We start from the raw sequence: 113,862 nt of genomic DNA on the forward strand, positions 1-113,862 counted from the left end.
CCGCATCGGCGCCGAGGTCACCGACGGTGACATCCTCGTCGGCAAGGTCACCCCGAAGGGTGAGACCGAGCTGACCCCGGAAGAGCGCCTGCTGCGCGCGATCTTCGGTGAGAAGTCCCGTGAGGTCCGCGACACCTCGCTGCGCGTTCCCCACGGCGAGATCGGCACCGTCATCGGTGTGCGCGTCTTCGACCGCGAGGACGACGACGAGCTCTCGCCCGGCGTCAACCAGATGGTCCGCGTCTACGTGGCTCAGCGCCGCAAGATCACCATCGGTGACAAGATGGCCGGCCGTCACGGAAACAAGGGCGTCATCTCGACGATCCTGCCGGTCGAGGACATGCCGTTCCTCGCCGACGGCACCCCTGTCGACGTCATCCTCAACCCGCACGGTGTTCCCCGTCGTATGAACATCGGACAGGTCTTCGAGGTTCACCTCGGATGGATCTCGAAGCAGGGCTGGAAGATCGAGGGCAACCCCGAATGGGCTGCCGAGCTGCCCGACGCCGCTCGCGAAGCCGAGGCCGGCACCAACCTGGCCACCCCGGTCTTCGACGGTGCGCACGAGCAGGAGCTGCGCGGACTGCTGGATTCGACGACCCCGAACCGCGATGGGGACCGCCTCATCGACTCCTCGGGCAAGGCCCAGCTGTTCGACGGACGCTCCGGTGAGCCGTTCCCGTACCCGATCTCGGTCGGCTACATGTACATGCTCAAGCTCCACCACCTCGTCGACGACAAGATCCACGCGCGTTCGACCGGACCGTACTCGATGATCACCCAGCAGCCGCTCGGTGGTAAGGCGCAGTTCGGTGGTCAGCGCTTCGGTGAGATGGAAGTCTGGGCCCTCGAGGCCTACGGCGCCGCCTACACCCTGCAGGAGCTTCTGACGATCAAGTCCGATGACATCCCAGGCCGTGTGAAGGTCTACGAAGCCATCGTCAAGGGTGAGAACCTGCCCGACCCGGGAATCCCGGAGTCGTTCAAGGTCCTCATCAAGGAGATGCAGTCCCTGTGCCTCAACGTCGAAGTCCTGTCTTCCGACGGAGGCCATGTCGAGATGGGCGAGTCGGAGGACGAGGTCTACCGCGCCGCCGAAGAGCTCGGCATCGACCTCTCCCGCCGCGAAGCACAGACCGTAGAAGAAGTCTGAGTACTTCCACTTCAACCGACACAACTTTTTGATGAACGATTCGTTCATCGCCAGGAAAGAGGATTTACGTGCCTGACGTCAATTTCTTTGATGAACTGCGCATCGGTCTTGCCACCACGGAGAACATCCGCGGCTGGTCACACGGTGAGGTGAAAAAGCCTGAGACCATCAACTACCGCACCCTGAAGCCGGAGAAGGACGGACTCTTCTGCGAGAAGATCTTCGGTCCCACCCGTGACTGGGAGTGCGCCTGCGGAAAGTACAAGCGAGTCCGTTTCAAGGGCATCATCTGCGAACGCTGCGGCGTCGAGGTGACCCGTGCCAAGGTGCGTCGTGAGCGGATGGGCCACCTCGAGCTCGCCGCTCCCGTCACCCACATCTGGTACTTCAAGGGCGTGCCCTCGCGTCTGGGCTACCTGCTGGACCTGGCTCCGAAGGACCTCGAGAAGGTCATCTACTTCGCGGCCTACATGATCACCTCGGTCGACGAGGATTCCCGTCACCGTGATCTGCCCAGCCTGCAGAACAAGATCGACGTCGAGAAGCAGCAGATCGGCACCCGCCGTGACGCCGACATCGACCGTCGTGCCAAGAAGCTCGAAGAGGATCTCGCAGCACTCGAGGCCGAAGGCGGAACCGCCCAGGCCAAGAAGAAGCTGCGGGACACCGCCGAGAAGGAAATGGACAAGCTGCGCAAGAACGCCGACCGCGAGGTCGACCGTATCGAGCAGGTGTGGGACCGGTTCAAGAACCTCAAGGTCAACGACCTCGAAGGTGACGAGAGCCTGTACCGCGAGATGTTCCACCGCTTCGGTCTGTACTTCACCGGCGCCATGGGTGCCGAAGCCATCCAGAAGCGCCTCATCGACTTCGACCTCGAAGGCGAAGCCGAGAAGCTGCGTGAGCTCATCGCCACCGGCAAGGGACAGCGCAAGACCCGTGCGCTCAAGCGCCTCAAGGTCGTCAACGCGTTCCTGACCACCGATAACAACCCCGAGGGCATGGTCCTCGACGTCGTTCCGGTGATCCCGCCGGAGCTGCGCCCGATGGTGCAGCTCGATGGTGGACGCTTCGCGACCTCGGACCTCAATGACCTCTACCGTCGCGTCATCAACCGCAACAACCGCCTCAAGCGTCTGCTCGACCTCGGTGCTCCCGAGATCATCGTCAACAACGAGAAGCGGATGCTGCAGGAGGCCGTGGACTCGCTGTTCGACAACGGACGTCGCGGACGTCCGGTGACCGGACCGGGCAACCGCCCGCTCAAGTCGCTGTCGGACATGCTCAAGGGCAAGCAGGGACGCTTCCGTCAGAACCTGCTCGGTAAGCGTGTGGACTACTCGGGCCGTTCGGTCATCGTCGTCGGTCCGCAGCTGCACCTGCACCAGTGCGGTCTGCCGAAGACCATGGCTCTCGAGCTGTTCAAGCCCTTCGTGATGAAGCGCCTGGTCGATCTCAACCACGCTCAGAACATCAAGTCGGCCAAGCGCATGGTCGAGCGCCAGCATCCGCAGGTGTGGGACGTCCTCGAAGAGGTCATCACCGAACACCCCGTGCTGCTCAACCGTGCACCGACCCTGCACCGTCTGGGCATCCAGGCGTTCGAGCCGCAGCTCATCGAGGGTAAGGCCATCCAGCTGCACCCGCTCGTCTGCTCGGCGTTCAACGCTGACTTCGACGGTGACCAGATGGCTGTGCACCTGCCGCTGAGCCCCGAGGCGCAGGCCGAGGCCCGCATCCTCATGCTCTCGGCCAACAACATCCTCAAGCCCTCGGACGGCAAGCCCGTGACCATGCCTTCGCAGGATATGATCATCGGTCTGTTCCACCTCACCTCCGAGCGCAAGGGACTGGCCGGCGAGGGCCGTGCGTTCTCCGGCATGGGCGAAGCCATCATGGCCTTCGACCGCGGAGAGCTCGACCTCGGTTCGCCGATCACCATCCGCCTGGAAGACGTCGTTCCCAACGCGGACATGGAGCTTCCCGAGGGCTGGGAGGCCGGCGAACCGCTGGACGTGGCGACCACCCTGGGCCGCGCGACGTTCAACGAATACCTGCCTGCCGACTACGCGTTCGTGAACTCCACGATCGACAAGAAGGCCCTGAGCCGGATCGTCAACCACCTCGCCGAGGAGTACCCGAAGGTCGAGGTCGCACACACGCTGGACAACTTCAAGGCCGGCGGCTTCCACTGGGCCACCCGCTCGGGCATCACCATCGCGATGTCGGACGTCGTCTCACCCGAGGCGAAGACCGAGATCATCAACGATGCCGAGGTCATCGACACGAAGGTCCAGCAGCAGTACGAACTCGGTGCACTCACCGACGACGAGCGCCGCAACGAGCTCGTCAAGCTGTGGACGGAGACGACCGAGAAGGTCGACCAGATCATGCGTACGAACTTCCCTGAGGAGAACTCGGTGCTGCGTCTGGTCGAGTCCGGTGCTTCCGGTAACTGGATGCAGGTGCGTCAGCTGGCCGGTATGCGCGGACTGGTGACGAACCCGCAGGGTGAGATCATCCCGCGACCGATCGTCTCGAACTACCGTGAGGGACTCGCAGTGCTCGAGTACTTCATCGCCTCGCACGGTGCTCGTAAGGGTCTGGCCGATACCGCTCTGCGTACCGCTGACTCCGGTTACCTGACCCGTCGTCTCGTCGACGTCTCGCAGGATGTCATCATCCGCGCGGCAGAGGCCGAGTCGAACAAGGGCATCACCCTGCCGATCGCCGAACGCGATCACGAGGGCAACCTGGTTCCGCACGAGTACGCCGAGACCAGCGTCTACGGTCGTCTCACCGTCTCCGATGTCACCGACGCCGAGGGCAATGTGCTCCTTCCGGCCAAGTCCGATGTCACCGGTGCAGTGGTGGACATGCTCGTGGCCAACGGCATCGAGGAGCTCAAGGTCCACTCCGTGCTGACTGCCGATTCCGATGCGCAGATCTCCGCCGAGCACTACGGTCGCTCGATGGCGACCGGCCAGCTCGTCGACATCGGAGAGGCCATCGGCACCGTCGCAGCACAGTCGATCGGTGAGCCCGGTACCCAGCTGACGATGCGTACGTTCCACACCGGTGGTGCCGCCGCTTCGACAGGTGATATCACGCAGGGTCTGCCGCGTGTGACCGAGCTCTTCGAAGCTCGCACACCGAAGGGCTTCGCCCCCATCGCCGAGGCGACCGGACGGGCGAAGATCGACGACAGCCGCAAGACCCGCTTCGTCATCATCACCCCTGATGACGGCAGCGAAGAGATCGAGCACGCAGTGTCCAAGCGTGCCCGTCTCATGGTCGAGGACGGTCAGCACGTCAAGGCCGGAGAGCAGCTCATCGTCGGTGCCGTCGATCCGAAGCAGGTGCTGCGCATCCGCGGTCGCCGTGAGGCCGAGCGCTTCCTCGTCGAGGAAGTTCAGAAGGTCTACCGTTCGCAGGGCGTGGGCATCCACGACAAGCACATCGAGGTCATCGTGCGGCAGATGCTGCGTCGCGTGACCGTGATCGAGTCGGGCGATACGAACCTGCTGCCCGGTGAGCTCGTCGACCGCGGCCGCTACCAGGCGGAGAACCGTCGTGTGGTCGCCGAAGGCGGCCAGCCGGCATCGGCTCGTGACGAGCTGATGGGCATCACGAAGGCTTCGCTGGCCACCGAGTCGTGGCTGTCGGCCGCGTCCTTCCAGGAGACCACCCGCGTCCTAACCGAGGCGGCCATGGAAGGCAAGTCCGATACGCTCATGGGGCTGAAGGAGAACGTCATCCTCGGTAAGCTCATCCCTGCCGGCACCGGCCTGCAGACCCACCGCAACCTCGTGGTGGAGCCGACCGAAGAGGCCAAGGCCGAGATGTTCACCAACAGCTACGGCGACTTCTACGCAGGCATCGGAGCCGATTCCGGTTCCGCCATCCCGCTGGAAGACTACGACTACGGAGCATTCAGCTGATCAGCTGATCTCCCGGCCGTAAGGCAGACAGGAGGGGCATCCACCATTCGGTGGGTGCCCCTCCCGCCATTCATGTCTGCGGCATCGAGAAACGGGTGGAGTGTCGAAACACGGGCGTGTGCCCGTATCTCGACACTCCACCCGTTTCTCGATGAAGATGTCGCGAGCGTTCAGCCGAAGAGCACCTGCGCCTCTTCCCAGCGATGCAGCGGCACCGATTTGAGACTGTGCACGGCCGAGGACATCTCCACGGAGACGATGTCCGTGCCTTTGAGGCTGGCCATCTTCCCCCAGTGGCCATGCTGGGCGAGGTCGACCGCCGCCATGCCCAGCCGCGTGGACAGTACGCGGTCGTACGCAGTGGGGGAGCCGCCTCGCTGCAGGTGTCCCAAGATTGTGGCTCGGGATTCGATGCCGGTGATCTCTTCGATCTTCGGAGCGAGGTAGTTCGCGATCCCGCCGAGGCGGACGCGGCCCTTGTTGTCCACGCCGTGGTCGGCGACCTGGGAATCGAACCCCTCGGGAACGAACCCTTCCGCGACGACGACGATCGGTGCGCGTCCGCGATCTTTGGCCGAGGTCACCCATTCGGCGATCTGGTCGAAGTCGACGGGGAACTCGGGCATGAGGATCGCATGGGCACCCGCAGCCATGCCCGCGTGCAGGGCGATCCAACCGACGTTGCGTCCCATGACCTCGATGACCATGCAGCGGTGGTGCGATTCGGCGGTGGTGCGCAGCCGGTCGATCGCCTCCGTGGCGATGGACTGAGCGGTGTCGAAGCCGAAGGTGTAGTCGGTGTTGCCGAGATCGTTGTCGATGGTCTTAGGCACGCCCACGATGTGCAGACCCTCCTCGTTGACCAGACGCGAGGCCCCTGCGAGTGTGCCTTCGCCGCCGATGGCGATGAGCGAATCGATGCCGTGGGCGGCCATGACCTCGCGCATGCGCTCGGGACCGCCGTCCTCATACGGGTGGGTGCGTGAGGTGCCGAGGATGGTGCCGCCGCGCCCGGAGAGGCCTCGGACATCGAGCATGGTCATATCGAACATGTCGTCGTGGAGCAGGCCACGCCAGCCGTCGCGGATGCCGACGAATGAGGCGTTGTGGGTGCGGATTCCCTTGCGGACGATGCCGCGGATGACAGCGTTGAGGCCCGGGCAGTCTCCGCCCGATGTGAGTACGCCGATCTTCATTCCAGTTGACCCTGATCCTTTGCTCGGTAGCCTTTGGCCAGATGGACATCGTGTCCGGCCATGAGTGAGAAGCCCTTGAGGACGACGGTGCCGTTCGATCCGTCGCCCCGCGCGGACTGACGGACCTCATTGCCCGCCATGATGTTGATCGTCTCGTCGCGGATGCGCACACCCGGCGGGACGTAGATGTCGTTGCCGCCCCACATAGAGTAGGAGACCAGCTCGACAGTCACACCCGGTCCCATGACGGCGCACAGATCGATATTGTCCCCGCCCATGAGCGCATATGTGGTGACCTGTCCGGTGCCGGGTGCCACGTCGATCTCACGACCGGACATGATGGCCACCGAGTTCGTGGGTGGGGCGGAACCAGGATCGACGGCCGGGCTGAGCTCGGCCGGTCCCCGTCGCTGCAGAGCCGACCCCGGGCCCGATTCCTGATCATGACCGGTCTGGCGGGCGAGCCTCTGGTGGAGTCGGTGGCCCTCCGGCAGATCGTCGATCAGCGGCATGAGGTCGTCGAGGAACTTCGCGGAGATGGCATCATCCTGCCGCTGCGCGGTCTCCTCGGGGTCGAGGCGTCCGTTCGTCACCGCCTCCGTGATCACGGAGAGGACCTCGTCCCGGTCCTTGTCGGAGGCACGGATCCGGCGCTTCGGGGCAGGGGAGTCATCTTCGGCCATGGCCACCAGTGTAGCGGGAATCACCCGCACAGACCGGGCCTTCCGCCGAGGCGGTCGGACAGGGCGCTGTGTCGTGTCGTCCCGTCTACAGCCGGGCCACAGCTGCGACCGATGGTGGGCCTAAGCAAGGACGCGAATGTGGTCTCCATGAGATACGAGAGCAGCGCCGGGAACCAGCCCGCAGCGCACCCAGCAGCCCCGTCCCTGCGAACGCCCACGACCGTCGACCTCGTCGTCCCGGTCTACAACGAGGAGGCTTCGCTGGCCGTCTCGATCGAGACTCTCCTCGCCGCCGATACCGGTCGCGGAATCGAGGTCACGATCATCATCGCCGACAATGCGAGCACCGATTCGACCCCGAGAATCGCCGCAGCGCTAGCGGCCGAACACCCGCACGTCGAATACGTGCGGCTCGAGCAGAAAGGCCGCGGGCGCGCACTGTCCCGGGTGTGGCAGTCCTCGACGGCGGATATCGTCGCCTATACGGATGTCGATCTCGCCACCGACATCCGAGTCCTCGAGCCGATGGTCGAGGTGATCCGCTCGGGACTGGCCGATGTGGCCATCGCGTCCCGTCTGCAGCCCGGTCTTGCGGTCGAGCGGGGCATCAAACGCGAGATCATCTCCCGCTGCTACAACCGACTGCTCAAGCTCAGCCTCGGTGTCAGGTTCAGCGACGCTCAATGCGGTTTCAAAGCGCTGTCGCAGCGTGCGGCGAGAGACCTGCTCCCGCAGGTTGAGGACAGCGAGTGGTTCTTCGACACGGAGCTGCTCGCTCTCGCCGAGTGGGCCGGGTACCGCATCCACGAGTTCGGCACGGACTGGACGGATGACCCCGACTCCTCCGTCGACGTGGTCAGCACGGCGTGGAAGGACATCAAGGGCATCGTCCGGCTGCGCACGGGCGGACGCATCCGGACCAGTCACGAAGTCCCGGCACCGAACACCGGGGCGCAGATCCTCCACTTCATCGACGTGGGGATCATCAGCACCATGCTCTACGCCGTGCTGTTCCTCGTCGGCATCCAATTCGTCTCGGAACCCACGGCGAACATCATTGCGCTGCTCCTTTCGACGATCGCGAACACCGCCCTCAACCGGGACCACACCTTCGGGGTGAGATCCCCGCACCGCCGACTGACCTCCCAATTGAAGGGTCTGGCGGCCTTCGGCCTGTGCCTGGCCTTCACCTCGGCAGGTCTGGCCGTCGCAGATGGATTCACCGGACCCTGGGCAACTGTCGGCACGCTCGCCGTGCTGACGGCGGCGAACCTCGCCGCCACCGTGGTCCGGTTCGTGCTCATGCGCACATGGGTCTTCGCCCGCGGTTCCCACCAGGGCGTCCACCCCGCCACCACGACTGCTGCAGCCGGAACGGCGCTCCCGAACGACAAGGACATCGACCATGTCTGAGACTCCCACCCGATATGCCCGCACCCGCGGACTGCGACGGCACTGGTACCCGATCACACTCACCGTGCTCACACTCGGCACGATCGCGGCGTTCCTCGCCAACCTCACGGCCAACGGGTGGGCGAACTCCTTCTATGCGGCGGCTGTGCAGGCCGGATCGGAGAACTGGGAGGCGTTCCTCTTCGGCTCCCTCGACTCGGCGAACGCGATCACCGTCGACAAACCCCCGGCCTCCCTGTGGCTGATGGCCCTGAGCGCCCGGGTCTTCGGCTTCTCTTCGTTCTCGATGCTCCTGCCCCAGGTCCTCCTGGCCGGGGTGAGTGTGCTCCTCATCGTCCATTCGGTGCGGCTGAGCCTGCGGTCCCATGTCGGACCAGGGCTTGAGAAGGCCGCCGCTCTGGGGGCCGGCGTGATCTTCGCCGTCTCCCCGGTCGTGGCGCTGATGTTCCGGTTCAACAACCCGGACGCGCTGCTCGTGACCCTGATGATCGGTGCGGTCGTCGCGACCCAGCACGCCCTGCGCACGCTCACCGAGGCCAACCGGCGACGCCTGTCCCGCCGCATCGCCGGCTGGCTCATCCTCGCCGGAGTCTGCCTCGGCCTGGGGTTCCTGACCAAACAGTTCCAGGTCCTCCTCATCGTCCCCGGCCTCGCTGTGTCCTGGGTGCTCTTCGCCCGCACCTCCTGGCCACGCCGTCTGATGTGGCTGCTCGTCCCGCTCGGGTCGATGATCGTCAGCGCCGGCTGGTGGATCGCCCTCGTCGAGCTCACCCCTGCAGGCTCCCGACCCTACGTCGGCGGCTCGCAGTCGAACTCCTTCCTCGAGCTCACCTTCGGCTACAACGGCTTCGGACGGCTGACCGGCAACGAGACCGGGTCGGTCGGCGGAGGAGGCGGCGGCCAGGGCGGCGGATGGGGCGAGACGGGCGTCACCCGCCTGTTCACCGGCAGCTTCGGCCAGCAGGTGTCGTGGTTCCTGCCCACCGCACTGTTCCTCCTGATCGTGACGATCGTTCTCCTCATCCTCGCCGAGGCGGCCCGCCGTCGCCGTGTCCCCACCGTCACGGACGGAACCGTTCCGACCGGAACACGTTCGACGGGCACCATCCCGGACACCGTCACGGACGGTGAGAAGGACGCCGGCCTCGCGGTGCGCGCGTCCGGTGCAATCTGCGGGGGCAGCCTCGGCGCGGGACTGCTCATGTGGGGTGCATGGCTGATCGTCACGTGGCTCGTGCTGTCGAATATGAACGGGATCGTCCACGAGTACTACACGGTTGCGCTCATTCCCGCGATCGCCGCCGTCATCGGCCTCGGCGTCGCGGTGCTGCTCGCCCGTGACGGATTCCTCCCACGTCTGCTGCTGGCGGTGGCTTGGGCCCTGACCGGAGCGTGGCAGTTCATCATCAGCTCGCAGATGACCGGGGTCCCGGGCGTCCTGCGCTGGTGCGTGCTCATCGTCTCGATCCTCGGCGCTCTGGTCCTCATCGTCACCGCGCACCGGCGGATCGGCACGGCGCTCGCCTCGGTGCTCGTCGCGCTGGCCATCCTCGGCAGCGCTGCGATTCCGGCTCAGCTGGCCGTGCGCACGATCGCCGGGACGACGCAGGGATCGATCGTCACGATCGCCGGCACGAGCTCGGGCATGGGCGGTGGACCCGGCGGTGGCGGAATGCCCGGCGGCGGCGTCAGACCCGGCGGAGGCGCCGGCGGCACGGATGGCACGACCGGTGGCACGCCCGGTGGGACACGCAATTCCGAAGCCGGCAGGGGCAGTACCGGGGGGATGCCCGGCGGAGGCGGCGGGATGGGCGGTCTGCTGGGCGCCTCCGAACCCTCCGACGAACTCACGCAGCTGCTCGAAGAGGATGCCGCGGACTACACGTGGGTGGCTGCGACGACGGGGGCGAATCAGGCGGCGGGATACCAACTCGCGCTCGAAGAGCCCGTGATGGCGATCGGCGGGTTCAACGGCACCGATCCATCGCCCACTCTCGCCGAGTTCAAACAGCTCGTGGCCGACGGCAAGATCCACTACTACATCGGATCGGGCTCCGGCGGCGGTCAGGGTCCAGGCGGCGGGAACGAGGACTCCGCCTCGTCCCAGATCGCGGCCTGGGTGGAGGCGAACTATGAGGTGACGACCGTCGACTCCGTTTCGCTCTACGATCTCAGTGCGGGTTGAGGGGATAATCGAGCTATGAACCCGACAGCGAATCCGCCGGCGCGCATCCTCATCGTCGACGACGAGGCGAACCTCTCCGAGCTCCTCGTCATGGCCTGCCACGTCAGAGGTTGGGAAGCCGAGGGAGTCGGCACCGGCCGCGAGGCCGTGGCGCTGGCCAGGAGCGAACGCTTCGACGCGATCGTCCTCGACGTCATGCTGCCCGACCTTGACGGGTTCGCCGTGATCGAGAAGATCCGAGCCGAGGGCATCGACACTCCGGTGGTCTTCCTCTCTGCCAGAGACGAGGTCGATGACCGGCTGACGGGTCTGCGGCTGGGCGGGGACGACTACGTGACGAAGCCGTTCAACCTCGATGAGGTCATCGCCCGGATCGAGGTGCGCCTGCGCCGGGGGGCCTCGAACGGTCCGGTCGATGAGGATGATGTGCTGCGCGTGGGTGACCTCGAACTCGACGAACGCTCCCACGAGGTCACCCGCGCCGGTCATCCGATCGAGCTGACGGCTCGCGAATACGAGGTGCTGCTGCTGTTCATGCGCAATCCGCGGGTGGTGCTGTCGAAGGCCCAGATCCTCGACCGCGTGTGGGACTACGACTTCGGCGGCAACGGCAACATCGTCGAACTCTACGTCTCCTATCTGCGGAAGAAGATCGACGCGCCGTTCCCGGACCTGCCGAACCTGTTCCACACGAAGCGCGGGGCCGGCTACATCATGCGGGCGGAACAGTGACTCTGCGTCGCTGGCGGCTGCAGACGAGGCTCATCGTCCTCGCCGGTCTCGTCCTCCTCCTCGTCGGCGCCGGAATCGGCACCGCCTCCTGGCTGAGCGTGCGCGGATCTCTGATGACCGACCTCGACGCCCAGCTGACGTCGATGACCTCGCATGCACGCTCGGGTGACGGCCCCGGTGCGGGCCCCGGGACGAGCGGCAATCCGGGCACCTCCGGTGGGGGCGACGACTCGGTGGCGGCGGTCGATTCGGCTCTGCGCTATCTCTTCCAGCCGGGGGTCGGCGACGGAGCTCTCGTCGTCGTCGATTCCGGCGACGGGGGAGAGGGGCTCATCGCCGAGGCGGGGCTGACCCGTCCGCGCTCTTTGTCCGCCGAAGCGATCGATGCCCTGCTCGACGTCGATGCTCACGGCGGCGAATCCGCCCATGAGTCCGTGCGGGTGCCCGGGTTCGGCGCCTACCGGGTCGTGGCCTTCGATGACGGCGCAACCACCACCGTCTACGGTGTCCCGCAGGGCAGTGTCGATTCCGCGCTCGAGCGCACCGCCTGGACGACCGCGTTCGTCGTCCTCATCGGCGTCATCGCCACGGCTGCGCTCATGGCGGTGATCATCCACCGCCAGCTGCGGGACCTGCGCGACGTCGCCCGCACTGCCAGGGAGGTCGCCGACCTGGAGCTGAGCGCCGGCAAACCCGAGCTCGCGCTGCGGGTTCCCGCCGAGCTGGCGGTGCCGGGCACGGAGGTCGGCGATGTGGGAGCCTCGGTCAACCGGATGCTCGACCACGTCGGCTCCGCCCTCGAAGAGCGCTACCGCGGCACGGAGCAGATGCGCCGCTTCGTCGCCGACGCCTCCCATGAGCTGCGCACTCCGATCGCGACGATCCGCGGCTGGGCCGACCTCACCCGCCCGTACCGTGATGATCTGCCCGCCGAGGTGGCCACCTCCTTGGGCAAGATCGATTCAGGAGCGATGCGGATGTCCTCCCTCGTCGATGATCTCCTCCTCCTCGCCCGACTCGAAGCCGGCCGCCAGCCGACGAGGGAGGACACCGTCGACGTCTCCTCCCTGCTCGTCGAACTCGTCGAGGACGCCCATGTGGTCAATCCCGACCATTCGATCTCCCTCGATGTTCCCCCGGAGGCCCTCGAGGTGCGCGGAGCAGCCGATCAGGTCCGTCGGGTCGTGTCGATCGTGCTCACCAACGCCTGTGTGCACACGCCCCCGGGCACCAGCGTGCACGTCGAGGCGCTGGCGGCCCGGAAGCCGGTCTCCGGGCAGCTGCCCAGCGATGTCGTGGCGATCCGCATCAGCGACGACGGTGGGGGCATTCCGCCCGAGATCCGGGACCGGGTCTTCGACCGCTTCGTGCGTGGAGACCCCTCGCGGGCACGGCAGGACGGAGCCAAGGGAGGTTCCTCGGGGCTGGGACTGTCGATCGCCGCCGGACTCGTCGAACTCATGCGCGGCGGCATCTCGATGTCGACCACGGACGCTGGTACGAGCTTCGAGCTGCGCCTGCCTGCCGCCTGAGGCGAGTCGCACAGGTTGGCCACAGGCACGACTGGGAGGGGCTACAGCGAGTCGGCGGAGAGTGGAATCACCGACAACCAGAGGAGATTCCATGACCGAGAACCAGAACCCCGACCAGAACCCCGATCCGGACCGCAACCACGCGGAGAACACAGCGTCGGGCCCGAACGCCGCAGACAGCACCCGCAGGATCTAAGCGCAGGGCACGGCAGGACCTCATGCCGGACCCAACTGGGCGATGCAATCGGATCCGGGAGTCCAGGGCAGGGCGAACGAATGGGGCGAGCAGACGACCCGCTCGGCACCCGATCCGCGGGCCGGAAGCCCGGAGGGACAGCGGCCGTGGGTGAACCCCTATGAGCGGTCCGCTCCGATCGCCCAGTCCGGCGGTTCCGAGGGACCACGTAAGCAGAAGCGACGCGTCCCGCTCATCCCCGCAGTGCTCGCCGGATCGGCTCTCTTCGTCGTCGGCGGTCTCGCCGGAGGAGCGATCGGTGCATCGGCGACCATGGCGTCGAACCATTCGGGGACGAGTCAGGGGCCGGGAGGCCAGAACGGACCCGGCGGAATGGGCGGCCAACAGGGCGGTGCTCAGGATGGCGGCGGACAGTCGAATGGCGGCGGAATGCCCGGAGGACAATCGAACGGCGGAGGCATGCCCGGCGGACAGTCCAACGGAATGCAGGGAAATCAGAGCGGCAGCGCCGACTCCGGGAGCTCCTCTGACGGATCCAGCTCGGACGGATCCAGCTCGGACGGCAGCGCCTCTGACTCCGACGGATCGGACGCAAGCGCTGGCACCACGTCGGCGGACACCGACGAGACGACGATCGAGAACGCAGCCGTCACGCACTTCGACCGGATCTTCACCGGATTCGCCGTCCTCAACCGGGAGGAGTGAACGCTGTCTGATATCGGCGCAGCAAAGACGATGCCCCCACCGATCGGTGGGGGCATCGTCGTGCTGACGCGTCGGTCACCTCGGTGACCGACGCCGGATCAGCGCTTGAGGTCGAAGCGGTCGGCTTCGACGAGCTTCGTCCAGGCCTTGACGAAGTCGGCGACGAACTTCTCGTTCGCGTCATCCGAGCCGTAGACCTCGGCGATCGCACGCAGTTCGGAGTTCGCTCCGAACAGGAGGTCGATCCGGCTGCCGGTCCACAGCTTCTCGCCCTCGGGGGAGAAGCACTCGTAGACATTGGCCGTCTCTGACGGTCCGACGGGCTTCCAGACGTTGCCGAGGTCGAGCAGATTGACGAAGAAGTCGTTCGTCAGCTCGCCGGGGCGATCGGTGAAGACACCGAGCTCGGAATCTTCGTAGTTCGCACCGAGGACGCGGAGCCCGCCGATGAGGACCGTGAGCTCCGGCGGGGTGAGACCCAGCAGGCTGGCCTTGTCGAGCAGGAGGTACTCGGCCTTGAGCGGAAGTCCCTCGGTGAGGTAGTTGCGGAAACCGTCGTGGGTCGGCTCGAGGTAGCCGAACGAGTCGACATCGGTCTGCTCCTGGGTGGCGTCGCCGCGTCCGGTGGAGACCGGAACCGTGATCGAGTGACCGGCCGCCGCGGCAGCGGTCTCGACGCCGACAGCACCGGCGATCGCCAGCACATCGGCAAACGATGCGCCGGTGGACTCGGCGATGCCCTCGAGCACGGGAAGCACCTCGGCGAGCTTGGCAGGCTCATTGGCCTCCCAGCTGCGCTGCGGTTCGAGACGGAGACGACCTCCGTTGACGCCGCCGCGCATGTCCGAGACGCGGTGCGACGAGGCCGCGGCCCATGTCGTCGACACGAGCTGCGAGACGGTCAACCCGGACTCGCGGACGGCGGACTTGACGGCTTCGAGGCCGGCGTCATCGAGCGGGGTGCCGGCCGGAACCGGGTCCTGCCAGATGAGCTCTTCGCTCGGAGCTTCGGGGCCGAGGTAACGGGTCGCCGGGCCCATATCGCGGTGGGTGAGCTTGAACCAGGCGCGAGCGAAAGCATCTTCGAACGCTTTCTGGTCGTCCTTGAAGCGGCGCGAGATCTTCTCGTACGCCGGGTCGAAGCGCAGCGACAGGTCGGTCGTGAGCATACGGGGCTCGCGACGTCCGTCGCCCTGGGCCATGGGGACCATATCGTCCCCGCCGCCGTCTTTGGGACGCCACTGCAGGTGTCCGCCTTCGTTCTCGAAGACCTCCCACTCGTAGGCGAAGAGAATGTGGAAGAACTCGTTGTCCCAGCGAGTCGGGTGGTAGGTCCACGTGACCTCGATGCCCGAGCCGATGGAGTCGTTGCCCTGCCCCGTGCCGAAATCGGACTTCCAGCCCAGGCCCTGCTCTTCGAGCGGAGCGGCTTCCGGGTCGGCTCCCTTGTGCGATTCGGGACCGGCACCGTGCGTCTTGCCGAAGGTGTGTCCGCCTGCGATGAGGGCGACGGTCTCCTCGTCGTTCATGGCCATGCGTCCGAAGGTCTCGCGGATGTCGATCGCGGCCTTGACCGGATCGGGTTCGCCCTCGGGGCCCTCGGGGTTGACGTAGATGAGGCCCATGGTCGTCGCCGCCAGGGGCTTCTGCAGCTCACGGTTGCCCACGTAGCGCTTGTCGGTGCCCAGCCATTCGGTCTCGGAGCCCCAGTACACATCATTGTCGGGTTCCCAGACGTCCTTGCGTCCGCCGGCGAAGCCGAAGGTCTTGAAGCCCATCGACTCGAGCGCGACGTTGCCGGCGAGGATGAAGAGGTCGGCCCAGGAGATCTTCTTGCCGTACTTCTTCTTCACCGGCCACAGCAGACGGCGAGCCTTGTCGAGCGAGACATTGTCGGGCCAGGAGTTCAGAGGTGCGAAGCGCTGCTGACCCTCGCCGCCGCCTCCGCGGCCGTCCTGCACGCGGTAGGTGCCGGCCGAGTGCCAGGCCATGCGGATCATGAACGGACCGTAGTGTCCGAAATCAGCGGACCACCAGTCCTGGTTGTCCTTCTGCAGGGCTTCGATGTCGGCCTTGAGCTGGAAGTAGTCGAGGCTGTTGAACTCCGCGTCGTAGTCGAAGTCAGGGTCCATGGGGTCGCGTGCCGGCTGACCCTTGGCGAGGATCTTGAGGTTGAGGCGGTTCGGCCACCACTGAGCGTTGGCATCACCCTGGACGGGGTTGACCAGCTGGTCGGAATCCGGCGCCGCGGCCGGCTCCGTGGAAGTGTGGGCGACCGGGCAGCCGCCGGTGGTCGTCTGGGTCATCGTGTTCCTTTCACAGTCGAGTCGCGTTCGACGACTCGGATGACGGGATGGGCAACCCTCGCAGAAAGGGCATAGTCGTGTCCTCGAAAGAGGACGGGTGGTGGTGAACGGAAGCCGGGGTCACACGGCCGAGAACTGATCGTCGCCGGTCAGCTGAGCACCGGAGGCCGTGCAGTCGGGGCACAGGCCCCAGAATGTCACTTCGGCCTGATCGATGACGAAGCCGGCATCGTGGGACGGCGTCAGGCACGGAGCCTGACCGATCGTGCAGTCGACATCGACGATGAGACTGCATGACCGGCACACCAGATGATGGTGATTGTCCCCGATCCGGCGCTCGTACCGAGCCACCGAGCCCGAAGGCTTGATGCAGCGGAGGAGCCCTACCTCGGTGAGAGTGTGGAGCGAGTCATAGACAGCCTGGTGGGAGACCGCCGGCAGCGATTCCCGCACCGAGCGGATCACGGTCTCGGTATCCGCATGCGGGTGATCCCGCACGGCATCGAGGACTGCGACCCGCTGTTTCGTCACACGCAGCGACGTCTGCCGCAGAGCTGCGGCGGCGTCTTCGTCGTGTTCATGCTTCGTCCCGTTCACAGCACCAGAATGCCTGCTTCTCTTGAACGAGTCAAGGAAAGTGATGACAGGTTCTCGCCGAGGCGGCCGTCGGGTCGCGCTGCGGGTGCCGGTGTCCGGGTGGTGCGGTTCGACGGCAGTTGAGGAACATCACGTGGTTCTGAGTCGTCCGAGGTGAGAGGCGTGATCCTCGGGGTGAACCATCTGGAGCGTGATTTCCGCGGCAGGGCGGGGTAGGATGCATGATCGCCATTTTGACCAGACGTGCTCGAGAGAGATATTCTGGTAGGCGACTGATTGTGTTATCTGCGTCGTCGATCGATCCTGCCGGGTGTTCTGTGAGGCCCGGAATCCTTGAGAGAAGTCGTCGCTGCAGGCCGCCGAGAAGTCGTCGCTGCGCTTCCGTGTCCTTGCGACACACCCGGGCGCAGGGGTCGATGACTCGCGTGGTTACTGGCATCGGGAGCCAAGCTTCACCCGGTGTCCGGTCGGATATGTCCCACGGTTCACAGAGACGACTGCGGTCGTGGCCGGAATTGGGAATTAGGTCTATCGAGAAGCAAATGGAGAACGCTTAGTGCCGACTATCCAACAGCTCGTCCGCAAGGGACGGCATGTCAATACAGCAGGATCGGACGCTCCTGCCCTCAAGGGCAGCCCGCAGCGTCGTGGAGTGTGCACCCGTGTGTACACCACTACCCCCAAGAAGCCGAACTCGGCTCTTCGCAAGGTCGCTCGTGTCAAGCTTTCGAGCCAGATCGAAGTGACCGCATACATCCCGGGCGAGGGACACAACCTGCAGGAGCACTCGATCGTGCTCGTGCGCGGTGGCCGCGTCAAGGATCTGCCCGGTGTTCGCTACCGGATCGTCCGCGGTTCGCTCGACACCCAGGGTGTCAAGGGTCGCCAGCAGGCCCGCAGCAAGTACGGTGCGAAGAGGGAGAAGAAGTAATGCCACGTAAAGGTCCTGCACCCAAGCGACCGATCGTCGTTGACCCGGTCTTCAGCTCACCGCTCGTCACGCAGCTGATCAACAAGATCCTGCTCGACGGCAAGCGCTCGACCGCAGAGCGGATCGTCTACGGTGCCCTCGAAGGCACCCGCGAGAAGAACGGCAACGACCCCGTTGTCAACCTGAAGAAGGCTCTCGACAACATCCGTCCGTCCCTCGAGGTCCGCTCCCGCCGTGTCGGCGGCGCGACCTACCAGGTGCCGATTGATGTTCGTCCGGCTCGTTCGACCACCCTGGCTCTGCGGTGGCTCGTGGGATACTCCCGCCAGCGCCGTGAGAAGACCATGACCGAACGACTCATGAATGAGATCCTGGACGCCGGCAACGGCCTCGGCGCAGCAGTCAAGCGCCGCGAGGACACTCACAAGATGGCCGAGTCCAACAAGGCCTTCGCCCACTACCGCTGGTAATCGCCTGCCCTGTGCGCCGGTCGGCGGACCTCGTCCGCGAGTTCTGTCGTCCGGCAGCGCAGGGGAGTCGAGCAAATCATCGATTGAGAGAGAGACACCGTGGCACTTGACGTGCTCAGCGACCTGAACAAGGTCCGTAATATCGGCATCATGGCCCACATCGATGCCGGTAAGACAACTACGACCGAACGCATCCTCTTCTACACCGGCGTGAACTACAAGATGGGCGAGACCCACGACGGCGCCGGCACCATGGACTGGATGGACCAGGAGAAGGAACGCGGAATCACGATCACGTCGGCCGCGACGACCTGCTACTGGCACGATAATCAGATCAACATCATCGACACCCCCGGTCACGTTGACTTCACGGTCGAGGTCGAGCGTTCGCTGCGCGTCCTCGACGGCGCTGTCGCTGTGTTCGACGGCAAGGAGGGCGTTGAGCCCCAGTCCGAGACCGTGTGGCGTCAGGCCGACAAGTACGACGTTCCGCGCGTCTGCTTCGTCAACAAGATGGACAAGCTCGGTGCTGACTTCTACTTCACCGTCGACACCATCAAGGAACGTCTCGGCGCGAAGCCGCTGGTCATTCAGCTGCCGATCGGTGCCGAAAGCGACTTCGCCGGTATCGTCGACCTGCTTGAGATGAAGGCCTATATCTGGCCCGATGAGACCAAGATGGGTCAGGACATCACCGAGATCGAGATCCCCGAGGATCTCAAGGACAAGGCTGTTCAGTACCGTGCGCAGCTCGTCGAGGACGTCGCCGAGAGCTCGGAGGAGCTCATGGAGAAGTACCTCGAGGGCGAAGAGCTCACGACGGCTGACGTCAAGGCCGGTATCCGCGAACTCGTCATCAAGTCCGAGGCCTTCCCGGTCATGTGCGGTTCCGCGTACAAGAACAAGGGCGTGCAGCCCATGCTCGACGCGGTCATCGACTACCTCCCGTCGCCGCTCGACGTGCCTCCGATGATCGGGCACAACCCGAACAACGATGAAGAGGAACTGACCCGCAAGCCTTCGACGGACGAGCCGTTCTCGGCTCTGGCCTTCAAGGTCGCCTCGCACCCGTTCTTCGGATCGCTGACCTACGTGCGCGTGTACTCCGGTCACGTCAAGTCCGGTGATCAGGTGCTCAACACCTCGTCGGGCAAGAAGGAGCGCATCGGGAAGCTCTTCCAGATGCACTCCAACAAGGAGAACCCTGTCGAAGAGGCATTCGCAGGTCACATCTACGCCTTTATCGGTCTCAAGGAGACCACGACGGGCGATACCCTGAGCGACCCGGCGAACCCGATCGCTCTCGAATCGATGACCTTCCCGGAGCCTGTGATCTCCGTGGCCATCGAGCCGAAGACCAAGGGCGACCAGGAGAAGCTGTCCTCGGCCATCCAGAAGTTCGTCAAGGAAGACCCGACATACCAGGTCGAGCTTGACGACGAGACCGGCCAGACCGTCATCCGCGGAATGGGCGAGCTGCACCTCGACATCCTCGTCGACCGCATGCGTCGCGAGTTCAAGGTCGAGGCGAACGTCGGCAAGCCGCAGGTCGCCTACCGTGAGACCATCCGTCGCACTGTCGAGAAGTACGATTACACCCACAAGAAGCAGACGGGTGGATCGGGACAGTTCGCGAAGGTTCAGGTCACCTTCGAGCCCCTCGAGGTCGAAGGCGATACGATTTACGAGTTCGAGAATGCCATCACGGGCGGACGCGTTCCGCGCGAGTACATTCCGAGCGTCGACGCCGGCATCCAGGACGCCATGCAGTTCGGTGCCCTCGCCGGTTACCCCATGGTGGGAGTCAAGGCCACTCTGGTCGACGGCGCCTACCACGATGTCGACTCTTCGGAGATGGCATTCAAGATCGCCGGCTCGATGGTCTTCAAGGAGGCTGTCCAGCGGGCGAACCCGGTTCTTCTCGAACCGGTCATGGACGTCGAGGTGCGTACCCCTGAGGAATACATGGGTGACGTCATCGGCGACCTGAATTCCCGGCGTGGACAGATTCAGTCGATGGACGATGCTTCCGGTGTGAAGGTCGTCAAGGCTGTGGTCCCGCTCTCGGAGATGTTCGGTTACATCGGTGATCTGCGGTCGAAGACCCAGGGCCGTGCGGTGTACTCGATGACGTTCTCCAGCTATGCGGAGGTCCCGAAGGCTGTTGCCGAGGAGATCATCCAGAAGGTGCGCGGCGGAGAGTAATCTCCGAATTCCGGTCGCCCCGGTGATCAAGAACATGGTCGCCGGAATGAAAGATAACCAACAAAAGGTCTAAGATATGAACCGCATATCTTTTGACAACCACGAGGAGGAACCCAGTGGCAAAGGCTAGTTTCGAACGGACTAAGCCGCACGTCAACATCGGCACCATCGGCCACGTTGACCACGGAAAGACCACCCTGACCGCTGCGATCACCAAGGTCCTGGCGGATCAGTACCCGGATCTCAACGAGGCTCGCGCCTTCGACCAGGTCGACAACGCACCTGAGGAGAAGGAGCGCGGCATCACCATCAACGTCTCGCACGTTGAGTACCAGACGGAGAAGCGTCACTACGCTCACGTCGATGCCCCGGGTCACGCCGACTACGTGAAGAACATGATCACCGGTGCCGCTCAGATGGACGGTGCGATCCTCGTCGTTGCCGCCACCGACGGCCCGATGCCCCAGACCCGTGAGCACGTGCTGCTCGCTCGTCAGGTCGGCGTTCCCTACATCGTCGTGGCTCTGAACAAGTCCGACATGGTCGATGACGAAGAGCTCCTCGAGCTCGTCGAATTCGAGGTTCGCGATCTGCTCTCCAGTCAGGAATTCGACGGAGACAACGCTCCTGTCGTCCCGGTGTCCGCTCTCAAGGCGCTGGAAGGCGACGAGAAGTGGGTCAAGAGCGTTCAGGAACTCATGGAAGCCGTCGACGAGAACGTTCCCGAGCCGGAGCGCGATGTCGACAAGCCGTTCCTCATGCCTGTTGAGGACGTCTTCACGATCACCGGTCGTGGAACCGTCGTCACCGGTCGTGTCGAGCGCGGCGTCCTCCTGCCGAACGACGAAATCGAAATCGTCGGCATCAAGGAGAAGTCGTCCAAGACGACCGTCACCGCCATCGAGATGTTCCGCAAGACCCTGCCGGATGCCCGTGCAGGTGAGAACGTCGGTCTGCTTCTGCGCGGCACCAAGCGCGAAGACGTGGAGCGCGGTCAGGTCATCGTGAAGCCGGGTTCGATCACCCCGCACACCAAGTTCGAAGCTCAGGTCTACATCCTGAGCAAGGACGAGGGCGGACGTCACAACCCGTTCTACTCGAACTACCGTCCGCAGTTCTACTTCCGTACCACGGACGTCACCGGCGTCATCACGCTGCCTGAGGGCACCGAGATGGTCATGCCCGGCGACAACACCGACATGTCGGTCGAGCTCATCCAGCCGATCGCTATGGAGGACGGCCTCCGCTTCGCTATCCGCGAGGGTGGACGCACCGTCGGCGCCGGTCGAGTCACCAAGATCAACGCCTGATCTGACTCACTGAGTACCACCGGCTAGGGCCGCAGTTCTTCGGAACTGCGGCCCTTCCGCATGTTCGGACCGTAACAGCCGAGCACCGGTAGGATGATGCAGTTTGGGGAAGTTCCTCAGCGCCGTCAGAATGGGGACCGGCATGATTCGGGTTCGCGCCGTCCTTGAGAGTTCCCTCACAGCCACCGTCCCCGGAATTGCGCGGGTGAAGTGCTCTATGACAAGATAGTGAAGTTGCGTTTTGGGCGTTGACCCCTGCACTGCGGTAGTGATACCGCGAACAGCCTGAAACACTATCGGATCGATGAATCTGCATGATGCGGGTTCGGACCGAGCAGCCAATGAGTAGAAGCGCCGTCGGCGCTTGGGGGAGAAGTGAGAATTTCTCCGCCAGGATCAGCCGACACGCCCGACCTCGGGGGTCGGTCATGGTCAGCCGGCACAGACGGCAGAGAGTCTCCGACACTCTGCGAGTTGATGGCCGGAAGCAACTAAAGAAAGAGACGACGCCATGGCGGGACAGAAGATCCGCATTCGGCTCAAGTCGTACGACCACGCTGTGATTGACAGTGCTGCACGCAAGATCGTGGACACCGTCACTCGCGCAGGTGCGACTGTTGTGGGCCCCGTGCCGTTGCCAACGGAGAAGAACGTTTACTGCGTCATCCGTTCGCCGCACAAATACAAGGACAGCCGTGAGCATTTCGAGATGCGCACGCACAAGCGTCTGATCGACATCGTCGACCCGACGCCGAAGGCAGTCGATTCGCTGATGCGTCTCGACCTCGCTGACGACGTCAACATCGAGATCAAGCTCTAAGGGAGGCAGCAATGGCGAACACTCGTTCATCCGCTCTCCCGACCACCCGCAAGGTCAAGGGCCTTCTGGGAACCAAGCTGGGCATGACCCAGGTCTGGGATGAGCAGAACAACCTCGTGCCGGTGACCGTGGTGGCCACCGGTAACAACGTCGTAACCCAGGTCCGCAACGAGGAAACCGATGGTTACCCCGCTGTGCAGATCGCGTTCGGCGAGATCGATCCTCGCAAGGTCAACAAGCCGACTGCAGGCCACTTCGAGAAGGCCGGTGTGACCCCACGCCGTCACCTCGTCGAGCTGCGCACTGCAGATGCTGCTGACTACGCGCTCGGCCAGGAACTCGGCGTCGACACGTTCGAAGCCGGACTCAAGGTTGATGTGACCGCGAAGACCAAGGGCAAGGGAACCGCCGGTGTCATGAAGCGTCACGGCTTCTCCGGTGTCGGTGCCTCCCACGGTCAGCACCGCAACCATCGCAAGCCAGGTTCGATCGGCGGAGCCGCGACACCTGGTCGCGTGTTCAAGGGTATGCGCATGGCCGGCCGTATGGGCGCTGTCAAGCACACCACCCAGAACCTCACGATCCACGCCGTGGACAACGAGAACAACTTCCTGCTCATCAAGGGCGCCGTTCCCGGCCCCAAGGGTGGAGTCGTCCTCGTTCGCTCGGCCGCGAAGGAGGCCTGAACGTCATGACTGATGTCAAGACAGTCGACGTCATCGATGCCGCTGGTGCCAAGGCCGGCTCCGTTGATCTGCCCGCCGAGGTCTTCGGTGTGCCGACCAATGTGCCCCTGATCCACCAGGTCGTCGTTGCACAGCTGGCTGCGGCCCGTCAGGGTACGCACAAGACGAAGACCCGCTCCGAAGTTCGCGGTGGCGGTCGCAAGCCCTACCGTCAGAAGGGAACCGGCAACGCCCGTCAGGGTTCGATCCGCGCTCCCCAGTACAACGGCGGTGGAATCGTGCACGGGCCGGTCCCGCGCGACTACTCGCAGCGGACCCCCAAGAAGATGAAGGCCGCCGCTCTGCGCGGAGCCCTGTCGGATCGTGCACGCCTCGATCAGGTCTTCGTGATGAAGAACCTGGTCACCGGCGACGCCCCGTCGACCAAGCAGGCGAAGGCCGCACTGGCCGGTCTGTCCGAACGCAAGAACACCCTCGTGGTGCTCGATCGTGACGACGAGCTCACCTACCTGAGCGTGCGCAATCTGCCCCACGTCCACGTGCTCACCGCCGATCAGCTCAACACCTATGATGTGCTGCTCGCCGACGACATCGTGTTCACCGAGGCAGCTCTTGCCGCGTTCCTGAGCGGAAACCGCAAATCGGAGGACGCATCATGAGTCTGAACTTCAAGGACCCGCGCGACATCATCGTCGCACCGGTCGTCTCGGAGAAGACCTACAGCCTGATGGACGAAGGCAAGTACACCTTCCTCGTCGACCAGGACTCGAACAAAACCGAGATCAAGCAAGCCATTGAAACGATCTTCGATGTGCAGGTCGCCAAGGTCAACACCCTGAACCGTCAGGGCAAGCGCCGCCGCACCCGCACCGGTTGGGGAAAGCGCAAGGACACCAAGCGTGCCATTGTCGCCCTCAAGGACGGATCGATCGACATCTTCGGTGGATCGCTCTAAGCGATCCTTCGTCAAAGAAGGACAAGACTCATGGGAATCCGTAAGCACAAGCCGACGACCCCGGGCCGCCGTGGCTCGTCGGTCGCCGACTTCGTCGAAGTGACCCGGTCTACACCGGAGAAGTCGCTTCTGCGCCCGCTGCCCAAGCGCGGCGGCCGCAACAGCCAGGGACGCGTGACCACCCGCCATCAGGGCGGCGGTCACAAGCGTCAGTACCGTGTCATCGACTTCCGCCGCCATGACAAAGATGGCGTTCCGGCGAAGGTCGCACACATCGAATATGACCCGAACCGTACGGCTCGCATCGCTCTGCTGCACTATGCAGACGGAGAGAAGCGCTACATCATCGCCCCGCAGAACCTCAAGCAGGGCGCACAGGTGGAAGCCGGTCCGGGTGCAGACATCAAGCCGGGCAACAACCTTGCCCTGCGCAATATCCCAGTCGGCACCGTGGTGCACGCAGTTGAAATGCGTCCCGGTGGCGGTGCCAAGATCGCTCGCTCTGCCGGTTCGTCCGTGCAGCTCGTGGCGAAGTACGGCCGTTTCGCACAGCTGCGGATGCCTTCGGGCGAGATCCGCAACGTCGATGCGCGCTGCCGTGCGACGATCGGCGAGGTCGGCAATGCCGAGCAGTCGAACATCAGCTGGGGCAAAGCAGGCCGCATGCGTTGGAAGGGCAAGCGCCCGACCGTCCGCGGTGTCGTGATGAACCCGATCGACCACCCGCATGGTGGTGGCGAGGGCCGTACTTCGGGTGGTCGTCACCCAGTCAGCCCGTGGGGTCAGTTGGAGGGCCGCACACGCCGGCCGAACAAAGAGAGCGACAAGTACATCGTGCGCCGTCGCCGGACCGGCAAGAAGCGCTGATTGGAGTACTGACTTATGCCTCGTAGCCTCAAAAAGGGTCCTTTCGTCGACGAACACCTCTTCCAGAAGGTGGCTCGTCAGAACGAGAAGAACACCAAAAATGTCATCAAAACATGGTCTCGTCGCTCGATGATCATCCCGGACTTCCTGGGACACACCATCGCAGTACATGACGGACGCAAGCATGTCCCCGTCTTCATCACTGAGTCGATGGTCGGACACAAGCTCGGCGAGTTCGCACCGACACGGACGTTCCGTGGCCACGAAAAGGACGATCGCAAGGGTCGCCGCCGCTGAGGCGGGGCACTCTTTCGATCCTAGAGAAGAGAGAAGGAAGCGATGGAAGCCAAGGCTAAGGCGCGGTACCTGCGCGTTACGCCTCGCAAGGCTCGGCGCGTCATCGACCTCATTCGTGGTCAGCAGGCGACCGAAGCACTTGCAGTGTTGAAGTTTGCAGAACAGTCGGCATCAGATCCGATTTACAAGCTCGTGGCCTCCGGCATCGCCAATGCGCGTGTCCGGGCCGACGAGGAAGGCGTTGCGTTCGACGAGAACGAACTGGTCATCTCCGAAGCCTTCGTGGACGAGGGGCCGACCATGAAGCGGTTCCGTCCGCGTGCCCAGGGTCGCGCTTTTCGCATTGAGAAGCGCACCAGCCACGTGACAGTGGTCCTGGCCAGCGGTGACGACCTGCCTCAGCGCAAGAGCCGGAAGGGGAACCGTTAATGGGCCAGAAGATCAATCCGAATGGATTCCGACTCGGAATCACCACGGATCACAAGTCGAAGTGGTTCGCTGACTCGACCAAGCCGGGGCAGCGCTACCGCGACTACGTGCTCGAAGATGTCAAGATCCGCCAGATGATGAACACCGGCCTCGAACGGGCCGGCATCTCGAAGGTCAACATCGAGCGCACGCGTGACCGTGTCCGTGTCGACATCCACACCGCACGCCCGGGCATCGTCATTGGCCGTCGCGGAGCCGAAGCAGACCGCATCCGCGGTCAGCTCGAAAAGCTCACCGGCAAGCAGATTCAGCTCAATATCCTTGAGGTGAAGAACCCCGAGGTCGACGCTCAGCTCGTCGCCCAGGGTGTTGCCGAGCAGCTCGCCAGCCGCGTGGCCTTCCGCCGCGCGATGCGCAAGGCGATCCAGAGCGCCCAGCGCGCAGGTGCCAAGGGCATCCGCGTTCAGTGCTCGGGCCGCCTCGGCGGTGCTGAGATGAGCCGGTCCGAGTTCTACCGCGAAGGTCGTGTGCCGCTGCACACCCTGCGCGCGAACATCGACTTCGGCGTTCACGAAGCCCACACCACTTTCGGACGCATCGGCGTCAAGGTGTGGATCTACAAGGGCGACATGACCGACAAGGAGCTTGCCGCCGAGCAGGCCAAGGCTCCTGCTGCTCGTGGCCCGCGTGGCCGTGGGCGCGGTCGTGGAGGCCGCGGACGTGGTCAGGAAGGCGCACCGCGCCGTGGCGACCAGGCCCGTAATACTGAGAACAGCGCCGAAGCCCCCGCGGCTGAGGCCGGATCGGAGGGCTGAGAAATGCTGATCCCTCGTCGAGTGAAATTCCGCAAGCAGCACCACCCCAACCGGGGCGGCGCCGCCAAGGGAGGCACGACGGTGTCCTTCGGTGACTACGGCATCCAGGCTCTCGAGCCGGCTTACGTCACCAACCGTCAGATCGAGGCCGCACGTATTGCCATGACCCGCTACATCAAGCGCGGCGGCAAGGTGTGGATCAACATCTACCCTGATCACCCGCTGACGAAGAAGCCTGCCGAAACCCGCATGGGTTCCGGTAAGGGTTCGCCGGAGTGGTGGATCGCCAATGTCAAACCCGGTCGAGTCATGTTCGAACTCGGCGGTGTGTCCGAGGAAGTTGCTCGCGAGGCTCTGCGCCTGGCGATCCATAAGCTTCCGCTGAAGGCCCGTATCGTGGCCCGCGAAGGTGGTGAGTGAGAATGGCTATCGGTTCGAAGAACCTTTCCATCGACGCGCTTGACGGTTACGACAACGAGCGTCTGCAGGAAGAGCTCAAGAAGGCCAAGGCCGAGCTGTTCAACCTGCGTTTCCAGTCGGCCACCGGCCAGCTGGAGAGCCACGGTCGCCTCAAGGCCGTGCGTCGCGACATCGCTCGTATCTACACCGTGCTCAACGAACGGGAGCTGGACATCCGTCCGAACCCCGCTGATGCCAAGGAAGAGAGCAAGTGATGGCGGAGACCACGAACACCGAGTCCACTGCTGCGGAACGCAACTCCCGCAAGACCGCACGTGGCTACGTCGTATCCGACAAGATGGACAAGACCATCGTCGTCGAGGTTGAGGAGCGCATGAAGCACCGCCTCTACGGCAAGGTCATGCGCAAGTCGGTCAAGTACAAGGTTCACGACGAAGAGAACACCGCCGGCATCGGCGACCTCGTCCTCGTGGCCGAGACGCGGCCCCTTTCGGCCGCGAAGCGTTGGCGGCTCGTCGAAATCGTCGAACGCGCCAAGTAGTCAACGCCACCCCACCCACCCGGTCCCGCCCGCGGCCTCCTGCAGGCCGTGGGCGGCTACCGGGAACGGGGTGAAATGTCAATGAATCCGTTCCGCAAGGCTCGCGCTCAGGCGTGAGAACCAGCGCGACGACAGGAGAAAATAGTGATTCAGCAAGAGTCGCGACTCAAAGTCGCCGACAACACTGGCGCCAAGCAGATCCTGGCAATCAGGATCCTGGGTGGCTCCGGTCGGCGCTACGCCTCGATCGGTGACACCATCGTGGCTACCGTCAAGGATGCAATCCCTGGCGGCAATGTGAAGAAGGGTGACGTCGTCAAGGCCGTCATCGTTCGCACTGCCAAGGAACGTCGTCGTCCCGACGGCTCCTACATCAAGTTCGATGAGAATGCAGCTGTCATCCTCAAGAACGATGAGGAACCACGCGGAACCCGTATCTTCGGGCCCGTGGGACGCGAACTCCGCGACAAGAAGTTCATGAAGATCGTCTCCCTGGCACCGGAGGTGTTGTGAGCATGGCGAACAAGCTCAAGATCAAGAAGGGCGACCTCGTCCAGGTCATCGCCGGCGCTCGGCAGTCCCGTGGTGGCGATCGTGGCAAGCAGGGCAAGGTTCTTGCCGTCTACCCCGAACGCAACCGCGTCCTCGTTGAGGGCGTCAACCGCGTGATCAAGCACAAGAAGGCTACGCAGACTCAGGCCGGCGGCACCGCTGGTGGCCGTGAGACCCACGAAGCCCCCATCCACGTGTCCAACGTGGCGCTCGTTGATCCCAAGGACAACAAGCCCACCCGCGTCGGATACCGCGAAGAGAGCGTCGAGCGCGACGGTCGCACCAAGACCGTTCGGGTTCGCATCTCGCGTCGCACCGGGGAGGAGATCTGATGACGGAAACAACCACCAGCCGTCCCGCACCGCGTCTCAAGCAGATTTACCGCGAAGAGATCGTTGCGAAGCTGCAGGAAGAGTTCAACTACGCCAACCCCATGCAGGTTCCCGGACTGACCAAGGTCGTCGTGAACATGGGTGTGGGTGACGCAGCACGCGATTCCAAGATGATCGAAGGCGCGATCAACGACCTGACTCTGATCACCGGTCAGAAGCCTGTCGTGACCCGTGCCCGCAAGTCCATCGCACAGTTCAAGCTGCGCGAAGGTCAGCCCATCGGCGCCCACGTCACCATGCGTGGAGCCCGGATGTGGGAGTTCATCGACCGCGTCATCACTCTGGCACTGCCGCGTATCCGCGACTTCCGCGGACTCTCGGATCGTCAGTTCGACGGAAACGGTAACTACACCTTCGGCCTCACCGAACAGTCCATGTTCCACGAGATCGATCAGGACCGGATCGACCGCGTCCGCGGTATGGATATCACCGTCGTCACCACCGCGGCAACCGACGACGAGGGACGTGCACTGCTGCGTCACCTCGGGTTCCCGTTCAAACAAAAATAATCGCTACGTTGCAGGTCCAAGCACAGTACGTGGGCGGAAACCGTAACGAGGAAGGGCAAGTGCCCAAATGACAATGACTGATCCAGTCGCAGACATGCTTACGCGTCTGCGCAACGCCAACTCGGCTTATCACGAGGACGTCAGTATGCCGTTCTCGAAGCTCAAGTCGAACATCGCCGAGATCCTCAAGACCGAGGGCTACATCACCGGCTGGAGCGTCGAAGACGCCGAAGTCGGCAAGACTCTGCTCCTGGACCTGAAGTTCGGACCCAACCGGGAACGTTCGATCGCCGGCCTGCGCCGTGTGTCGAAGCCGGGACTGCGCGTCTACGCGAAGTCCACGAACCTGCCCAAGGTTCTCGGCGGCCTCGGCATCGCCATCCTGTCGACCTCGTCAGGCCTCCTGACGGACCGTCAGGCCGCCAAGAAGGGTGTGGGTGGGGAAGTCCTCGCCTACGTCTGGTAAAGGAAGGAGAGAAGAACATGTCACGTATTGGCAAGAACCCGATCTCCGTTCCCAGCGGCGTCGAGGTCAAGGTCGACGGCCAGGATGTCGCCGTCAAGGGACCTAAGGGCGAGCTGTCCGTCACCATCGCCGAGCCGATCACCGTATCGCTCGAAGACGGTGTCATCACGGTTGCCCGTCCGGACGAAGAGCGCGAATCGCGTTCTCTGCACGGACTGTCCCGCACGCTCATCAACAACATGATCGTCGGTGTGACCGATGGCTACTCCAAGGCCCTCGAGATCGTCGGAACCGGTTACCGTGTCCTGGCCAAGGGATCGAACCTCGAGTTCGCCCTCGGCTACAGCCACCCGATCGTCGTCGAACCGCCGGAGGGAATCTCCTTCAGCGTCGACGGTCAGACCAAGGTTGCTGTCCACGGAATCGACAAGCAGCTCGTCGGTGAGACCGCTGCCAACATCCGGAAGCTGCGCAAGCCCGAGCCTTATAAGGGCAAGGGTGTGCGCTACGCCGGCGAAATCGTCCGTCGCAAGGTCGGAAAGGCTGGTAAGTAACGATGGCCTTTGGCAAGAAGGAAAGCTACGGCAAAGGCAGGGCAGCTGCTCGCAAGCGTCGTCACGCTCGACTGCGCAAGCATGTCAGCGGCACGACCGAGCGCCCTCGCCTCTCAGTGACTCGCTCCACGCGCCACGTCTTCGTCCAGGTCATCGACGACACCGTCGGCAAGACCCTGGTCTCGGCCTCCACCATGGAAGCCGACCTGCGGACATTCGAAGGCGATAAGACCGGCAAAGCCCGCAAGGTGGGCGAGCTGGTTGCTCAGCGCGCCAAGGACGCCGGAATCGATTCCGTCGTCTTCGACCGTGGAGGCAATGCCTACCACGGCCGTGTGCAGGCAATCGCCGAAGGTGCCCGTGAAGGAGGATTGGCCCTATGAGCACTGAAGAGAACAAGGAACAGCAGGCAACTGCTGAGACCCGCACCGACAACAGCGGTGACCGTTCCTCCCGTGGCCGCGGCCAGGGTGGACAGGGCGGTCAGGGTCGCGGACGCGGCGAAGGCCGTGGACGCGGTGGTCGCAACGACCGTGAAGACAAGAACCAGTTCATCGAACACGTCATCACGATCAACCGCGTGTCGAAGGTCGTCAAGGGTGGACGTCGGTTCTCCTTCACGGCTCTCGTCGTGGTCGGTGACGGCGACGGCATGGTCGGCATGGGCTACGGCAAGGCGAAGGAAGTTCCTGCCGCCATCGCCAAGGGTGTCGAGGAAGCGAAGAAGAACTTCTTCCGCGTTCCCCGCATCCAGAAGACCATTCCGCACCCTATCCAGGGCGAGGAAGCCGCAGGCGTCGTCCTGCTGCGTCCGGCCGCTCCGGGTACCGGTGTCATCGCCGGTGGACCCGTTCGTGCGGTCCTCGATGCGGCAGGCGTCCAGGACGTCCTGTCCAAGTCGCTGGGCTCGGCGAACGCGATCAACATCGTGCACGCTGCGATCGCCGCGCTGAAGGGCCTTGAGCGTCCGGAAGAGGTCGCGGCTCGCCGTGGCCTGCCCGTCGACGAAGTTGCTCCGCACGCACTGCTGCGAGCAGCTGCTGAAAGTGGGGCGAAGTCCTGATGGCAAAGCTCAAGATTACTCAGCGCAAGTCCGCAATCGGATACCGTCAGAGCCAGCGTGACACGCTGCGTTCGCTCGGTCTCAAGCGGACCAACGACGTTGTGGTGCAGGAAGATCGCCCCGAGATCCGGGGAATGATCAACGCTGTCCGCCACATCGTGACTGTGGAAGAGGTCGATTGATATGTCGAACAACGACTCGCTGAAGCTGCACGATCTGCGCCCTGCTCCCGGAGCCAAGACCGCCAAGACCCGTGTCGGTCGTGGTGAGGCTTCGAAGGGTAAGACCGCCGGACGCGGAACCAAGGGCACGAAGGCCCGCTACCAGGTTCCGCACGGCTTCGAGGGCGGCCAGACCCCGATGCACATGCGTCTGCCCAAGCTGCGTGGATTCAAGAACCCCGCCAAGGTGGAGTTCCAGGTTGTCAACCTCGACAAGCTGTCCAGCCTGTTCCCCGAGGGCGGAGACGTCACCGTCGCCGATCTCGTGGAGAAGGGCGCTGTGCGTGCAAAGCAGCCCGTCAAGGTTCTCGGCACCGGTGAGATCACCGTTGCCCTGAACATCACTGCAGACAAGTTCTCCGGCTCCGCAGCCGAGAAGATCAAGGCTGCAGGCGGAAGCACCAACGAGGCCTGATCCGTTCCACTCGGAACGGATTCCCGGCTTCAACGCTGGTCAAAGGGGGCGGTCACTTCGGTGGCCGCCCCCTTCTGCATCCCTGAACGCCGGCGGCGGTGGTCCGCATACCAGGCCGAGACCGGCCAGACGCCCTCTCGAACACCGCGTGAAACCGCTCCGATGCGATCTCAACCCCTGTCTGAAACCGCTCTTCGACCGCCTCGAACACAGGTTGCGCCGAGTCGCCGCGGGGCTTCGCCGGTTTCGGCCTGGAGGGCATACCCTGGTAGTCTTTTGCAGGTATTTGTCTCAATCGCCAGGTCGCGACCACGACTCTGACTTTTCATCCCCCAACGAGGAGGACGCTTGATCGGCGCAATCCGGAGGGCCTTCAGAACGCCCGACCTGAGGAAGAAACTCCTCTTCACCCTGGGCATTCTTGTCATCTTCCGACTCGGCTCGTTCATTCCTTCGCCTGGAATCGACTACACCAAGGTGCAGGAGTGCGTGGCTTCGCCTCAGCTCAATGAGGGCGGATTCGCCATGATCAACCTCTTCAGCGGCGGCGCGCTGCTGCAGCTGTCGATCTTCGCCCTGGGCATCATGCCGTATATCACCGCGAGCATCATCGTCCAGCTGCTGCGAGTGGTCATTCCTCGCTTCGAAGCCCTCCATAAGGAAGGTGCCTCTGGCCAGGCGAAGCTGACTCAGTACACTCGCTACCTCACCATCGGCCTCGCGATCCTCAACTCGACGACCCTCGTGGCGACCGTGCGCTCCGGTGCACTGTTCGGCGACGTCCAGAACTGCCAGGATCTCATCGCCAACGACACTTGGTGGGGCATTGCCGTCCTCGTCCTCACCCTGACCGCAGGAACCGGCCTGATCATGTGGCTGGGCGAGCAGATCACCGAACACGGTGTGGGCAACGGAATGTCGCTGCTCATCTTCACGTCCGTCGCTTCTGCCTTCCCGTCCTCGCTCGGTGCGATCTTCCGCGAGCAGGGTGTCGACATCTTCATCATCGTCATGGCCGTCGGACTCGTCCTCATCGCCCTCGTCGTCTTCGTCGAGCAGTCGCAGCGCAGGATCCCCGTCCAGTACGCCAAGCGCATGGTGGGACGTCGGATGTTCGGCGGAACGTCGACCTACATCCCGATCAAGGTGAATATGGCCGGTGTCATCCCCGTCATCTTCGCCTCTTCGGTGCTCTACCTGCCGAGTCTGATCTCGCAGTTCTTCGACCCCGAATCCAAGGCAGTCGAATGGATCAACACCTACTTCACCCGCGGTGACCATCCTCTCTACATCACCGTGTATGCGCTGCTGACGATCTTCTTCGCCTACTTCTACGTAGCGATCACCTTCAACCCTGAAGAGGTTGCGGACAATATGAAGAAGTACGGCGGCTTCATCCCGGGTATCCGTGCCGGTCGCCCGACCGCCGAGTACCTCAGCTACGTACTCAGCCGCATCAACTTCCCCGGCTCGCTCTACCTGGCTTTCGTCGCCCTCATTCCGCTGATCGCTCTGGTTCTCATCAACGCCAATCAGAACTTCCCGTTCGGCGGCACCTCACTGCTGATCGTCGTCGGCGTCGGCCTCGAAACGGTCAAGCAGATCGACGCGCAGATGCAGCAGCGCCACTACGAGGGTCTGCTGCGCTGATTCGACCGGACGCTGACGTTCAGCGGACATTCCATTGGAAGGACACCTTATGAGTTCACGCATCATCCTGATCGGCCCTCCCGGAGCCGGCAAGGGCACCCAGGCCGCACGCCTGTCCGAGGCGCTCGGCGTCCCGGCCATCTCGACCGGAGACATCTTCCGGGCGAATGTGAAGGGTGAGACCGAACTGGGCAAGCTGGCCAAGCGCTACATGGATGCCGGCGAGTACGTGCCCGACGAGGTCACGAACTCGATGGTCGCAGATCGACTGGCACAGGATGACGCAGCCGAAGGCTTCCTCCTCGATGGGTATCCTCGCACCAGCGCCCAGGTCGACGAACTCGACAGGATCCTCGCTGCAGAGGATAAGGCGATCGAGCACGTGGTCGAGCTCACCGCCGACACCGACGAGGTCGTCGCTCGTCTCCTCGCGCGTGCTCAGACCGAAGGCCGCAGCGACGACAGCGAAGACGTCATCCGCCATCGCCTCGACGTCTACGAAGAGCAGACCCAACCGCTGACCGATATCTACCGCAGCCGCGGTCTGCTTCGCCAGGTCGACGGACTCGGCGAAGTCAACGACATCACCGAGCGCATCCTCTCGACCATTCGATGATCTTCGGACCACGTATCGAGCTGAAGACTCCCGCAGAGCTTGAGCTCATGCATCGGGCCGGGCAGCTGACAGCAGAAGTGCTCTCAGCGGCCCGGTCCGCGGCCGTTCCCGGAGCCTCCACCGCCGAGGTGGACGCCGCTGCGGAAGCCGTCATCGACGCCGCCGGCGCCCGCTCGAACTTCAAGGGCTATCAGGGATTCCCTGCGGTCGTGTGCATATCCGTGAACGAGGAGATCGTCCACGGCATCCCGGGATCCCGTGTCCTCAACGCCGGGGACATCGTGTCGATCGACGGCGGCGCCGTCGTCGACGGCTTTCACGGGGACTCGGCGCTGACGATGATCGTCGGCGGCGACGAAGCAGGCACTGCAGCCGACCGTGAGCTGTCGTCTGCCACCGAGGCGGCTATGTGGGCAGGCATCGCGGCATTCGCGACCGGTACGAAGGTCAGCGACATCGGCGACGCCATCGATGACTTCGTCTCCGAATCATTCCCCCACCTGGGCCTCGTCGAGGAATTCACCGGACACGGAATCGGCACCTCCATGCATATGGCGCCTGAGGTCCTCAACTACCGTGCACGCTCGAACGGCCCGAAGATCAAGCCCGGAATGTGCTTGGCGATCGAGCCGATGCTCACCACGGGAGGTGCGGACACGCGCACTCTCGCCGACGACTGGACTGTCGTGACGGCGGATGGGTCACGGGCGAGCCACTGGGAACACAGCGTGGCCCGCCATGACGGGGGAGTCTGGGTACTCACAGCCGCCGACGGGGGAGCGGCCGGGCTGGCGCCGTTCGGAATCACTCCCGTGGCTCCGAAAGACGCCTGAGGGGAGAACTCAGGCGGCCGGCATCTGCTTTCTCAGGGCAGACCTGCCGACGAAGTAGACTGCGGCGAAGGTTCCGGACGCCGCCATCAGTGCGAGTGCGAACATCCACGTGGCCGTCTCGGCGATGGTGAATCCGAAGATCTGGAATGCGCAGAAGGCGATGAAAGCCGTGATCGCTCCCGCCAGCAGTCCGGAGGTGCGGGCCGTCTGGTAGGCGCGCTGATCCAGTGTGTGCTTCTCGTCATCCATGTCGTGGCTCCTCGTCGCTTGGCTGCGATCTCGGTCCTGTCGGCACCGATCCTTGTGTCTTCACGGTAGAATCCGGCCATGACGAGTGTCCACAATGTCCCGAAACGTCGGACAGATGTGGGCGATCGGTATCGGATGACGCGGATCGCCTTCGACGTGGTCTCCGTTTTCGGGTGCCTGCAAGCCAGTGGACTGCCGGGACCCGTCATCGTCAGCGTGCTGCGTGAACACGGGTATTCCTCCTCGAGCGTTCACAATCAGCTCGTACGGATGGTCCAACGTGGCATCATCAGCAGCGAACGAATCGGGCGGGTCTCCATCTACCGTCTGAGCGAACAGATCCTCTCAGATTTCGGTGACATCGCAGGCGATCACGTCTTCCCCGACTATGCGGGGCGCTTCCACACCATCGTGTATTCGGTTCCGGAAGCTGAACGCGGACTGCGCGACCGACTGCAGTACATTGCGCGGAGCTTGGGATACAGACAGCTGAGACCGGGAATCCTCATCGGCTTCGCAGACCAGTCCAGACTGCTCTCGAAGAGACTGCCCCACATCCCTGTTCCCGGCTGGTCAGAGGCAGGAGTGCTGACCCCCGAGTCCCTCGCGGCGGCACGCAGGATGACGACTCGGGCATTCGAACTCGACGCTGCTCTCGCCCAGCTGCCGCCTCTGGAAGAGCGCATGAACGCATTGAGTTCGGGGGGTTCGGCACCCGGCACGGGTTGCGCAGGGCTGAGCCTGGGAAGCTTCTTCGATCTGTACTACGACGTCGCCCGTGCAGTGATGACCCACCCGCTGCTGCCGGAAACTCTCGTCGACGGGACTCAGCCGGCTTTGCGGTTCCGTGCGCTGATGCGGCAGTGCAATCTCGAATACTATCTGCGCTTCGATCAGCTGATCCGCGAGTGCGCGGGAGCAAGCTCATCCTTCGAACTCATCGAATGGCTGCCCGAAGACTGATCAGTGTCGGGTGTGGAGGCCATTGGACATGTCGGTCAGAGGGCCCAGGGCATGGTGGTCAGAGTATCCGGGCGATCCTCTTGACCGCTTCGGTGAGCAGAGGTCGGGGGAGTGCGAAGTTGAAGCGGATATGTCCGGCCCCGACCTGTCCGCAGAGTCGACCTTCGGTCACGGCCACCGCGGCGCGGGATCGGATGTGATCGGACAGGTTCGACTCCAGTCCATAGCCGCGCAGATCCAGCCAGGCCAGATAAGTGCCTTCCGGTTCGATATAGGCGGCACCCGGCAGCAGTGACCCGACGAGATCGGTGAAGTGGTCGCGGTTGCCTTTGAGGTAGCCGGTGACTTCGCTCAGCCAGTCATTCGCATGCGTGTAGGCGGCGGTGGTGGCGAGTATCCCCGGGTTCGACGCGGCTCCGGAGACGAACTGTCCCTTCTTCGCCCAGACCTCACGGTCGCTGGGGGAGGTGAGGATGAGCTGGGCACATTTGAGGCCGGGGATGTTGAAGGCCTTCGACGCGGCTGTCGCGGTGGCGGTGTGGGCGGCGGTCGCCTCGGTGAGAGTGGCATACGGAATGTGCCGCGCGGGGGCGTAGACGACCGGTGCATGGATCTCATCGGAGAACACCCGGGCACCGGCCTTCTCCACGACGTCGGCGAGGGCCAGCAGTTCGGCCTCGGTGAAGACCTTGCCGATCGGATTGTGCGGATTGCACAGGACGAACGTGGCTCCGGGGGTCAGAACGGAGGCGATGGCATCGAGGTCGAATGACCAGCCGGACTCCGATCGCAGCATCGGGACTTCGATGAGCTCGCGGCCGGTCACTCGCGCGACATCGAAGAACGGCATATAAGCCGGTGTCGGCAGCACGATCGGAGTGTCGGGTGGGGTGAGGTGGGTGAGGACGCCGAGGAACGCAGCCAGCACATCACTGGCCGGTTCGATGTGACCGACGGGGATCCGCCAGCCGTAGTGCTCGGAGCAGAAACTCGAGGTCGCTGTTCTCAGGTCGGCGGTCAGGTCGGCGGGAGCGTAGCCGTAGAGGTCACGATCGTCGATGGTCTGCAGCGACTGCCGTACCGCGGGAGCCACCCCGAAGTCCATCTCGGCGATGAAGGCGCCGATGGAGCCGGGGAAGGACGACCACTTGCGGCCGCCCTTCGCGACAAGGGACTCCTCGGTGATGGCATCGAAATCGGACATCTCTGTGCTCCTTTTCGGGGACTGCGTCGGGTGCGGTTCTCACGCTAGCAGTCGGGGCGGCCGAGGTGCGCTCCATTCGTCGTCAGGGGACATGGGAACGGTGCGCCGCCTCGGCGAAGATGGGATTGTAAGGGACTTCGCGCTCAGAAGCGAACACCGTGTGGAAGATTCTTTCTCCGTAGTGTAGGGTTGATGATTGGTCTGTTCTCATTCAACTCACCCTTTTTCAGATGTGGGCGGCTTCTGCCATCCACTTCTTTTATGTGGTGACGAGGACTGCAGACCGAGGGGTCACCGGCATTGAGTCGGTGATACACGATTACGTCGAACGCGAAGGTTTCGCGGGAATACGAGGTTAGCGAACGATATGGCCAAAAAAGAAGGGGTCATTGAGATCGAAGGCACCGTTGTCGAGGCTCTGCCGAACGCATCGTTTCGGGTTGAGCTGAGCAACGGGCACAAGGTGCTCGCACATATCTCCGGAAAGATGCGTCAGCACTATATCCGCATCCTTCCCGAGGACCGGGTCATTGTGGAGCTGTCTCCATACGATCTCTCGCGCGGACGAATCGTTTACCGCTACAAGTAAGGATCTTCGATCATTCGCGTCCTGTCCGGCCGGGCAGGGACCGAAAGAAGGAAAAACGATGAAGGTTAAGCCCAGCGTCAAGAAGATCTGCGAGAACTGCCAGATTACCCGCCGTCACGGCCGGGTCATCGTCATCTGCTCCAACCCGCGCCACAAGCAGCGCCAGGGCTGAGCAGCTCGTTTCGAGCAGATCGAGGCTCCACAGCGGAGCCTCAGCAGCACCACACCCGCGCAAACCTCGCCATCTGCGTTCGGAGCCATGAGAAGTGAGAGCTTCCGGGGAACGGACACAGGACGATACCTCCGGTCGGGGGCCGGAGACCTTGGGAGACCAAGGACAGGTTTGCATCAGCACCTCCGAAACAACAACAGGAGACAGTACCCATGGCACGACTTGCCGGAGTCGACATCCCGCGCGAAAAGCGCGTGGAAGTCGCCTTGACTTACATCTATGGTGTGGGCCGCACCCGTGCGCGCCAGACCCTGACCGAAACGGGAATCAGCCCTGATACCCGTGTGAAGGACTTGAGCGACGCAGAGCTCGTCCAGCTGCGTGACTACATCGAGGGCACATTCCAGGTTGAGGGTGACCTCCGTCGTGAGGTGGCCGCCGATATCCGCCGCAAGGTCGAAATCGGAAGCTATGAAGGCCTGCGTCACCGCCGCGGTCTGCCGGTTCGCGGTCAGCGGACCAAGACGAATGCGCGTACCCGCAAGGGACCGAAGCGCACCGTGGCCGGTAAGAAGAAGTAACACGCTCACTCGGTTGGCTGAGGCCAACCACCTCGATCAGGAGTAGGACATATGCCTCCCAAGTCACGCGCCGCTACAGTGCGCAAGCCTCGCCGCAAGCTGAAGAAGAATATCGTTGCCGGCCAGGCCCACATCAAATCAACCTTCAACAACACCATCGTGTCGATCACTGATCCGACCGGTGCTGTCATCTCCTGGGCCTCCTCAGGTGAGATCGGCTTCAAGGGTTCGCGCAAGTCGACCCCGTACGCCGCTCAGATGGCTGCTGAATCGGCTGCTCGCCGGGCGCAGGAACACGGCCTGAAGAAGGTCGACGTGTTCGTCAAGGGGCCGGGCTCGGGCCGCGAGACCGCCATCCGTTCGCTGCAGGCCGCCGGCCTGGAACTGGGAACCATCCAGGATGTCACTCCCGTTCCGTTCAACGGCTGCCGTCCCCCCAAGCGCCGCCGCGGCTGATCCTTCCGTGGAACTGCAACGGATGACGGGTGAGATCCCGACATCGGTCGCAGAACGGATTCCCAGATAACCCGAACCGTTCTTCATGGCCTTTGTGGCCATGACGTGCAGTGCGAACGTCATATAGCGGATGTTCGCTGAAAGGAAGCCCACGTGCTCATTGCACAGCGCCCAACGCTCACGGAAGAAGTCGTCTCCGATAACCGCTCACGGTTCGCCATCGAACCGCTCGAGCCCGGATTCGGCTACACCCTCGGCAACTCGCTTCGCCGGACCCTGCTGTCCTCGATCCCTGGTGCCGCCGTCACGTCCATCCGGATCGACGGAGTGCTCCACGAGTTCAGCACCGTGCCGGGAGTCAAAGAGGATGTCACAGAATTCATCCTCAACCTGAAGTCCCTGGTCGTATCGTCCGAATTCGACGAACCGGTCGTCGCCTACCTGCGCAAGCAGGGACCTGGCACCGTGACCGCTGCCGATGTCTCTGCTCCTGCCGGGGTCGAGATCCACAATCCGGACCTGCACATCGCCACACTGAATGGTGAGGGTCGTCTGGACATGGAACTGACCATCGAACGTGGACGCGGATACGTTTCGAGCGCTCAGAACAAGAACGCGGATGCAGAGATCGGCCGGATTCCGGTCGATTCGATCTACTCTCCGGTTCTCAAGGTCACCTACAAGGTCGAAGCCACGCGTGTCGAACAGCGCACCGACTTCGATCGTCTGGTCCTCGACGTCGAAACCAAGCCCTCGATGACCCCGCGCGATGCCATCGCATCTGCGGGCAAGACCCTGGTCGAACTCTTCGGCCTGGCTCGAGAGCTCAACGTCGAAGCTGAAGGCATCGAGATCGGACCCTCGCCTGTGGACGCGGCACTCGCCGCCGACCTGGCGCTGGCGATCGAAGATCTCGACCTGACCGTGCGCTCCTACAACTGCCTCAAGCGCGAAGGCATCCACACCGTCGGCGAACTCGTTGCTCGCAGCGAAGCCGACCTGATGGATATCCGCAACTTTGGTTCGAAGTCGATCGACGAGGTCAAGGCGAAGCTCAACGAGCTCGGCCTGAGCCTCAAGGACAGTCCTGCCGGGTTCGAAGCCGGTCTCGTTGATGAGGACCAGTCCTACGTCGAAGACGAACAGTACTGATTAAGACCTAGGAGTAACTGACAATGCCAACCCCAACCAAGGGTCCCCGCCTCGGCGGTTCGCCCACACACGAGCGCATGATGCTCAACAACCTGGCAGCCCAGCTGTTCGAGCACAAGCAGATCAAGACGACTGTGACGAAGGCCAAGCGCCTGCGTCCGGTTGCCGAGCGCATGATCACGAACGCCAAGAAGGGTGACCTGGCCGCACGTCGTCGCGTGCTCGGCCAGATCTCCGACAAGTCGATCGTGCACGAGCTCTTCACCTCGATCGCCGAAACGATGGCCGAGCGTCCCGGTGGATACACCCGTATCACCAAGATCGGCCCCCGTCCCGGCGACAACGCCCCGATGGCCGTCATCGAACTGGTCCTCGAGCCCTACTCGCCGAAGCAGGCAACCGTGAAGGAAGCCGAACAGGCCACCGCCGCTGCCGCTCCGGCAGAAGAGGCACCGGCTGAGGCTGAGGTCGTCGACGAGGCTCCGGCCGAAGACGCCGCAGTCGAGGCAGAGTCAGCCGAGGCTGACGCCGAGACCGCTGAAGAGTCCAACGAGGCTGCCGAGGAGAAGTAAGCTCCTCGACCGACTGACGGCTCGGATCTCCGCAGCCGTGAGTCACACACTTCAGGCGGGCACCGACACAGGTGCCCGCCTGAAGTGTATTCACCGCTGGCGCGGGGATCGACAAGCACGTGCAGGCCGCCTCGGTGGGGTCAGTTTTCACGCACCTGTCCGACCACCTCGGCGTGAATGATTGCTCTTCGTTCCAATCATCGGTTTCGATTCAGATGATTGGAACGAGGAGCGATTACTCCGGTACGCAACCTGAGGCTCTCAACGCAATGTGATGTCACCGCATGAGTGACCGGCGCCCCGTCTGATCGGGCAGGCGTCTGCAGACGTACCGCGATCCGTTCAGTGCACGGACGGTGGGCAAGCCATGGGTCATACTGACGGCTCGATATGACGAAGGCCGGGGCACGATCGTGCCCTGGCCTTCGGTCAGTTCGCGTCGACTCTCACATCACGAGTCTGTTCTCACTTCACGCGGGAGAGTTCCACGGATTCTTCGAACTCGATGTCAGAGGCCTCATCGTGCTTGTAGGTGAAGCGACTGACGACCACGGCGACGATGAGGTTGACGATGAAGCCGGGAATGATCTCGTAGATCGAATCCGTCATCGGGGTGCTCACCTGGCCCCAGACGAAGGCCACGACCGCGCCGGAGAGCAGACCGAACAGGGCGCCCCAGTTGCTCAGACGCTTCCAGAACAGAGTGAGCAGGACGATCGGCCCGAAGGAGGCGCCGAAGCCTGCCCACGCGAAGGCGACGAGGTCGAGGATGCTGTTCGATGGTGAGATCGCGAGGACGACCGCGATGACGGCGACGACGAGCACGCCGAGGCGGCCGAGCAGTACGTAGGTCTTGTCCTGCAGCGTCCTCGTGGATCCGGTGCTCAGGGCGACGATCTTGAACAGATCCTCGATGAGCGCTGACGACGTGACGACGAGCTGCGAGGAGATCGTCGACATGATGGCTGCCAGCACCGCAGCCAAGACGAGGCCGGCGATGAACGGGTGGAAGAGGATCTGCGCGAGGTCGAGGAAGACGGTTTCGGCGTCTGCGGGTTCCATATCCGCGTGCTGAGAGAAGTAGGAGATGCCGACGATGGCGGTGGCGACGGCACCGAGCGCCGAGATCGCCATCCAGCCGACGCCGATGCGCCGAGCGACGGTGGCATCGGCGGGAGTGCGCAGGGCCATGAAGCGCACGATGATGTGCGGCTGGCCGAAGTAGCCCAGTCCCCAGGCCAGGGCGGACACGATCGACGCGATCGTCGCGAAGGTCCAGAATTCGTCTGAGCCGAAGAGGCTGAGCAGACCGGGATCGATTTCGGTGACGTTGTTGACTACCGTCGTCGGCCCGCCGGCGTTGATGACGGCGACGATCGGCACAGCCACCAGAGCAGCGAACATCAGCAGACCCTGGGCGACATCCGTGAGAGTCGCGCCGAGGAATCCGCCGAAGAGGGTGTAGATCATCGTGATCGCTGCGACGAGGAGCATTCCACCGAGGTAGTTGAGTCCGAAGCTCGACTCGAAGAATTTGCCGGCCGCCACCATGCCCGACGAGACGTAGAAGGTGAAGAAGACCAGAATGATGATGCCGCAGACGATGCGCAGCAGTCGTGTCCGGTCTTTGAGCCGCTGTTCGAAGAAGCTGGGGATCGTGATCGAGTCGCCGGCCTTCTCCGTGAACGCACGCAGGCGAGGCGCGACGATCTTCCAGTTGACCCAGGCGCCGACGGTCAGGCCGATAGCGATCCAGGCTTCGATGAGCCCGGAGACGTAGATGGCGCCGGGCAGACCCATGAGCAGCCACCCCGACATATCGGAGGCGCCGGCGCTCAGCGCGGCAACGCTGGGTCGCAGTCCACGTCCCGCGAGCATGTAGTCGTCGAGGTTGTTCTTCGTCTTGCGGTAGGCAAACCAGCCGATGGCCAGCATGCCGATGAAGTAGAGGACGATCGCGATCGTGCGGAAAGTGGTTTCCGACATTTGAGCTCAGCTCCTTCGATAGGCCGAGCCGACCTTACAGGACAAGAGGTCGCAGGTGTGAATTTCCTGTGCACCTCCTTGTTGCGAGAGTACACAGCGACACTGCTGGAGCGGCAGGCTCAGTCGAAGACGACGGTGCGATGGCCGTCCATGAGCACGCGGCCTTCGGCATGCCAAGCGACGGCCCGAGCGAGCACGGCCGCTTCGACGTCCTGACCGTGCCGGACGAAATCGGCGATCGCCTGATTGTGATCGACGCGGGCCACATCCTGTTCGATGATCGGCCCCTCGTCGAGGTCACTGGTGACGTAGTGGGCAGTCGCGCCGATGATCTTCACGCCTCGGGCATGCGCCTGATGGTAGGGCTTTGCGCCCTTGAAGCTCGGCAGGAACGAATGGTGGATATTGATGACCCGGCCCTCGAGGCGGGCGCAGAGGTCGGGGGAGAGGATCTGCATGTATCGGGCCAAGACGATGAGTTCGACCTCGAGGTCATCGACGAGAGTCGAGAGCCTCGCCTCGGCGTCGGCCTTCGTCTCCCGGGTGATCGGAATATGGTGGAAATCGTGGCCGTGGAACTCGGCGAGCGGACGCAGATCGGCATGGTTGCCGGCGACGCCGACGATGTCGATGGGCAGCTGACCGGCCGAATGCCGGAACAGCAGAGTGTTGAGGCAGTGCGCGGCCTTGGACACCATGATCAGGGTGCGGGTCTTCTTCTCCACCGGTTGCAGGCTCACAGTCATCGCGAACCGGGGAGCCACCTCGGCGAGTGCCTCTTCCACGGTCTGGGCCGTGGTCTCTGCAGGCGTCGAGAACTGCAGGCGCAGGAAGAACTGACGAGAATCGGGGGAGGAGAACTGCTGGGATTCGGTGATGTTGCCGCCCAGGCCCGCGAGCACCCCGGTCACGGCGTGGACGATGCCGGTCGAATCGGGGCAGGTGACTCTCAGGATCCATTCGCAGCTCATGGACTCGATCCTAATCGGTGGCTGCGCTCAACGCCCACTCCGAGTCGGCATCCGGATGGCGGTCGCGGCCCCGGAAGCAGGTGGCGTCGCTGTTAGCATGGTGCCGGGTGACGGCCGCGGTTTGCGCGCTGCCTCGCTCCCATCATCGGATGCCACAGGAGAGTACTCATGACCGAAAACTCGATGCAGGCTTCGCTTGCCGACATCGACCCGCAGATTGCCGAAGTCCTCGACCTCGAGCTGGGCCGCCAGCGGTCGACGCTCGAGATGATCGCCTCGGAGAATTTCGTCCCGCGCGCCGTGCTGGAAGCACAGGGGTCGGTGCTGACGAACAAGTACGCCGAGGGGTATCCCGGCAAGCGCTACTACGGCGGCTGCGAATACGTCGACGTCGCGGAGAACCTCGCCATCGACCGCGCCAAGAGCCTCTTCGGCGCCGACTACGCGAACGTCCAGCCCCATTCCGGTGCCTCGGCCAACGCCGCTGTCATGCACGCTCTGGCCCGTCAGGGTGACAAGATGCTCGGGCTGTCCCTGGCCCATGGCGGGCACCTCACCCACGGTATGAAGATCAACTTCTCCGGACGCCTCTACGATGTCGCCTCCTACGAGGTCGACCCCGATACCTACCGCATCGATATGGACAAGGTGCGCGAGAAGACTCTCGAACACCGCCCCGAGGTCATCGTCGCCGGCTGGTCGGCCTACCCTCGTCAGCTGGACTTCCAGGCCTTCCGCGATATCGCCGACGAAGTCGGTGCGAAGCTGTGGGTCGATATGGCCCACTTCGCCGGACTCGTCGCCGCCGGTCTGCACCCGAACCCGGTGCCGTTCGCCGATGTGGTGTCCTCGACGGTGCACAAGACCATCGGCGGGCCCCGGTCCGGTTTCATCCTCGGCAAGGAGGAGTACGCGAAGAAGCTCAACTCCGCCGTGTTCCCGGGACAGCAGGGTGGACCGCTCATGCATGTCATCGCCGCGAAAGCCGTGGCGTTCAAGCTCGCGGCCTCTGCCGAGTTCAAGGAACGTCAGGAACGCACCGTGCGCGGTGCTCAGATCCTGGCTGAGCGCCTGCTGGCCTCCGACGTCGCTGACGCCGGAGCCACCGTGCTCACCGGCGGCACAGATGTCCACCTCGTGCTCGTCGACCTGCGCAACTCCGCCCTCGACGGACAGCAGGCCGAAGATCTTCTGCACTCGGTCGGCATCACCGTCAACCGCAATGCCGTGCCCTTCGACCCGCGTCCGCCGATGGTCACCTCGGGGCTGCGCATCGGCACCCCGGCACTGGCCACCCGCGGATTCGGCGACAACGAATTCACCGAGGTCGCTGACGTCATCGCCGAGGCGCTCAAGCCCGGTGCCGACGTCGAGGCACTCGCCTCACGCGTGAAGAAGCTGAGCGACGACTTCCCCCTCTACGAAGGACTGGAGCAGTACTGATGGGTGCACAGATCCTCGACGGCAGAGCCTGCGCGAAGCAGATCAAGGCTGAACTCACCGAGGCGGTGGCGACCCTGGCAGAATCCGGAATCGTTCCGGGCCTCGGCACAGTGCTGGTGGGGGAGGACCCCGGTTCGAAGTGGTACGTCGCGGGCAAGCACCGTGACTGTGCCGAGGTCGGAATCAGTTCGATCCGCCGCGACTTGCCCGAGTCGGTAAGCCAGGAAGAGCTGCTGGCGGTCATCGACGAGCTCAACAAAGATGACGCCTGCACTGGCTACATCGTGCAGCTTCCGCTGCCGGACCATATCGACACGGACACGATCCTCGAAGCCATCGATCCGGCTAAGGACGCCGACGGCCTGCATCCGACCAACCTCGGCCGACTCGTGCTCAACGTGAACTCGGAGATCACCACTCCGCTGCCGTGCACTCCGCGCGGTGTCATCGAGCTGATCACCCGCAACGGCATCGATCTGGCCGGCAAGCATGTCGTGGTCATCGGTCGCGGGGTCACCGTGGGCCGGTCCATCGGTGCACTGCTGACTCGGCGTGAGCACAATGCGACCGTGACTCTGACGCACACCGGTACGCGCAATCTTGATGAGCTGTTGGCTCAGGCCGATGTCATCGTCGCGGCCGCCGGGGCGGCTCGCATCGTGAAGGCGGAGGCGGTCAAACCCGGAGCGATCGTCCTCGACGTGGGAGTCTCGCGTGAGACGGACCCGGAGACGGGGAAGTCGAAGATCGTCGGAGACGTGGATCCGGCGGTCGCCGAGGTGGCGTCCTGGGTCTCACCGAACCCCGGAGGCGTCGGACCGATGACTCGAGCCCTGCTGCTCAAGAATGTCGTCGACACCGCCCAACGCTCAGCCAACTGACCCCTATTACTACCTGACGGCGGCCCAGCAACCTCGCGCGAGGTTGCTGGGCCGCCGTCAGGTAGTTCTGGGAGGGTGGGCGGTGCCGGGTGCTCAGTCCTCGGGGAACTTGAGCTCGAAGAAGACGCGCGGGTTGCCCGGGCCGGCATAGTCCTCGATGAGCTCTCCGCTGAAGCCCATGGAGGAGTGGAACGAGATCGCACCCGAGGACTCCGGCATCGTCGTCGCCTGAACCGAGGAGGCACCGAGCTGACGGGAATGGTCGATGAAGTGCTGGTAGAGATGACGGCCGATTCCCTGGTGACGGAAATCCGACCGCGCTGCCACCAGGTGGATGTAGGCAGGACCATCATGGGGAATGACGCCGAGCAGGTATCCGACGATCTCCGAACGGTAGCGGGCGACGAGCCCCGAGGTGACGAACTGACGGAACCAGTAGGCATCATGGTCACCGCTGAGATCGCGGTCTCCCCAGAAGTTGGCTTGGGCGTCGAGCAGGAATTCGCGCATCTCGCGGGCGTCGACCTCATCGAGCGGACTGATGCTCAGCTGCTCGGTGTCGATAGTTTCGTCAACGGCCATTGCGCCTCCTGATGTGTTCGTACTTACCCTCACTCTATAACGCCCCGTCCCGGAAGAATAGTGCGCTCCATGTCATCATAGATCACATGATTCGGATTGCTTCAGTCAACGTCAACGGAGTCCGCGCAGCATGGCGAAAGGGGATGCCCACCTGGGTCGATGCAGCGAAACCGGACTTCATCACCCTCCAAGAAGTGCGCGCCGCGAACGATATCGCGCACGGTGTCCTTGCCGACACCGGATACACCACGATCAGCCATGATGCCGAGGCGAAGGGCCGCGCCGGCGTCGCCGTGATGGCCCGCACCGAACCCGAGGCGGTGCGCGAAGGACTCGGCGACGACGGTTACTTCGACCGGGCCGGACGCTGGGTGGAGACGGACTTCCGCCTCGGCGACGGATCGCTTCTGACCCTTGTGTCCGCGTACGTCCATTCCGGTGAGGCCGACACCCCCAAACAGGACGACAAGTACCGGTTCCTCGACCGCATGATCGAACGGATGCCGCAGCTGGCGAAGACCGCCGACCATGTGCTCATCACCGGCGACCTCAACGTCTGCCACACCGAACGCGACCTAAAGAACTGGAAAGCCAACCGGAAGAAGTCCGGATTCCTCCCGGAGGAACGAGCCTACTTCGACAAGTTCTTCGGTGAGATCGGCTATGTTGACGTCCACCGCGAACTCAGCGGCGATATCGACGGGCCCTACACCTGGTGGTCGATGCGCGGTCAGGCCTTTGACAACGACACAGGATGGCGCATCGACTATCAGATGGCCACTCCGGCCCTGGCCGAAACCGCGGTCAAGGCCACCGTGGACAAAGCCGACAGCTGGGCCGAACGCTGGTCGGACCACGCTCCGCTGGTCATCGACTACGACCTCCCGTCCGTCCAGGCCTGACCGCAGACCGAACGACAGACGAAGAGCCCGGGGCTCAGGACGAAATGTCCTGAGCCCCGGGCTCTTTGCTGTCCTCTCTGCGTTCAGAGACGCAGGCAGCTTCAGAGTCTCAACAGCAGCGGGCCTTGGGATTGCGGTCCTGCTCATCGGTGAGATCTCGCCAGAAGGCCTTCTCCTCCATCGCCCCCTCCCGGGTGCCGTGGCGGCGCTCGTAGGATTCGAGGTAGTGGATATAGGCGTTCTCGCCCATGATCTCCTTGAGGTACCAGTGGAGCCAGGCCCCGCCTCGGCGCAGGGATCCCCACGGATCGCTGGCGATGCGGGCGAGCGGATGTGCGGTGCTCATTCCTTCTGCCTTCCTGCTGCGTGTTCGTCCCACTGCGCCTGCAGCTCGCGCTCGGGCTTGCGAGCGATGAGACCGGCCGGAGCGAACATCTTCGTCTCGACGAAGGGCTCCTCCGTCGTCGGCAGGGACCCCTTCCTGATGGCCTCGATGGACTTCCAGACTGCCATGACGACGACCATCGCGACAAGAAGTGCGAAGACGATCGACAGGGTGCCCTGGACGAACGTGTTGCGCACGACTGCGCTCATCGCCGCGACGCCCTCGGTATTGCCCATCGAGGTCTCTCCGGCGGCCAGCGCGTCCTTGTATGCGAAGTGCTGAGCCCAGTAGCCGAGCTTCGGGTCGGAGGAGAAGATCTTCTGCCACGAGGCGACCATCGTGACCACCAGATCCCAGACCAGCGGGATGCCGGGGATCCAGGCCCACTTGGCCAGACCCATCTTGCACACGATGGCGAAGACGACGGCCAGGGCAATCGCGGCCAGCAGCTGGTTCGAGATGCCGAAGAGCGGGAACAGCGTATTGATTCCGCCGAGGGGGTCGGTGACTCCCATAAGCAGGATCGATCCCCAGGCGGCTACCATGATGGCCGTCGTCAGCCACGCACCTGGAGTCCACGAGGGGTCCCGGAACTTCTTCGAGAAGTTGCCGAGCGCATCCGAGAGCATGAAACGGGCCACGCGGGTACCCGCATCGATCGTGGTGAGGATGAACAGGGCCTCGAACATCACGGCGAAGTGGTACCAGAAAGACATCCAGGCCGGCCCGCCGAAGACGTTGTGGAGGATGTGCGCCATTCCCATCGCCAGCGTCGGGGCGCCGCCGGTGCGAGAGACGATGCTCTCCTCACCGACGTCTTTGGCCGCCTGATCGAGGATCTCCGGACTCGTCTCCACCCCGGACATGCCCAAGGAGTTGTTGATGAAGTCCGCTGCGCCCTGCACTGTTCCGCCGGTGAGCGGTTCGGCGGCATTCATCGCGAAGTAGAGGCCCTTGTCGAGGCAGATCGCGGCGACCAGCGCCATGATGGCGACGAAGGACTCCATGAGCATGCCGCCGTAGCCGATGAGGCGAGCCTGCGTCTCCTTCTCGATGAGCTTCGGAGTCGTGCCTGAGGAGATGAGAGCGTGGAAGCCCGACAAAGCTCCACAGGCGATGGTGATGAACAGGAACGGGAACAGGGCACCGGCGAACGCCGGACCGGCCGAGTTGAACGCGAATTCGGTCAGCGCAGGCATCTGCACGGTCGGGTTGACGATGAGGATGCCCACAGCCAGCAGCACGATGGTGCCGATCTTCATGAATGTCGACAGGTAGTCGCGCGGTGCCAGCAGCACCCACACCGGAAGCACGGCGGCGAGGAATCCGTAGATCATCAGGCACCAGGCCAGAGTCACCTTGTCGAGGTGGAAGATCTCGGACCAGAACGGCGAGCTGTGGACCCAACCGCCGGCGATGATCGCGATGACGAGCAGCACGATGCCGATGACCGAGGTCTCGACGACCTTGCCGGGGCGCAGGTAGCGCATGTAGATGCCCATGAACACAGCGATCGGGATGGTCATCGCAATGGAGAAGACGCCCCAGGGACTTTCGGCCAGCGCGTTGATGATGACGACGCCGAGGACCGCGATGAGGATGACCATGATGAGGATGATGCCGATGGAGGCGATGATTCCGCCCGTTCGACCGAGCTCATCGCGAGTCATCTGTCCCAGCGATCGGCCGTTGCGGCGCATGGAGAAGAACAGCACCATATAGTCCTGGACACCGCCGGCGAGCACGACGCCGAAGACGATCCACAGGGTTCCGGGCAGGTAGCCCATCTGGGCTGCGAGGATCGGTCCCACGAGGGGGCCGGCACCGGAGATTGCGGCGAAGTGGTGGCCGAACAGGACCCGGCGGTCGGTCGGCGCGAAATCGCGGCCGTTGTCGTTGAGTTCTGCCGGGGTGGCTCGCTTCGGGTTCGGGCGGCAGATCTTCCATTCGATGAGCTTCGCGTAGAAGCGGAAGCCGATGAGGTAGCTGCCGACGGCTGCGGCGACGAACCAGCTGGCCGACAGCTCTTCACCGCGCACGAACGCGATCATCGACCAGCCCGCGCCGGCGATGAGGGCGATGGCCACCCACAGCACGATCTTCGCCGGTGTCCAGCGTGGCTTCTCGACCACGGCGACCGGCGGAAGGTCGCCCTCGGTCTTGATGTATTCGACCGACATAGTCCTCCTCCTTGAGAGACGACGCATCAGGTCCGTAGGAGATGACGCGTCGGGATTGTTGAGTTCTCAGCATGATCAGACCTTCGCTGGCCGCTGCTCGACAGATGTTCGAGAACTGGGAGACACCTTGGCGAATCATGTGATCTGGTACGAACTATACCGCTGGTCCGCGGCCGAGCGTGATCTCCGACACCAGACCGGACGCCTGAACAGACCCGACAGGGGAGATGGCATCATAGGACTATGACGAACTCTTCACAGCCACGCACTGTCTCAGGTATCCAAGCCACCTCCGATTCCCTTCATCTCGGCAACTACATCGGAGCCCTGCAGCAGTTCGTGACTCACCAGGAGTCGCACGATGCCTTCTACTTCATCGCGAACATGCACGCGATCACCGTCGAGCAGGACCCGGCCGAACTGCGGGAACGCACCCTGCGCACGGCCGCGCAGTTCATCGCCGCCGGTCTCGATCCGGAGAAGTCGACGATCTTCGTCCAGTCCCAGGTGCCCGCCCATCCGCAGCTGTCCTGGGTCCTCGAATGCACCACCTCGATGGGTGAGGCCAGCCGGATGACCCAGTTCAAGGACAAGTCCGCGAAGCAGGAGCATGTGTCCCTGGGGCTGCTCACCTACCCGGCGCTGATGGCCGCCGACATCCTCCTGTACAACCCGCAGCTCGTTCCCGTCGGTGAGGACCAGCGCCAGCACCTCGAGCTGACCCGCAACCTCGCCGAACGCTTCAACTATCGGTTCGGCAAGACCTTCACCGTCCCCGAGGCGCAGATCCTCAAGGCGACCGCGAAGATCTATGACCTGCAGAATCCGGGCGCGAAGATGTCGAAGTCCCAGCCCAGCCCGCAGGGACGCATCGACATCCTCGACGATGCGAAGGCCCTGACGAAGAAGATCAAGTCCGCCGTGACCGACGACGGAACCGAGATCGCCTTCGACCCGGAGAACAAGCCGGGAGTGTCGAATCTGCTGACGATCTATTCCTCCCTGACCTCACGTTCGGTCGACGAAATCGTCGCCGAGTACGAAGGGAAGATGTACGGTCACCTCAAGGTCGACCTCGCCGAGGTGGCTGTGGAGACCCTGACACCGGTGCGGGAGCGGACGCTGGAGCTCCTCGAGGACCGGACCCAGCTGCAGGCGATCCTCGATCGCGGGGCGGAGAAGGCCAGCGCCATCGCCGAGGCGACCCTGCGCGAGGTCTATGACAAGATCGGCTTCATCTGATCGTGGCGAAGAAGAAACCCGAAGAGGGGCCGCTCAACCTCACACCGGATATGCTCCACACTGCTGCGCGGGTGGAGGACCGGTTCAACGGCTGGATCCAGAATCGGGCCACAGACCACGCCTATCATCGCACCGTCATCGCCTACGACACCTACGGCGGGACCGGTTGGGTGCGGGTGCTCGGACGCCTGGTGCTCACCCCGAACGGTCAGCCGGCCGCCGATGTCCACGCGAGCATCCGCGGGTGGAAGTCCTTCGTCAGTGTGCCTCTGCCCAATGACACCGCATGGGTGCGCGTGAACGACGAAGAGCATATGGTCACCTCCGATCGCGGAGGAATCATCGACACCGTGATCCCCGGAGACTTCGAGCCGGGGGAGACGGAGATCGAACTGTGGACCGACGGCTCGCTCGTCGACTCTGCCGCTGTGCGCATCATCGGCGAGGACTCGACCTTCGGCATCATCTCCGATATCGACGATACGGTCATGGTCACTTCGCTGCCGCGTCCCTTCCTCGCCGCGTGGAACACCTTCGTCCTCAGCGAGCATGCGAGGTCCCCGGTGGCGGGAATGGCCGTGCTCTATGACCGGATCACCTTCATGCGCCCGGACACTCCGATGGTCTATCTGTCGACGGGGGCGTGGAACTCTGCCTTGACGCTCAAGCGCTTCCTGTCCCGCAACCTCTATCCGATGGGCCCGCTGCTGCTCACCGACTGGGGTCCGACGACGACTCGGGTGTTCCGGTCAGGCAAGGAGCACAAACGCAATTCGCTGGAACGTCTGGCCAGGGAGTTCCCGTGGATGAAGTGGCTGCTCATCGGTGACGACGGGCAGAACGACGAGGAGATCTACGGGGAGTTCGTCGAGAATCATCCGAAGAATGTCGCCGCCGTGGCAATCCGACAGCTCACCGTCGGTGAGGCCGTGTGGGCCGGTGGACGGTCGAAGCGCCACGGTCGCGGCCAAGGCGTGCCGTGGATCTACGCCCCTGACGGTGCCGGTCTGGCCTCTCGTCTGACGGAACGAGGAATCATCTCGACGATCTGAACGGAACCTCACCGCTACCTGACGGCGGCCCAGCAACCTCGCGCGAGGTTGCTGGGCCGCCGTCAGGTACCAATTGGTGCTGAGGTGGTCTTTGAGGCGCTCGGTCGGATCAGCCCAGCTGCGCCTGCAGCTGCTGCTTCGCCTCGTCGAACTGAGCAGCGAATGTCTCGACGAGCTCTGCGGTCGTCCGCTGCTGGCCGAGCGCACCGATGCCCTGTCCCGAGCCCCAGATGTCCTTCCAGGCCTTCGAGTCCGAACCCGAAGACGAGCTGAAGTCCATCTTCGTGGGATCGGCGTCGGGCAGATTGTCCGGGTCGAGGCCCGAGGCGACGATGGATCCGCGCAGGTAGTTGCCCTTCACACCGGTGAAGTAGTTCGAGTACACGACGTCGTCGGCGCCGGATTCGACGATCATCGTCCGGTAGTCGTCGACAACATTCGCCTCGGGCGTGGACAGAAAGGCCGAGCCGATGTAGGCGAAGTCGGCACCGGCGGCCAGAGCCGCAAGGATCGAACGGCCGTGGGCGATGGCGCCCGACAGCAGCAGGGGGCCATCGAACCAGGAGCGGATCTCCTGAACCAGGGCGAATGGCGACTGCGCCCCGGCGTGCCCGCCGGCACCGGCGGCCACGGCGATGACGCCGTCGGCGCCCTTCTCGACGGCCTTGTTGGCGAAGCGGTTGTTGATGACGTCGTGGAGGACGACACCGCCGTAGGAGTGGACGGCTTCGTTGACCTCCTCACGGGCACCGAGCGAGGTGATGACGATCGGCACTTGGTGGCGGACCACCTCGGCGAGGTCCTCCTCGAGGCGATTGTTCGACCGGTGGACGATGAGGTTGACTGCGAACGGAGCGGCGGGCTGCTGCGGATTCGCCGCAGTGTGGGCGGCGTTCGACTCGGAGATCTCATCGAGCCAGTCGGTCAGCTGCGAGGCGGGACGGGCGTTCAGCGATGGGAAGGATCCGACGATTCCGGCCTGGCACTGGGCCTTGACCAATTCGGGGCCCGAGGCGATGAACATAGGGGAGCCGACGACGGGCAGACGGAGTTGGGAGCGCAGATCGGTGAAGCTTGTCACGGTGCCTCCTTGCGAAGATGAATGCATACACTCACTCTAACTGAACGATTGTTAAATGCGATACGGAACACAGTCTCTTTCGTCTCCTGGCCCGCATTTCGGCTGATCAGACGACGAAGGCGCAGACTCTCTGAGGAGTCTGCGCCTTCGGCAGTGATAAGAAGCTGGATCAGGAATCCGTGAAGTTCGGGTCCCGCTTCTCGACGAAGGCGGCCATGCCCTCGGACTGATCATTCGTGGCCAGGGACGAATGGAAGAGTCGGCGCTCGTAGCGCAGTCCCTGCTCCAGGGTCGTCTCGAATGCGGTGTTCACCGCTTCCTTGACCATCGCCGAGGCGATGCGGGACTTCGACGCGATCGTCTGCGCGATCTCGTTCGCCGTGTCCAGGAGCGCTTCGGGTTCGACGATGCGAGCGACGAGTCCGGAACGTTCGGCCTCCTCGGCGCCCATCATCCTGCCGGTGAGGCACATGTCCATGGCCTTGGCCTTGCCGATGGCGCGGGTCAGTCGCTGCGATCCGCCCATGCCCGGGAGCACGCCGAGGTTGATCTCGGGCTGTCCGAACTTCGCCTTCGTCGACGCGATGAGGATATCGCCCATCATCGCCAGTTCGCAGCCGCCGCCCAGGGCGTAGCCCCCGACGGCGGTGATGACGGGCTTGCGCACATCGGTCAGCCGGGTCCAACCGGCGAACCAGTCAGCTTTGTATGCGGTCGAGAAGTCGAGGCTCGACATCTCCTTGATATCTGCGCCGGCGGCGAAGGCCTTCTCGCTGCCGGTGATGATGATCGCTTTGATCGAATCGTCTGCGTCGTAGGCCGTAGCGGCATCTGTGATGTCGGTGAGCACCTGCAGATTGAGCGCGTTGAGCGCTTTCGGTCGGTTGATCGTGATGGTGGCGACGCCGTCGGCGACGTCGGTCAGGATGGTTTCGAATTCGCTCATGAGAACACCTTGTCTTCGTGGTCGGTGGTGAGGATGGACTGGACCTGTTCGTCGGAGACCTCGGCCAGCGAGGCGGGACTCCACTGCGGGTTGCGGTCCTTATCGATGACCTGCGCGCGGATACCCTCCTTGAGGTCCGGCAGGCCGGTGAGCGTGACGGCGACCCGGTAGTCCTGTTCGAGGACGTCGGCCAGGTTCATCGATGCGGCGTTCCTGACCGCAGCCAGGGTCACCTTCACCGAGGTGGGGGCCTTCGTGCCGATGAGCTCAGCGGTGGCCTGGGCATCGGGGTTCTCGTGCGCGGCGAGAGCCGCGACGATGGCTTCGGCGTCGTCGCCGGCGTAGCAGGCGTTGATCCAGTCGGCCGCCTCGGCGAGTTCGTTGTCCGGAACATCGGACGAATATCGGCCGATGACCGCGTCGAGGTCCTCGCCATCGGTCAGCTCGGCGATGAGATCGGGGATCTGCGCGTCAGGGACGAAGTAGTCGGCGAGGCCCAGTGCGATCGCAGCGCCGGCCCCGACGGGCTGCCCGGTCAGCGCAAGGTGGGTGCCGAGCTCTCCGGGGGCGTTGGCCAGCAGGTGGGTGCCGCCGACGTCTGGGAAGAGCCCGATTCCGGTCTCCGGCATTCCGACCTTCGTCGAATCGGTGACGATGCGGTGCGATCCGTGTCCGGAGATGCCGACTCCGCCGCCCATCGTGATGCCGTTCATGATGACGACGTAGGGCTTGGGGAACTCAGAGATTGCGAAGTTCATCTTGTATTCGCGGTTCCAGAATCTCGCGTTCTCATCGCTGCCGGCCACGATGTCGTTGTACACGGCCTTGATGTCGCCGCCCGCACACAGACCGCGTTCCCCGCGACCGGTGACGAGGACGAGGTTGACCGCTTCGTCGTCGCGCCATGCGTTGAGGGCGTCATCGATGGCACCCACCATGTCCTGGCTGAGCGCATTGATCAGCTTCGGTCGGTTGAGTTCGATTCGGCCGACCCCGTTTTTTACCGAGGTGATGACGGAGGCGTCCGCCTGCTCTGCCGAAGGTTCTGTCATATCAGCCCACTCCTGTGCTCTTGCGCGAGATGATCACGCGCATGATTTCGTTGGTGCCTTCCAGAATCTGGTGGACTCGCAGGTCACGCACCAGCTTCTCAATTCCATACTCTGTCAGATAGCCGTAGCCGCCGTGCAACTGGAGTGCCCTGTTCGCGACATCGAAACCGGTGTCGGTGGCCTTGAGCTTGGCCATGGCCGAGAGCAGAGAGGTGTTCGGATCGCCTGCGTCATAGGCTCCTGCGGCCCGCCACAGCAGGGAGCGAGCACCCTCGAGGTCGGCCTGCATCTGCGCGACCTCGAAGCGCAGAGCCTGGAATCCGGAGAGCTCGGTGCCGAAGGCCTGGCGCTCACCCATATAGGCGATGGCCTTCTCGAGCGCGGCCTGACCGCCGCCGAGCGAGCAGGCGCCGATGTTGAGACGTCCGCCGTCGAGTCCGGACATCGCGATCTTGAAGCCTTGGCCGGGCGCGCCGAGCATGTTCTCCTTCGGAACCCGCACGTTCTCCATGATCACCTGCCGGGTCGGCTGTGCGCGCCAGCCCATCTTCTGCTCATTGGGGCCGAAGCTCAGACCCTCCATACCCTTCTCGAGGATGAAGGCGGAGATTCCACGCGCTCCGTCCTGGCCTGTGCGGGCCATGACGAGGTAGGTATCCGAGGTGCCGGCGCCGGAGATGAACTGCTTGACTCCGTTGAGCACATAGTGGTCGCCGTCCTCACGGGCGGAGGTGCGCAGGGCGGCCGCATCGGAGCCGGCATTGGGCTCGGTCAGGCAGTAGCTGCCGAGGTGCTCCATGGAGACGAGCTTCTCGAGGTACGTCGTCTTCTGCTCGTCGTTGCCGAACTTGTCGATCATCCACGCGACCATGTTGTGGATGGAGATATAGGCGGCGACGGAGGGGCATCCGGTCGACATCGCTTCGAAGATCAGCGCTGCGTCCATCCGGCCCATTCCGGTTCCGCCGGACTCCTCGCTGACGTAGATGCCTCCCATTCCGAGTTCGGCAGACTTCCTGATGACGTCGACGGGGAAGAAGTGTTCGGCATCCCATTGGAGGGCGTGTGGGGCGACTTCGGTATCGGCGAACTCACGCACCATCCCGGCGACGGTCTGCTGTTCGTCGGTGAGACCGAAAGGTAGGGCAGCGGCTGTACTGCGGGACATGATTCCTCCAAGAATCGGACGCTTATTCGGTGATCGACACCACGATACGTCCATATTACTTGGACATCCAACTAATTTCTCGCCGAGGCGGCCCCGGTGACCGATGGTCCGTTCGGCGGCCGGCTTCGGTCGGCTCAGGCGCCGGCTTCGAGTCCCGAGCGCAGTGTTTCGAGGTGGGGGAGCAGAGAGTCGAGGTCGATACCGGAGAAATCGGGGGAGGAGAAGACCTCGGCGTTGAGCGCCTTCGTTGCCTGAGCGGCGAGCTCGCGACCGGCATCAGTGAGGTCGACGAGCGTCGTCCGGCGATCATCGGGGTGGCTGCGTCTGGCGACGAGGCCGGCCTTCTCGAGGCGGTCGACAGAGTTCGTCGTCGAGGTCGCATGCACCTGCAGTCGAGCGGAGATCTTCGACATCGGCAGGGTCCCGGCTCGTGTGAAGGATAGGAGAGTGAGCACCTCATAGCGCGAGAACGTCAGCGCGAAGGGCTTGAGGGCGGCATCGACTCGGGCCAGGAACAGCTGGTGGATCCTCATCACTGAGATCACTGTCGTCATTCCATCGGCTGCATCGTCCCATCCGTGGGCCAGCCATTGTCGACGGGACTCTTCGATCGGGTCGAACCCCGTACTTGTATTCTCTTCTGCCGCCATTGTCGACAGTGTAGTGAAGTGAGAAGATGGGCGCATGTGCGGTCGACTCAATATGTCTCTCGATCCGGCGGATCTCGCTGATGAGCTGCGGTTGGATGTCGTCTCCTATGACTACGCGCCGCGCTTCAATGTGCCCCCGGGATCATTCGTGCCGATCGTCGTCGAACGACTCGACGAGGATGGTCAGCTTCATCGCCGTCTCGAAACCGCGTCTTGGGGACTGGTGCCGGCATGGGCGAAAGATCCCAAAATCGGCTTCAAGGCATTCAATGCCCGTTCCGAGACAGTGCTCGAGAAGCCGATGTTCCGGCAGGCCATCCGACGTCGTCGCTGTGCGCTGCCGATTCCGGGCTATTACGAATGGGAGAACACAGAAGACGGCAAGCAGCCATGGATGATGACCGCTGCCGGCGAGGACCCCCTCTTCATGGCGGGACTCTTCGAGTTCTGGAAACAGCCGGATGAGACCTGGTTGGTCTCCACAACGATCCTGACGATGGAGTCCGCGGGGCATCTCAGCGATGTCCACCATCGGATGCCCGTGTTCCTCGGGCGCGACCAGATCAGTGACTGGATCGACCCTGGAGTCCTGACGAATGATGTGCCGGACCTGTTGGCGGCGACACTTGATCAGGTTGATCCCGCCAGCGTCACTCGGCACAAGGTCGGCAAAGCGGTCGGAAACGTCCGCAACGATTCTCCCGAACTCGCCGAACCCGTGGCGTAGGTCTCTCTTAACGCTGTGCGGCGGAGACGTTCGCCCGAGAACTGGGGGTTCTTCGGCACGGGGGAGTGGGCGCGTGCGGAGCGGTTTTGCAGGTGGGCGAAGATGTGTGTATTGTTGTCCAGGTTGCCAGGCCGCAAGGAACGGCAACAGTCGCTCTGATCGGGAACGATACGGGCAAACCGAAGATGAACTTCGAGTTGCGCGGATCAGAACAACCATGTAGAGTAGACATCCGCTGGCACAGCGAGTCGCAAGACGAAAAGTGCAAACAGAAACTGATACCCCCAGTGAACACGCTCGGTTTTCGGGTGGTGGTGATGGGTGTGTGTTTGTGGTTTGAGAATCCAATAGCGTGTTTGTTTGAACAAGTTGTGATGCCAGAACATTTTTATTTTCTGGTAAGACAATCACCTGGCCAAACATTGGTTCACCTGTGGTGGGTGGTTCTTCGCCGAACCTCTCGCATCACATGGGTGGATGGTGTGTTTGGTCAGTATTTTTTGGTCAACCTTCTCACCCCGTGAGGGGTTGGCTGTCTTGCTGGGATTCATTCGTAACATAAAGTTTTTTATGGAGAGTTTGATCCTGGCTCAGGACGAACGCTGGCTGCGTGCTTAACACATGCAAGTCGAACGCTGAAGCCGACAGCTTGCTGTTGGTGGATGAGTGGCGAACGGGTGAGTAACACGTGAGTAACCTGCCCCTGATTTCGGGATAAGCCTGGGAAACCGGGTCTAATACCGGATACGACCATCCCTCGCATGAGGGTTGGTGGAAAGTTTTTCGATCGGGGATGGGCTCGCGGCCTATCAGCTTGTTGGTGGGGTAATGGCCTACCAAGGCGACGACGGGTAGCCGGCCTGAGAGGGCGACCGGCCACACTGGGACTGAGACACGGCCCAGACTCCTACGGGAGGCAGCAGTGGGGAATATTGCACAATGGGGGAAACCCTGATGCAGCGACGCAGCGTGCGGGATGACGGCCTTCGGGTTGTAAACCGCTTTCAGCAGGGAAGAAGCGAAAGTGACGGTACCTGCAGAAGAAGTACCGGCTAACTACGTGCCAGCAGCCGCGGTAATACGTAGGGTACGAGCGTTGTCCGGAATTATTGGGCGTAAAGAGCTCGTAGGTGGTTGGTCACGTCTGCTGTGGAAACGCAACGCTTAACGTTGCGCGTGCAGTGGGTACGGGCTGACTAGAGTGCAGTAGGGGAGTCTGGAATTCCTGGTGTAGCGGTGAAATGCGCAGATATCAGGAGGAACACCGGTGGCGAAGGCGGGACTCTGGGCTGTAACTGACACTGAGGAGCGAAAGCATGGGGAGCGAACAGGATTAGATACCCTGGTAGTCCATGCCGTAAACGTTGGGCACTAGGTGTGGGGGACATTCCACGTTCTCCGCGCCGTAGCTAACGCATTAAGTGCCCCGCCTGGGGAGTACGGTCGCAAGGCTAAAACTCAAAGGAATTGACGGGGGCCCGCACAAGCGGCGGAGCATGCGGATTAATTCGATGCAACGCGAAGAACCTTACCAAGGCTTGACATACACTGGACCGTTCTGGAAACAGTTCTTCTCTTTGGAGCTGGTGTACAGGTGGTGCATGGTTGTCGTCAGCTCGTGTCGTGAGATGTTGGGTTAAGTCCCGCAACGAGCGCAACCCTCGTTCTATGTTGCCAGCACGTGATGGTGGGAACTCATAGGAGACTGCCGGGGTCAACTCGGAGGAAGGTGGGGATGACGTCAAATCATCATGCCCTTTATGTCTTGGGCTTCACGCATGCTACAATGGCTGGTACAGAGAGAGGCGAACCCGTGAGGGTAAGCGAATCCCTTAAAGCCAGTCTCAGTTCGGATCGTAGTCTGCAATTCGACTACGTGAAGTCGGAGTCGCTAGTAATCGCAGATCAGCAACGCTGCGGTGAATACGTTCCCGGGCCTTGTACACACCGCCCGTCAAGTCACGAAAGTCGGTAACACCCGAAGCCGGTGTCCCAACCCACTTGTGGGAGGGGGCCGTCTAAGGTGGGACTGGTGATTGGGACTAAGTCGTAACAAGGTAGCCGTACCGGAAGGTGCGGCTGGATCACCTCCTTTCTAAGGAGCACACATTAAGATCCTCATGGCATGACCCGTCTGTGGTCATCATGAGAGCTCAAGGGTGGAACATCACTTCTTCCGCTCGCCCACACAGCCCGGCTGGGGTCAATGCCCCGGGTGCGGTGAGTGATCGGGTGGGCTAGAACGAACACGTTATTGGGTCCTGGAATCACAAACCCCACACGATTGTGTGGGTGTGGTTTCAACCAACAGGACCAACCCGACCACCAAGCAGCAGAGACTTCTGGTGTGTGGTGGTGGGTGTTTGGTAGTGGTTTGAGAATCGTATAGTGGACGCGAGCATCAAACACCATATTTGTGTGGTGTTTATGTAATGTGATTTTTCTTGTCATCATCTAGTTAAGGTGAATGAAACAATATTTTTCGCGCACACGAAGCCGGTCCCTTTGAGGGGTTGGGTGAGTGTGTAAGAGCGCATGGTGGATGCCTTGGCATCAGGAGCCGATGAAGGACGTGGAAATCTGCGATAAGCCTCGGGGAGCCGATAAACAGGCGTTGATCCGAGGGTCTCCGAATGGGGAAACCCCGCCACTCGTGAGGGTGGTGACCCGTGTCTGAATATATAGGGCATGTGGAGGGAACGCGGGGAAGTGAAACATCTCAGTACCCGCAGGAAGAGAAAATAACAATGATTCCGGGAGTAGTGGCGAGCGAAACTGGATGAGCCTAAACCTGTGCAGTGTCAAGCGTGCTGGTGTTGCTGCAGGGGTGTTGTGGGGTGTACGTGGTCCGGTCCAGCATGACCGGTCTGTGAGTGTTGTTGGTGTAGTCGAACCTGGTGGGAAACAGGACCGGAGTGGGTGAGAGTCCCGTAGACGAAACGCTGACTGTTCGCAGTGTGTGCATGCCCGAGTAGCACGGAACTCGTGGAATTTCGTGTGAATCTGCCAGGACCACCTGGTAAGGCTAAATACTTCCTGATGACCGATAGCGGATAAGTACCGTGAGGGAATGGTGAAAAGTACCCCGGGAGGGGAGTGAAAGAGTACCTGAAACCATGTGCTTACAATCCGTCAGAGCAGTATCTAGATGACTGTGATGGCGTGCCTTTTGAAGAATGAGCCTGCGAGTTAGCGGTGCGTGGCGAGGTTAACCCGTGTGGGGTAGCCGTAGCGAAAGCGAGTCCGAATAGGGCGATCCTAGTCGCGTGTCCTAGACCCGAAGCGGAGTGATCTAGCCATGGGCAGGGTGAAGCGTGTGTAAGAGCGCGTGGAGGCCCGCACCCACTTCAGTTGAAAATGGAGGGGATGACCTGTGGTTAGGGGTGAAAGGCCAATCAAACTCTGTGATAGCTGGTTCTCCCCGAAATGCATTTAGGTGCAGCGTTGCGTGGTTCTTGCTGGAGGTAGAGCTACTGGATGGCTGATGGGCCCTACCGGGTTACTGACGTCAACTAAACTCCGAATGCCAGTCAAGGTTCAGCGTGGCAGTGAGACAGTGGGGGATAAGCTTCATTGTCGAGAGGGAAACAGCCCAGACCATCAACTAAGGCCCCTAAGCGTGTGCTCAGTGGGAAAGGATGTTCAGTTGCGAAGACAACCAGGAGGTTGGCTTAGAAGCAGCCACCCTTGAAAGAGTGCGTAATAGCTCACTGGTCAAGTGATTGAGCGCCGATAATGTAGCGGGGCTAAGTACACCGCCGAAGTTGTGGCAGCACCACAATCGCCGTAATGGTGTGGTGTTGGGTAGGGGAGCGTCGAGTTGCCGGAGAAGCTGCCGTGTGAACGAGTGGTGGAGGCGATTCGAGTGAGAATGCAGGCATGAGTAGCGAAAGACGGGTGAGAAACCCGTCCACCGGATGACCAAGGGTTCCAGGGCTAGGCTAATCCGCCCTGGGTAAGTCGGGACCTAAGGCGAGGCCGACAGGCGTAGTCGATGGACAACCAGTTGATATTCTGGTACCGACACACAACCGACAGTACCAAAACACACGATACTAACCCCGTGATGATCCCGTCAGGCCTTCGGGCCTGTGGTTGGGTTTGAGTGGGGGACCTGAGTGTGGAGTCGGTAAGCGTGAGGTGTGACGCAGAAAGGTAGCCAGGCCGTGCGATGGTAGTCACGGTCTAAGGTTGTAGCACGTGGGGGTAGGTAAATCCGTCCCCACATTTGAGTGTGAGAGCTGATGGGCGCCCCACATTGGTGGGGTGATCTGGTGATCCTCTGCTGCCGAGAAAAGCATCGACGTGAGGGTGTGTGTTGCCCGTACCCTATAACCGACACAGGTGGTCGAGTAGAGAATACTAAGGTGATCGAGAGAATCGTGGTTAAGGAACTCGGCAAAATGCCCCCGTAACTTCGGGAGAAGGGGGACCATCCCGGTGAACCCAACTTGCTTGGGGATGTGCTGGTGGTGGTCGCAGAGGCCAGAGAGAAGCGACTGTTTATTAAAAACACAGGTCCGTGCGAAGATGTAAGTCGATGTATACGGACTGACGCCTGCCCGGTGCTGGAAGGTTAAGAGGACCTGTTAACCCGTAAGGGTGAAGCGGAGAATTTAAGCCCCAGTAAACGGCGGTGGTAACTATAACCATCCTAAGGTAGCGAAATTCCTTGTCGGGTAAGTTCCGACCTGCACGAATGGCGTAACGACTTCTCTGCTGTCTCAACCACGAACTCGGCGAAATTGCATTACGAGTAAAGATGCTCGTTACGCGCAGCAGGACGGAAAGACCCCGAGACCTTCACTATAGTTTGGTATTGGGATTCGGTGTGGTTTGTGTAGGATAGGTGGAAGACTGGGAAGCCCTGACGCTAGTTGGGGTGGAGTCGATCGGTGAAATACCACTCTGACCATAGTGGATTCCTTAACTTCGGACCCTGATCGGGTTCAGGGACAGTGCCTGATGGGTAGTTTAACTGGGGCGGTTGCCTCCTAAAGAGTAACGGAGGCGCCCAAAGGTTCCCTCAGCCTGGTTGGCAATCAGGTGTCGAGTGTAAGTGCACAAGGGAGCTTGACTGTGAGACGGACGTGTCGAGCAGGAGCGAAAGCTGGGACTAGTGACCCGGCCATGGCTTGTGGAAGCGTGGTCGCTCAACGGATAAAAGGTACCTCGGGGATAACAGGCTGATCTTGCCCAAGAGTCCATATCGACGGCATGGTTTGGCACCTCGATGTCGGCTCGTCGCATCCTGGGGCTGGAGTCGGTCCCAAGGGTTGGGCTGTTCGCCCATTAAAGCGGTACGCGAGCTGGGTTTAGAACGTCGTGAGACAGTTCGGTCCCTATCCGCTGCGTGCGTAGGAAATTTGTGGAGGTCTGTCCTTAGTACGAGAGGACCGGGACGGACGAACCTCTGGTGTGCCAGTTGTTCCGCCAGGAGCATGGCTGGTTGGCTACGTTCGGGATGGATAACCGCTGAAAGCATCTAAGCGGGAAGCCGGCTCCGAGATGAGATTTCCAACTGACTTTTGTCAGGGGAGGTGTCCTATAGATGATGGGGTTGATAGGCCGGGTATGGAAGCACTGTAAGGTGTGGAGTTGACTGGTACTAATACACCGATCACTCACTGAACCATCCTTTTGGGGGTTGGTGTGTGTGAAGGATTGTTTCTATGAGTAGTCTTTTCTGGTTGTGATGAGAGAATGCGCCCTTGTGAAGGGTGCGCATGACATAGTTTTTGGTGTTCGCGTTCGCTGTGCGGTTCTTGGACCACTACCGCTGACAACCCTGTGTGGGGTTGTGGTGGTGGTTTGTTGGTTTTGCGGTGGTGATAGTGGTGGGGAAACGCCCGGTTAACCGTTCCGATCCCGGTAGCTAAGCCCATTCGCGCTGATGGTACTGCAACTTGGTGGTTGTGGGAGAGTAAGTGACTGCCGCAATATTTTTTAGTGGTGATGGCCTCGTCCAACTGTGTTGGGCGGGGCCATTACTGTATTCACGAACCGGTGCATTCGTGTGTGTTCACGTGTGGGTGGGATGCCCGGTGCTTATTACTACCTGACGGGGGCTGGGCTACCTGGCGCGAGGTTGCTGCGCCCCCGTCAGGTAGCAATAGTGAGGAAGGTTCGGAAGGCTTCGGCGCCGGTGACTTGTAGGTCACTGTCTGTGTGGACGTAGTCCTCGGCGCGGAGCACCATGCGGTGTTCGGTCAGGACCGTGCCGTTCTGACCGACAGCGCTTCGATCACCATTGGGGGAGTAGCCGAGCTTCTCCGATACCCGCCGGCTGGCGTCATTGCCGTCGAAGTATGCTGTGTCGAATCGTGCGGCACCGAAGTATCTGGTGAAGGCTTCGATGATCATCCTTCGCATTCTGGTGCCGTATCCGCAGCCCTGTTCAGGCAGCGCCAACCATGATCCTGTCGAGACTGTCCTCGTGAGTGGAAACCGACGTCCGGTCACACCCTGAACTCCGATGGCGCGGCCATTGACCCTGACCGTGAACTCGATCGTCCACTCATCTACGGTGAAGTTCGCTCTAGTGGACCAGTGGTATTGAGCGAGGCTTCGTGCTACCTGCTCATCGGTGCCCGAGTCCCAATTGACGAGGAAGGCTTCGATTCCATCACGTCTCACTCCGCCTCGCGCGATCTGTGCGAGTTCCGGAATATCGGCCTCTCTTACGGGTGAGAGTTCCATATCATCTGATCGCAGATGAAGTGCGAACGGCGGCCAGATCTCCGAGATGTCCATGTGCCTTGTGCCCATTCTTTCGTGTTCAGTGGCCCTGGAACTGCGCGGAAGACTTATATCCCACTTGAAGTGACCGGACAGCGCTGTCCATTATCTGGTCGCTCGGATTGTTGTTATACGGGTCACGGTATGTTTGTGCGCATGAGTCTACATCCATCACTGCAGCCAATCTTCGACACAGTGCTCCAACGTAACCCTGGAGAGTCGGAGTTTCACCAAGCGGTACAGGAAGTTCTCTATTCCCTGGGCCCCGTCGTGGACAAGCACCCCGAATACCTGGAACTCTCCGCGCTCGAGCGGCTCTGCGAGCCCGAACGCCAGATCATCTTCCGGGTTCCCTGGATCGATGACTCCGGAGTCGTGCAGATCAACCGCGCCTTCCGCGTGCAGTTCAATTCGGCTCTCGGCCCCTACAAGGGCGGTCTGCGGTTCCACCCCTCGGTGAACCTCGGCATCGTCAAGTTCCTCGGTTTCGAGCAGATCTTCAAGAACGCCATCACCGGCCTGCCCATCGGCGGCGGCAAAGGCGGATCTGACTTCGACCCGAAGGGCCGCAGCGACCGCGAAGTCATGCGGTTCTGCCAGTCGTTCATGACCGAGCTGTACCGTCACATCGGTGAGTATCGCGATGTGCCCGCGGGTGACATCGGCGTCGGTGGTCGGGAGATCGGCTACCTCTTCGGCCAGTACAAGCGCATGACGAACTCCTATGAAGCAGGTGTGCTCACCGGCAAGGGACTGTCCTACGGCGGTTCCATGGTCCGTACCGAAGCCACCGGCTTCGGCGTCGTGTACTTCCTCAAGGACATGCTCGCCGCCGCGAAGAAGAACATCGACGGTCGCACTGTCTCGATCTCCGGTTCGGGAAATGTCGCAGTATTCGCCGCAGAGAAGGTCACGGCCTTCGGCGGCACCGTCATCACGATGTCCGACTCGGCCGGCTTCATCCATGACCCGGACGGAATCGACACCGAACTCGTCAAGCGCATCAAGTTCGAAGAGCGGGGACGCATCTCCGAATACGTGGAGCAGCGCGGGGGACGCGCGACCTACCACGAGGGTGGAAACGTCTGGGACGTCGAGGTCGACGTCGCACTGCCATGTGCGACTCAGAACGAGCTCGACGGGGACTCGGCTGCGACTCTGGTCAAGAACGGAGTTATCGCCCTCGCCGAAGGCGCGAACATGCCCTGCACGCCGGAAGCCGTGAAGGTCTTCTCCGAGGCTGGCGTCCTCTTCGCCCCCGGCAAGGCCGCAAACGCCGGCGGTGTCGCGACCAGTGCGCTCGAAATGCAGCAGAACGCCAGCCGCGACTCGTGGGACTTCGACTTCACCGAGGCGCGCCTGGCCGAGATCATGGGCGATGTCCACGACAGCTGCGCGGCTGCGGCCGACGAGTTCGGCCAGCCCGGAGACTACGTCGCCGGCGCCAACATCGCAGGTTTCATCCGCGTTTCCGAGGCAATGCTCGCCCAGGGAGTCGTCTGATCGTCTGGTCCATCGGCGGCCGGGCGACCAAAGCGCCTGTGCACAGCCGACAGGACGACCGCGATCAGCGCTGACAGTCGAGGCTGACAACCCAAACCACAAGACAGGCTCTGCTCAGAACCGGTGAACTTCTCCACGAAGCCGTCGGTCCTGAGCAGAGCCTCTGTCGTACGCTGTGAGCCCGCGATCGACCCCGATAGCTGTGTCCTGCCTGTCGGTCCGTGTCGACCGTGCTGGGTGGGTTCGTGATCAGGGACCGGTCAGAGCCAGACGAGAAGGTCAGCGCTTTCCGATGGTTCCGTAGCCTTTTCGCCAACGCAGCAGGGGACGACTCGTTCCCGCATCGGCGCCCGCGCCCATGGACACCACCTCCCCGACGACGAGATTGTGGGTCGCAACCTCGAGCACCTCGGTGAGCTTGAGCTCGAACCAGGCGATTGCCTCGGTGAGCACCGGCTGTCCGGCATGAGGGGCGGGAAAAGTGTCGATGCCTTTGAGCGATCCGTACAGTGGTTGGCCCGAAGCGCCGAGGCGTTCGGAGATGTCGCGCTGGTCGGAGCTGAGCAGCGAGATCGCAAAGTGGGAACTCGTCTCCAGAGTCTCCATCATCCGAGAGCCGGAATAGACGCTGACGGCCATCGTCGGGGGATCGTACGACACGTCGAGAAACGAATCGACGGTGATCGCATGCAGGGCACTGCCACGGGTAGCGGAGACCACGGCGACCGCCGCAGCGATGTCGTCGCTGAGCTCGCGGTAGCGTTCTGTGAGGGAATCGTCGTAGGCCTGGTCCATGACTCTCATTCTAGGGAACTACAATGGAGCCATGACCATTCCAGCTTCAGGCGGTTCAGCAACGATCGAGCGCGAGCAGTCCGAGCAGCTAGTCGAGCCCGGCGATCACGAGCGCTTCAGCCACTACGCGCCCAAGGACAAGATCATGGAGTCCATGGTGACCGGGACTCCGCTGATCGCCTTGTGCGGAAAGGTGTGGGTCCCCACGCGCGACCCCGAGCGGTTCCCGATCTGCCCCAAGTGCAAAGAGATCTACGAGACGATGTCCGAAGGACCGCAGGAGTAGATGTCCGCGGATCGTCTCCCAACAGCACCAGGGACCTCCGCGGCAGAACAGCTTCCACCGGCATTCCCCGAGCGCGCAGCATGGGGAACGGCGGGAAAGTTGCGTGCCTGGCAGGCTGAGGCTCTCGAACTCTACTTCCAGAAGCAGCCCAAGGACTTCCTCGCGGTCGCGACCCCAGGAGCAGGTAAGACCACCTTCGCTCTGCGGCTGGCGGCCGAACTGCTGGCCCAGCGAGTCGTCAACCGTGTCACAGTCGTCGCTCCCACCGAACACCTCAAGGTGCAGTGGGCCGACTCGGCAGCACGCGTGGGCATCAAGCTCGACCCGCACTTCAAGAACTCCCAGGGCAAACACGCACCCGGCTACCACGGAGTGGCTCTGACCTACGCGCAGGTCGCTGCCAAACCCGTTCTCCACCACAACCGGACGGCCGCCGGCCGCACTCTGGTCATCCTCGACGAGGTCCACCACGGAGGTGACGCCCTGTCGTGGGGCGATGCCGTGCGAGAGGCCTTCGGCCCCGCGGTCCGTCGGCTGTCCCTGACCGGAACACCGTTCCGTTCCGACACCTCACCGATCCCATTCGTCACCTACGCACCCGACGAGAACGGCATCCGCACCTCGGTGGCGGACTATTCCTACGGCTACGGTCGAGCGCTCAAGGACTCCGTCGTCCGCCCGGTCCTCTTCCTCGCCTACGCCGGCGCCATGACCTGGCGGACCAAGGCCGGCGACGAGATGTCGCACGTCCTGGGCGAGGAGACGACGAAGGACATCAACTCGCAGGCCTGGCGCACGGCCCTCGACCCGAAGGGCGACTGGATCCCGGCGGTCCTCAAAGCCGCAGACATGCGATTGACCGAGGTCCGACGCACCGTCCACGACGCCGGCGGCCTCGTCATCGCCACCGACCAAGAGGCGGCCCGAGCCTACGCCAAACGACTGCACGAGATCACCGGTGAGAAGCCGACCGTTGTGCTCTCCGACGAGGCGGGAGCCTCGGAGCGGATCGAACAGTTCCAGAACTCGACCGACCGGTGGATGGTCGCCGTGCGGATGGTCTCCGAAGGCGTCGACGTTCCCCGATTGTGTGTCGGCGTCTACGCGACCTCCTCGTCGACGCCGCTGTTCTTCGCGCAGGCCATCGGGCGCTTCGTGCGTGCCCGCAAACGCGGCGAGACCGCCTCGGTGTTCCTGCCCTCGGTGCCCGTGCTGCTGGCCCTGGCGAACTCGATGGAAGCCGAACGCGATCATGCCCTCGATCGCCCGAAGAACGAGGACGAGAACGATGTCGTCGTCTTCGACGATCAGGCCATGGAGCAGGCGAACCGCAACGAGGGCGCCTCGTCGGACCAGCTCGGCTCCTTCGAAGCGCTCGGCGCCGAAGCCCTGTTCGACCGTGTCCTCTACGACGGCGGTGAATTCGGCACCGGCGGAGCCATCGGCTCCGAGGATGAACTCGACTTCATCGGCATCCCCGGCCTGCTCGAACCCGATCAGGTGCGTGAGCTGCTGAGCACTCAGCAGGCCCGGCAGGCGAAGCGCAAGACCGCGGCGGCTCCTCCGGCCCCTGAGACGGAGACGAGCGAGCTCGAGCACCGAGCGATGAAGGAAGAGCGCAACCAGCTCCAGAGCCTCGTGGGCGCTTGGTCCAGACGTACCGGAACGCCGCACCAGAACGTTCACGTCGAACTGCGCAAGGCATGTGGGGGACCGGCCGTCGCTCAAGCCACGCGGGAGCAGATCCAGGCTCGGATCAAGAAGCTGCAGGGCTGGTTCGTCGGCAAGAAGTGAGCACCGGATGTCGGCAGGGGAGACCCTGTCGGCATGAGGCTGACGAAGCCGCCGAGGCAGACGCACTGTCTGCCTCGGCGGCTTCGTCGATTCGCGGTGGGCCGGGTGTGGATTAGGCGGAGTAGAACACGGTGGGAATGGCGGGCTCGCCGTCCTGCAGGCGCCTGGCCGAACGCGGCAGCTCCGCCAAAGACTCGTCATGTCGGGCGCAGGCCTTCTTCACTCCTGCCGCGCCGATGAACGACTCATCGACCTCACCGTCGACGACGAGATCGACGCTGAGCCGACGGCCTTCGCCGAGATCATCGGGCAGGCTCGGAATGCCGACGGCTTCCTCCACGGCGATCGGACCGTCGATGAGGCGCAGCGCTTCCTTGTGTCCGCCGCGTGAGGGCTTGCCGGAGGAGTTCTTGGCCACCGAGGTCCACTCGCCGGCCTCATCGGCACGAGCCACGAGCTTGTACACCAGGCCGGCGGCCGGGGCACCTGAACCGGTGACCACCCGCGTGCCGACACCGTAGGAGTCGACGGGCGAGGCGGCCAATGCGGCGATCGCATACTCGTCGAGATCGCTCGTGACGGTGATCGTCGTGTCGCGGGCGCCGAGGCGGTCAAGGCTCTCGCGCACCTCACTGGCCTGTTCGATGAGATCGCCGGAATCGATGCGCACTCCGCCGAGGTTCGGCCCGGCCAGCTCGATCGCCGTGGTCAGCGCCTCCTCGACGTCATAGGTGTCCAGGAGCAGAGTCGTATCGGTGCCGAGCGACTTCAGCTGAGCGGCGAAGGCCTCCCGCTCGGAATCGTGGAGCAGGGTGAACGAGTGGGCCGAGGTGCCGATCGTGCGCAGACCGTACTGCAGGCCGGCGGCCAGGTTCGACGTCGAGGCGAAGCCGCCGATGACCGCTGCCCGAGCCGCAGCCACGGCCGCATGCTCGTTCGTGCGTCGCCCGCCCATCTCCGCGCAGGGGCGATCGCCGGCCGCCTGAGCCATTCGGGACGCTGCCGAGGCGACCGCACAGTCATAGTTCATCGCCGACAGGATGAGCGTCTCCAAGATGACGCCCTCGGCGAACGTCGATTCGATCGTCAGCAGCGGTGAGCCGGGGAAGTAGATCTCCCCTTCTGCATAGCCGCGGATATTGCCGGAGAACCGATAGTCGGCCAACCAGTCGATGGTGCGCTTGTCGACGATGTTCTCCCTGCTGAGGAACGAGAGCTCGGCATCGTCGAAGCGGAAGTCGCGGATCATCTCGAGGATCCGACCGGTGCCGGCGACGACACCGTAGCGGCGACCTGCGGGAAGGCTGCGGCCGAATACCTCGAAGAGGCTCTTCCGGTGAGCGGCACCGGATTCCAGGGCCGCCTGCACCATCGTCAATTCGTACTGATCCGTGAAGAAAGCCGTCGAATCGGTCCGTGTGAGATCACTCATAGGCGCGATCTTACGTCACGACAGCGTCAGTGTTCTGCCGTATGGTGGAAACGTGAGCAACCCAACGACACCAGTCCTGGAGCCGGAGGTCGACGTCCGACCCTCCGAGAACCTGGCCAAGCCCTGGCGGACCGTGGTCTTCAACGACCCGGTCAACCTCATGAGCTATGTCAGTTTCGTGTTCCAGACCTACTTCGGCTACTCCGAGGAGAAAGCCCACTCACTTATGCTCGAAGTCCATGAGAACGGGCGCTCCGTCGTTGCCACCGGAGGCCGCGAAGCCATGGAACGAGACACCCAAGCGATGCACGAATACGGCCTGTGGGCCGCGTGCCAACCCGATTCAGGATCCGACTGACACATGGCCGCTATCGACGCACGAGGGGACGATGTCGTCCTCACCCTGCAAGACAACGAACGCTCGCTCATGCTCACGGTGTTCACCGATCTTGCGGCTCTGCTGGCCGAAGACAGCGACAGCGATGACGACCGTCCGGACTCGGAGAACTGGGAAGCCCGGCTCGGACTTGTCGACCGTCCCCGTCCGGAGGACCCGGCGCTGCTGCGGCTGCTGCCCGACGTCGATCCCGAGGACGATGAGCGTTCAGCGGAGTTCCGCCGCCTCACCGAGTTCGATCTCAAACAGGCCAAAGCGCACAATGTGCGCATCGTGCTGCTGGGACTGAGCAAGGGCAATGACATCTCCCTGACACGGGACGAGGTGCTCGCCTGGATGAAGGGCCTCAACGATCTGCGACTCGTCCTCGCTGTCCGCCTCGGGATCGACACCGAGGAGGCGCAGGAGGAGAAGTACGCCCACCGTGAGGACCTCTCCGAATCCGAAGACCTCACCCTGACCCTGTACGACTTCCTGACGTGGATTCAGGACCGACTGACGACGACCTTGCTCGGCCAGACGCAAGGGGATGACGAGATATGAGACTCACCGCAATCGGCACCGCAGGCTCCTTCCCAGGACGCGGCGCCCTCGCCAGCTGCTACCTCATCGAAACCGATGAGGACACACCCACTCGCATCATCCTCGATCTCGGGTCCGGTGCGCTCAGCCCCCTGCAGGAGACGGTCGATACCGATCGTCTCTCCGGAATCGTGCTCAGCCACCTCCATCCGGATCACTGCATGGATATGACCGGCCTCTACGTCAAACACTGCTTCGACCCGAAGTTCTTCAACGGCGACATCTCCGACACGGGAACGATCCGCACGCGCACTCCGGTGTTCGCGCCGGCCGGTGCGAAGGAACGCCTGTCCAGGGCCTATTACACGGATCCCGGAAAGTCCCCGGTGGCCAACGGGGGAGACGACTCGGACTTCGACCACGCCTTCGAATTCACCGACATCGACCACGGCAGTCGTCACCAGATCGGCTCCCTGACCATCGAATCCTTCCTCGTCGACCACCCCGTCGAGGCCTATGCTCTGCGGATCACGGATGCGGCCGGCAAGGTCATCACGTATTCGGGCGACAGCGATGAGTGCGACAACCTCGTCGCAGCGGCGAAAGACGCCGACCTCTTCCTCTGCGAAGCCGCTTTCCAGGAAGACCGCGACACTGCGCGCGGCATCCACCTCACCGGCAAGCGCGCCGGGCGAGTGGCGCAGAACGCCGCGGCGTCCGCGCTCGTGCTCACCCACATCCCGGTCTGGACAGACTGCTCCATCGTTCGCGGTGAGGCGGCCGGGGAGTACCGTGGACCCATCGAGCTGGCGAAGCCCGGAGCCACCTGGACAGTGTGAGCCGGCGACGATCGCCGGCGACCAGCAGACACCACCACCGAGACGAAAGAGGCAGACAGTGCGAGCAGACGGCCGTGCAGCAGACGAACTCCGTGAAGTCCGGATCACTCCGGACTGGATCAATACAGCCGAAGGGTCCGCGCTGGTGGAATTCGGCAACACCCGCGTCCTCTGCGCGGCCTCACTGACCGAAGGCGTGCCCCGTTGGCTCAAGGGCCAGGGCCGCGGCTGGGTCACCGCCGAATACGCCATGCTCCCGCGCGCCACCGATTCCCGCAGCACCCGCGAATCGGTCAAGGGCAAACAGGGCGGACGCACTCACGAGATCTCCCGTCTCATCGGTCGCAGCCTGCGCGCCGTCATCGACATGGACAAGCTCGGAGAGAACACCCTCGTCCTCGACTGCGACGTCCTCCAGGCCGACGGCGGCACCCGCACCGCCTCGATCACCGGTGCCTACGTTGCGCTGGCGAAGGCCATCGACAAGGGGCGCTCGACCGGGCTGATCCCCGCCGCCCACCAGCCGCTCATCGACTCAGTGGCGGCCGTCAGCGTCGGCATCATCGACGGAGAGCCCCTCCTCGACCTGCCGTACGTCGAAGACTCCCGCGCCGAGACGGACATGAACGTCGTCATGACCGGGTCCGGAAAGTTCATCGAAGTCCAGGGCACCGCGGAGGGCGCACCGTTCGACCGCGACGAACTCGGCAAGCTGCTCGACCTCGCCGGCCACGGGTGCACCGAACTCACCCGCATCCAGTCCGAAGTGCTCGCCGGATGACGACCTTCGTCCTGGCCACTCACAACGAGGGCAAGAAGCGCGAGCTGCTGACCATCCTCGGGCCCGTCCTCGGTGCTGACACCCAGGTGCTCACCGCCGCCGAGGCGGGACTCGGCGATGTCGCCGAAACCGGAGTCACGTTCACCGAGAACGCGCTGATCAAGGCGCGTGCCGCGGCCGCTGCGACAGGGCACACCGCCATCGCCGACGACTCGGGAATCAGCGTCGACGTGCTCGGCGGTGCACCGGGCATCTTCTCCGCTCGCTGGTCCGGCCGGCACGGAGACGATCGTGCGAACCTCGAACTCCTGCTCGCTCAGCTGGGCGACATCGCGGCCGAACACCGCGGAGCGCAGTTCCGTTGCGCGGCGGCCGCTGTGACCGCCGACGGACGTGAGTTCACCGCCGAAGGAGTCATGCCCGGGCGCCTGGCCACCGAACCCAAGGGCGAGAACGGCTTCGGATATGACCCGATCTTCGTCCCCGAGGGTTCCGAACTCAGTGCCGCCGAGATGACGCCTGAGGAGAAGAACTCACGCTCCCACCGCCGATTCGCCTTCGACGCACTGGCCGCGATTCTCGCCGACGAATCGAATCTCTGAACCTCCTCCTCGAAACGCTCAGCATCTGAACACAGCCGCCTCACCAGCTGAGAACTTCGGATACACTGACGATGCTTGAGTGTTGGCGAACGACCCTCTTCGTGGTCGGCGAAATCGAGGAGAACAATGAAGACTCCGCGCATCATGACGTGGGTGGCGGCAGCGGCCGCCACGAGCCTGCTGATCACAGGCTGTTCGGCCGGAGCCTCCGACACCGGAGGCGATGCGCAGAAGAAGGACTCGATGACGATTGCCTTCACCGCCGAACCGGTCAACCTCGACTTCACCTCCACCTCGGGAGTCGCCATTCCCGAAGCGCTGATGGAGAACGTCTACGAATCGCTCGTCCGGTTGGACGGCGAGGGGGAGATCCAGCCCGCACTGGCCAAGGACTGGACACTGTCCGATGACCGCAAGACCTACACCTTCGAACTCCAGGATGGTGTGAAGTTCTCCAACGGTGCGGACTTCACCAGCGAAGACGTCAAGTACTCCTATGAACGAGTGCAGAAGGACTGGAAGAACGCGCTGAAGTCGAAGATGGACATCGTCGAGTCCATCGAGACCCCGGACGACTCCACCGTCACGATCGAACTGAAGAAACCGTCGAACACCTGGCTGTTCAACCTCACCAGCCTCGTCGGAGCCGTCTTCGACACCGAAGGCACCGACGACCTGGCGAACGAAGCCGTCGGCACCGGTCCCTTCGCGATCGAGAAATTCACACGCGGACAGTCCATCGACTTCGCCGCCCGCGACGACTACTGGGGCGAGAAGCCGTCCCTGAACTCGGTCCAGTTCAAATACTTCAAAGACGCGGTTTCGGCCTCGAACGCCCTGAAGTCCGGGGAGATCGACCTCGTCTCCAACCTCCAGGCCCCCGAACTGGCCGGAGAGTTCCAAAGCGACGACTATCAGATCGTCTCCGGCACTACGAACGGCGAAGTCGTGCTGTCGATGAACAACGCCGAGGGCATCTTCAAAGACAAGAAGGCCCGTGAAGCCGTGATGCATGCGATCGACCGCAAGGCCGTCCTCGACACGGCCTGGGCGGGCTACGGCGAGCTCATCGGCTCGATGGTTCCCCCGACCGACCCGTACTACGAAGACCTCACCGGGGTGTGGAAGTACGATCCGAAGAAGGCCAAGCAGCTCGTCGACGAAGCCGGGATCAAGGGCGAGGAATTCGCCTTCACCGTGCCGAACCTGCCGTACGCGAAGGCGATCTCCGAAATCGTCTCCGCGCAGCTCGAAGAGGTCGGACTGAAGGCGAAGATCTCGACTCAGGAGTTCCCAGCCGTGTGGTTGGACAAGACCTTCACCGAACACGATTACGACATGTCGGTGATCAACCATGCCGAACCGCGCGACATCCTCACCGTGTTCTCGAAGGACTACTACATCGGCTACGACGATTCGTCGATCAAGAAGCTGGCAGACAAAGCCGATACCGGAACCGAAGACGAGTACATCTCGGGAATGAAGAAGATCGCGCGGACGATCACCGAGGATGCCGCCTCGGACTTCCTGTTCCTGTTCCCGAATCTCGTCATCGCCAAGTCCGGAGTCGAGGGGATACCCGCCAACCGCGTCTCCGACGCATTCAAGATCGCCGACCTCAGCTGGTCCTGACCGCGCACGTCGATGCTCACCTACGCAATCAACCGCGCGATCCAGTTCGCGCTGTCCCTCCTCGTCGCCTCGGTGGTGATCTTCGCCCTGATGAGCCTGCTGCCGGGCAATGCGGCACAGGTGGCGCTGGGAACGAACGCCACCCCGGAGGCAGTAGCGTCGCTCGAAGCTCAATACGGGCTTGATCGGCCGCCACTCATCCGGTACTTCGACTGGTTGGGAGGAATGCTCACCGGAGACTTCGGCACCTCCTACGTCACCGGTGCCGAGATCACTCCCGTCATCGTCGACAGCGTCCAGGTCACGGCGATCCTCGTCATCGCGGCCATCGCCGTGTCCATCCTCATCGCCGTGCCCCTGGGCACCTTCGCCGCCCTCGAGCAGCGCAACTGGATCGGCGTGACGATCTCGGCGATCAGCCAGGTCGGCATCGCGATACCGAACTTCCTGGCCGCGATCATCCTCGTCATCATATTCTCTCTGACCCTCGGATGGTTCCCGTCCCAAGGCTGGATGGCTCCGATCGAGGGCCTCGGCGGCTTCCTTGTCCGTCTCGTCCTGCCGGTCGTGTCGCTTGCTCTCGTGCAGGCGGCGATCCTCACCCGCTACGTTCGTTCGGCCGTGCTCGATGTGATGCGGGAAGACTATATCCGCACCGCCCGCGCCAAGGGACTGACCAAGACGAAGGCGCTGTTCGCGCACGGACTGCGCAATGCGGCGATTCCTGTCATCACCGTCGCCGGAGTCCAACTGGCCACCCTGCTGGTCGGGGCCGTGATCATCGAACAGATCTTCGTTCTGCCCGGAATCGGCTCCGAGCTCGTCCGCGCCGTCGCCAATCGTGACCTCGTAGCGGTGCAGGGCATCGTCATGGTCCTCGTCCTGCTCGTGCTCGTCATCAACCTCATCGTCGACATCCTCGTGCCCATCGTCGACCCCCGGATCAGGAACGCCGCATGAACCCGACCCCGACCGGTGCCCAGAGCCCCAGCGACCACGTCGATCCCGTCGCTCACGACGCGACAGACACGACCGCCTCGGCGAAGATCCGGCCGGGTCGGTCCCGCAGGAGCGGACGGCGGGCGAACGCATCGATGATCATCGGCGCGGGCCTCGTCGTGCTCATCGTCGGACTCGCTCTCATCTCCTTCGTGTGGACCCCGTACGACCCGACCACGATCGACCCCGCCGCCCGATTGCAGAGCGGCAGCCTCACCCACCCGTTCGGCACCGACACCTTCGGACGGGACACGTTGACCTGGGTGATGGTCGGGGCGCGGATCACGCTGCTCGTCGGGGTCGTCGCCGTCGGCATCGCCCTGCTCATCGGCACCCCGATCGGAATCGTCTCCGCCTTCTTCGCGAAACAGCCGTGGGGAATGTGGCTCGACGCGGTGATCATGCGGGCCAACGACATCCTGTTGGCCTTCCCCGCGCTGCTGCTGGCGATCATCTTCGCTGCCGTCTACTCGCCGGGGACGGGACCGGCCATGGTCGCCGTCGGCATCGCCGCGATCCCCGGCTTCGCGCGCGTCGCACGCTCCGGCACGCTGCAGGTGCTGGGCTCCGAATACGTCCGCGCCGCGCGAGCTTCGAACCGTCGGATCCCGGCCATCGCCGTCGTCCACGTGCTGCCGAACATCGCCGGAATGGTCATCGTCCAGGCGTCCGTGGCCTTCGCGATCTCCGTCCTCGCCGAGGCGGGGCTGTCCTTCCTCGGACTCGGCACCCAGGCCCCGACCCCGTCGTGGGGCCGGATGCTGCAGGAGTCCCAGCAGTACCTGTCCACCCACCCCGAGCTCGCTCTGTGGCCGGGAGTGTTCATTGCACTCGCGGTGCTCGGATTCAATCTCTTGGGCGATGGGCTGCGCGACCGGTTCGACCCGAAGATGGAGGCGCGAGGTGCCTGAGAACCTGCTCGAGGTTCGTGACCTCACCATCACCCCTGCCGGAGCGGACGCTCCGGTGCTCCACGATGTCAGCCTCAGTCTGGCGCCGGGCGAGCGGGTCGGACTCATCGGCGAATCCGGGTCGGGGAAATCGCTGACCGCCCAGTCCGTGATGGGTCTGCTGCCAGAAGAGCTGCACGCCCGTGGCCAGGTGCACCTGCAGGGGCATTCCGGGAACCTTCTCGAAGCGAACGAGAAGACCCTGGCCGGGCTGCGCTCGGACATCGTGTCCATGGTGTTCCAGGAACCCATGAGCGCCCTCAATCCGCTCATGCGCATCGGCGACCAGATCGCCGAAGTGCTGCGCCTCCATGGCAAGGCGCCGCGGGGGCAGATTCCGACGCGTGTGCTCGAACTGCTCCGCGACGTCCACATGCCCGACCCCGACAGCGCCCGGTTCGCCTACCCGCACCAGCTGTCGGGCGGGCAGCGGCAGCGGGTCATGCTCGCGATCGCCCTGGCCAATTCGCCGAGGCTGCTCATCTGCGACGAGCCCACCACCGCCCTCGACGTCACCGTGCAGAAGCATATGCTCGACCTCATCGTCGAGAGGGTCTCGGCGGTGGAGGCTGGACTGCTGTTCATCACTCACGACCTCGCTGTCGTCGCCGGAGTCTGCGATCGGGTCATCGTCATGTACCGCGGCCGCATCGTCGAGTCCGGCAGCGTCGACGAGATCTTCACCGCGCCCAAGCACGAGTACACGCGAGGGCTCCTGGCATCCTCGGATCTCGAAGCCACAGATGACCGCGGCCGACTCTTCACACTCAAGACCGCGCTCGCCTACTCGGGGCCGCAGATCGGCGAAGGAGAGGCTTCGGTCGATGTGGGGGAGCCGGGGGATCTTCGCGACGAACCGCAGATCTCGACCCGACCGGATCACACCGGCATGTCCGTCGCGGGGTCGACGGACGAAGACAGCGTCAGGACCACCTCGGCGAGGGAAGGGGCCGGAGCCGCCTCGGTGAGGGATGACCACCGAACCCCCTCGGTGAGGGAATCGGCACCGCTCATCGAGGTCTCGGACGTCACCCGGATCTTTCGCGGACGCGGACTCTTCGGTCGCAGACGATCGGACGTCACCGCCCTGGGCGGGATCGACTTCAGCGTCGCGGCCGGAGCCCGCCTGGGCATCGTGGGGGAGTCGGGATCGGGGAAGTCAACGCTGCTGAACATCCTCTCCGGCCTCGACCGACCGACCACCGGGCATGTGCGCGTCGGCGACATCCGGGTCGAAGCCGCGAGCTCACAGGCTCTGCGCCGCCTGCGCGAGAACCTGCAGATCGTGTTCCAGGATCCGTTCGCCTCGCTCGACCCGCGGATGCGCATCGCCGACATCGTCGCCGAACCGCTCATCGCCGCCGGAGTCGACAAGGACGAACGCGCAGCACGGGTCGAGGAGATGATCGCCGCCGTCGACCTCGACCAGGACTCCCTGCGCCGGTACCCGCACCAGTTCTCCGGCGGGCAGCGACAGCGCATCTCGATCGCCCGGGCCCTCGTGACCAGGCCGCAGATCCTCGTCGCCGACGAACCGGTCTCCGCCCTCGACGTCTCGGTGCGTGCGCAGGTCCTCAACCTGCTCACCGACCTCGTCGACGAGTACGCGCTGACTCTCCTCTTCGTCTCCCACGACCTCGGCGTCGTCAAACACCTGTGCTCCGAGGTCATCGTCATGAGAGCCGGACAGATCGTCGAATCGGGTGCGACGGAGGACATCTACGCGAACCCGCAGGACGAGTACACGCGGCGCCTCATCGCCGCCACCCCGAGCCTGGCCGAAGCACTCGCGGCCGGATAGACCGGCTCGCGCGCGGGATGCGACGAACCATCGAGAGAAAGGGCAGCATATGACCACATCGCTTGCCGACCGCAGTGCGGCCGAAATGGCAGCCGGATTCGCCGGCGGGGACTTCGACCCGGTCGAGGTGCACTCCGCGGTCGTCGACCGCATGGACGACTGCGAACCGACCATCAACGCCCTGTTCCACCGCGACGACGAACGCTCCCGGGACGCCGCCGCTGCCAGCGCAGCACGCTGGCGAGAGGGACGACCGTTGAGCGACCTCGACGGGGTGCCCGTGACGATCAAGGAGAACATCGCCCGCCGCGGAGTTCCGCTGCCCAGCGGCCACGCCTGGGTGGAGATGCCGGTGGCCGGCCACGATGCCCCGATCACCGAGCGTCTCGAAGAAGCCGGAGCCGTCATCCTCGGTTCGACGACGATGCCCGACTGGGGAATGCTCTCCTCAGGAGTGTCCTCTCTGCACGGAATCACCCGTTCACCGCTGGACCCGAGCCTGACGACCGGAGGGTCGAGCGCCGGAGCCGGAGCCGCGGCAGCCGCCGGATACGGACCCATCCACATCGGCTCCGACATCGGCGGATCCATCCGCTTGCCATGCACGTGGCTCGGTCTGGCCGGACTCAAGCCCAGCTTCGGCCGCGTGCCTCTCGACGCCCCCTACCTGGGCAGATGTGCGGGACCGCTGGCGCGGACGATGGCCGACGTCAAAGCCGCCATGGACATCATCTCCGCCCCGGACGATCGCGACTATTCGCGGCTGCCGCGCTTCGCCGCCGATGATGCGCAGTCTCTGCCGGGCAGCGACTCGGCTGGAGCCTTCGACCCGCGGGGACTGCGCATCGGCGTGCAGCTCGACGCCGGGTGCGGGGTCGCCGCAGCGGCGCAGGTGCGCTCGGCCGTCACCGAGGCGGCAGAGAGGTTCTCTGCGGCCGGTGCAGAAATCGTCACGGTCGATCCTTTCATCGACGATGATCACCTCCGCGACATGGATCTGTTCTGGCGGGTCCGGTCGTGGGCCGACCTCAAGGCGCTGCCTGTCGACGAACAGGCGCTCATTCTGCCTTATATCCAGCAGTGGGCACAGGACGGAGCCGATACCAGCGGAGTCGACCTGATGCGCTGCTATCACAGCGTTCAGGAGATCCGGCGGCGGACGGTCGAAGCAACTGCCGAGTTCGACCTGGTCATCTCGCCGACAGCTCCGGACGCGGCATTCCCGGCCGAGCAGCCGATGCCGTACCCGCAGGTGCACGAACCGATGGGGCATATAGGGTTCACCATGCCGTTCAACATGTCAGAACAGCCTGCGGCGACGGTGCTGGCCGGATCCATGGACGACGGTCGGACCATCGGAGTGCAGATCGCCGGACGACGGTTCGCCGACGAACTCGTCATGGCCGCCGGTGCCTGGTTCGAAGCCGCGGCCGACCTCGAGCTGCCGACTCGGTCGGTCGGAGTCTGAGAGAACGACGACAGCGGGCCTGCGACGACCGGGAATCGGTCGTCACAGGCCCGCTGTGACTTGGACGTCGCCTCGGTGACGGTGGGTGTCTCACCTCGGGGAGGTGAGGTGCACCGTGTCGGCGGTGGACCCTGAGGTCAGAAGTCGAAGAATTCGACCGAGAGCTTGTCTCCGTCGATCTTCACGCTTCCGGACACCGACAGGGAGTTGCCGTTGGAGAAGTACGAGGAGCCGGCCCTCTTGCCGTCGACGGAGAAGTTGAACTTGCCTGGCTTCTCGGTGAAGAACGAGCCGGTGTTCGTGTCTCCGGCGCCGAAGCTGGCCTTCACCTTCGGCATCTCCTTCATGTCCCATTTGGCGGTGTTCTTCTTCGCCAGATCATCGAGCTTCTTGTCCGAACCGCCGACTGGGATCTCGGTCGGGTCGTACTTGATGAAGTCGCACTTCGGCTCGATGCTCTTGTTGTCGAAGCACTTCTTGAGCTCCTTCTCGACCTGTTTCTGAACTTCCTTGTCGAAGGCGCCGGTCGGGGACAGATCGAGGTTGAGGGTGGTGGGGGACACCTGGCCCTTGTTCGGCTGTCCGCCGGGGGCGAAGGCCTTCGGGAAGTTCACCTTGGCCGTATCGGAAGCTTCGGAGATCCACTTGCTCTTCGGAATCGTGAAGTCGTAGCTGCCGGGGTAGACAGCGAACGACGTGGTGCCCGACTTCGCCTTGTAGTCCTTGCCGTTGACGGCGAGACCGTCGGCAGCGGGGATATCGAGGGAGATGACGTTGAGGTCGGGGCCCTTCATCGTCCACTTGTCGAAGAACAGGTCCTGTTTGCCGTCCTTCGTCGCAGAGAGCTCCACATTGTAGGGGCTGCCGTCGAGCTCGTAGGACACGACGACGGTGCCCTTGTCCCCGTCGGTCTTCGACGATTCGACCTTGGCCTTCTCGATCTTCGCCGATGAGGAATCGGTGAATTCCTTCTGCAGCAGATCGAGGTTCGTGCCCTCAGGCCGTGTCGAGGGGGCGATCTTCTCCGCGGCTGCGAAATCACCCTTGTTCAGGGCTTCGACGTAGTCCTCTGCGACCTTGTCGGGTCCGTACTTGTTCTTGTTCACGCTGCCGATGACGAAGAACCCGACGAGGACGAGGATGATGACCAGCGCGACCGCACCGAGGGTGATGAAGAGCGGAAGTTTGCTCTTCTTCTTATCGGGGCGATTGTCGGCACGCGTCGCGGTGCTCTGACCGCCGGCGAAACCCGGAGCCGGTGCAGGCTGCGGAATCGCCTGGGATGGACCGGAACCGGTCTGTTGGGCGTTCGGACCCGACCCCGTCTGATACTGCCCGGACTGGTTCTGGGCGGAGTTAAACTGGCCCGGCTGGTCCTGAGCGCCGGGGTACGGCTGATTAGACGCCCCCGGATATGCCGCATTCGAATACTGACCGCCTGGCTGTTGGACGCCCTGCGGCTGAGCGCCTTGCGATTGAGCCCCGGGGTAGCCGCCGTTCGGCTGCTGCGGGCTCTGGTACTGGTTGTTCGGATACTGCCCGTTCTGAGGCTGGTCACTCGGAGACGGGGCACCGGGATAGGGACCCGCCTGTGGGCCGCCCTGAACGTTGGCTCCGCCTTGCTGGCCGGAGTTGAAGGACTGATCGTTCTGGGCGCCGGGGCCCGAATACTGAGGCGGTTGGTTCTGCTGAGAAGAAGCCGGAGCGACCGTCGGTCGTTCCGGCGCATCGTTGCCCGGAGCTCCCAAGGGTGGTGCCTGGTCATCGGGCACCGAGGAACCGCTTCCGGACTGAGCCGAACCGCCGGTTGCGGTGGGGGCGTCATCGGAGACCGAACCCGGAAGGCCCTCATCCGTCGGCAACTCCGACTCGGGCTTCGACCCGCCGTTCTCCGGAGGCTCGCTGGGTGGTGGCGGGAAATTGGGGTGATCGTTCCCGTTGCTCATCGTGGGGTCATCCTTTGCGTGTACAAGCCTGTCCTGGCGCAATTGTACTTCCCGGAGCAGGGAATCGCGTGGTCAATACCGGGAAGCCGAGCCGGGTTAGGCGAAAATGGTCCTGATGCACACTTCTCCTCACCCTCAGCCCTACCGTCGGACGATCTTCGCAGCCCTCATGGAAGTCGTGAAGATCGACCTCATCGTCGTTCCCGCGGGATTCGTCGTCGCCATCGTCTTCTGGATCATCGGGCTCGGCTCGCAGCTGCCGTACTCGGCGATTCCCGAATGGGCGTTCGCACTGTGGGCGACGGTGTCAGGACTGAGTGTCTCGACCCTCGGATTCGACTTCTCGCTGGCGCCGAGCTTCGTGACTGTCGGCCTGTGGCTGCTGGTGGCAACGGGGGCCAAACGAGTCGCCCGCAGCACGGCAGCGGACAGCCCGGCCGAGAGCGACGACGATCCCGGCGGATGGTGGGCGCTCATGGGTACAGCTCTGGGCACCTTCGTCGTGGCCTACGCCGCTCCTCTGCTCGTCGCGGCGGTCCTGGTCGGCCAGGCCACGGTGACTCCGCTCGGATTCCTTCGGCTCTTCCTCTTCCTCGTCACGGCTGTGGCGTGGGCCTTCATTCGGGTGCGAGGAATCGGTGACATCCCCGGACTGGCCGTGATCGCCGATGACACCTGGACTGTCTCCGTCGGACTCGCACGCCGTCTGCTGTGGGCCGCTGCGGCACTCGGTGCGATCGTGCTCGTCGTCGGAATCGTGATCCGCTGGAGCGATGTCGCCGACACTGTGCAGGTCTACAGCTCACCGGTCGCCGCAGGCATCGGCCTCATCGTCGTTCAGGCGCTCTTCGCCCCGAGCATCCTCTTCTCAGCCCTGTCGTGGACCGCCGGGACGGGAGTGAGCATCGGCGGGGCCGGGACGAGCTCTGCATTCACTTCGACCTCAGCGCCCGTGCCCGATGTGCACGTGCTGCAGCTGTTGGACGGTGACTATCCCGCCTGGACGGCGGCCGCACCGGCGCTTCTCGTGCTGCTCGGTCTGCTGTGCGTCATCCTCGGCCGCGACCGAGCCCGCGACATCGCCGCACAGTCGTGGATGGGACTGGGGCTTGCAATCGGGATACTGTTCGTCGCCCTCGAGGTGCTCGCGCTGTTCGCCGGTGGGGCCTTGGGCCCGCTGGGTCTCTCCGGGTTCGGACCCTCGGCCCTGACGTCGGCGCTGGCGATCACTGGGTGGATCGGTGTGGGAATGGCCGCCGGCCTTCTGCTGATCAGACTCTCCGGTCTGCACGCCGAGTATTCCGAATTCGCCGAGGATGACGAAGAGTACCCCGACGACGAGGATGCCACAGCGGGCGCGTTCGAAGAGGACCGCACAACGGATGCGTTCGATGAGGACGAACCGGAATCGCTCGCCGACGACATCGTCGACGAAGACGAACCGCGTTAGACGAGGGCGCTGCCTCGGTGACGGATTGGGCTGCCTCGGTGAGGCAGCGTACTCACCGCGGCTGTGGCGTGAACAGAAGTCCGCCTCGGTGACGGGGCAGGCGTGAACCGAGGACATCCTCGGTGAGGGGATCAGCGCTGAATGATCAGGGTCTTGGCCCCGTGGATCACTTGGTGCCGGGCAGATCGAGATCCTGGCCGGTGACCTGCTTGAACCAGTCACCCAGACCCGACTGATACTCACTCGAGCACGAGAGCTGCGCCTGCTGCGTGATCGCGTCGCGCAGGCATTCCTCGTACTTCGACTGCACCGGCCAGAGGATGACCGAGGACATCGTGGAGAAGATGAGGTAGATGCTGAGCAGACCGCCGAGGATGCCCAAGGACATGTTCCGGCGCTGCTTGGTCTTGACGACGGCGACGATGTACTTCACCGACCAGACGACTGCGGCGATGGCGAAGCCGATGGCGGCGAGCTTGAACGGCAGCTGATACGTGAACGTCAGCACCGAGGCGAGGATCAGCAGTATCAGGACGAGCCCGTGTCGTGCCGGTGCGGCCTGTGCCTCCTCTTCGGGAGTCGGTGCCTTCTTCTCTTCGGTATTCTGCGGTGACGTCACCGGATCAGTTTCTCACAGTCGACTGACAAATGCCTCGGCGGGCCGTGTCCGCACGATGACAGCAGGGCATCGTCCATGTGCTGCAGACGTTAGACTGTGCGGGTGCGCATCGTTCTTCTGGCATCAGGATCCGGTACCCTCACGCAGTCCGTCATCGACGCGTTCGCCGACGGGACCCGTGGAGTCGACATCGTCGCCATCGGGGCCGACTCGGACACCGCAGGGGTCCTGACCCGAGCCGAACAGCACGAGATTCCCTCCTTCGTCGTCCGGCCCAAGGACTTCGCCGACCGCGACGAGTGGAACCTGGCGCTGAAGGACACGGTGGCCGAGCTCGCCCCGGACTGGGTGGTCTCTGCCGGTTTCATGCGCATCCTCGGTCCCAGCTTCGTCGAGGCCTTCCCGTCCCGGATCATCAACACCCATCCGGCGCTGCTGCCGTCGTTCCCGGGTGCACACGGGGTCCGCGACGCGCTCGCCCATGGGGTGAAGCTGACCGGCGGAACCATCCACCTCGTCGACACCGGAGTCGACACCGGACCGATCATCACTCAGTACGCGGTGCCCATCGGCGATGACGACACCGAGGAGACCGTGCACGAGAACATCAAAGCCCGGGAACGCGAAGAGCTCGTGCGTCTGCTGGCACATCTGGCCCACACCGACCTCGTCGTCGAAGGGCGACATGTCCGCGGATATGTCGCCTCGGCGATGACCGCCCACTGACCCCGCCGTGAGAAGAACCGACCGGCAACCGAACCTCGAGGAGGATCTGTGACAGGAACCCGCGCGATCAAGAGAGCGCTGATCAGCGTCTACGACAAGACCGGGCTGGAGGAGCTGGCTCGCGGCCTCCACGCCGCCGGAGTCCAGATCGTGTCGACCGGATCCACGGCAGCGAAGATCGCCGAGGCGGGAGCCGCGGTGACGAAAGTCGAAGACCTCACCGGGTTCCCCGAATGCCTCGAAGGGCGGGTCAAGACCCTTCATCCGCGCGTCCACGCCGGCATCCTCGCCGATTCCCGCAAGCCTGAGCACCTGGAACAGCTGTCCGAACTCGAGATCGAGCCCTTCGACCTCGTCGTCGTCAACCTCTATCCTTTCGCCGACACCGTCGCGAGCGGAGCCGGCTTCGATGACTGCATCGAACAGATCGACATCGGCGGACCCTCGATGGTGCGTGCGGCGGCGAAGAACCACCCCACGGTCACCGTCGTGACCGATCCGGCCGACTACTCGGCCGTGCTCGACGCAGCCTCCGGAGACGGCTTCGATATCGATGCCCGCCGCATCTTCGCCGCCCGCGCCTTCGCCCACACTGCCGCCTACGACGCGGCCGTCGCCTCCTGGTTCGCCGCGGAACTCGCCACCGATGAGAAGGCCGAATTCGCCGGCCTCACCGGAGAGAAGATCGCCGACCTGCGCTATGGAGAGAATCCGCACCAGGCTGCTGCCGTGTACTCCGACGGCACCGCCGGAATCGCCGGTGCGAAACTGCTCGGCGGCAAAGCGATGTCGTACAACAACTACACGGACACCGATGCCGCGATCCGCGCGGCATTCGACTTCGAGCAGCCGGCCGTCGCCATCATCAAGCATGCGAACCCCTGCGGAATCGCCGTCGGTGAGTCTGCTGCCGCTGCGCACAAGTCCGCCCACGAATGCGATCCGCTGTCGGCCTACGGCGGTGTCATCGCCACGAACCGCGAGGTCGACGCAGAGCTCGCAGCATCGATCAAGCCGATCTTCACAGAATGCCTGGCCGCTCCGTCGTTCAGCGCCGAGGCACTTGAGATCCTCACGACGAAGAAGAACCTGCGACTGCTCGAGCTCGGCGACATCGATGTGCCCACAGACGAGGTCAAGCCGATCAGCGGTGGGTTCCTCGTACAGGACCGCGACGCCTTCCAGGCGGACGGCGACTCCGTCGAGAACTGGACCCTGGCCGCTGGTCCGGCAGCTGCACCCGAGGTCCTCGCGGATCTCGAATTCGCGTGGAAGGCCGGACGGGCTGTGAAGTCCAACGCGATCCTGCTCGCCAAGGGGGGAGCCTCGGTGGGTGTGGGTATGGGGCAGGTCAACCGCGTCGACTCGGCCAAACTCGCTGTCGAACGTGCCGGAGCCGAACGCGCCACCGGTGCGGTCGCAGCCTCCGACGCCTTCTTCCCGTTCCCCGACGGTCTGCAGATCCTCATCGACGCAGGAGTCACCGCCGTGGTGCAGCCCGGCGGATCGATCCGCGACGATGAGGTCATCGCGGCCGCGGAGGCGGCAGGGATCACGATGTACCTGACCGGGAGCCGCCATTTCTTCCACTGAGATGAAGCGGCCTCACCCCCGCCACGCACGGCGGGGGAGAGGGCCGATCGCGAAGCGATGGATCTACTGGAAACGGCGATACGCGCATCCCACTCGGCGTGACTGGGTGCTGCTCGGCTGTCTCCTGGGCGTCGCCGCCGCCGCGGCGTGCTCCGTCATCGATTTCCGCCTCGGTGCTGTCGTCCTCGCGGTCGTTCCTGCCGGTCTCGCCGGGTTCCGAGCGATGCCGCAGCCGTGGACCGAAGTGTGGGCGAATCGGTCGAAGGTCGTCGACATCACGACCTGTCTGGTGTTCGCCGGACTGCTGGTCGGGCTTGCGTTCCTCGTACCGCTGACCCGCTGAGGAGTCGGTCTCGGCGACGTTCTTTATGTGCATTCGCTGAGAAATGGGACGCGCAGGTGTCGTCACGTCGACAATAGTGGCAAGGTGAGTGGCGTCAGAGGTTCGCTTCGAACCTTTTCCGATGAAAGGAGACAGCATGGGACTCGACGATCTTACTAACAAAGCCAAGGACGCCTTGAATAGCGATAAGGGTGAAGAGATCAGCGACCAGGGCCTGGACAAGGCCTCGGACGCAGCCAACAATGTCACCGGTGGAAAGTTCGAAGACCAGATCAATCAGGGTCGCGACGGAGCCGATGACAAGCTCGGCAACGAATGATCTTTAATCCATAGCCGCGTCCGGCATGGATGAGGGCCGAGGAGAATGTGATTCTCCTCGGCGCTTTCTTGTGTTCTGGCTAGCGTCAGTCGATACCAACTATCGGGGCACGAGTGGCTTCGCTGCGCGAGCGAACGGCTCAGTGCAGTGGATGCACGGCTTGGCCGTGCATCCACGTGCACCATTGCCTCAGCTGAGTTTTTCGATCGGGGCGTAGCGCAGCAGCAGCCGCTTCGATCCGGCCGAACCGAAGTCGACGACGGCCACGGTCTTGTCTCCGACACCGTTGACTTCGGTGACGGTGCCGAGCCCGAAGGACTCGTGCGAGACCTTCTCGCCGACCTCGACGGAGATGACCTCACGATTGGGTCGGATCCGATTGGGGAATCCGGCAACCGGTGTCGACGAACTCGCACTCGAGCGTGAGCGGGAGCCGCCACCGGACGACCGTGATGACCCGAAGCCGCGTGATCCTCCCGAGTATCCGGACGAATAGCCGCCGGAGCCGAAACCTCCGGAACCGAAGCCGCCCGAAGCGAACCCGCCGGAGAAGCTGCCCGTGTTCTCCCAATTGATGAGGTTCTCCGGGATCTCGGACAGGAACCGGCTCGGCGGATTGTATTGAGGCTGACCCCACATGCTCCGGGTCTCGGCGCGAGTGACGAGCAGACGCTGCCGTGCACGCGTGAGCCCGACATACGCCAGACGCCGCTCCTCCGACAGCTCCTGCGGATTCTCGAAGGAACGCGAATGCGGGAATCCTCCGTCTTCGAGCCCGGTGAGGAAGACCACCGGGAACTCGAGTCCCTTAGCCGTGTGCAGAGTCATCAGTGTGACCTGACCGAGTTCGGCATCGGGGATCTGATCAGTGTCCGAGGCCAGAGCCACCTGCTCGAGGAACTGATCGATGGCCGCCGCGCCGACGCCCGGCGCAGCGGAGGCGCCTGCGGAACCGACGTCATCGACGTCGGGGTCGACCGCCTCGGCGGCGGTTTCGGTCTCTGTGCCTCTGGGCTCCGGGGCGGCGGTCGCCTCGGTGTCGGTGCCGTCGTCTGTGTCGGTGTCATCCGGGGTGTCCGGTTCCGCAACTGCGGCAGCCTCCCGAGTGGCGACGAAATCCTCGGCCACGGCGACGAGTTCGGCGAGGTTGTCGACACGGGACTCGTCCTGCGGATCGGTGCTCTTCTGCAGCGATTCGAGGTACCCGGACTGTTCGAGGATCGCCTCGATGACCCGGGAGAGCGGGGAGGATTCGGCGGTGGAGCGCAGGTCCTGCATGAGGTCGTAGAACTTCTGCACCGAGGTCAGGGCGCGCGAACTCAGGTGAGGGATCTCGTCGAGGCGGCCCAGGGCGGTGAAGAAGCTGATGTTCTCCCGGTCGGCGAAGTCGGCGATGATGCCCTCGGTGCGGTCGCCGATGGAGCGTTTGGGCACATTGAGGATGCGGCGCAGATTGACGTCGTCATCGGGGTTGGCGACGACGCGCAGGTAGGCGAGGGCGTCCTTGATCTCCTTGCGCTCGTAGAAGCGGGTGCCGCCGACGACCTTGTACGGGATTCCGGACCGGACCAGCGCATCTTCGATGGCGCGCGACTGAGCGTTCGTGCGGTAGAACACGGCGAAGTCACCATAGGTGTACTTCTCCTCGTCGATGAGGTCATCGATGCGGTCGACGATGAACCGGGCTTCACCTTGTTCGTTCTCGGCCACCCAGCCGACGATCTGCTCGCCGGAACCCTCCGAGGTCCACAGCTTCTTCTCGCGGCGGTCGTCGTTGTTCGCGATCACGGCATTGGCGGCGTCGAGGATGTTCTGCGTCGACCGATAGTTCTGTTCCAACAGAATGGTGTCCGCGTTCGGGAAGTCCTTCTCGAACTCGACGATGTTGCGCACCGTGGCGCCGCGGAAGGCATAGATCGACTGGTCGGCGTCGCCGACGACGGTGAGTTCGGCACCCGTCGGCCCTCCTGCGCCGTCACCGGCCAGGGCTTTGATCAGGGCGTACTGTGCTGGGTTCGTGTCCTGGTACTCGTCGACGAGGATATGGCGGAACCGGCGACGGTAGGAATCGGCCACCTCGGGGAAGGCGCCGAAGAGGTGGACGGTCTCTGCGATGAGGTCGTCGAAGTCGAAGGCATTGGCCAGGCGCAGACGGGAGGTGTAGCGCTTGAAGACGTCGGCGAGCACCTCGTCGGCGGGATTGTTGGGCCGCGGGATGAAGTCGTCGGGGGTCTGCAGGTCGTTCTTGAGGTTCGAGATTCGGTGCAGGATGGCCCGCGGGGCGTACTTCTTCGTGTCGAGGCCGAGCTCCTTGAGGATCTGGGCGACGAGTCGCTGGGCGTCCTGGGCGTCGTAGATCGTGAAATTCGACTTCATGCCCAGCACCTTCGCCTCGCGGCGGAGAATGCGCACACACGAGGAGTGGAAGGTCGAGACCCACATGGCGCGGGAGGCAGGGCCGACGATCGAGGACACGCGTTCGGCCATCTCTTTCGCGGCCTTGTTCGTGAACGTGATCGCCAGGACTTCGCCGGGGTGGGCGCGACCGGTGGCCAAGGCGTAGGCGATGCGTCGGGTGAGCACGGTCGTCTTGCCCGATCCGGCTCCGGCGACGATGAGCAGCGGGGATCCCGTATGGATTACGGCCTCGCGCTGCCTGGGGTTGAGTCCGGTGAGGAGTTCGGCCGCTCGGGAGTCGGCGCCGGCGGCATGGTCGGTGTGTTCAGCTGCAGCAGTCATGTCGCCCCCAACGATACCGTCAGCCTCGGACACGAGCTCACACCCCTCAGAACTACCTGACGGCGGCTCAGCAACCTCGCGCGAGGTTGCTGAGCCGCCGTCAGGTAGTAATTGGGGAAGGTCAGTGGATGAAGACGGCCACGATGACGTTGATGACCGCGAAGGCCACCACCAGGTGTGCCATGGTCGCCGACGGGTTCGCCACCTTCACGCCTGCCCCGCCCTCTGCAGGCGCAGAGGCGGCGAAGGCCTTCTGCTTCTTGTTGCCGATGAACGCGAAGACAGTGACGAGGATCGCCACGACCAGTTTGATGCCGAGCTTCATATGGTTGACGTCGCCATCGCCCATCTCGGCCAGCCCCATGAGCAGCAGGCCGGTGACCAGCTGCAGATAGGCGCCGTGGAGCATTCCGGGCATCACTTTGGGGGAGCGGATGACGGTGAAATAGCCGCCGACGATGATGGCCATACCCAGCAGATGCAGGGTCAGAAGAATCTCGCGTAGAATTTCCATACAGTTAATCGTAGTGGCATGATGGTGTCTCGTGAGCGCGGGCCCCTCTACTGGTGCACGCTGTTCCGCCCTGGTGTAATGGCAGCACGCCGGCCTTTGGAGCCGTGCAGTATAGGTTCGAATCCTATGGGCGGAGCTGGCCCAACCCGACATGCGAAGGATTCAACTATGTCGCAGACTCATCCGACCGCCGTCATCGTTCTGGCAGCGGGCCAAGGCACTCGAATGAAGTCGGCTCTTCCCAAGGTGATGCATCCCATCGGCGGACGCTCCCTGCTCCATCACTCCGTCGCCGCGGCGGCCGGAACCTCTCCCGAGCACCTCATCGTCGTCGTCCGCCATGAGCGCGATCAGCTCGTCGCCCACCTCGACTCCCTTCCCGTGTCCTCCCAGAGAACCCTGCTCATCGCCGATCAGGATGAGGTTCCGGGCACCGGCCGCGCCACCGAATGTGCGCTCACCCAGTTGCCCGAGGACCTCAGCGGAACCGTCGTCGTCACCTACGGCGATGTGCCGCTGCTGACGACGGAGACCATCAACGGCCTCGTCGAGATCCACGAATCCAACGCCAACGCCGTGACCGTCTTGTCCGCCGAGGTGAACGACCCGACCGGGTACGGCCGCATCGTCCGCGACGCGAACGGATCCCTGCTGCGCATCGTCGAGCAGAAGGACGCCGGCGACGAAGAACGGGCCATCCGTGAGATCAACTCCGGCATCTACGCCTTCGACGCCGCGGCGCTCAAGGAGGGCCTGGCCTCGCTGACGACCGACAACGCGCAGGGTGAGAAGTACCTCACCGACGTCATCGGACATTCCCGTGAGGCGGGCCGCCCCGTCGCCGCCACGGCCACCGACGACCTGTGGCAGGTCGAGGGAGCCAATGATCGCGTGCAGCTGGCGAACCTCGGCAAGGAGCTCAACCGCCGGCAGTGCGAGAAGTTCATGCGTGCCGGTGTCTCCATCATCGACCCCGACACCACGTGGATCGACGTCGACGTGTCCATCGCCGCCGATGCGACGATCCTGCCCGGCACCCAGCTGCTGGGCGCCACCGACATCGGCGCCGGCGCCGTCGTCGGCCCCGACACCACCCTCAAGGACACCGAGGTGGGGGAGAACGCCAAGGTCGTGCGCACCCACGGTGAACTCGCCGTCGTCGGCCCGGAAGCCAACGTCGGACCGTTCGCCTACCTGCGTCCGGGCACCAAGCTCGGCGAGTCCGGAAAGATCGGCACCTTCGTGGAGACGAAGAACGCCGATATCGGCAAGGGTGCGAAGGTACCCCACCTCTCCTACGTCGGCGATGCGGAGATCGGGGAGGGCTCGAACATCGGAGCCGCCTCGGTGTTCGTCAACTACGACGGCGTCAACAAGCACCGCACCGTCATCGGCAAGCATGCACGCATGGGCTCGGACAATATGTATGTCGCCCCTGTCACCGTGGGCGACGGCGCCTATTCGGGTGCGAGCACGACGGTGCGCAAGGATGTCCCTGCAGGAGCGCTGGCCATCTCGGTGGCCCCACAGCGCAACCTGGAGGGCTGGGTTCAGACAAACCGTCCGGGCACGCCTGCAGCGCAGGCGGCCGAAAACGCATCCGAAGGGGAACGGATCAGTGAATGAGATAACGACGGCGGGCGATAAGAAGCTCGTCCTGGTGAGCGGTCGGGCAAATCCCGAACTCGCCGAGCAAGTCGCGGAGAATCTGGGGACCGAACTCCTCCCCACCGACATCTACAACTTCGCGAACGGCGAGATCTACGTCCGCTACTCCGAGTCAGTGCGCGGCAGCGACGTCTTCGTCCTCCAGTCCCACTGCGCTCCCATCAACGAATGGCTGATGGAGCAGCTGATCATGGTCGACGCCCTCAAGCGTGCATCGGCCAAGCGCATCACCGTCATCGCACCGTTCTTCCCGTACGCCAGGCAGGACAAGAAACACCGCGGACGCGAGCCCATCTCCGCTCGCCTCGTCGCCGATCTGTACAAGACCGCCGGTGCCGACCGCATCATCACCGTGGACCTGCACACCGCGCAGATCCAGGGCTACTTCGACGGTCCCGTCGACCACCTCATCGCGATGCCGATCCTCGCCGGCTACGTCAAGGACAAGTACCCCGGCGACCTAGCCGTGGTTTCGCCCGACGCCGGCCGCATCAAGGTCGCGGAGAACTGGTCGAACTCGCTGGGCGGAGTGCCGCTGGCCTTCATCCACAAGACCCGCGACATCACCCGACCGAACGAGACCAAGGCCAACCGCGTCGTCGGTGAGGTCGAGGGCCGCACCTGCGTGCTCGTCGACGACATGATCGACACCGGCGGCACCATCGTGCAGGCCGCCGATGCCTGCATGGCCGCCGGCGCGAAGGGCGTCATCGTCGTGTCCACCCACGCCGTGTTCTCCGGCCCGGCCGTCGAACGCCTGTCGAACTCCGTGGCCGAAGAGGTCATCGTCACGAACACTCTGCCGCTGAGCGAAGACAAGATCTTCGACAAGCTCACCGTGCTCTCGATCGCCCCGCTCATCGCTCGTGCCGTGCACGAGGTCTTCGAAGACGGATCGGTCACGAGTCTCTTCGAGGTCTGATCCCGAAGGCTGAGGCCCCGTGATCCGCGCAATCGCGCCGGATCTGATGCGAACCCCGAGTCGATGCGGCTCGGGGTTCGCATCGTCTGGACTGCCGTGAGGTCCTACACTGGAGGCAAGACTTCGGCGAAGGGATCAGGGACGATGTCCTCACACGATTACAACCGGTACCGCGTGGACGTCCCCGGCGGGCAGCTGTCCGTGGGAGTGTGGGAGCCGGTGGCGAGCGGCCCCGGGCGCGTGCCCACCGTGTGCGTCATCCACGGCATCACCTCCAACCACCTGTTCTTCGCGGGCCTCGTCTCCGCACTGCCCGGCGTCCGCATCATCGGGCCCGACCTGCGCGGACGAGCCGACTCGCGCACCCTGCCCGGCCCGTTCGGGATGGCCGCCCACGCCGAGGATGTCACCGCCGTGCTCGATGCCTTCGCCCCGGAGGGGCCGGTCACCCTGGTTGGTCATTCCATGGGCGGTTTCGTCGCCATGACCCTGGCCGGAATGTCGGCTGAGCCGAACGTCGACACCGGCGCCGAGGCGGCCCGCCGTTTCCGTGGCCCCGTCCTCATCGACGGGGGACTTCCCCTGCCAGTGGGGCAGCCCCACGGAGACGGCCCCGTCGACGACCTCAACGATGAGGACCTCGACACCGATGATCTCATCGCCGCCGTCCTCGGCCCGGCCGCCGAGCGGCTGTCGATGACCTTCGGCAGCGTCGAGGAGTACTTGGCGTTCTTCGCCGCTCACCCCGCTTTCGTCGACGGCCTCGACACCGTGGCGACCGAGAGCTTCGTCTACGATCTGGCGGCCAAGGACGACCATTCGTTCCAACCGTCGACGTCGGTGGAGGCGATGCAGGCCGATTCGGCCGACATGTACACCGGCTCCGCCTACCGTGATGCCCTGGAGACGATCATGGGCAGTGACGGAACCCAGTCCGAAGTGGTCTTCCTCTTCGCCGAGCGCGACCTCGTCGCCGCCGAACCGGGCCTGTACCCGCCGGAGACGACCAACGACTTCGCTCGGCAATGGCCGCAGATGGACATCGTCGATGTGCAGGGGACGAACCATTACGACATCCTCCTCACCGAAACCGGAATCGATGCGTGCGCTGCAGCCGTGACCTCTCGGATTGGTGCCGAAACGGACGGTGCCGTAGACTAGTCGGGTTGCCTCGGCGAGGGAGACTGATGTCTCCGTGATCGACGCGGTCCTGCCCCACGAAACGAACCCATCGGGTTCGTGATTCGCGTGGGTGCTCAGGCTGTTTCGCCGTGGTGCTCGAAGGTAAGTTCACCACGAAGGAGAGAAAATGGCTGACTTCAAACTTCTGGCCGAAGCTCGCAACGAGTTCGGCAAGGGCGCAGCGCGCCGCATCCGCCGCGCAGGACGCATCCCCGCTGTCATCTACGGCCACGGCGGAGACCCCGTGCACGTGTCCCTCGAGGGCCACGCCACCATGCTGGCTCTCAAGCACGCCAACGCGCTGCTCGAGATCGAAAGCACCGACGGATCGAAGAACGTCCTCGCCATTGCGCGCGACGTCCAGATCGAGCCCGTCCGTCGTGATATCGAGCACCTCGACCTCATCATCGTCAAGCGCGGCGAGAAGATCGAGGTCGACGTGCCCGTCCACGTCATCGGTGAAGCCGCCCCCGGCACCATGGTCTCGCAGGAAGAGTCGACCATCGCCGTCAAGGCCGATGCGACCAAGCTGCCCGAGCTCATCGAGGTCTCCATCGAAGGCCGTCCCGCCGGCGAGCACGTTCTGGCCGGTCAGGTCGAACTGCCTGCAGGCGTCGAGCTCATCGCCGACGAAGAGCAGCTCATCGTCAACGTCTCCGAAGAGATCGAGATGGACACCGAGTCCGACGCCGAGGAAGAGACTGCTGAAGAGTCGACCGAGGAAGAGGCCGCTGAGGAGTCCGGTGAGGAAGAGACCTCCGAAGAGGAGTGATCTTCTCTCCTCCCGGCACTCAACGTGCCGTGAGGAGCACTGACTGACTACGCTGTTCGGTGGGCCGCCTGTTGGGCGGCCCACCGAATGCGTTTCTCAAGAGCGAACCCGGCGCACCTCTCGCCCCGCGGCGAGCAGAAGCCCCACCACTCGGTCAGCGGGCGCGGACAGGACGGACAAGGACGGCAATGTCGAACGAAGCATGGTTGGTCTTCGGACTGGGCAATCCCGGCCCCAAGTACGAAGCGACACGGCACAACATCGGACAGATGGTCATCGCCGAACTCGCCTCCCGCATCGGAACCACGCTGACGCGGACGAAGCTGCGTGCGAACGTCGGCACCGGGCGGCTGCCCGGCGGCAGCGTCCCGGGACTGCCCGGTCCGCGGGTGGTGTTGGCCACCTCGACGGGATATATGAACGAATCCGGCGGACCGGTGCGCGCGCTGGCTGACTTCTACGGAATCGCCACCGACCGGATCATCGCCGTCCATGACGATGTGGACATCCCCTTCGATGCCATCAAAGCCAAGCTCGGCGGGGGAGAGGGCGGGCACAACGGTCTGCGTTCGATGACCTCGGTGCTGGGGACGAAGGACTATCTGCGGGTGCGAGCGGGAGTCGGACGCCCTCCGGGGAGACAGGACACCGCCGATTATGTGCTGCGCCCGTTCTCGAAGGACGAGCGCACGATCCTGCCGATGTTCGTCTCCGACCTCGCCGATGCCGTCGAAGAGGTCATCGTCAGCGGGCTCACCGACATGCAGCAGAAGTTCCACTCTCGCTGATCGCACCTCGGGTGCTGACCAAGCAGCGGGCGCTGCCCGGGACTCAGGCCGTCTTCTGCTTCTCCGGGCGACGGTGCAGCCACCATGCGGCGAAGATGCCGCCGGCGAATCCGAACAGGTGGCCCTGCCAGGAGATGTCGTTCGTCTGCGGCAGCATGCCGAAGATCATCGATGCGCCGTAGGTGACGAAGATGAACAGGCCGATGGTGAAGTAGATGATCTTGCGCAGCAGGTCATCGGTGAACCAGGTGCGCAGCGCGAGGTAGCCGAAGAATCCGAAGACGATGCCGGACGCCCCGACGATGTGCTGGCCGGGCAGCGTGGTCAGCCACGCACCGAGCCCGGAGCTCAGCGCGGTGATGCCCGTGACCGTCCAGAAACGACGCTTGCCTTCGAAGGCGATGACGATGCCGAGGACGAGGAACGGGAAAGTATTGGCCAGCAGATGGCCGAATCCCGAATGCAGCAGCGGCGAGGTGACCAGGCCGTAGAGCGAGAGCGGATTCCATGACTCCAGACTGAAGACGTCGAGGTCGACGGGGAGGATCGCATCGACGATCTCGATGACCCACATGACGGCCAGGACGATCAGCACCGGAGCGAACCGGGAAAGCAGATGCGGCCGGTCGACGGTGGTGTTCAGGTGCGCAACCGGGGGATTCGCGGAACGGCCGGAGTGGGGAGATCCGGAGTCGGTGGAGTCAGGGCCGAAGAGGAGTCGGGATTCCTCGGCGGAGAAACGGGGGGAGTGGTCGGTCATGTTCCAATTGTGGGTGATGAAGATTGGAGAACCCCGAACATCCGGGCCTTCCGGGCAATCGTGATCGTTCCGTTAGGCCCGTTATCGCCTCGAAATATTCACGACCGGTCCAACTCCCGAAACTATCTGTTCTGAGGCTCCGCTCTGGTCGACCCGAGGGACTTGCCGTCCGCGTCGAGAGCTTCGACGATGATCGTCGAACCGTTCGGGGTGATGTCCGCCGCCGTCTCGAAACCGCTGCGCTCGACCTCGGTGTTCTCGACGAGGTGCTCCTCGTCGTCACCGCTGAGCACCCTCCACGAAGCCACCTCGGTGGCACCGTTCCAGCTCATGTGCACCCGAGTGATGTCGGACTGCGGCTGTGACTTCGTGGCCGTCGGGGGAGCAGTCGGCTGGGCATGCCAGTCGAAGCGGTAGGCGCGGTAGTTCGATCCGCCGGTGAAGGTGAGGTCGGCGAGCAGCTTTCCGTCCTTGGAGAACTCGGAGATGTAGGGCTCCGAACCCCAGCCGAGGACGACGTTGCCGCCCGGCAGCTCCTGGAAGTTGCCCTGACTGCCCGACGAACGGTCGTCGGGGGCGGGATACTCCGTGACCACCTCGGCGCGCTTCCTCTTCTCATCGACGTCGAGGCGCAGACCGCGGGTGTCGCCGAGCCGAGGCGCGGCGTGGTTGTCGAACAGGGTCAGCGTCCCATCGGAGCGGCGCTGGGCATCGTGCTGCCAGGCGAACTGTGCGCTCTCGCCCATCTCGAAGTCCGAGGCCTTGCCGCCGAGGACCCAGTTGAGATCGCCACTCTTCCGGTCGAGCTGGTAGACAGCGTGGGTATTGCGCGCCGAGACGAGGAGAGCCCTGCCGTCATCGTCCTCGGACACGGAGTTGAGGTGGATGTAGTCGAAGGGCTCGTCCTTCGTGCCCTCGCCTTCCTTGAGCTCCGTCTCGGTCTGATCGATGGGCACGGCGTCGAGGGAGCGCCATTCGAACAGGGGATCACCGCTTGCGATGTCGACCTCCTGGACGATGCCCTCCCAGGCCCAGCCGTCCTCGGCTCCGCCGACTGAGCTGAGATCCGTCTGCGTCTTCACGTAGGAGATGAGGAACATTGTGTCATCGGCGGTGATCGTCGTCTCGTGCAGGTCGGACGTGTCCTTGGGAAGCTCGCCGCCCATGCCGACACGGGCGATCTCCTGATACGAGTCGTCGAGGACGACAACCTCGCCGGCGGTGTGCGGAGTCTCGGCCAGTCCCTCCCACCAGGTGAGCACCGGCTTCCCCTGATATTCCTGGACGCGCAGATCCCACAGCGCCTCGGAGTCGTCTCTGATCCACACCGGGTCACCGGCGGAGTCGAGGATGAGCCCGCCCACCCAGGACGTGTCATCGGTCTGCGTCTGTCCCTTCGGGGCGAGGAAGGTCTCCAGGTCTCCGTTGTCGTCGGGGAAGGCCCCGGCGTCGATATCGACCTTCGGCGGGGCGAGTTCGGGGCGGGAATGGAAGTCCCACCGTTCGGCGACGGCGATGTCGTCATCGGCATCGGCCGTGCACCCTGCGAGCAGGAGCGTCGCCGCAGCCAAACCTGCAAGGACGGTTCTCTTCATGGCCATATGCTCATCCTCACACGTTTTCGACTCCCGTGGTCCTCGGGCTTTGTCGAGAGGGCGCCGAATGGGTCGTGTCAGCCGCGTGGCCTAGACTGTTCGGGTGCTCAACGGACTCGATCTCACCCGCCGGAATCCCACCATCACCGAACTCGTCGCGGCCTTCAACGACGCCAACACCGACGGTGGCACGATCGATGCGATCAAGGGACTGTGGCCGTCGATCCTGCGCCGCACCGTCACCACCGACGGGGCCGCCTCGGGGCCTCAGCTCATCGTCACCGCCACGACACGTGAGGCAGAAGACCTCGCCCAGGCGCTGGCCGACTGGGTGCCGTCGGCGTCGATCGCGATCTTCCCCAGCTGGGAGACCCTGCCGCACGAGAAGCTGTCGCCGCGGTCGGACACCGTCGGCCAGCGCCTCGAGGTGCTGCGCCGCCTCGCCCACCCCACTCCCGGCCGGGAACTGACCTTCATCATCGCGCCCGTGCGCGCCTTCCTCCAGCCCCTGGCCAAGGGGCTCGGCGACATCGAACCGGTCGAGCTCGCCGTCGGCGACGAATACGAGATCGATGACCTCGCCGAACGGCTCACCGAACTCGCCTACTCCCGAGTCGACATGGTCTCCAGACGCGGCGAATTCGCTGTGCGCGGCGGAATCGTCGATATCTTCCCGGCCACCTCGGAGCGAGCGCTGCGTGTGGAGTTCTTCGGCGATGAGGTCGACGAGATCCGCGAATTCTCCGTCAGCGACCAACGCTCCATCCCCACCGACGACGGTGACGAACCCCTGCGACTGTCGGCACCGCCGTGCCGGGAGCTGCTCCTGACCGATTCGGTGCGGAAGCGGGCCGCGGAACTCGCCGAGGATGTGCCCAGCGCCGCAGATATGCTCGACAAGATCGCCGGCGGAGTCGCCGTCGAAGGGATGGAATCGCTCTCCGCCGTCCTCGCCGACGGAATGGAGCCGATGATCGCTCTGCTGCCGGCCGGATCGAAGATCATCATCACCGAACCCGAACGCGTCGACGCCCGTGCCACGGACCTCGTGGAGACGACGAACGAATTCCTCGAGGCCGCCTGGACCGGAGCAGCCAGCGGGGGAGAGACCCCGATCGACCTGTCTGCCGCCAGCTTCCGCACCGTGGCCGAGATGGCCGAAGGCGCTCGCCTCATCGGCCTGGCCTGGTGGGAGATCGGCGGATTCGCCACCGACGAGGAGCTCGCCGGTCCCGAGGAGAACATCTTCTCCGTCCCTGCCCGCATCCCGAAGGGCTATGCCGGAGACGTCGAGGCGATCCTCGCCGACGTCAAGGCACTCATCCACGACAAGTGGCGCATCCTCGTGCTCACCGAAGGCCAGGGCCCGGGCCGACGCATGGTCGAGGTGTTCTCCGAAGCCGGAGTGCCCGCCTCCTTCGTCGACGACCCGACCGATCTGCCCGAAGCCCTGGTGACCGTGACGACGGCCGCGTCCTTCGGCGGCTTCGTCTTCGACGATCTCAAACTCGCCGTGCTCACCGAGGCGGATGTGCTCGGTCGGGCTGCGGCCACCTCGACGCGGGATATGCGCAAGCTGCCCACCCGTCGTCGACGCAACCAGGTCGACCCGCTCAACCTGGCTCCCGGCGACTACGTCGTCCACGACCAGCACGGCGTCGGACGATTCGTCGAAATGACCCAGCGGACCACAGGGCGAGGTGCGAACAAGCACACCCGCGAATACCTCATCATCGAATACGCGCCCGCCAAACGCGGACAGCCCGGTGACCGCCTCTACGTTCCCAGCGATGCTCTCGACCAGGTCACCCGCTATGTCGGCGGGGAGAGCCCGAACCTCAACAAGATGGGCGGCGCCGACTGGCAGTCGACGAAGGCGAGAGCCCGCAAGGCCGTCAAGGAGATCGCCGGGGAGCTCATCCGACTGTATTCGGCCCGCCAGGCCACCGTCGGCCACGCCTACGGGCCGGACACTCCCTGGCAGCGTGAACTCGAAGACGCCTTCCACTATGTCGAGACGGCCGATCAGCTGACCACCATCGACGAGGTCAAATCGGACATGGAGAAGACCGTGCCGATGGACCGTCTGATCTGCGGCGATGTGGGCTATGGGAAGACGGAGATCGCGGTTCGTGCCGCGTTCAAGGCGATCCAGGAAGGCAAGCAGGTCGCCGTGCTCGTGCCGACCACTCTGCTCGTCCAACAGCACTATGAGACCTTCGCCGAACGCTACTCGGGATTCCCCGTCACCATCGGCGCCCTCTCCCGGTTCCAGACCAAACAGGAATCGGAGAAGGTCAAGGAGGATCTCGCCGCCGGCAAGCTCGACCTCGTCATCGGCACCCACCGACTGCTCAGCGGCGAGGTGCGGTTCAAAGAACTCGGACTCGTCATCATCGACGAGGAGCAGCGTTTCGGCGTCGAACACAAGGAGACTCTCAAGGCGCTGCGGACGAACGTCGACGTCCTCGCCATGTCGGCGACCCCGATCCCGCGCACCCTGGAGATGGCGGTGACCGGCATCCGCGAGATGTCGACCCTGGCCACACCTCCGGAAGAGCGGCACCCGGTGCTGACCTATGTCGGCAAACGCGAAGACAAGCAGATCAAGGCTGCGATCCGACGCGAGCTCATGCGCGAAGGACAGGTCTTCTACATCCACAACAGGGTCCGCGATATCGAAGCAGTCGCCGGACACATCGCCGAAATGGTGCCAGAGGCGCGAATCGCCATCGCCCACGGCAAGATGAATGAGACCCGACTCGAACAGGTCATCGTCGACTTCTGGGAGAAGAAATACGATGTGCTCGTGTGCACGACGATCGTCGAAACAGGAATCGACATCGCGAATGCGAACACGCTGATCATCGACAACGCCGACAAGTACGGGCTCTCCCAGCTGCATCAGCTGCGCGGACGCGTGGGACGTGGACGTGAACGCGCCTACGCCTACTTCCTCTACCCGCCGGACACTCAGCTGACCGAGACCGCACACGATCGTCTGACGACTCTGGCCGCGCACACCGAACTGGGTGCCGGAATGCAGGTGGCGATGAAAGACCTCGAGATCCGCGGGGCCGGCAATCTGCTCGGCGGCCAGCAGTCCGGCCATATCGAAGGCGTCGGCTTCGACCTCTACGTCCGACTCGTCGGAGAGGCCGTGGCGAAGTTCCGCGGCGAGGAGACCGAACCCGAGGCGGACATGCGCATCGAACTGCCCGTCGATGCCCACCTGCCGGCCGACTATGTCGATCACGAACGACTGCGTCTCGAGGCCTACCGAAAGTTGGCCGCGGCGACCGACGAAGCACAGCTGCAGGAAGTCCTCGACGAGCTCATCGACCGCTACGGCCCCTACCCGGAACCCGTCGGTGTCCTTGCCGATGTCGCCAGGCTGCGCATCCGCGCCCGCGCTTCCGGGGTCAACGACATCGTCATGCAGGGCAACTTCATCCGCTTCGGACCCGTCGAACTCTCCGACTCCCAGGTGGTCAGGCTCAAGCGTCTGTACCCGAAGTCTCTGCTCAAACCGGCGCTGCGTTCGATCCTCGTCCCGAAGCCGATGGCGGGCACCGGATTCGATTCCAAGGAGATGACCGATTCGGACATCCTGCGGTGGGCGCACCAGTTCCTCGACGCCATCCTGCCTGTCGTCGAGTCGGATGCCGCGGAAGTCACGGAGGCCGGAGCTGCGAAGGACGGTTGAGAACTCTCCGACTGTTCACAGCTGTTCGGCCCACGAGCCAGGGCGGTGGCGTAGAGTGCGAAACGCGGAGACATCCGCAGCAAGTGCAAATCACGCAGCTGTCTACTAAGGAGAATCCCCATGGGTGTTGACGACAAGTTCGAGAACAAGGCCGAAGACCTCGGCGGCCGTGCCAAGGAGACCGTCGGTGATGTGACCGGTGACGACCAGCTCAAGGCCGAAGGTGCCACCGATCAGCTCAAGGCCAAGGCCAAGGACGTCGGCGAGTCGGTCAAGGACCTCGGTGCCTCGGTCAAGGACAAATTCTCGAAGTGACCGACGAATCGGCCCTCACCGCTTCTGCGGTGGGGGTCTTTCGTGCCGGCAGGAGGATATTTCGTGGGTGAACGTGACGAACCGGGACTCCAAGCGGTGATCGAAGCCATGGCGACTCTGCGACGACGGTGCCCCTGGTCGAGCCGACAAGATCATCAGAGCCTCGAGAAGTACGCACGGGAAGAGACGAATGAACTCATCGTCGCTCTTGAAGACTTCGCGACAGAACCCACTGCGGAGAATCGGGCGGCCGTCGTCGACGAGCTCGGCGACGTGTTCTACCAAGTGCTCTTCCACTCCGCCCTGCTCGATGAAAGCAGCGGGCGAGACTACGGTCACAGCCTCGGCGCCATCATCGATGGTCTCGAGGCCAAGCTCATCCGTCGTCACCCCCTGGCTTTCACCGACGATCCCGGAGATGAGATGGCATCGTTGGAAGACGTCGAACGCGAGTACCGCCGGATCAAAGCGGAAGAGAAGGCCGCAGCGCGAGGAGAGGACGGAAGTCGATGAGTCTGGAGAGGCTCGAGATCGAAGGCACGTTCAACTTCCGTGACCTCGGAGGGCCCGCCGCCGAGGCGGGGGAGAGCCGAGTGCGATCCGGGAAGGTGTTCCGCGCCGACGGTCTGGCGCAGCTGAGCGATCGGGCGCGCGCCGATATCGGCGAACTCGGCATCGGCACCGTCATCGATCTGCGCGATATCGGCGAGAGGGCGAAACTGCCGGATGCGCTCGACGGCCTCGACATCCGACATATCGAGCTGCCCGTCTTCGACGACCACTTCTTCCCCAGCCGACCATTGAGCAGGGAAGAGATGAAAGCCGCCGCCGAGGCGACAGGAATGGATCTCAGCGACCGGAGCCTCGGCCGCATCTACGAACTCATGATCACGCACTTCGGTCACCGGCTGGCCGCCGCCGTCGACCTGATCGCCGAACACTGCGCTGATGGTGTGGTGTTCCACTGCTCTGCCGGAAAGGATCGCACCGGTGTGATCGGGGCATTCCTGCTCGACCTCCTCGGTGTGGGACGGCAGGAGATCGTCGACGAATACGCGATCACCTCCACCCACCTGTCCGGGGGTTTCCTCGAGGCGATCACCAGGAACTTCTCCGATGCCGGGATCTCCGGCAATCTCGCCCAGACCGCCACCGCTGCTCCTCCCGAACTCATGCACGAGGTCCTCGATCGGATCGAGGCCGAGCACGGGACCGCCTCGGCGAAGGACGGGGGACAGCCGGGGGGAGTCGAAGCCTACCTGCTCGCGCACGGGATGGACCCGGCCACGCCCGGGCGACTGCGGCAATGCCTGCTCGAATCCGAGCCCAACCGGGGCCCGGACCGAGGGTGAGCCTGCGCGCGCGGTGCATTAAGCTGTCCTCCAGGCACATGTTCCCCATGTGAAACCAAACGCTAAGGAGTACTCAGTGGCCGAGATCGTTGCCGCAAACGCCCGTGAAATCCTGGATTCCCGGGGAAATCCCACCGTCGAGGTGGAAGTGCTGTTGGCCGATGAGTCCGTCGGTCGTGCCGGCGTTCCCTCCGGTGCCTCCACCGGAGAATTCGAAGCCGTGGAGCTGCGCGACGGAGATCCCGAGCGCTACCTGGGCAAGGGCGTCACCCAGGCCGTCGACGCTGTCGTCGACGAGATCCACGAAGTCATCGTCGGACTCGAAAGCGACGACCAGCGTCTCGTCGACCAGGCGCTCATCGAACTCGACGGCACCGACAACAAGTCCCGCATCGGCGCGAACGCGATGCTCGGCACCTCGCTGGCCGTGGCCCGCGCGGCAGCGGTCTCGGCGGATCTGCCCCTCTACCGCTACCTCGGCGGACCGAATGCGCACGTCATGCCCGTGCCGATGATGAACATCCTCAACGGCGGATCCCATGCCGACTCGAACGTCGACATCCAGGAATTCATGATCGCCCCGATCGGCGCCGCCAGCTTCCACGAAGCGCTGCAGTGGAGCGTCGAGGTCTACCACGCGCTCAAGGGAGTGCTCAAGGAACGCGGACTCTCGACCGGACTCGGCGATGAGGGCGGATTCGCTCCGAACCTCGACTCGAACGCCGCGGCGCTCGACCTCATCATCGAGGCCATCGACATCGCCGGGCACCGTCCCGGACGCGATATCGCCGTCGCCCTCGACGTGGCGTCCTCGGAGTTCTACGCCGACGGTGCCTACGAGTTCGAAGGCAGCAAGAAGACCGCCGAGGAGATGGCCGCCTACTACGAAGAGCTGCTGGCGAAGTACCCGCTCGTGTCGATCGAGGACCCCCTCGATGAGAACGACTGGGACGGCTGGGCGACCCTGACCGAGACGATCGGCTCGAAGGTGCAGCTCGTCGGCGACGACCTGTTCGTGACCAACCCCGAGCGCCTGCAGCGCGGTATCGACAACGCCACGGCGAACTCGCTGCTGGTCAAGGTCAACCAGATCGGTACCCTGACCGAGACCCTCGACGCTGTGTCTCTGGCGCAGACGAACGGCTACACCACGATGATCTCGCACCGTTCCGGCGAAACCGAGGACACGACCATCGCCGACTTGGCCGTGGCGACCAACGCCGGTCAGATCAAGGCCGGCGCCCCGGCACGATCGGAGCGCGTCGCGAAGTACAACCAGCTGCTGCGCATCGAAGAGCAGCTCGGAGATGCCGCACGCTACGCGGGCCGCAGCGCCTTCCCGCGCTTCGAAGCCTGAGGCGAGCAGGGCTCTGAACTCCCCGAGGCGGGGCCGGACGATCACAATGATCGCCCGGCCCCGCCTCGGGGTTTCCAGCTTCGGACCTCCCTCATCCGAGGCTTCTCGTCTCGAGTCTTCCCGCCTTCGGGCCTTCCTCCATCCGGGGCCGCATTTCTCACCGCGAAGTCTCCTCGTCGCGACGATTCTCCGTTGCCGGGCCCGGTTCACTGCGTCACCATTTGTCACCGGTGGTCTCATATCCGCCCACCGGCGACTATCCCTCGCGTTCCTCGTAATTTGCACCGTTGCACCACTCTGACGAGTCTCTATGGGTGAGGGACGGTCGAGCACCTGTAGGAGTTGCCGGCAACGGTGCGGGATGAAACTCTGCCAATCGCACCATGGGAGACGGTGTGCTCGACGAAATAGGGGTGAACGACAGCCGCGGTGCGGGATGCCTCGCCCTATGCAGCGATGTGCCGCCTGGTGCGGCGGTCCGCGGCGGTGCGCTGCGGTCCGCGATGCATCTGCGGCACAGATGCCCGCGGTGGGGACCAGGCGGTGGCGTTCTGCGCACGGCGGATGAACCGGAGGATGTCATAGAATTTCGCCTCCTCGAACAGCTCCTTCCAACTGATCCGAATCACCTGCCAACCTTGGTCGCGCAGCCACTGCTCGCGGCGGCGTTCCTGTTCGAGCTCCTCGCGGGGGACACCTGAACCGAGATAGAGCTTGCCGATGCCGTCGATCTCGATGATGAGACGAGCCCGGCGGTGACAGAAGTCGACGCGGATATCGCGCCTCAATGATTCGGCGTGAAACGTGACCTGCGGTTCCATCCCCGTGATCCCGTGTTCGTAGAATCGCACCGCGGCGACAGCCTCGGCGGGGGATTCGCGGCGAGAATCAGCCAGATCGATGGCCAGTCGCACTTTCGCGGAATTGCGCTTCTCCAAGCATTGAGCGAGTTTCGTGAGGATCTTCTCCCTGGTGGTCAGCTTTCGGTGCAGCGCATCATCGATCATCGGCACAGAGACGTCGAGGTTGTAGCTGCGGGCGACGTCGATGAGTGTGCGTTCGAGTGTGGTCACCTCGGCGCCGTTGATCGTTGCGCGGTGGTTCTGCGGGATGATGCTGCCGCGGACGTGGATAGTCTTGAATTTGCGGTTGGTGCCCCGCCGGACGACCTCGACCTGGTGGGTGACAGGGTGGGAGATGGGCAGATTGTGGATTAGTGCCGCAGAGATGTGCGAGAAGATCTCCGCCGGTGGGTTCGACTTCGCGTCGTCGGTTCTCCGATCGGCACGTTGTGCGAAGTGAGCCATCACCGAGGCGTTGAGATCGTTGATATCGTCGCGGATGACTCCGTGCTCGATGAAGACCTGGTGGACCTGTTCGGCGATGCTCGCCCAGAGCGGGCGATGGAAGTCCAGTTCGCAGACGTGGCGGACGAGATATGTGCCCCGCGACAGCCGTCGGAGGCAACATCTGCGGGCGCGCCTGATGTCGCCATGGTTGAATCCGAGCCGAAGGATGTCATCGGTGCTCAATAGTTTATACATGCATCTAAAATGCAATAAACGCAACCAAACAGTAATGAGCGCTCTCTTGTCTGTGGATAACTCTGTGGATAGGGCATTGATCGGGCGGAGCTCTCGCAAGATGACTGGTCGCAGGTCAGGTGATCGACGGCGGCGATCTTCGGACATCCGTCACCCCGAGGCGCATAACGCACCGCAGGAGCGAGGTGGTTTGCTGCCAAGAGTGAGGGGTGCCGTCGTGGGTGTAGGAGTTGGGGCTGCGGGGAGGGGGAAGCAGTAGTGGTGTGAGATGCCTGCGGGAGGCGAGGCTGAGATGGCTCCTGGGGCGGGCACGGGCTGAGGTGAGAGATGCTCGCGGGGGAGGAGTGGGCGGGACCGGACGTGACGGAGGATACGTGAGAATCGAACACGCCACGAGCTCGAAATCCTCGCGCAGGGAATGCGGACACGGCACACTTGGAGATGTTGCGACACTCTTCCCCGATCCCCAGTCGCAGAGGAAAGAAGCATGGTCCCGAGCAAGCCCAGACGAAGTGCCCCGAAATCGGCTCCTGGCAAAGCCACCCCTCGTCGACGCCCGAAACCGGTCATCGAAGCCGATGCCGGCACGGACGCCGAGGCGCGTGGCCGCCGCATGTCGGTGCGCACGGGAATCTTCCTCCTCGTCGTCGCAGCCGTCCTCCTCGCGTTCCTCTCGCCCCTGAACTCCGCACTCAAACAGGCCCAGCAGATCGCGGCCCTGAATAACGAGATCGAGACGACGAAAGCCGAGGTCAAGAGCCTCGAAGAGAAGAACGAGAACCTCAGAGACCCCGCCTACATCAAGCGCAAGGCCCGCGAAGACCAGTACTACGTGGAAAAGGGCAAGAACGCGGTCATCGTCACGAATCAAGAGGCCGTCGACGAGGAATCCGAGCCCGAACGGCCGGTTCGCAAGCAGGCCTGGTACCTTGAGTTGCTGGAGTCCATTCAGGAGACCGGCAACACCGTGGAGAAGAGCTGATGATCACAGAGTGCACCGAGGCGGATTTCGCTGTCCTCCAAGACCAACTCGGGCGCATTCCCCGAGGCGTCGTCGGCATCGCCGCCCGCAGCGCATCCGGTGAACCCCTCGTCGTCGCCACCGCTCCGCGCCTCGAGGACGGCACGCCGTTCCCGACGACCTTCTACCTCACCCATCCTGCCTACGTGGCCGAATGCTCGCGGCTGGAAGCCTCGGGAATCATGGCCGAATGGACTACGGAGATCGGCGAAGACGAAGAGCTCGCTGCCGCCTACGCCGCCGCACACCGGGCCTACCTCGACGTCCGCTCTGAGATCGGCTCCGCAGCGGGCCTGGCGGAAGTTGAAGAGATCAAGGATTACTCCGCAGGCGGAATGCCGAACCGGGTCAAATGCCTCCACGCCCTCGTCGGCCACTCGCTGTCCGCCGGGCTCGGCATCAACCCCATCGGCGACCGCGCACTGTCGTTCATGAACGATGTGCCTCCGCTGGCCGAGACCGCTGCCACCACCGAATCCACCGACTAGGACCTGCCATGCGTGTTGCTGCCTTCGACTGCGGGACGAACTCCCTGCGCCTGCTCATCGCCGATGTCGCCGCCGACGGCACCCTCACCGACCTGCGTCGCGAAACCCGGATCGTCCGTCTCGGCCAAGGTGTCGACGCCACCGGCGAGTTCGCACCTGAGGCGCTCGAGCGCACCTTCGCCGTGGCGAAGGAATTCGCCGAGGTGGCCGCCGAGTACCGGCCGGAGAAGCTGAGATTCGTCGCGACCTCGGCCAGCCGCGACGTGAAGAATCGCGATGAGTTCTTCGCCGGGATCTTCTCGATCCTCGGCGTCGTCCCCGACGTCATCGCCGGTGAAGAGGAGGCCCGGCTGTCCTTCCTCGGCGCCACTGTCGGCCTCACGGATGCTGACGGACCCTATGTCGTCATGGACCTCGGCGGCGGCTCGACCGAACTCGTCCTCGGCCGAGACGATGTCCAGGCGGCCGTGAGCATGGACATCGGGTCGGTGCGTCTGACCGAACGGCACATGCCGGTCGAAACTCCCAGCCAGGACCAGATCCAGGCAGCTCTGGCCGATATAGACGGCCAGCTCGACCAGGCCGCGCAGATCGTCGACTTCGCGGCCCCGCGCACTTTCATCGGAGTCGCCGGCACCGTCACCACCATCACCGCAGGCATCCTCGGACTCGAAAGCTACCAGCGAGAGCGCATCCACGGAGCACATATCAGCGTCGCCGACGTCGCTGACGAATCCCGAAAGCTTCTGGCCATGGACCGCCAGGCACGCACGGACCTGCCGTATATGCATCCCGGACGCGTCGACGTCATCGGCGCCGGATCGCTGCTCTTCGCCAGGATCGTCGCCCGCTTCGACCAAGCCGTGGCGGCCGCCGGAGGATCGCTGGATATTCGGATCTCCGAAACCGACATCCTCGACGGGACCGCGCTCGACCTCGCGCTGACGAGCTCGTGAGAGCCGCCGCGCGACTCCTCGCCGTCACGACCGTCGTCCTCGGACTCGTCGTCGGTACCACCCAACCCGTCATGGCCGCGCCGAAGGCCGGACCCGGCCAGTGGTTCATCAAAGACTACGGAATCGACAAGGTCTGGAAGAAATCCACGGGCAAGGGCGTCAAAGTCGCAGTGATCGACTCCGGCGTCAACTCCGACCACGAAGACCTCAAGGGCGTCGTGAAGAAGTCCAAGGACTTCAGCGGACTGGGCAAGGACGGAAAGACCCCGCTGGGAGGGAAGACCACGATCCACCACGGCACCGCCGTGGCCGGAGTCATCGCCGGCCGAGGAGTCGGTGCCGGGCCGACCGGCGTCGCCCCGGACGCCGAGATCCTGTCGGCATCGATGTGGCTGGGTCCCGACCGCCCCAAGGAATCCGGATCGACTCGAGAACAGGCCGATGAAGCCATCCGATGGGCTGTCGACTCCGGTGCGAAGGTCATCAACATGTCCTTGGGATGGGACGATCCGGGCTGGCCGGAGAGCTGGGACGAATCCTTCGCCTACGCCTACAAGAAGGACGTGCTCGTCGTCGCCTGCGTCGGCAACGCCTCACAGGGAGCGACCCAGGCATGGTCGCCGTCGACGGTTCCGGGCGTCATCGGGGTGGGCGGACTCGACCAGAACGGGAAGGTCCTCGACGACTCCACCGCACCCGGCACCGCCGTCGACCTCATGGGTCCGGCCAAGGACATTCCCATTCCGTACTACAGCGGCGGCTACGCCGAAGGCCAAGGCTGCTCGTTCGCCTCACCCGTCGTGTCCGGTGTGGCAGCGCTCATCCGCTCCGAGAACCCCGACCTCAGCGCCGATGAGGTGCGAGCCATACTGCAGTCGAGTGCCAAACCGGTGGACGGTCACAAGGGCGTGAGCAAGAAGGGCAAGCCCGACCCGATCGTCGGCTGGGGGCGCGTCGACCCGCAGAGCGCCATCAAGGCGAAAGCGCCCAAGAACGTCTCCTCCGCCGAGGATGAGCTGGCGGATTGGGTGAAGATGCATCGTCGCGGGGATGCGAAGTCAGAAGAGACCGAAACCGCCGCACCGGATGAGACCGAGAGCCCGAAGGCTCTCGCTCCGACCGATATCGTCGCCACGCAGTCGACACCGACACTCGGCTTCGCCGTCCTCGGGGCCGGAGCCCTGATCGCCGTGGTCCTCATGATCATCTCGATCGTCTCCTTCGCCCGCCGTCGCCACTGAGGCCAGGTGCAGAAACTGCTCTGATCTGGGGCGTTCGAGTCCGTGGGACAAACAATTAGTGAAAGTTTTCACAAGGGTCTAGCATGGGATTATGGCACTCATCAGAAACTCAAAACTGCGTCCACGAATCCTCGTTGTCGGTGGCGGCTCGGTCGGCCTGCTCGCCGCTCAGAATCTGCTGAAGAACCTCGGTCGGGGCGAAGCCACCGTCACCGTGGTCGATCCCAACCCGTACATGACCTACCTGCCGTTCCTCCCCGAGGTGGCAGCCGGGTCGATCGAGCCTCGTCACGCTGTGGTGCCGCTGCGCCGCAACCTGCCGGGTGCCGAGGTCATCACCGCGAAGGTCACCTCGATCAACCACGCCGAGAAGTTCGCCACCATCGAACCCGAGAACGATGAAGCGTTCGAACTCGACTACGACCACATCATCCTCGCCTCCGGTTCGGTTGCCCGTGCGCTGCCGATCCCGGGCCTGAAGGAGAATGCGATCGCGCTCAAGCGCATCGAGGAAGCCGTCGCCCTGCGCGACCACCTCCTCTCCCGCCTCGCCGACGCCGCACTCATGGAGGACGACGAGGAGCGTCGCAAGGCTCTGACCTTCGTCTTCGTCGGCGGCGGATTCGCCGGCATCGAGCTGCTGACCGAACTCGAGGACATGGTCCGCTCGGCCATCGCCCAGTACGAGACGCTGACCGAAGCCGATGTCCGCTTCGTCCTCGTCGAGGCCCTCGGCCGCGTCATGCCCGAGGTCGGCGAAGCTCAGGCCCGTTGGGTCGTCGAGCACATGCGCGAACGCGGAATCGACGTCTACCTCGAGACCTTCCTCCAGGACTGCACCGACAAGCACGTCAAGCTTTCGAACGGCGAAGAGTTCGACGCCGACACTATTGTGTGGTCCGCCGGTGTCAAGGCCAACCCGATGCTCATCGACTCCGACCTGCCGATCAACGAACGCGGCAACGTCACCGTACGCGCCGACCTGCGGGTCGAGGGCGATGACGGTGTCGTCGAGGGCGCTTGGGCTGCCGGCGACAACGCCGCGGTTCCCGACCTGTCCGGCGGCGGAGTGGCAGGCTTCTGCGTGCCCAACGCTCAGCATGCTGTGCGTCAGGCTCCGGTGCTGGCTGCCAACGTGCTCGCCGCACTGCGCGGAGAGACCGAGTTCAAGCAGTACTTCCACAAGACCATCGGTACGGTCGCAGGCCTGGGCCTGTACAAGGGTGTTTCGCAGATGGGTGACTTCGAAGCCCGCGGACTCCTCGCCTGGCTCATGCACCGCGCCTACCACGGCTACGCGATCCCGACCATGGACCGCAAGGTCAGGGTCTTCGGCAACTGGTTCGTCAGCGCCGTCCTCGGCCGCGACGCCATGCCGCTGGCAGACCTCGATGTTCCGCGCAAGAACTTCGTCGAGGCCGCCAACTCGAAGCCGGCTCCGAAGAAGGAGCCTGCCAAGGCCTGACTTGAGGCAGCCGGTGCCATCCGGCGACAAGCCCTGATGAGACGACTGACGCCGGGGATGCAGATGCATCCCCGGCGTCAGTCATATCTGCAGGCCCTGCTGCGAGTGCGTCCTGCTCAGTTCGCCACGGTGAAGCGGGCGTCGATGTGCGCAGGCTCGGCGATCTCATCGACCATGGCTACGGCGAAGTCCTCGGCCGAGATCGAGTCGCCCGCGGGCACCTCGAGCTCGACATTGTAGGAACCGGTGCGCTCACCCGGAGCGATCTCCGGGGCGGGGGAGATGAGCGTCCACGGGGACGGGTTCGCGGCACGAAGAAGCTCGAGGGCCTTCGTGCCGGTCTCTGCCTCAGCCTTGTACGCGGGAGGAAAGCCCTCGGTGTCCTTGAGCATCGTGTCCCCGGCGAACAGGGAACCGGCACCGCCGACGACGAACAGTCGCGTATCGCCGCTGGCCTTCGCCAGGGCCGACAGAGCTTCGAGCCATTCCTGGTGGTCCCCGCCCGTGCGGCTGGGTCCGGTGGTGGAGACGATGACATCGTGATCGGCGGCCATGCGTGCTCCGAGCTCCGCATCGGCCATGTCGCCGGCGACTGAGCGGGTCGCTCCGGCCACCTCGGTGCCGGAGCGGGTGATGGCGGTGACCTCGATCCCGCGAGAGGCCGCCTCGGCGACGACGCGAGAGCCGATCATTCCCGATGCTCCAAAGAGTGCGATCTTCATAAGAGTCCCTTCGTTCTTCGTGCGGCGCGACTGCGGTGCACGGTGGATGTCGTAGTCTGACTCTCCTAAGGTATCTTTTGGATATCGAGTACCTCAAGGATACTATTGGGCTATGAGTATGAAAGTTCGCTGGGAAGGCGATGCCTTCGACCCTGAATGTCCGACCCGAGTGGTTCTCGATCGCGTCGGAGACAAGTGGACGGTGCTTATCGTCGACATTCTCGATTCCGGTCCGAAGCGTTTCAACGAGATCCGGCTGGCCATCGGCGGGATCACCCCGAAGGTGCTGACCTCGACCCTGCGATCGCTTGTCGCCGATGGCCTCATCGAGCGCGAGGTCTTCGGCGAGGTGCCACCGCGGGTGGAATACTCGCTCACCGATCTCGGGCGATCGCTGCAGGATCCTGTGGCCGCGCTTCGGAAGTGGGCGGAGGCCAACGTCGCGGAGATCGTCGAGAACCGGGACCGCCATGACGAGGCACATGCGTCCGCGGGATTGCGAGCGTTCCGGTGACCGGAGCCTAACGGTCAACCGGCGGCTGGTGCGGGCGTTTCGGCAGAGACGATGGGTCGCATGTCGACCAGTCGAGTGTGGCGGATGCTGTCACACTCGTACTGCGGAGGAGCAGCAATAGGGATCAGCCGCGGGAGAGCTGTCCGAGCACGGTGACGAAATCACGCAGCTCTCCGGCGACGCGATAGACCCGAGGTGAACCGGAGTAGACCCAGTTGTTCGTGATGATCGAGGCGCTGCCGCCGTTCGTCGCCTGTTTGAACTCGGCGACGTTGAGCGTCGCAAGATGATCCTCGACGAGGCGGCTGCGCAGGTCCGAACCCATCTGCACCCAATGATCGGCTGCCTCGAAGCCGATCTCCGTCCAGTCGCCTCCAGCTTCACGGAAGGCGACCGGGCGACCCAGCGGAGGGAAATCGGCTGCGGTGGAGTCGTCTGTCGCGGTGGGGGAGGCCGCCTCGGTGGCGGTGATGATAACGGCGGGACCGTGCTGGCTGCGGGCGAGATCATCGTCGACGGAGGCGATCGGCAACGGTGCCTGACCTGGGCTGAGAAGAAGGAACGGCATAGGACGATCATGCCGCACTCGACGCGATTCGGCGATCTCGGTCGGTACTCGACGACGACGAAGAATGGTCCCCCCAGTGGGACTCGAACCCACACTGAATCGATTTTAAGTCGACTGCCTCTGCCGATTGGGCTATAGGGGGAATGCTCAGAACACACTTTATCGGCAAAGCCCGGCCACCGCGATCTGAGACATTCCGCGGACGATCCGGGCACACGGCTAACCTGGAACGATGACGACGAACGGACCCACCCGGCAGGCCTGGGTGATCCTCGTCGTCGGCGTCCTCACGCAGA

General features: G+C 63.6%; 111 protein-coding genes, 2 tRNA genes and 3 rRNA genes (2 of these 116 running past the window's edge). 87 read left to right on the forward strand and 29 right to left on the reverse strand.

From position 1 onward, the window contains the following. Positions 1-1,153, forward strand: partial view of a DNA-directed RNA polymerase subunit beta gene (gene rpoB / locus AC239G_RS05995; protein ID WP_139468565.1) — the 3' end only. The gene continues 2,327 nt to the left of window position 1, outside the view; 1,153 of the gene's 3,480 nt are visible here — the last part of the coding sequence; the start codon falls outside the window, past its left edge; the stop codon is at positions 1,151-1,153. A 68-nt stretch (positions 1,154-1,221) separates the two neighbouring features. Beyond that, positions 1,222-5,094 (forward strand): DNA-directed RNA polymerase subunit beta', encoded by a 3,873-nt coding sequence (locus AC239G_RS06000; RefSeq protein WP_482401564.1) that lies wholly within the window; start codon positions 1,222-1,224, stop codon positions 5,092-5,094. A 170-nt stretch (positions 5,095-5,264) separates the two neighbouring features. Here the strand turns inward: AC239G_RS06000 and AC239G_RS06005 are convergent, their stop codons facing one another. Both AC239G_RS06005 and AC239G_RS06010 read right to left on the reverse strand, forming a co-directional pair. Next, positions 5,265-6,290: an ATP-dependent 6-phosphofructokinase gene (locus AC239G_RS06005; protein WP_139468563.1), complete on the reverse strand. Its 1,026-nt coding sequence runs from the start codon at positions 6,288-6,290 to the stop codon at positions 5,265-5,267. Continuing rightward, positions 6,287-6,973, reverse strand: a complete 687-nt coding sequence (locus AC239G_RS06010) for a DUF1707 SHOCT-like domain-containing protein (RefSeq protein WP_139468562.1) — start codon at positions 6,971-6,973, stop codon at positions 6,287-6,289. The genes AC239G_RS06005 and AC239G_RS06010 overlap by 4 nt, the downstream gene beginning before the upstream one ends. A 147-nt stretch (positions 6,974-7,120) precedes the next feature. Between AC239G_RS06010 and AC239G_RS06015 the strand changes: the two genes are divergently transcribed. The 5 genes from AC239G_RS06015 (at position 7,121) to AC239G_RS06035 (ending at position 13,736) form a co-directional block, all read left to right on the forward strand. Further along, positions 7,121-8,386 carry a glycosyltransferase gene (locus tag AC239G_RS06015; protein WP_487489986.1) on the forward strand — a complete coding sequence of 422 codons (1,266 nt, stop codon included), beginning with the start codon at positions 7,121-7,123 and terminating at the stop codon, positions 8,384-8,386. Next, positions 8,379-10,571 carry an ArnT family glycosyltransferase gene (locus tag AC239G_RS06020; RefSeq protein WP_487489987.1) on the forward strand — a complete coding sequence of 731 codons (2,193 nt, stop codon included), beginning with the start codon at positions 8,379-8,381 and terminating at the stop codon, positions 10,569-10,571. Before AC239G_RS06015 ends, AC239G_RS06020 begins: the two co-directional genes overlap by 8 nt. 15 nt (positions 10,572-10,586) lie before the next feature. Continuing rightward, complete coding sequence (locus AC239G_RS06025; RefSeq protein ID WP_139468560.1) at positions 10,587-11,303, forward strand: response regulator transcription factor; 717 nt, start codon at positions 10,587-10,589, stop codon at positions 11,301-11,303. After that, positions 11,300-12,835 (forward strand): sensor histidine kinase, encoded by a 1,536-nt coding sequence (locus tag AC239G_RS06030; protein ID WP_139468559.1) that lies wholly within the window; start codon positions 11,300-11,302, stop codon positions 12,833-12,835. Before AC239G_RS06025 ends, AC239G_RS06030 begins: the two co-directional genes overlap by 4 nt. A 238-nt stretch (positions 12,836-13,073) precedes the next feature. Beyond that, positions 13,074-13,736 (forward strand): hypothetical protein, encoded by a 663-nt coding sequence (locus AC239G_RS06035; RefSeq protein WP_487489988.1) that lies wholly within the window; start codon positions 13,074-13,076, stop codon positions 13,734-13,736. Positions 13,737-13,834: 98 nt separating this feature from the next. Here the strand turns inward: AC239G_RS06035 and katG are convergent, their stop codons facing one another. Next, a complete protein-coding gene (gene katG, locus AC239G_RS06040; protein WP_139468557.1) occupies positions 13,835-16,042 on the reverse strand; it encodes a catalase/peroxidase HPI in 2,208 nt (735 codons plus the stop codon). A gap of 120 nt (positions 16,043-16,162) precedes the next feature. After that, positions 16,163-16,639 carry a Fur family transcriptional regulator gene (locus AC239G_RS06045; RefSeq protein WP_482401567.1) on the reverse strand — a complete coding sequence of 159 codons (477 nt, stop codon included), beginning with the start codon at positions 16,637-16,639 and terminating at the stop codon, positions 16,163-16,165. A 556-nt stretch (positions 16,640-17,195) separates the two neighbouring features. Here AC239G_RS06045 and rpsL point away from each other — a divergent pair. The 27 genes from rpsL to map all read left to right on the forward strand — a co-directional run bounded on the left by rpsL (position 17,196) and on the right by map (position 34,656). Continuing rightward, positions 17,196-17,570: a 30S ribosomal protein S12 gene (gene rpsL, locus AC239G_RS06050; RefSeq protein ID WP_025777935.1), complete on the forward strand. Its 375-nt coding sequence runs from the start codon at positions 17,196-17,198 to the stop codon at positions 17,568-17,570. Then, positions 17,570-18,040 (forward strand): 30S ribosomal protein S7, encoded by a 471-nt coding sequence (rpsG, locus tag AC239G_RS06055; RefSeq protein WP_039206341.1) that lies wholly within the window; start codon positions 17,570-17,572, stop codon positions 18,038-18,040. Before rpsL ends, rpsG begins: the two co-directional genes overlap by 1 nt. Positions 18,041-18,139: 99 nt before the next feature. Then, on the forward strand, positions 18,140-20,245 hold the full coding sequence (fusA, locus tag AC239G_RS06060; RefSeq protein WP_139468555.1) for an elongation factor G: 2,106 nt from the start codon (positions 18,140-18,142) through the stop codon (positions 20,243-20,245). 116 nt (positions 20,246-20,361) lie between these two features. Further along, positions 20,362-21,555 carry an elongation factor Tu gene (gene tuf, locus AC239G_RS06065; protein ID WP_139468554.1) on the forward strand — a complete coding sequence of 398 codons (1,194 nt, stop codon included), beginning with the start codon at positions 20,362-20,364 and terminating at the stop codon, positions 21,553-21,555. A gap of 511 nt (positions 21,556-22,066) precedes the next feature. Further along, positions 22,067-22,375, forward strand: coding sequence for a 30S ribosomal protein S10 (gene rpsJ, locus AC239G_RS06070; RefSeq protein ID WP_009379191.1), 309 nt, complete (start codon positions 22,067-22,069; stop codon positions 22,373-22,375). An 11-nt stretch (positions 22,376-22,386) separates the two neighbouring features. Beyond that, complete coding sequence (gene rplC, locus AC239G_RS06075) at positions 22,387-23,061, forward strand: 50S ribosomal protein L3 (protein WP_101546942.1); 675 nt, start codon at positions 22,387-22,389, stop codon at positions 23,059-23,061. A gap of 5 nt (positions 23,062-23,066) precedes the next feature. After that, entirely contained in the window at positions 23,067-23,720 is a 654-nt protein-coding gene (rplD, locus tag AC239G_RS06080; RefSeq protein WP_139468553.1) for a 50S ribosomal protein L4, read from the forward strand. Continuing rightward, positions 23,717-24,016: a 50S ribosomal protein L23 gene (gene rplW, locus AC239G_RS06085; RefSeq protein ID WP_025777929.1), complete on the forward strand. Its 300-nt coding sequence runs from the start codon at positions 23,717-23,719 to the stop codon at positions 24,014-24,016. Before rplD ends, rplW begins: the two co-directional genes overlap by 4 nt. 30 nt (positions 24,017-24,046) lie before the next feature. After that, the gene (gene rplB, locus AC239G_RS06090) at positions 24,047-24,883 is read left to right on the forward strand and encodes a 50S ribosomal protein L2 (RefSeq protein ID WP_025777928.1); all 837 of its coding nucleotides are present in this window, start codon (positions 24,047-24,049) and stop codon (positions 24,881-24,883) included. A 15-nt stretch (positions 24,884-24,898) separates the two neighbouring features. Beyond that, positions 24,899-25,180 (forward strand): 30S ribosomal protein S19, encoded by a 282-nt coding sequence (gene rpsS, locus AC239G_RS06095; RefSeq protein ID WP_025777927.1) that lies wholly within the window; start codon positions 24,899-24,901, stop codon positions 25,178-25,180. Positions 25,181-25,222: 42 nt separating this feature from the next. Further along, a complete protein-coding gene (rplV, locus tag AC239G_RS06100; RefSeq protein ID WP_025777926.1) occupies positions 25,223-25,609 on the forward strand; it encodes a 50S ribosomal protein L22 in 387 nt (128 codons plus the stop codon). Then, on the forward strand, positions 25,609-26,424 hold the full coding sequence (gene rpsC, locus AC239G_RS06105; protein ID WP_139468552.1) for a 30S ribosomal protein S3: 816 nt from the start codon (positions 25,609-25,611) through the stop codon (positions 26,422-26,424). Before rplV ends, rpsC begins: the two co-directional genes overlap by 1 nt. Before the next feature lie 3 nt (positions 26,425-26,427). Then, positions 26,428-26,844: a 50S ribosomal protein L16 gene (gene rplP / locus AC239G_RS06110; RefSeq protein ID WP_025777924.1), complete on the forward strand. Its 417-nt coding sequence runs from the start codon at positions 26,428-26,430 to the stop codon at positions 26,842-26,844. Positions 26,845-26,846: 2 nt separating this feature from the next. Next, positions 26,847-27,098, forward strand: a complete 252-nt coding sequence (rpmC, locus tag AC239G_RS06115) for a 50S ribosomal protein L29 (RefSeq protein ID WP_025777923.1) — start codon at positions 26,847-26,849, stop codon at positions 27,096-27,098. Next, positions 27,098-27,385, forward strand: a complete 288-nt coding sequence (rpsQ, locus tag AC239G_RS06120) for a 30S ribosomal protein S17 (protein ID WP_139468551.1) — start codon at positions 27,098-27,100, stop codon at positions 27,383-27,385. The genes rpmC and rpsQ overlap by 1 nt, the downstream gene beginning before the upstream one ends. Positions 27,386-27,529: 144 nt before the next feature. Further along, positions 27,530-27,898 (forward strand): 50S ribosomal protein L14, encoded by a 369-nt coding sequence (gene rplN / locus AC239G_RS06125; protein ID WP_025777921.1) that lies wholly within the window; start codon positions 27,530-27,532, stop codon positions 27,896-27,898. A gap of 2 nt (positions 27,899-27,900) precedes the next feature. After that, the gene (gene rplX, locus AC239G_RS06130) at positions 27,901-28,269 is read left to right on the forward strand and encodes a 50S ribosomal protein L24 (RefSeq protein WP_139468550.1); all 369 of its coding nucleotides are present in this window, start codon (positions 27,901-27,903) and stop codon (positions 28,267-28,269) included. Continuing rightward, positions 28,269-28,838 (forward strand): 50S ribosomal protein L5, encoded by a 570-nt coding sequence (rplE, locus tag AC239G_RS06135; protein ID WP_039206325.1) that lies wholly within the window; start codon positions 28,269-28,271, stop codon positions 28,836-28,838. The genes rplX and rplE overlap by 1 nt, the downstream gene beginning before the upstream one ends. Positions 28,839-28,905: 67 nt before the next feature. Beyond that, positions 28,906-29,304: a 30S ribosomal protein S8 gene (gene rpsH / locus AC239G_RS06140; RefSeq protein ID WP_025777918.1), complete on the forward strand. Its 399-nt coding sequence runs from the start codon at positions 28,906-28,908 to the stop codon at positions 29,302-29,304. A 17-nt stretch (positions 29,305-29,321) separates the two neighbouring features. Continuing rightward, the gene (gene rplF / locus AC239G_RS06145; protein WP_025777917.1) at positions 29,322-29,858 is read left to right on the forward strand and encodes a 50S ribosomal protein L6; all 537 of its coding nucleotides are present in this window, start codon (positions 29,322-29,324) and stop codon (positions 29,856-29,858) included. Positions 29,859-29,860: 2 nt separating this feature from the next. Continuing rightward, on the forward strand, positions 29,861-30,241 hold the full coding sequence (gene rplR / locus AC239G_RS06150) for a 50S ribosomal protein L18 (RefSeq protein ID WP_092015640.1): 381 nt from the start codon (positions 29,861-29,863) through the stop codon (positions 30,239-30,241). Further along, on the forward strand, positions 30,238-30,921 hold the full coding sequence (gene rpsE / locus AC239G_RS06155; RefSeq protein ID WP_216657189.1) for a 30S ribosomal protein S5: 684 nt from the start codon (positions 30,238-30,240) through the stop codon (positions 30,919-30,921). Before rplR ends, rpsE begins: the two co-directional genes overlap by 4 nt. Continuing rightward, complete coding sequence (gene rpmD / locus AC239G_RS06160; protein ID WP_025777914.1) at positions 30,921-31,103, forward strand: 50S ribosomal protein L30; 183 nt, start codon at positions 30,921-30,923, stop codon at positions 31,101-31,103. Before rpsE ends, rpmD begins: the two co-directional genes overlap by 1 nt. Before the next feature lies 1 nt (position 31,104). Then, positions 31,105-31,557, forward strand: a complete 453-nt coding sequence (gene rplO / locus AC239G_RS06165; protein WP_101546948.1) for a 50S ribosomal protein L15 — start codon at positions 31,105-31,107, stop codon at positions 31,555-31,557. Between the two features lie 348 nt (positions 31,558-31,905). Beyond that, positions 31,906-33,207 carry a preprotein translocase subunit SecY gene (secY, locus tag AC239G_RS06170; RefSeq protein WP_139468549.1) on the forward strand — a complete coding sequence of 434 codons (1,302 nt, stop codon included), beginning with the start codon at positions 31,906-31,908 and terminating at the stop codon, positions 33,205-33,207. Between the two features lie 49 nt (positions 33,208-33,256). After that, positions 33,257-33,823 carry an adenylate kinase gene (locus AC239G_RS06175; RefSeq protein ID WP_139468548.1) on the forward strand — a complete coding sequence of 189 codons (567 nt, stop codon included), beginning with the start codon at positions 33,257-33,259 and terminating at the stop codon, positions 33,821-33,823. Continuing rightward, positions 33,820-34,656 (forward strand): type I methionyl aminopeptidase, encoded by an 837-nt coding sequence (gene map / locus AC239G_RS06180; RefSeq protein WP_139468547.1) that lies wholly within the window; start codon positions 33,820-33,822, stop codon positions 34,654-34,656. Before AC239G_RS06175 ends, map begins: the two co-directional genes overlap by 4 nt. Positions 34,657-34,665: 9 nt before the next feature. On the opposite strand, the gene AC239G_RS06185 is transcribed toward map, so the two are convergent. Then, positions 34,666-34,905: a hypothetical protein gene (locus AC239G_RS06185; RefSeq protein ID WP_139468546.1), complete on the reverse strand. Its 240-nt coding sequence runs from the start codon at positions 34,903-34,905 to the stop codon at positions 34,666-34,668. 78 nt (positions 34,906-34,983) lie between these two features. Here AC239G_RS06185 and AC239G_RS06190 point away from each other — a divergent pair, with 78 nt between their 5' ends. After that, complete coding sequence (locus AC239G_RS06190) at positions 34,984-35,868, forward strand: PaaX family transcriptional regulator (RefSeq protein WP_139468545.1); 885 nt, start codon at positions 34,984-34,986, stop codon at positions 35,866-35,868. Positions 35,869-35,926: 58 nt separating this feature from the next. Here the strand turns inward: AC239G_RS06190 and AC239G_RS06195 are convergent, their stop codons facing one another. Next, complete coding sequence (locus tag AC239G_RS06195; protein ID WP_139468544.1) at positions 35,927-37,072, reverse strand: MalY/PatB family protein; 1,146 nt, start codon at positions 37,070-37,072, stop codon at positions 35,927-35,929. A 367-nt stretch (positions 37,073-37,439) separates the two neighbouring features. On the opposite strand from AC239G_RS06195, the gene infA reads away from it, so the two are divergent. From infA to rplQ, 6 genes are all read left to right on the forward strand, one after another. After that, the gene (infA, locus tag AC239G_RS06200) at positions 37,440-37,661 is read left to right on the forward strand and encodes a translation initiation factor IF-1 (protein WP_009379245.1); all 222 of its coding nucleotides are present in this window, start codon (positions 37,440-37,442) and stop codon (positions 37,659-37,661) included. 58 nt (positions 37,662-37,719) lie between these two features. Further along, a complete protein-coding gene (rpmJ, locus tag AC239G_RS06205) occupies positions 37,720-37,833 on the forward strand; it encodes a 50S ribosomal protein L36 (protein WP_009884960.1) in 114 nt (37 codons plus the stop codon). A gap of 212 nt (positions 37,834-38,045) precedes the next feature. Then, complete coding sequence (gene rpsM / locus AC239G_RS06210; RefSeq protein WP_025777905.1) at positions 38,046-38,414, forward strand: 30S ribosomal protein S13; 369 nt, start codon at positions 38,046-38,048, stop codon at positions 38,412-38,414. Between the two features lie 51 nt (positions 38,415-38,465). Further along, a complete protein-coding gene (rpsK, locus tag AC239G_RS06215; RefSeq protein ID WP_025777904.1) occupies positions 38,466-38,870 on the forward strand; it encodes a 30S ribosomal protein S11 in 405 nt (134 codons plus the stop codon). Positions 38,871-39,023: 153 nt separating this feature from the next. Then, entirely contained in the window at positions 39,024-40,022 is a 999-nt protein-coding gene (locus AC239G_RS06220) for a DNA-directed RNA polymerase subunit alpha (RefSeq protein WP_025777903.1), read from the forward strand. Between the two features lie 23 nt (positions 40,023-40,045). Next, entirely contained in the window at positions 40,046-40,594 is a 549-nt protein-coding gene (gene rplQ, locus AC239G_RS06225; protein WP_482401569.1) for a 50S ribosomal protein L17, read from the forward strand. A gap of 465 nt (positions 40,595-41,059) precedes the next feature. On the opposite strand, the gene putP is transcribed toward rplQ, so the two are convergent. Both putP and purU read right to left on the reverse strand, forming a co-directional pair. Then, a complete protein-coding gene (gene putP / locus AC239G_RS06230) occupies positions 41,060-42,580 on the reverse strand; it encodes a sodium/proline symporter PutP (protein WP_482401570.1) in 1,521 nt (506 codons plus the stop codon). Positions 42,581-42,699: 119 nt separating this feature from the next. Next, positions 42,700-43,551, reverse strand: coding sequence for a formyltetrahydrofolate deformylase (purU, locus tag AC239G_RS06235; protein WP_420095749.1), 852 nt, complete (start codon positions 43,549-43,551; stop codon positions 42,700-42,702). A gap of 168 nt (positions 43,552-43,719) precedes the next feature. Between purU and glyA the strand changes: the two genes are divergently transcribed. Continuing rightward, a complete protein-coding gene (gene glyA / locus AC239G_RS06240; protein WP_487489989.1) occupies positions 43,720-44,994 on the forward strand; it encodes a serine hydroxymethyltransferase in 1,275 nt (424 codons plus the stop codon). Next, positions 44,994-45,875: a bifunctional methylenetetrahydrofolate dehydrogenase/methenyltetrahydrofolate cyclohydrolase gene (locus AC239G_RS06245; RefSeq protein ID WP_172173581.1), complete on the forward strand. Its 882-nt coding sequence runs from the start codon at positions 44,994-44,996 to the stop codon at positions 45,873-45,875. The genes glyA and AC239G_RS06245 overlap by 1 nt, the downstream gene beginning before the upstream one ends. Positions 45,876-45,968: 93 nt before the next feature. Here the strand turns inward: AC239G_RS06245 and AC239G_RS06250 are convergent, their stop codons facing one another. Continuing rightward, on the reverse strand, positions 45,969-46,457 hold the full coding sequence (locus AC239G_RS06250) for a GNAT family N-acetyltransferase (RefSeq protein ID WP_139468538.1): 489 nt from the start codon (positions 46,455-46,457) through the stop codon (positions 45,969-45,971). Between the two features lie 86 nt (positions 46,458-46,543). On the opposite strand from AC239G_RS06250, the gene AC239G_RS06255 reads away from it, so the two are divergent. Next, positions 46,544-47,359: an exodeoxyribonuclease III gene (locus AC239G_RS06255; protein ID WP_139907308.1), complete on the forward strand. Its 816-nt coding sequence runs from the start codon at positions 46,544-46,546 to the stop codon at positions 47,357-47,359. 109 nt (positions 47,360-47,468) lie between these two features. On the opposite strand, the gene AC239G_RS06260 is transcribed toward AC239G_RS06255, so the two are convergent. Together AC239G_RS06260 and AC239G_RS06265 are read right to left on the reverse strand one after the other, a co-directional pair. Next, positions 47,469-47,705 (reverse strand): CstA-like transporter-associated (seleno)protein, encoded by a 237-nt coding sequence (locus AC239G_RS06260; RefSeq protein WP_181271771.1) that lies wholly within the window; start codon positions 47,703-47,705, stop codon positions 47,469-47,471. Further along, positions 47,702-49,924: a carbon starvation CstA family protein gene (locus AC239G_RS06265; RefSeq protein WP_446655852.1), complete on the reverse strand. Its 2,223-nt coding sequence runs from the start codon at positions 49,922-49,924 to the stop codon at positions 47,702-47,704. The genes AC239G_RS06260 and AC239G_RS06265 overlap by 4 nt, the downstream gene beginning before the upstream one ends. A gap of 243 nt (positions 49,925-50,167) precedes the next feature. Between AC239G_RS06265 and trpS the strand changes: the two genes are divergently transcribed. Both trpS and AC239G_RS06275 read left to right on the forward strand, forming a co-directional pair. Further along, positions 50,168-51,166 carry a tryptophan--tRNA ligase gene (gene trpS / locus AC239G_RS06270; protein WP_139468534.1) on the forward strand — a complete coding sequence of 333 codons (999 nt, stop codon included), beginning with the start codon at positions 50,168-50,170 and terminating at the stop codon, positions 51,164-51,166. A 2-nt stretch (positions 51,167-51,168) separates the two neighbouring features. Then, the gene (locus AC239G_RS06275; protein ID WP_139468533.1) at positions 51,169-52,218 is read left to right on the forward strand and encodes an App1 family protein phosphatidate phosphatase; all 1,050 of its coding nucleotides are present in this window, start codon (positions 51,169-51,171) and stop codon (positions 52,216-52,218) included. A 109-nt stretch (positions 52,219-52,327) separates the two neighbouring features. On the opposite strand, the gene AC239G_RS06280 is transcribed toward AC239G_RS06275, so the two are convergent. The 5 genes from AC239G_RS06280 to AC239G_RS06300 all read right to left on the reverse strand — a co-directional run bounded on the left by AC239G_RS06280 (position 52,328) and on the right by AC239G_RS06300 (position 57,115). After that, positions 52,328-53,299: an NAD(P)H-dependent flavin oxidoreductase gene (locus AC239G_RS06280; protein WP_229664274.1), complete on the reverse strand. Its 972-nt coding sequence runs from the start codon at positions 53,297-53,299 to the stop codon at positions 52,328-52,330. A 169-nt stretch (positions 53,300-53,468) separates the two neighbouring features. Further along, the gene (locus AC239G_RS06285; protein ID WP_139468531.1) at positions 53,469-54,245 is read right to left on the reverse strand and encodes an enoyl-CoA hydratase; all 777 of its coding nucleotides are present in this window, start codon (positions 54,243-54,245) and stop codon (positions 53,469-53,471) included. After that, the gene (locus AC239G_RS06290) at positions 54,242-55,297 is read right to left on the reverse strand and encodes an enoyl-CoA hydratase/isomerase family protein (protein WP_139468530.1); all 1,056 of its coding nucleotides are present in this window, start codon (positions 55,295-55,297) and stop codon (positions 54,242-54,244) included. Before AC239G_RS06290 ends, AC239G_RS06285 begins: the two co-directional genes overlap by 4 nt. A gap of 1 nt (position 55,298) precedes the next feature. Further along, on the reverse strand, positions 55,299-56,465 hold the full coding sequence (locus AC239G_RS06295) for an acyl-CoA dehydrogenase family protein (RefSeq protein ID WP_139468529.1): 1,167 nt from the start codon (positions 56,463-56,465) through the stop codon (positions 55,299-55,301). Between the two features lie 134 nt (positions 56,466-56,599). Continuing rightward, the gene (locus AC239G_RS06300) at positions 56,600-57,115 is read right to left on the reverse strand and encodes a MarR family winged helix-turn-helix transcriptional regulator (RefSeq protein ID WP_139468528.1); all 516 of its coding nucleotides are present in this window, start codon (positions 57,113-57,115) and stop codon (positions 56,600-56,602) included. 52 nt (positions 57,116-57,167) lie between these two features. Here AC239G_RS06300 and AC239G_RS06305 point away from each other — a divergent pair, with 52 nt between their 5' ends. The 5 genes from AC239G_RS06305 (at position 57,168) to rrf (ending at position 63,782) form a co-directional block, all read left to right on the forward strand. Continuing rightward, positions 57,168-57,842 (forward strand): SOS response-associated peptidase, encoded by a 675-nt coding sequence (locus AC239G_RS06305; protein WP_229664275.1) that lies wholly within the window; start codon positions 57,168-57,170, stop codon positions 57,840-57,842. Positions 57,843-57,934: 92 nt separating this feature from the next. Beyond that, positions 57,935-58,366, forward strand: coding sequence for a hypothetical protein (locus AC239G_RS06310; RefSeq protein WP_487489990.1), 432 nt, complete (start codon positions 57,935-57,937; stop codon positions 58,364-58,366). Positions 58,367-58,409: 43 nt separating this feature from the next. Further along, positions 58,410-59,937 (forward strand): 16S ribosomal RNA (locus AC239G_RS06315). A gap of 420 nt (positions 59,938-60,357) precedes the next feature. Continuing rightward, positions 60,358-63,474, forward strand: a 23S ribosomal RNA gene (locus AC239G_RS06320). 189 nt (positions 63,475-63,663) lie between these two features. Next, positions 63,664-63,782 (forward strand): 5S ribosomal RNA (gene rrf / locus AC239G_RS06325). Together the 16S, 23S and 5S rRNA genes form the textbook arrangement of a ribosomal RNA operon. 162 nt (positions 63,783-63,944) lie before the next feature. Here the strand turns inward: rrf and AC239G_RS06330 are convergent. Continuing rightward, on the reverse strand, positions 63,945-64,595 hold the full coding sequence (locus tag AC239G_RS06330; protein WP_139469696.1) for a GNAT family N-acetyltransferase: 651 nt from the start codon (positions 64,593-64,595) through the stop codon (positions 63,945-63,947). A 141-nt stretch (positions 64,596-64,736) separates the two neighbouring features. Here AC239G_RS06330 and gdhA point away from each other — a divergent pair, with 141 nt between their 5' ends. Continuing rightward, positions 64,737-66,083, forward strand: coding sequence for an NADP-specific glutamate dehydrogenase (gdhA, locus tag AC239G_RS06335; protein WP_139469695.1), 1,347 nt, complete (start codon positions 64,737-64,739; stop codon positions 66,081-66,083). Positions 66,084-66,362: 279 nt separating this feature from the next. On the opposite strand, the gene AC239G_RS06340 is transcribed toward gdhA, so the two are convergent. Beyond that, the gene (locus AC239G_RS06340; protein ID WP_139469694.1) at positions 66,363-66,878 is read right to left on the reverse strand and encodes a flavin reductase family protein; all 516 of its coding nucleotides are present in this window, start codon (positions 66,876-66,878) and stop codon (positions 66,363-66,365) included. Positions 66,879-66,909: 31 nt separating this feature from the next. Here AC239G_RS06340 and AC239G_RS06345 point away from each other — a divergent pair, with 31 nt between their 5' ends. Continuing rightward, positions 66,910-67,164 (forward strand): DUF3039 domain-containing protein, encoded by a 255-nt coding sequence (locus tag AC239G_RS06345; protein WP_035320920.1) that lies wholly within the window; start codon positions 66,910-66,912, stop codon positions 67,162-67,164. After that, positions 67,165-68,958 (forward strand): DEAD/DEAH box helicase, encoded by a 1,794-nt coding sequence (locus tag AC239G_RS06350; protein ID WP_139469693.1) that lies wholly within the window; start codon positions 67,165-67,167, stop codon positions 68,956-68,958. A 112-nt stretch (positions 68,959-69,070) separates the two neighbouring features. On the opposite strand, the gene AC239G_RS06355 is transcribed toward AC239G_RS06350, so the two are convergent. Next, the gene (locus tag AC239G_RS06355; protein ID WP_139907319.1) at positions 69,071-70,390 is read right to left on the reverse strand and encodes a nicotinate phosphoribosyltransferase; all 1,320 of its coding nucleotides are present in this window, start codon (positions 70,388-70,390) and stop codon (positions 69,071-69,073) included. 52 nt (positions 70,391-70,442) lie between these two features. On the opposite strand from AC239G_RS06355, the gene clpS reads away from it, so the two are divergent. From clpS to AC239G_RS06405, 10 genes are all read left to right on the forward strand, one after another. Beyond that, positions 70,443-70,748 carry an ATP-dependent Clp protease adapter ClpS gene (clpS, locus tag AC239G_RS06360; RefSeq protein WP_101545203.1) on the forward strand — a complete coding sequence of 102 codons (306 nt, stop codon included), beginning with the start codon at positions 70,443-70,445 and terminating at the stop codon, positions 70,746-70,748. A gap of 3 nt (positions 70,749-70,751) precedes the next feature. Then, entirely contained in the window at positions 70,752-71,330 is a 579-nt protein-coding gene (locus tag AC239G_RS06365) for a DUF2017 family protein (RefSeq protein ID WP_139469691.1), read from the forward strand. After that, on the forward strand, positions 71,327-72,148 hold the full coding sequence (locus AC239G_RS06370) for an MBL fold metallo-hydrolase (RefSeq protein WP_139469690.1): 822 nt from the start codon (positions 71,327-71,329) through the stop codon (positions 72,146-72,148). Before AC239G_RS06365 ends, AC239G_RS06370 begins: the two co-directional genes overlap by 4 nt. Before the next feature lie 58 nt (positions 72,149-72,206). Further along, complete coding sequence (gene rph, locus AC239G_RS06375; RefSeq protein ID WP_139469689.1) at positions 72,207-72,929, forward strand: ribonuclease PH; 723 nt, start codon at positions 72,207-72,209, stop codon at positions 72,927-72,929. Next, on the forward strand, positions 72,926-73,531 hold the full coding sequence (gene rdgB, locus AC239G_RS06380) for an RdgB/HAM1 family non-canonical purine NTP pyrophosphatase (RefSeq protein ID WP_139469688.1): 606 nt from the start codon (positions 72,926-72,928) through the stop codon (positions 73,529-73,531). Before rph ends, rdgB begins: the two co-directional genes overlap by 4 nt. Positions 73,532-73,657: 126 nt before the next feature. After that, entirely contained in the window at positions 73,658-75,163 is a 1,506-nt protein-coding gene (locus AC239G_RS06385; protein ID WP_139469687.1) for an ABC transporter substrate-binding protein, read from the forward strand. Positions 75,164-75,175: 12 nt separating this feature from the next. Further along, positions 75,176-76,123: an ABC transporter permease gene (locus tag AC239G_RS06390; protein ID WP_139469686.1), complete on the forward strand. Its 948-nt coding sequence runs from the start codon at positions 75,176-75,178 to the stop codon at positions 76,121-76,123. Next, positions 76,120-77,073 (forward strand): ABC transporter permease, encoded by a 954-nt coding sequence (locus AC239G_RS06395; protein WP_139469685.1) that lies wholly within the window; start codon positions 76,120-76,122, stop codon positions 77,071-77,073. The genes AC239G_RS06390 and AC239G_RS06395 overlap by 4 nt, the downstream gene beginning before the upstream one ends. Continuing rightward, complete coding sequence (locus tag AC239G_RS06400) at positions 77,024-78,913, forward strand: dipeptide ABC transporter ATP-binding protein (protein ID WP_218973670.1); 1,890 nt, start codon at positions 77,024-77,026, stop codon at positions 78,911-78,913. The genes AC239G_RS06395 and AC239G_RS06400 overlap by 50 nt, the downstream gene beginning before the upstream one ends. A gap of 49 nt (positions 78,914-78,962) precedes the next feature. Further along, positions 78,963-80,381, forward strand: coding sequence for an amidase (locus tag AC239G_RS06405; protein WP_139469683.1), 1,419 nt, complete (start codon positions 78,963-78,965; stop codon positions 80,379-80,381). A gap of 137 nt (positions 80,382-80,518) precedes the next feature. On the opposite strand, the gene AC239G_RS06410 is transcribed toward AC239G_RS06405, so the two are convergent. Then, the gene (locus tag AC239G_RS06410; protein WP_482401574.1) at positions 80,519-82,327 is read right to left on the reverse strand and encodes a zinc ribbon domain-containing protein; all 1,809 of its coding nucleotides are present in this window, start codon (positions 82,325-82,327) and stop codon (positions 80,519-80,521) included. 115 nt (positions 82,328-82,442) lie between these two features. On the opposite strand from AC239G_RS06410, the gene AC239G_RS06415 reads away from it, so the two are divergent. Continuing rightward, positions 82,443-83,777, forward strand: a complete 1,335-nt coding sequence (locus tag AC239G_RS06415) for a cell division protein PerM (protein WP_487489991.1) — start codon at positions 82,443-82,445, stop codon at positions 83,775-83,777. 166 nt (positions 83,778-83,943) lie between these two features. Here the strand turns inward: AC239G_RS06415 and AC239G_RS06420 are convergent, their stop codons facing one another. Continuing rightward, entirely contained in the window at positions 83,944-84,396 is a 453-nt protein-coding gene (locus AC239G_RS06420; protein ID WP_101545186.1) for a hypothetical protein, read from the reverse strand. A gap of 102 nt (positions 84,397-84,498) precedes the next feature. On the opposite strand from AC239G_RS06420, the gene purN reads away from it, so the two are divergent. The 4 genes from purN (at position 84,499) to AC239G_RS06440 (ending at position 87,377) form a co-directional block, all read left to right on the forward strand. Then, a complete protein-coding gene (purN, locus tag AC239G_RS06425; RefSeq protein WP_139469680.1) occupies positions 84,499-85,122 on the forward strand; it encodes a phosphoribosylglycinamide formyltransferase in 624 nt (207 codons plus the stop codon). A 48-nt stretch (positions 85,123-85,170) separates the two neighbouring features. Next, a complete protein-coding gene (purH, locus tag AC239G_RS06430) occupies positions 85,171-86,715 on the forward strand; it encodes a bifunctional phosphoribosylaminoimidazolecarboxamide formyltransferase/IMP cyclohydrolase (protein WP_482401576.1) in 1,545 nt (514 codons plus the stop codon). Position 86,716: 1 nt separating this feature from the next. Continuing rightward, positions 86,717-87,058 (forward strand): hypothetical protein, encoded by a 342-nt coding sequence (locus AC239G_RS06435; protein WP_482401577.1) that lies wholly within the window; start codon positions 86,717-86,719, stop codon positions 87,056-87,058. Positions 87,059-87,194: 136 nt separating this feature from the next. Further along, positions 87,195-87,377, forward strand: coding sequence for an antitoxin (locus AC239G_RS06440; protein WP_139469677.1), 183 nt, complete (start codon positions 87,195-87,197; stop codon positions 87,375-87,377). Between the two features lie 189 nt (positions 87,378-87,566). On the opposite strand, the gene AC239G_RS06445 is transcribed toward AC239G_RS06440, so the two are convergent. Then, positions 87,567-90,116: a UvrD-helicase domain-containing protein gene (locus AC239G_RS06445; RefSeq protein ID WP_139469676.1), complete on the reverse strand. Its 2,550-nt coding sequence runs from the start codon at positions 90,114-90,116 to the stop codon at positions 87,567-87,569. 121 nt (positions 90,117-90,237) lie between these two features. Next, positions 90,238-90,630: a hypothetical protein gene (locus tag AC239G_RS06450; RefSeq protein ID WP_139469675.1), complete on the reverse strand. Its 393-nt coding sequence runs from the start codon at positions 90,628-90,630 to the stop codon at positions 90,238-90,240. Between the two features lie 64 nt (positions 90,631-90,694). Here AC239G_RS06450 and AC239G_RS06455 point away from each other — a divergent pair. The 6 genes from AC239G_RS06455 (at position 90,695) to pth (ending at position 95,962) form a co-directional block, all read left to right on the forward strand. Continuing rightward, a tRNA-Gln gene (locus AC239G_RS06455) sits at positions 90,695-90,766 on the forward strand. Positions 90,767-90,798: 32 nt separating this feature from the next. Beyond that, positions 90,799-92,256, forward strand: coding sequence for a bifunctional UDP-N-acetylglucosamine diphosphorylase/glucosamine-1-phosphate N-acetyltransferase GlmU (glmU, locus tag AC239G_RS06460; RefSeq protein WP_139469674.1), 1,458 nt, complete (start codon positions 90,799-90,801; stop codon positions 92,254-92,256). Beyond that, entirely contained in the window at positions 92,249-93,220 is a 972-nt protein-coding gene (locus AC239G_RS06465) for a ribose-phosphate diphosphokinase (protein ID WP_025777652.1), read from the forward strand. The genes glmU and AC239G_RS06465 overlap by 8 nt, the downstream gene beginning before the upstream one ends. A 144-nt stretch (positions 93,221-93,364) precedes the next feature. Next, positions 93,365-94,381 carry an alpha/beta fold hydrolase gene (locus AC239G_RS06470; RefSeq protein ID WP_446655835.1) on the forward strand — a complete coding sequence of 339 codons (1,017 nt, stop codon included), beginning with the start codon at positions 93,365-93,367 and terminating at the stop codon, positions 94,379-94,381. A 148-nt stretch (positions 94,382-94,529) separates the two neighbouring features. Then, the gene (locus AC239G_RS06475) at positions 94,530-95,174 is read left to right on the forward strand and encodes a 50S ribosomal protein L25/general stress protein Ctc (RefSeq protein WP_139469671.1); all 645 of its coding nucleotides are present in this window, start codon (positions 94,530-94,532) and stop codon (positions 95,172-95,174) included. A 188-nt stretch (positions 95,175-95,362) separates the two neighbouring features. Then, entirely contained in the window at positions 95,363-95,962 is a 600-nt protein-coding gene (gene pth / locus AC239G_RS06480; RefSeq protein ID WP_139469670.1) for an aminoacyl-tRNA hydrolase, read from the forward strand. A 43-nt stretch (positions 95,963-96,005) separates the two neighbouring features. On the opposite strand, the gene AC239G_RS06485 is transcribed toward pth, so the two are convergent. Together AC239G_RS06485 and AC239G_RS06490 are read right to left on the reverse strand one after the other, a co-directional pair. Next, positions 96,006-96,722, reverse strand: a complete 717-nt coding sequence (locus AC239G_RS06485; protein WP_139469669.1) for a rhomboid family intramembrane serine protease — start codon at positions 96,720-96,722, stop codon at positions 96,006-96,008. A gap of 122 nt (positions 96,723-96,844) precedes the next feature. Next, positions 96,845-98,323 (reverse strand): arylsulfotransferase family protein, encoded by a 1,479-nt coding sequence (locus AC239G_RS06490; RefSeq protein ID WP_139469668.1) that lies wholly within the window; start codon positions 98,321-98,323, stop codon positions 96,845-96,847. Positions 98,324-98,420: 97 nt separating this feature from the next. Between AC239G_RS06490 and mfd the strand changes: the two genes are divergently transcribed. From mfd to eno, 5 genes are all read left to right on the forward strand, one after another. After that, positions 98,421-102,023 carry a transcription-repair coupling factor gene (mfd, locus tag AC239G_RS06495; protein WP_446655833.1) on the forward strand — a complete coding sequence of 1,201 codons (3,603 nt, stop codon included), beginning with the start codon at positions 98,421-98,423 and terminating at the stop codon, positions 102,021-102,023. Positions 102,024-102,143: 120 nt separating this feature from the next. Further along, positions 102,144-102,338 (forward strand): CsbD family protein, encoded by a 195-nt coding sequence (locus AC239G_RS06500; protein WP_139469666.1) that lies wholly within the window; start codon positions 102,144-102,146, stop codon positions 102,336-102,338. Between the two features lie 63 nt (positions 102,339-102,401). Next, positions 102,402-102,851, forward strand: a complete 450-nt coding sequence (locus AC239G_RS06505; RefSeq protein WP_229663869.1) for a MazG nucleotide pyrophosphohydrolase domain-containing protein — start codon at positions 102,402-102,404, stop codon at positions 102,849-102,851. Continuing rightward, on the forward strand, positions 102,848-103,690 hold the full coding sequence (locus tag AC239G_RS06510) for a tyrosine-protein phosphatase (protein ID WP_446655832.1): 843 nt from the start codon (positions 102,848-102,850) through the stop codon (positions 103,688-103,690). The genes AC239G_RS06505 and AC239G_RS06510 overlap by 4 nt, the downstream gene beginning before the upstream one ends. 76 nt (positions 103,691-103,766) lie before the next feature. Continuing rightward, positions 103,767-105,047, forward strand: a complete 1,281-nt coding sequence (gene eno / locus AC239G_RS06515; RefSeq protein WP_139907336.1) for a phosphopyruvate hydratase — start codon at positions 103,767-103,769, stop codon at positions 105,045-105,047. A gap of 446 nt (positions 105,048-105,493) precedes the next feature. Here eno and AC239G_RS06520 read toward each other — a convergent pair whose 3' ends face one another. Then, complete coding sequence (locus AC239G_RS06520; RefSeq protein WP_181270299.1) at positions 105,494-106,591, reverse strand: DUF559 domain-containing protein; 1,098 nt, start codon at positions 106,589-106,591, stop codon at positions 105,494-105,496. 487 nt (positions 106,592-107,078) lie between these two features. On the opposite strand from AC239G_RS06520, the gene AC239G_RS06525 reads away from it, so the two are divergent. The 5 genes from AC239G_RS06525 (at position 107,079) to AC239G_RS06545 (ending at position 111,762) form a co-directional block, all read left to right on the forward strand. Further along, positions 107,079-107,573, forward strand: coding sequence for an FtsB family cell division protein (locus AC239G_RS06525; RefSeq protein WP_172168647.1), 495 nt, complete (start codon positions 107,079-107,081; stop codon positions 107,571-107,573). Continuing rightward, a complete protein-coding gene (locus AC239G_RS06530; RefSeq protein ID WP_139469661.1) occupies positions 107,573-108,100 on the forward strand; it encodes a DUF501 domain-containing protein in 528 nt (175 codons plus the stop codon). Before AC239G_RS06525 ends, AC239G_RS06530 begins: the two co-directional genes overlap by 1 nt. A gap of 8 nt (positions 108,101-108,108) precedes the next feature. Further along, complete coding sequence (locus tag AC239G_RS06535; protein WP_181270301.1) at positions 108,109-109,056, forward strand: Ppx/GppA phosphatase family protein; 948 nt, start codon at positions 108,109-108,111, stop codon at positions 109,054-109,056. Further along, positions 109,053-110,297 carry a S8 family peptidase gene (locus tag AC239G_RS06540; protein WP_229663870.1) on the forward strand — a complete coding sequence of 415 codons (1,245 nt, stop codon included), beginning with the start codon at positions 109,053-109,055 and terminating at the stop codon, positions 110,295-110,297. Before AC239G_RS06535 ends, AC239G_RS06540 begins: the two co-directional genes overlap by 4 nt. Positions 110,298-110,388: 91 nt before the next feature. Beyond that, the gene (locus AC239G_RS06545) at positions 110,389-111,762 is read left to right on the forward strand and encodes an NAD(P)/FAD-dependent oxidoreductase (RefSeq protein ID WP_139469659.1); all 1,374 of its coding nucleotides are present in this window, start codon (positions 110,389-110,391) and stop codon (positions 111,760-111,762) included. A gap of 116 nt (positions 111,763-111,878) precedes the next feature. On the opposite strand, the gene AC239G_RS06550 is transcribed toward AC239G_RS06545, so the two are convergent. Beyond that, positions 111,879-112,484, reverse strand: coding sequence for an NAD(P)-dependent oxidoreductase (locus AC239G_RS06550; RefSeq protein ID WP_139469658.1), 606 nt, complete (start codon positions 112,482-112,484; stop codon positions 111,879-111,881). A gap of 118 nt (positions 112,485-112,602) precedes the next feature. Here AC239G_RS06550 and AC239G_RS06555 point away from each other — a divergent pair, with 118 nt between their 5' ends. Further along, the gene (locus AC239G_RS06555; RefSeq protein WP_219922142.1) at positions 112,603-112,998 is read left to right on the forward strand and encodes a winged helix-turn-helix transcriptional regulator; all 396 of its coding nucleotides are present in this window, start codon (positions 112,603-112,605) and stop codon (positions 112,996-112,998) included. Between the two features lie 124 nt (positions 112,999-113,122). Here the strand turns inward: AC239G_RS06555 and AC239G_RS06560 are convergent, their stop codons facing one another. Both AC239G_RS06560 and AC239G_RS06565 read right to left on the reverse strand, forming a co-directional pair. Then, a complete protein-coding gene (locus AC239G_RS06560) occupies positions 113,123-113,566 on the reverse strand; it encodes a hypothetical protein (protein ID WP_139469657.1) in 444 nt (147 codons plus the stop codon). 65 nt (positions 113,567-113,631) lie between these two features. After that, positions 113,632-113,708: transfer RNA gene (locus tag AC239G_RS06565), tRNA-Leu, on the reverse strand. Between the two features lie 90 nt (positions 113,709-113,798). Between AC239G_RS06565 and AC239G_RS06570 the strand changes: the two genes are divergently transcribed. Further along, positions 113,799-113,862: the beginning of an MFS transporter gene (locus tag AC239G_RS06570; RefSeq protein WP_172168655.1), read on the forward strand. It continues 1,223 nt past the right edge of the window; the window shows 64 of its 1,287 coding nt (coding positions 1-64); it begins with the start codon at positions 113,799-113,801; the stop codon falls past the right edge of the window.

It is taken from the genome of Brevibacterium sp. Lmc1, from assembly GCF_057654315.1.

Coding starts and splice junctions, on each gene's coding strand:
- AC239G_RS06405 (WP_139469683.1), top strand. CDS start 78,963: ATGACCACATCGCTTGCCGACCGCAGTGCGGCCGAAATGGCAGCCGGA.
- AC239G_RS06390 (WP_139469686.1), top strand. CDS start 75,176: ATGCTCACCTACGCAATCAACCGCGCGATCCAGTTCGCGCTGTCCCTC.
- AC239G_RS06490 (WP_139469668.1), bottom strand. CDS start 98,323: ATGGCCATGAAGAGAACCGTCCTTGCAGGTTTGGCTGCGGCGACGCTC.
- AC239G_RS06350 (WP_139469693.1), top strand. CDS start 67,165: ATGTCCGCGGATCGTCTCCCAACAGCACCAGGGACCTCCGCGGCAGAA.
- rpmC (WP_025777923.1), top strand. CDS start 26,847: ATGGCTATCGGTTCGAAGAACCTTTCCATCGACGCGCTTGACGGTTAC.
- AC239G_RS06355 (WP_139907319.1), bottom strand. CDS start 70,390: ATGAGTGATCTCACACGGACCGATTCGACGGCTTTCTTCACGGATCAG.
- rpsJ (WP_009379191.1), top strand. CDS start 22,067: ATGGCGGGACAGAAGATCCGCATTCGGCTCAAGTCGTACGACCACGCT.
- AC239G_RS06365 (WP_139469691.1), top strand. CDS start 70,752: ATGGCCGCTATCGACGCACGAGGGGACGATGTCGTCCTCACCCTGCAA.
- glmU (WP_139469674.1), top strand. CDS start 90,799: ATGTCGCAGACTCATCCGACCGCCGTCATCGTTCTGGCAGCGGGCCAA.
- AC239G_RS06535 (WP_181270301.1), top strand. CDS start 108,109: ATGCGTGTTGCTGCCTTCGACTGCGGGACGAACTCCCTGCGCCTGCTC.
- glyA (WP_487489989.1), top strand. CDS start 43,720: ATGACCGAAAACTCGATGCAGGCTTCGCTTGCCGACATCGACCCGCAG.
- rplX (WP_139468550.1), top strand. CDS start 27,901: ATGGCGAACAAGCTCAAGATCAAGAAGGGCGACCTCGTCCAGGTCATC.
- AC239G_RS06305 (WP_229664275.1), top strand. CDS start 57,168: ATGTCTCTCGATCCGGCGGATCTCGCTGATGAGCTGCGGTTGGATGTC.
- AC239G_RS06555 (WP_219922142.1), top strand. CDS start 112,603: ATGAAAGTTCGCTGGGAAGGCGATGCCTTCGACCCTGAATGTCCGACC.
- AC239G_RS06025 (WP_139468560.1), top strand. CDS start 10,587: ATGAACCCGACAGCGAATCCGCCGGCGCGCATCCTCATCGTCGACGAC.
- rplV (WP_025777926.1), top strand. CDS start 25,223: ATGGAAGCCAAGGCTAAGGCGCGGTACCTGCGCGTTACGCCTCGCAAG.
- AC239G_RS06510 (WP_446655832.1), top strand. CDS start 102,848: ATGAGTCTGGAGAGGCTCGAGATCGAAGGCACGTTCAACTTCCGTGAC.
- AC239G_RS06185 (WP_139468546.1), bottom strand. CDS start 34,905: ATGGATGACGAGAAGCACACACTGGATCAGCGCGCCTACCAGACGGCC.
- rpsQ (WP_139468551.1), top strand. CDS start 27,098: ATGGCGGAGACCACGAACACCGAGTCCACTGCTGCGGAACGCAACTCC.
- AC239G_RS06520 (WP_181270299.1), bottom strand. CDS start 106,591: ATGTATAAACTATTGAGCACCGATGACATCCTTCGGCTCGGATTCAAC.
- pth (WP_139469670.1), top strand. CDS start 95,363: ATGTCGAACGAAGCATGGTTGGTCTTCGGACTGGGCAATCCCGGCCCC.
- AC239G_RS06525 (WP_172168647.1), top strand. CDS start 107,079: ATGGTCCCGAGCAAGCCCAGACGAAGTGCCCCGAAATCGGCTCCTGGC.
- purU (WP_420095749.1), bottom strand. CDS start 43,551: ATGAGCTGCGAATGGATCCTGAGAGTCACCTGCCCCGATTCGACCGGC.
- AC239G_RS06340 (WP_139469694.1), bottom strand. CDS start 66,878: ATGGACCAGGCCTACGACGATTCCCTCACAGAACGCTACCGCGAGCTC.
- AC239G_RS06415 (WP_487489991.1), top strand. CDS start 82,443: ATGCACACTTCTCCTCACCCTCAGCCCTACCGTCGGACGATCTTCGCA.
- AC239G_RS06195 (WP_139468544.1), bottom strand. CDS start 37,072: ATGTCCGATTTCGATGCCATCACCGAGGAGTCCCTTGTCGCGAAGGGC.
- AC239G_RS06190 (WP_139468545.1), top strand. CDS start 34,984: ATGACGAGTGTCCACAATGTCCCGAAACGTCGGACAGATGTGGGCGAT.
- AC239G_RS06010 (WP_139468562.1), bottom strand. CDS start 6,973: ATGGCCGAAGATGACTCCCCTGCCCCGAAGCGCCGGATCCGTGCCTCC.
- katG (WP_139468557.1), bottom strand. CDS start 16,042: ATGACCCAGACGACCACCGGCGGCTGCCCGGTCGCCCACACTTCCACG.
- AC239G_RS06470 (WP_446655835.1), top strand. CDS start 93,365: ATGTCCTCACACGATTACAACCGGTACCGCGTGGACGTCCCCGGCGGG.
- map (WP_139468547.1), top strand. CDS start 33,820: ATGATCTTCGGACCACGTATCGAGCTGAAGACTCCCGCAGAGCTTGAG.
- rpsM (WP_025777905.1), top strand. CDS start 38,046: ATGGCACGACTTGCCGGAGTCGACATCCCGCGCGAAAAGCGCGTGGAA.
- AC239G_RS06260 (WP_181271771.1), bottom strand. CDS start 47,705: ATGAGCACCGCACATCCGCTCGCCCGCATCGCCAGCGATCCGTGGGGA.
- rpsS (WP_025777927.1), top strand. CDS start 24,899: ATGCCTCGTAGCCTCAAAAAGGGTCCTTTCGTCGACGAACACCTCTTC.
- rpsE (WP_216657189.1), top strand. CDS start 30,238: ATGAGCACTGAAGAGAACAAGGAACAGCAGGCAACTGCTGAGACCCGC.
- AC239G_RS06035 (WP_487489988.1), top strand. CDS start 13,074: ATGCAATCGGATCCGGGAGTCCAGGGCAGGGCGAACGAATGGGGCGAG.
- AC239G_RS06175 (WP_139468548.1), top strand. CDS start 33,257: ATGAGTTCACGCATCATCCTGATCGGCCCTCCCGGAGCCGGCAAGGGC.
- AC239G_RS06400 (WP_218973670.1), top strand. CDS start 77,024: ATGGGCTGCGCGACCGGTTCGACCCGAAGATGGAGGCGCGAGGTGCCT.
- rpsG (WP_039206341.1), top strand. CDS start 17,570: ATGCCACGTAAAGGTCCTGCACCCAAGCGACCGATCGTCGTTGACCCG.
- AC239G_RS06395 (WP_139469685.1), top strand. CDS start 76,120: ATGAACCCGACCCCGACCGGTGCCCAGAGCCCCAGCGACCACGTCGAT.
- AC239G_RS06255 (WP_139907308.1), top strand. CDS start 46,544: ATGATTCGGATTGCTTCAGTCAACGTCAACGGAGTCCGCGCAGCATGG.
- AC239G_RS06485 (WP_139469669.1), bottom strand. CDS start 96,722: ATGACCGACCACTCCCCCCGTTTCTCCGCCGAGGAATCCCGACTCCTC.
- rpsK (WP_025777904.1), top strand. CDS start 38,466: ATGCCTCCCAAGTCACGCGCCGCTACAGTGCGCAAGCCTCGCCGCAAG.
- gdhA (WP_139469695.1), top strand. CDS start 64,737: ATGAGTCTACATCCATCACTGCAGCCAATCTTCGACACAGTGCTCCAA.
- AC239G_RS06550 (WP_139469658.1), bottom strand. CDS start 112,484: ATGAAGATCGCACTCTTTGGAGCATCGGGAATGATCGGCTCTCGCGTC.
- AC239G_RS06300 (WP_139468528.1), bottom strand. CDS start 57,115: ATGGCGGCAGAAGAGAATACAAGTACGGGGTTCGACCCGATCGAAGAG.
- AC239G_RS06265 (WP_446655852.1), bottom strand. CDS start 49,924: ATGTCGGTCGAATACATCAAGACCGAGGGCGACCTTCCGCCGGTCGCC.
- rplD (WP_139468553.1), top strand. CDS start 23,067: ATGACTGATGTCAAGACAGTCGACGTCATCGATGCCGCTGGTGCCAAG.
- AC239G_RS06020 (WP_487489987.1), top strand. CDS start 8,379: ATGTCTGAGACTCCCACCCGATATGCCCGCACCCGCGGACTGCGACGG.
- rplQ (WP_482401569.1), top strand. CDS start 40,046: ATGCCAACCCCAACCAAGGGTCCCCGCCTCGGCGGTTCGCCCACACAC.
- rplO (WP_101546948.1), top strand. CDS start 31,105: ATGTCGAACAACGACTCGCTGAAGCTGCACGATCTGCGCCCTGCTCCC.
- AC239G_RS06545 (WP_139469659.1), top strand. CDS start 110,389: ATGGCACTCATCAGAAACTCAAAACTGCGTCCACGAATCCTCGTTGTC.
- AC239G_RS06560 (WP_139469657.1), bottom strand. CDS start 113,566: ATGCCGTTCCTTCTTCTCAGCCCAGGTCAGGCACCGTTGCCGATCGCC.
- AC239G_RS06245 (WP_172173581.1), top strand. CDS start 44,994: ATGGGTGCACAGATCCTCGACGGCAGAGCCTGCGCGAAGCAGATCAAG.
- AC239G_RS06285 (WP_139468531.1), bottom strand. CDS start 54,245: ATGAGCGAATTCGAAACCATCCTGACCGACGTCGCCGACGGCGTCGCC.
- AC239G_RS06345 (WP_035320920.1), top strand. CDS start 66,910: ATGACCATTCCAGCTTCAGGCGGTTCAGCAACGATCGAGCGCGAGCAG.
- AC239G_RS06440 (WP_139469677.1), top strand. CDS start 87,195: ATGGGACTCGACGATCTTACTAACAAAGCCAAGGACGCCTTGAATAGC.
- AC239G_RS06445 (WP_139469676.1), bottom strand. CDS start 90,116: ATGACTGCTGCAGCTGAACACACCGACCATGCCGCCGGCGCCGACTCC.
- trpS (WP_139468534.1), top strand. CDS start 50,168: ATGACGAACTCTTCACAGCCACGCACTGTCTCAGGTATCCAAGCCACC.
- putP (WP_482401570.1), bottom strand. CDS start 42,580: ATGTCGGAAACCACTTTCCGCACGATCGCGATCGTCCTCTACTTCATC.
- AC239G_RS06530 (WP_139469661.1), top strand. CDS start 107,573: ATGATCACAGAGTGCACCGAGGCGGATTTCGCTGTCCTCCAAGACCAA.
- rplR (WP_092015640.1), top strand. CDS start 29,861: ATGGCCTTTGGCAAGAAGGAAAGCTACGGCAAAGGCAGGGCAGCTGCT.
- rplP (WP_025777924.1), top strand. CDS start 26,428: ATGCTGATCCCTCGTCGAGTGAAATTCCGCAAGCAGCACCACCCCAAC.
- AC239G_RS06005 (WP_139468563.1), bottom strand. CDS start 6,290: ATGAAGATCGGCGTACTCACATCGGGCGGAGACTGCCCGGGCCTCAAC.
- AC239G_RS06500 (WP_139469666.1), top strand. CDS start 102,144: ATGGGTGTTGACGACAAGTTCGAGAACAAGGCCGAAGACCTCGGCGGC.
- AC239G_RS06410 (WP_482401574.1), bottom strand. CDS start 82,327: ATGAGCAACGGGAACGATCACCCCAATTTCCCGCCACCACCCAGCGAG.
- rplF (WP_025777917.1), top strand. CDS start 29,322: ATGTCACGTATTGGCAAGAACCCGATCTCCGTTCCCAGCGGCGTCGAG.
- AC239G_RS06290 (WP_139468530.1), bottom strand. CDS start 55,297: ATGACAGAACCTTCGGCAGAGCAGGCGGACGCCTCCGTCATCACCTCG.
- AC239G_RS06370 (WP_139469690.1), top strand. CDS start 71,327: ATGAGACTCACCGCAATCGGCACCGCAGGCTCCTTCCCAGGACGCGGC.
- AC239G_RS06435 (WP_482401577.1), top strand. CDS start 86,717: ATGAAGCGGCCTCACCCCCGCCACGCACGGCGGGGGAGAGGGCCGATC.
- AC239G_RS06385 (WP_139469687.1), top strand. CDS start 73,658: ATGAAGACTCCGCGCATCATGACGTGGGTGGCGGCAGCGGCCGCCACG.
- rpsC (WP_139468552.1), top strand. CDS start 25,609: ATGGGCCAGAAGATCAATCCGAATGGATTCCGACTCGGAATCACCACG.
- AC239G_RS06015 (WP_487489986.1), top strand. CDS start 7,121: ATGAGATACGAGAGCAGCGCCGGGAACCAGCCCGCAGCGCACCCAGCA.
- AC239G_RS06295 (WP_139468529.1), bottom strand. CDS start 56,465: ATGTCCCGCAGTACAGCCGCTGCCCTACCTTTCGGTCTCACCGACGAA.
- AC239G_RS06250 (WP_139468538.1), bottom strand. CDS start 46,457: ATGGCCGTTGACGAAACTATCGACACCGAGCAGCTGAGCATCAGTCCG.
- rplC (WP_101546942.1), top strand. CDS start 22,387: ATGGCGAACACTCGTTCATCCGCTCTCCCGACCACCCGCAAGGTCAAG.
- rpmD (WP_025777914.1), top strand. CDS start 30,921: ATGGCAAAGCTCAAGATTACTCAGCGCAAGTCCGCAATCGGATACCGT.
- infA (WP_009379245.1), top strand. CDS start 37,440: ATGGCCAAAAAAGAAGGGGTCATTGAGATCGAAGGCACCGTTGTCGAG.
- AC239G_RS06450 (WP_139469675.1), bottom strand. CDS start 90,630: ATGGAAATTCTACGCGAGATTCTTCTGACCCTGCATCTGCTGGGTATG.
- rplB (WP_025777928.1), top strand. CDS start 24,047: ATGGGAATCCGTAAGCACAAGCCGACGACCCCGGGCCGCCGTGGCTCG.
- rpsH (WP_025777918.1), top strand. CDS start 28,906: ATGACAATGACTGATCCAGTCGCAGACATGCTTACGCGTCTGCGCAAC.
- rplW (WP_025777929.1), top strand. CDS start 23,717: ATGAGTCTGAACTTCAAGGACCCGCGCGACATCATCGTCGCACCGGTC.
- AC239G_RS06475 (WP_139469671.1), top strand. CDS start 94,530: ATGGCTGACTTCAAACTTCTGGCCGAAGCTCGCAACGAGTTCGGCAAG.
- rplE (WP_039206325.1), top strand. CDS start 28,269: ATGACGGAAACAACCACCAGCCGTCCCGCACCGCGTCTCAAGCAGATT.
- AC239G_RS06330 (WP_139469696.1), bottom strand. CDS start 64,595: ATGGACATCTCGGAGATCTGGCCGCCGTTCGCACTTCATCTGCGATCA.
- rdgB (WP_139469688.1), top strand. CDS start 72,926: ATGACGACCTTCGTCCTGGCCACTCACAACGAGGGCAAGAAGCGCGAG.
- rpmJ (WP_009884960.1), top strand. CDS start 37,720: ATGAAGGTTAAGCCCAGCGTCAAGAAGATCTGCGAGAACTGCCAGATT.